The sequence below is a fragment of the Streptomyces barkulensis genome, assembly GCF_002843305.1.
Classification (GTDB): Bacteria; Actinomycetota; Actinomycetes; order Streptomycetales; family Streptomycetaceae; genus Streptomyces; species Streptomyces barkulensis.
Window position 1 is genome coordinate 53,847 of record NZ_PGSG01000088.1, and the last position, 113,424, is coordinate 167,270.

At 72.6% G+C, this 113,424-nt stretch carries 105 protein-coding genes, 1 tRNA gene and 1 riboswitch (2 of these 107 running past the window's edge); of the genes, 56 read left to right on the forward strand and 50 right to left on the reverse strand.

The genetic code is table 11. From position 1 onward, the window contains the following. Positions 1-1,630, reverse strand: the 5' portion of a protein-coding gene (locus tag CUT83_RS16730) for a bifunctional metallophosphatase/5'-nucleotidase (RefSeq protein ID WP_101256649.1). 188 nt of this gene lie to the left of the window's left edge; the window shows 1,630 of its 1,818 coding nt (coding positions 1-1,630); the start codon lies at positions 1,628-1,630; its stop codon lies beyond the left edge, outside the window. Between the two features lie 146 nt (positions 1,631-1,776). On the opposite strand from CUT83_RS16730, the gene mshD reads away from it, so the two are divergent. Beyond that, positions 1,777-2,694, forward strand: coding sequence for a mycothiol synthase (mshD, locus tag CUT83_RS16735; RefSeq protein ID WP_101256650.1), 918 nt, complete (start codon positions 1,777-1,779; stop codon positions 2,692-2,694). Positions 2,695-2,742: 48 nt separating this feature from the next. Here mshD and CUT83_RS16740 read toward each other — a convergent pair whose 3' ends face one another. The 4 genes from CUT83_RS16740 to CUT83_RS16755 form a co-directional block, all read right to left on the reverse strand. Beyond that, entirely contained in the window at positions 2,743-5,547 is a 2,805-nt protein-coding gene (locus CUT83_RS16740; protein WP_143688574.1) for a DUF6493 family protein, read from the reverse strand. A 77-nt stretch (positions 5,548-5,624) separates the two neighbouring features. Beyond that, positions 5,625-7,028, reverse strand: a complete 1,404-nt coding sequence (locus tag CUT83_RS16745; RefSeq protein ID WP_101256652.1) for an SWIM zinc finger family protein — start codon at positions 7,026-7,028, stop codon at positions 5,625-5,627. Between the two features lie 59 nt (positions 7,029-7,087). Next, the gene (locus tag CUT83_RS16750) at positions 7,088-7,294 is read right to left on the reverse strand and encodes a DUF397 domain-containing protein (protein ID WP_101256653.1); all 207 of its coding nucleotides are present in this window, start codon (positions 7,292-7,294) and stop codon (positions 7,088-7,090) included. After that, positions 7,291-8,178, reverse strand: coding sequence for a helix-turn-helix domain-containing protein (locus CUT83_RS16755; RefSeq protein WP_101256751.1), 888 nt, complete (start codon positions 8,176-8,178; stop codon positions 7,291-7,293). The genes CUT83_RS16750 and CUT83_RS16755 overlap by 4 nt, the downstream gene beginning before the upstream one ends. A 520-nt stretch (positions 8,179-8,698) precedes the next feature. Between CUT83_RS16755 and CUT83_RS16760 the strand changes: the two genes are divergently transcribed. The 4 genes from CUT83_RS16760 (at position 8,699) to CUT83_RS16775 (ending at position 13,310) form a co-directional block, all read left to right on the forward strand. After that, complete coding sequence (locus CUT83_RS16760) at positions 8,699-10,912, forward strand: RNA degradosome polyphosphate kinase (protein ID WP_165869403.1); 2,214 nt, start codon at positions 8,699-8,701, stop codon at positions 10,910-10,912. Further along, on the forward strand, positions 10,896-12,134 hold the full coding sequence (locus CUT83_RS16765; RefSeq protein WP_101256655.1) for a CHAD domain-containing protein: 1,239 nt from the start codon (positions 10,896-10,898) through the stop codon (positions 12,132-12,134). The genes CUT83_RS16760 and CUT83_RS16765 overlap by 17 nt, the downstream gene beginning before the upstream one ends. 185 nt (positions 12,135-12,319) lie before the next feature. Continuing rightward, the gene (locus tag CUT83_RS16770; protein ID WP_420882397.1) at positions 12,320-12,733 is read left to right on the forward strand and encodes an NUDIX hydrolase; all 414 of its coding nucleotides are present in this window, start codon (positions 12,320-12,322) and stop codon (positions 12,731-12,733) included. A 154-nt stretch (positions 12,734-12,887) separates the two neighbouring features. Beyond that, positions 12,888-13,310, forward strand: coding sequence for an Hsp20/alpha crystallin family protein (locus tag CUT83_RS16775; protein WP_101256657.1), 423 nt, complete (start codon positions 12,888-12,890; stop codon positions 13,308-13,310). 45 nt (positions 13,311-13,355) lie between these two features. Here the strand turns inward: CUT83_RS16775 and CUT83_RS16780 are convergent, their stop codons facing one another. Further along, entirely contained in the window at positions 13,356-14,183 is an 828-nt protein-coding gene (locus tag CUT83_RS16780; protein ID WP_101256658.1) for a class I SAM-dependent methyltransferase, read from the reverse strand. Between the two features lie 201 nt (positions 14,184-14,384). On the opposite strand from CUT83_RS16780, the gene mshA reads away from it, so the two are divergent. From mshA to CUT83_RS16825, 9 genes are all read left to right on the forward strand, one after another. Beyond that, complete coding sequence (gene mshA / locus CUT83_RS16785; protein ID WP_240957742.1) at positions 14,385-15,704, forward strand: D-inositol-3-phosphate glycosyltransferase; 1,320 nt, start codon at positions 14,385-14,387, stop codon at positions 15,702-15,704. Then, positions 15,697-16,236: a type III secretion system chaperone family protein gene (locus CUT83_RS16790; protein ID WP_101256659.1), complete on the forward strand. Its 540-nt coding sequence runs from the start codon at positions 15,697-15,699 to the stop codon at positions 16,234-16,236. Before mshA ends, CUT83_RS16790 begins: the two co-directional genes overlap by 8 nt. 244 nt (positions 16,237-16,480) lie before the next feature. Next, positions 16,481-17,686, forward strand: coding sequence for a substrate-binding domain-containing protein (locus CUT83_RS16795; RefSeq protein WP_101256660.1), 1,206 nt, complete (start codon positions 16,481-16,483; stop codon positions 17,684-17,686). 5 nt (positions 17,687-17,691) lie between these two features. Continuing rightward, complete coding sequence (locus tag CUT83_RS16800; RefSeq protein WP_240957743.1) at positions 17,692-18,447, forward strand: ABC transporter ATP-binding protein; 756 nt, start codon at positions 17,692-17,694, stop codon at positions 18,445-18,447. Further along, positions 18,444-19,307 carry an ABC transporter ATP-binding protein gene (locus CUT83_RS16805; RefSeq protein WP_101256661.1) on the forward strand — a complete coding sequence of 288 codons (864 nt, stop codon included), beginning with the start codon at positions 18,444-18,446 and terminating at the stop codon, positions 19,305-19,307. Before CUT83_RS16800 ends, CUT83_RS16805 begins: the two co-directional genes overlap by 4 nt. Then, entirely contained in the window at positions 19,304-20,176 is an 873-nt protein-coding gene (locus CUT83_RS16810; RefSeq protein WP_101256662.1) for a branched-chain amino acid ABC transporter permease, read from the forward strand. The genes CUT83_RS16805 and CUT83_RS16810 overlap by 4 nt, the downstream gene beginning before the upstream one ends. Continuing rightward, positions 20,173-21,345 carry a branched-chain amino acid ABC transporter permease gene (locus CUT83_RS16815; protein WP_101256663.1) on the forward strand — a complete coding sequence of 391 codons (1,173 nt, stop codon included), beginning with the start codon at positions 20,173-20,175 and terminating at the stop codon, positions 21,343-21,345. Before CUT83_RS16810 ends, CUT83_RS16815 begins: the two co-directional genes overlap by 4 nt. Next, positions 21,342-22,286: an alpha/beta fold hydrolase gene (locus CUT83_RS16820; protein WP_101256664.1), complete on the forward strand. Its 945-nt coding sequence runs from the start codon at positions 21,342-21,344 to the stop codon at positions 22,284-22,286. The genes CUT83_RS16815 and CUT83_RS16820 overlap by 4 nt, the downstream gene beginning before the upstream one ends. 120 nt (positions 22,287-22,406) lie before the next feature. Then, positions 22,407-23,165, forward strand: a complete 759-nt coding sequence (locus CUT83_RS16825) for a phosphoglyceromutase (protein ID WP_101256665.1) — start codon at positions 22,407-22,409, stop codon at positions 23,163-23,165. Positions 23,166-23,830: 665 nt separating this feature from the next. On the opposite strand, the gene CUT83_RS16835 is transcribed toward CUT83_RS16825, so the two are convergent. From CUT83_RS16835 to CUT83_RS16845, 3 genes are all read right to left on the reverse strand, one after another. Further along, on the reverse strand, positions 23,831-24,604 hold the full coding sequence (locus tag CUT83_RS16835; RefSeq protein WP_101256666.1) for an aminotransferase class IV family protein: 774 nt from the start codon (positions 24,602-24,604) through the stop codon (positions 23,831-23,833). Positions 24,605-24,678: 74 nt separating this feature from the next. Continuing rightward, positions 24,679-25,092 carry a DNA-binding protein gene (locus CUT83_RS16840; RefSeq protein ID WP_101256667.1) on the reverse strand — a complete coding sequence of 138 codons (414 nt, stop codon included), beginning with the start codon at positions 25,090-25,092 and terminating at the stop codon, positions 24,679-24,681. Continuing rightward, complete coding sequence (locus CUT83_RS16845) at positions 25,074-25,358, reverse strand: hypothetical protein (protein ID WP_101256668.1); 285 nt, start codon at positions 25,356-25,358, stop codon at positions 25,074-25,076. Before CUT83_RS16845 ends, CUT83_RS16840 begins: the two co-directional genes overlap by 19 nt. A gap of 342 nt (positions 25,359-25,700) precedes the next feature. Between CUT83_RS16845 and CUT83_RS16850 the strand changes: the two genes are divergently transcribed. Beyond that, positions 25,701-26,015: a hypothetical protein gene (locus CUT83_RS16850; RefSeq protein ID WP_240957745.1), complete on the forward strand. Its 315-nt coding sequence runs from the start codon at positions 25,701-25,703 to the stop codon at positions 26,013-26,015. A 1,289-nt stretch (positions 26,016-27,304) separates the two neighbouring features. Then, positions 27,305-28,480: an extracellular solute-binding protein gene (locus CUT83_RS16855; protein WP_240957748.1), complete on the forward strand. Its 1,176-nt coding sequence runs from the start codon at positions 27,305-27,307 to the stop codon at positions 28,478-28,480. A gap of 71 nt (positions 28,481-28,551) precedes the next feature. On the opposite strand, the gene CUT83_RS16860 is transcribed toward CUT83_RS16855, so the two are convergent. From CUT83_RS16860 to phoU, 3 genes are all read right to left on the reverse strand, one after another. Beyond that, the gene (locus CUT83_RS16860) at positions 28,552-29,313 is read right to left on the reverse strand and encodes an OBAP family protein (RefSeq protein WP_173915092.1); all 762 of its coding nucleotides are present in this window, start codon (positions 29,311-29,313) and stop codon (positions 28,552-28,554) included. A 260-nt stretch (positions 29,314-29,573) separates the two neighbouring features. Next, the gene (locus CUT83_RS30340) at positions 29,574-29,720 is read right to left on the reverse strand and encodes a hypothetical protein (RefSeq protein ID WP_165869404.1); all 147 of its coding nucleotides are present in this window, start codon (positions 29,718-29,720) and stop codon (positions 29,574-29,576) included. A gap of 216 nt (positions 29,721-29,936) precedes the next feature. Beyond that, positions 29,937-30,647 (reverse strand): phosphate signaling complex protein PhoU, encoded by a 711-nt coding sequence (gene phoU, locus CUT83_RS16865; RefSeq protein ID WP_101256671.1) that lies wholly within the window; start codon positions 30,645-30,647, stop codon positions 29,937-29,939. A 226-nt stretch (positions 30,648-30,873) separates the two neighbouring features. Between phoU and CUT83_RS16870 the strand changes: the two genes are divergently transcribed. Together CUT83_RS16870 and phoP are read left to right on the forward strand one after the other, a co-directional pair. Next, complete coding sequence (locus CUT83_RS16870; protein WP_240957751.1) at positions 30,874-32,442, forward strand: sensor histidine kinase; 1,569 nt, start codon at positions 30,874-30,876, stop codon at positions 32,440-32,442. A 5-nt stretch (positions 32,443-32,447) separates the two neighbouring features. Beyond that, positions 32,448-33,119: a two-component system response regulator PhoP gene (phoP, locus tag CUT83_RS16875; RefSeq protein WP_478079038.1), complete on the forward strand. Its 672-nt coding sequence runs from the start codon at positions 32,448-32,450 to the stop codon at positions 33,117-33,119. Positions 33,120-33,302: 183 nt separating this feature from the next. On the opposite strand, the gene CUT83_RS16880 is transcribed toward phoP, so the two are convergent. After that, positions 33,303-33,995 carry a copper chaperone PCu(A)C domain-containing protein gene (locus CUT83_RS16880; protein ID WP_101256673.1) on the reverse strand — a complete coding sequence of 231 codons (693 nt, stop codon included), beginning with the start codon at positions 33,993-33,995 and terminating at the stop codon, positions 33,303-33,305. Positions 33,996-34,606: 611 nt separating this feature from the next. Here CUT83_RS16880 and CUT83_RS16890 point away from each other — a divergent pair. The 6 genes from CUT83_RS16890 to CUT83_RS16915 all read left to right on the forward strand — a co-directional run bounded on the left by CUT83_RS16890 (position 34,607) and on the right by CUT83_RS16915 (position 41,253). Further along, positions 34,607-35,089 carry a CarD family transcriptional regulator gene (locus tag CUT83_RS16890; protein ID WP_093658831.1) on the forward strand — a complete coding sequence of 161 codons (483 nt, stop codon included), beginning with the start codon at positions 34,607-34,609 and terminating at the stop codon, positions 35,087-35,089. Positions 35,090-35,539: 450 nt separating this feature from the next. Then, positions 35,540-36,325: a 2-C-methyl-D-erythritol 4-phosphate cytidylyltransferase gene (gene ispD / locus CUT83_RS16895; protein WP_101256674.1), complete on the forward strand. Its 786-nt coding sequence runs from the start codon at positions 35,540-35,542 to the stop codon at positions 36,323-36,325. Further along, positions 36,315-36,836: a 2-C-methyl-D-erythritol 2,4-cyclodiphosphate synthase gene (ispF, locus tag CUT83_RS16900; protein WP_101256675.1), complete on the forward strand. Its 522-nt coding sequence runs from the start codon at positions 36,315-36,317 to the stop codon at positions 36,834-36,836. Before ispD ends, ispF begins: the two co-directional genes overlap by 11 nt. A 73-nt stretch (positions 36,837-36,909) precedes the next feature. Next, a complete protein-coding gene (gene cysS, locus CUT83_RS16905) occupies positions 36,910-38,322 on the forward strand; it encodes a cysteine--tRNA ligase (RefSeq protein ID WP_101256676.1) in 1,413 nt (470 codons plus the stop codon). Positions 38,323-38,446: 124 nt separating this feature from the next. Further along, on the forward strand, positions 38,447-39,400 hold the full coding sequence (gene rlmB / locus CUT83_RS16910) for a 23S rRNA (guanosine(2251)-2'-O)-methyltransferase RlmB (RefSeq protein WP_101256677.1): 954 nt from the start codon (positions 38,447-38,449) through the stop codon (positions 39,398-39,400). An 83-nt stretch (positions 39,401-39,483) separates the two neighbouring features. Next, on the forward strand, positions 39,484-41,253 hold the full coding sequence (locus tag CUT83_RS16915) for a DoxX family protein (RefSeq protein ID WP_101256678.1): 1,770 nt from the start codon (positions 39,484-39,486) through the stop codon (positions 41,251-41,253). Positions 41,254-41,345: 92 nt separating this feature from the next. Here the strand turns inward: CUT83_RS16915 and CUT83_RS16920 are convergent, their stop codons facing one another. From CUT83_RS16920 to CUT83_RS16930, 3 genes are all read right to left on the reverse strand, one after another. Further along, on the reverse strand, positions 41,346-42,092 hold the full coding sequence (locus CUT83_RS16920; protein WP_101256679.1) for a nucleotidyltransferase family protein: 747 nt from the start codon (positions 42,090-42,092) through the stop codon (positions 41,346-41,348). Between the two features lie 157 nt (positions 42,093-42,249). After that, a complete protein-coding gene (locus CUT83_RS16925) occupies positions 42,250-42,663 on the reverse strand; it encodes a hypothetical protein (RefSeq protein ID WP_101256680.1) in 414 nt (137 codons plus the stop codon). Between the two features lie 294 nt (positions 42,664-42,957). After that, the gene (locus tag CUT83_RS16930) at positions 42,958-44,055 is read right to left on the reverse strand and encodes an ABC transporter ATP-binding protein (protein ID WP_101256681.1); all 1,098 of its coding nucleotides are present in this window, start codon (positions 44,053-44,055) and stop codon (positions 42,958-42,960) included. 226 nt (positions 44,056-44,281) lie between these two features. On the opposite strand from CUT83_RS16930, the gene CUT83_RS16935 reads away from it, so the two are divergent. From CUT83_RS16935 to CUT83_RS16945, 3 genes are all read left to right on the forward strand, one after another. Further along, positions 44,282-44,354: transfer RNA gene (locus CUT83_RS16935), tRNA-Thr, on the forward strand. Positions 44,355-44,661: 307 nt separating this feature from the next. Then, positions 44,662-45,333, forward strand: a complete 672-nt coding sequence (locus tag CUT83_RS16940) for a DUF5994 family protein (protein WP_101256682.1) — start codon at positions 44,662-44,664, stop codon at positions 45,331-45,333. Next, complete coding sequence (locus tag CUT83_RS16945; protein WP_101256683.1) at positions 45,330-45,593, forward strand: hypothetical protein; 264 nt, start codon at positions 45,330-45,332, stop codon at positions 45,591-45,593. Before CUT83_RS16940 ends, CUT83_RS16945 begins: the two co-directional genes overlap by 4 nt. A gap of 63 nt (positions 45,594-45,656) precedes the next feature. Here CUT83_RS16945 and CUT83_RS16950 read toward each other — a convergent pair whose 3' ends face one another. Further along, positions 45,657-46,901 carry a PP2C family protein-serine/threonine phosphatase gene (locus tag CUT83_RS16950; RefSeq protein WP_101256684.1) on the reverse strand — a complete coding sequence of 415 codons (1,245 nt, stop codon included), beginning with the start codon at positions 46,899-46,901 and terminating at the stop codon, positions 45,657-45,659. 430 nt (positions 46,902-47,331) lie between these two features. On the opposite strand from CUT83_RS16950, the gene CUT83_RS16955 reads away from it, so the two are divergent. Beyond that, positions 47,332-48,906 carry an MFS transporter gene (locus tag CUT83_RS16955; protein ID WP_101256685.1) on the forward strand — a complete coding sequence of 525 codons (1,575 nt, stop codon included), beginning with the start codon at positions 47,332-47,334 and terminating at the stop codon, positions 48,904-48,906. 36 nt (positions 48,907-48,942) lie between these two features. On the opposite strand, the gene CUT83_RS16960 is transcribed toward CUT83_RS16955, so the two are convergent. From CUT83_RS16960 to CUT83_RS16970, 3 genes are all read right to left on the reverse strand, one after another. Continuing rightward, positions 48,943-50,283, reverse strand: coding sequence for a DUF2079 domain-containing protein (locus CUT83_RS16960; protein WP_240957753.1), 1,341 nt, complete (start codon positions 50,281-50,283; stop codon positions 48,943-48,945). Between the two features lie 104 nt (positions 50,284-50,387). Then, complete coding sequence (locus tag CUT83_RS16965; protein WP_143688575.1) at positions 50,388-51,290, reverse strand: hypothetical protein; 903 nt, start codon at positions 51,288-51,290, stop codon at positions 50,388-50,390. A 99-nt stretch (positions 51,291-51,389) separates the two neighbouring features. Then, positions 51,390-51,776: a peptidase inhibitor family I36 protein gene (locus CUT83_RS16970; protein ID WP_158239023.1), complete on the reverse strand. Its 387-nt coding sequence runs from the start codon at positions 51,774-51,776 to the stop codon at positions 51,390-51,392. A 449-nt stretch (positions 51,777-52,225) separates the two neighbouring features. Here CUT83_RS16970 and CUT83_RS30140 point away from each other — a divergent pair, with 449 nt between their 5' ends. The 3 genes from CUT83_RS30140 (at position 52,226) to CUT83_RS16980 (ending at position 54,575) form a co-directional block, all read left to right on the forward strand. Further along, entirely contained in the window at positions 52,226-52,378 is a 153-nt protein-coding gene (locus CUT83_RS30140; protein WP_158239024.1) for a hypothetical protein, read from the forward strand. 90 nt (positions 52,379-52,468) lie between these two features. Then, positions 52,469-52,750 carry a DUF6332 family protein gene (locus CUT83_RS16975; protein ID WP_101256688.1) on the forward strand — a complete coding sequence of 94 codons (282 nt, stop codon included), beginning with the start codon at positions 52,469-52,471 and terminating at the stop codon, positions 52,748-52,750. 520 nt (positions 52,751-53,270) lie between these two features. Then, entirely contained in the window at positions 53,271-54,575 is a 1,305-nt protein-coding gene (locus tag CUT83_RS16980) for a phytase (protein ID WP_101256689.1), read from the forward strand. Positions 54,576-54,681: 106 nt separating this feature from the next. On the opposite strand, the gene CUT83_RS16985 is transcribed toward CUT83_RS16980, so the two are convergent. Continuing rightward, positions 54,682-55,464: an ANTAR domain-containing protein gene (locus CUT83_RS16985; protein WP_158239025.1), complete on the reverse strand. Its 783-nt coding sequence runs from the start codon at positions 55,462-55,464 to the stop codon at positions 54,682-54,684. A 531-nt stretch (positions 55,465-55,995) separates the two neighbouring features. Here CUT83_RS16985 and CUT83_RS16990 point away from each other — a divergent pair. The 5 genes from CUT83_RS16990 (at position 55,996) to CUT83_RS17010 (ending at position 62,549) form a co-directional block, all read left to right on the forward strand. Further along, a complete protein-coding gene (locus tag CUT83_RS16990) occupies positions 55,996-56,430 on the forward strand; it encodes an AMIN-like domain-containing (lipo)protein (protein ID WP_101256691.1) in 435 nt (144 codons plus the stop codon). A gap of 274 nt (positions 56,431-56,704) precedes the next feature. Continuing rightward, positions 56,705-57,400, forward strand: coding sequence for an AMIN-like domain-containing (lipo)protein (locus CUT83_RS16995; RefSeq protein WP_101256692.1), 696 nt, complete (start codon positions 56,705-56,707; stop codon positions 57,398-57,400). A gap of 137 nt (positions 57,401-57,537) precedes the next feature. Next, positions 57,538-58,887: a YncE family protein gene (locus tag CUT83_RS17000; RefSeq protein WP_107490864.1), complete on the forward strand. Its 1,350-nt coding sequence runs from the start codon at positions 57,538-57,540 to the stop codon at positions 58,885-58,887. A 158-nt stretch (positions 58,888-59,045) separates the two neighbouring features. Beyond that, on the forward strand, positions 59,046-59,939 hold the full coding sequence (locus CUT83_RS17005) for an AraC family transcriptional regulator (protein WP_101256693.1): 894 nt from the start codon (positions 59,046-59,048) through the stop codon (positions 59,937-59,939). Between the two features lie 267 nt (positions 59,940-60,206). Beyond that, positions 60,207-62,549 (forward strand): rhamnogalacturonan lyase family protein, encoded by a 2,343-nt coding sequence (locus CUT83_RS17010; protein WP_101256694.1) that lies wholly within the window; start codon positions 60,207-60,209, stop codon positions 62,547-62,549. A 150-nt stretch (positions 62,550-62,699) separates the two neighbouring features. On the opposite strand, the gene CUT83_RS17015 is transcribed toward CUT83_RS17010, so the two are convergent. From CUT83_RS17015 to CUT83_RS17025, 3 genes are all read right to left on the reverse strand, one after another. Further along, entirely contained in the window at positions 62,700-63,707 is a 1,008-nt protein-coding gene (locus tag CUT83_RS17015) for a zinc-binding dehydrogenase (protein ID WP_101256695.1), read from the reverse strand. 133 nt (positions 63,708-63,840) lie between these two features. After that, positions 63,841-64,338 carry a hypothetical protein gene (locus tag CUT83_RS17020; protein ID WP_101256757.1) on the reverse strand — a complete coding sequence of 166 codons (498 nt, stop codon included), beginning with the start codon at positions 64,336-64,338 and terminating at the stop codon, positions 63,841-63,843. Positions 64,339-64,392: 54 nt separating this feature from the next. Beyond that, on the reverse strand, positions 64,393-64,683 hold the full coding sequence (locus tag CUT83_RS17025; protein ID WP_101256696.1) for a GntR family transcriptional regulator: 291 nt from the start codon (positions 64,681-64,683) through the stop codon (positions 64,393-64,395). Positions 64,684-64,993: 310 nt separating this feature from the next. On the opposite strand from CUT83_RS17025, the gene CUT83_RS17030 reads away from it, so the two are divergent. Continuing rightward, positions 64,994-65,212: a hypothetical protein gene (locus CUT83_RS17030; protein ID WP_101256697.1), complete on the forward strand. Its 219-nt coding sequence runs from the start codon at positions 64,994-64,996 to the stop codon at positions 65,210-65,212. A 253-nt stretch (positions 65,213-65,465) separates the two neighbouring features. On the opposite strand, the gene CUT83_RS17035 is transcribed toward CUT83_RS17030, so the two are convergent. From CUT83_RS17035 to CUT83_RS17045, 3 genes are all read right to left on the reverse strand, one after another. Next, positions 65,466-65,768, reverse strand: a complete 303-nt coding sequence (locus CUT83_RS17035) for an XRE family transcriptional regulator (protein WP_101256698.1) — start codon at positions 65,766-65,768, stop codon at positions 65,466-65,468. A 41-nt stretch (positions 65,769-65,809) separates the two neighbouring features. Continuing rightward, positions 65,810-66,187, reverse strand: a complete 378-nt coding sequence (locus tag CUT83_RS17040) for a type II toxin-antitoxin system RelE/ParE family toxin (protein ID WP_101256699.1) — start codon at positions 66,185-66,187, stop codon at positions 65,810-65,812. Positions 66,188-66,296: 109 nt separating this feature from the next. Continuing rightward, positions 66,297-66,872 carry a TerD family protein gene (locus CUT83_RS17045; RefSeq protein WP_101256700.1) on the reverse strand — a complete coding sequence of 192 codons (576 nt, stop codon included), beginning with the start codon at positions 66,870-66,872 and terminating at the stop codon, positions 66,297-66,299. 201 nt (positions 66,873-67,073) lie between these two features. On the opposite strand from CUT83_RS17045, the gene arfB reads away from it, so the two are divergent. After that, positions 67,074-67,511, forward strand: coding sequence for an alternative ribosome rescue aminoacyl-tRNA hydrolase ArfB (gene arfB, locus CUT83_RS17050; RefSeq protein ID WP_093847389.1), 438 nt, complete (start codon positions 67,074-67,076; stop codon positions 67,509-67,511). Between the two features lie 30 nt (positions 67,512-67,541). Here the strand turns inward: arfB and CUT83_RS17055 are convergent, their stop codons facing one another. From CUT83_RS17055 to CUT83_RS17070, 4 genes are all read right to left on the reverse strand, one after another. After that, entirely contained in the window at positions 67,542-68,708 is a 1,167-nt protein-coding gene (locus CUT83_RS17055; protein ID WP_158239026.1) for a S8 family serine peptidase, read from the reverse strand. 85 nt (positions 68,709-68,793) lie between these two features. Next, a complete protein-coding gene (locus CUT83_RS29850) occupies positions 68,794-70,107 on the reverse strand; it encodes a WXG100 family type VII secretion target (RefSeq protein ID WP_143688576.1) in 1,314 nt (437 codons plus the stop codon). 11 nt (positions 70,108-70,118) lie between these two features. Continuing rightward, positions 70,119-70,577, reverse strand: coding sequence for a DUF2563 family protein (locus CUT83_RS17065; protein ID WP_101256703.1), 459 nt, complete (start codon positions 70,575-70,577; stop codon positions 70,119-70,121). Between the two features lie 127 nt (positions 70,578-70,704). Then, on the reverse strand, positions 70,705-71,268 hold the full coding sequence (locus CUT83_RS17070; RefSeq protein ID WP_101256704.1) for a flavin reductase family protein: 564 nt from the start codon (positions 71,266-71,268) through the stop codon (positions 70,705-70,707). A 338-nt stretch (positions 71,269-71,606) separates the two neighbouring features. Here CUT83_RS17070 and cdgB point away from each other — a divergent pair, with 338 nt between their 5' ends. Further along, entirely contained in the window at positions 71,607-73,313 is a 1,707-nt protein-coding gene (cdgB, locus tag CUT83_RS17075; protein ID WP_101256705.1) for a diguanylate cyclase CdgB, read from the forward strand. Positions 73,314-73,439: 126 nt separating this feature from the next. Continuing rightward, positions 73,440-74,414, forward strand: coding sequence for a carbohydrate-binding protein (locus CUT83_RS17080; protein WP_101256706.1), 975 nt, complete (start codon positions 73,440-73,442; stop codon positions 74,412-74,414). Between the two features lie 54 nt (positions 74,415-74,468). Here the strand turns inward: CUT83_RS17080 and CUT83_RS17085 are convergent, their stop codons facing one another. The 4 genes from CUT83_RS17085 to CUT83_RS17100 all read right to left on the reverse strand — a co-directional run bounded on the left by CUT83_RS17085 (position 74,469) and on the right by CUT83_RS17100 (position 78,801). Continuing rightward, a complete protein-coding gene (locus CUT83_RS17085; RefSeq protein ID WP_101256707.1) occupies positions 74,469-75,356 on the reverse strand; it encodes a class II fructose-bisphosphate aldolase in 888 nt (295 codons plus the stop codon). A 128-nt stretch (positions 75,357-75,484) separates the two neighbouring features. After that, positions 75,485-76,423, reverse strand: a complete 939-nt coding sequence (locus CUT83_RS17090; protein WP_101256708.1) for a 1-phosphofructokinase family hexose kinase — start codon at positions 76,421-76,423, stop codon at positions 75,485-75,487. A 159-nt stretch (positions 76,424-76,582) separates the two neighbouring features. After that, positions 76,583-77,848 (reverse strand): N-acetylglucosamine-6-phosphate deacetylase, encoded by a 1,266-nt coding sequence (gene nagA, locus CUT83_RS17095; RefSeq protein WP_101256709.1) that lies wholly within the window; start codon positions 77,846-77,848, stop codon positions 76,583-76,585. Next, a complete protein-coding gene (locus CUT83_RS17100; protein ID WP_101256710.1) occupies positions 77,845-78,801 on the reverse strand; it encodes an ROK family protein in 957 nt (318 codons plus the stop codon). Before CUT83_RS17100 ends, nagA begins: the two co-directional genes overlap by 4 nt. Positions 78,802-78,982: 181 nt before the next feature. On the opposite strand from CUT83_RS17100, the gene CUT83_RS17105 reads away from it, so the two are divergent. The 6 genes from CUT83_RS17105 to CUT83_RS29855 all read left to right on the forward strand — a co-directional run bounded on the left by CUT83_RS17105 (position 78,983) and on the right by CUT83_RS29855 (position 84,901). Beyond that, the gene (locus CUT83_RS17105) at positions 78,983-79,408 is read left to right on the forward strand and encodes a hypothetical protein (RefSeq protein WP_143688577.1); all 426 of its coding nucleotides are present in this window, start codon (positions 78,983-78,985) and stop codon (positions 79,406-79,408) included. Beyond that, a complete protein-coding gene (locus CUT83_RS17110) occupies positions 79,405-79,590 on the forward strand; it encodes a hypothetical protein (RefSeq protein ID WP_101256712.1) in 186 nt (61 codons plus the stop codon). The genes CUT83_RS17105 and CUT83_RS17110 overlap by 4 nt, the downstream gene beginning before the upstream one ends. Beyond that, entirely contained in the window at positions 79,566-80,714 is a 1,149-nt protein-coding gene (locus tag CUT83_RS17115; protein ID WP_143688578.1) for a hypothetical protein, read from the forward strand. Before CUT83_RS17110 ends, CUT83_RS17115 begins: the two co-directional genes overlap by 25 nt. Before the next feature lie 203 nt (positions 80,715-80,917). After that, positions 80,918-81,433: a hypothetical protein gene (locus tag CUT83_RS17120; RefSeq protein ID WP_101256714.1), complete on the forward strand. Its 516-nt coding sequence runs from the start codon at positions 80,918-80,920 to the stop codon at positions 81,431-81,433. Positions 81,434-81,452: 19 nt separating this feature from the next. Beyond that, positions 81,453-83,795, forward strand: a complete 2,343-nt coding sequence (locus CUT83_RS17125) for a hypothetical protein (protein WP_101256715.1) — start codon at positions 81,453-81,455, stop codon at positions 83,793-83,795. 62 nt (positions 83,796-83,857) lie between these two features. Then, positions 83,858-84,901, forward strand: coding sequence for a hypothetical protein (locus tag CUT83_RS29855; RefSeq protein ID WP_143688579.1), 1,044 nt, complete (start codon positions 83,858-83,860; stop codon positions 84,899-84,901). Positions 84,902-84,958: 57 nt separating this feature from the next. Here the strand turns inward: CUT83_RS29855 and CUT83_RS17130 are convergent, their stop codons facing one another. Together CUT83_RS17130 and CUT83_RS17135 are read right to left on the reverse strand one after the other, a co-directional pair. Further along, the gene (locus CUT83_RS17130) at positions 84,959-85,978 is read right to left on the reverse strand and encodes a DUF5954 family protein (protein ID WP_101256716.1); all 1,020 of its coding nucleotides are present in this window, start codon (positions 85,976-85,978) and stop codon (positions 84,959-84,961) included. 194 nt (positions 85,979-86,172) lie between these two features. Then, positions 86,173-87,132, reverse strand: coding sequence for an SIS domain-containing protein (locus CUT83_RS17135; RefSeq protein WP_101256717.1), 960 nt, complete (start codon positions 87,130-87,132; stop codon positions 86,173-86,175). Positions 87,133-87,384: 252 nt separating this feature from the next. Here CUT83_RS17135 and CUT83_RS17140 point away from each other — a divergent pair, with 252 nt between their 5' ends. Both CUT83_RS17140 and otsB read left to right on the forward strand, forming a co-directional pair. Further along, positions 87,385-87,651 carry a DUF3263 domain-containing protein gene (locus CUT83_RS17140; RefSeq protein WP_101256718.1) on the forward strand — a complete coding sequence of 89 codons (267 nt, stop codon included), beginning with the start codon at positions 87,385-87,387 and terminating at the stop codon, positions 87,649-87,651. 38 nt (positions 87,652-87,689) lie between these two features. Beyond that, the gene (gene otsB / locus CUT83_RS17145; protein ID WP_101256719.1) at positions 87,690-88,553 is read left to right on the forward strand and encodes a trehalose-phosphatase; all 864 of its coding nucleotides are present in this window, start codon (positions 87,690-87,692) and stop codon (positions 88,551-88,553) included. Positions 88,554-88,800: 247 nt separating this feature from the next. On the opposite strand, the gene CUT83_RS17150 is transcribed toward otsB, so the two are convergent. Together CUT83_RS17150 and CUT83_RS17155 are read right to left on the reverse strand one after the other, a co-directional pair. Then, positions 88,801-90,273: an alpha,alpha-trehalose-phosphate synthase (UDP-forming) gene (locus tag CUT83_RS17150; RefSeq protein ID WP_101256720.1), complete on the reverse strand. Its 1,473-nt coding sequence runs from the start codon at positions 90,271-90,273 to the stop codon at positions 88,801-88,803. Positions 90,274-90,561: 288 nt separating this feature from the next. Further along, positions 90,562-91,521: a glucosyl-3-phosphoglycerate synthase gene (locus tag CUT83_RS17155; RefSeq protein ID WP_101256758.1), complete on the reverse strand. Its 960-nt coding sequence runs from the start codon at positions 91,519-91,521 to the stop codon at positions 90,562-90,564. A gap of 457 nt (positions 91,522-91,978) precedes the next feature. Beyond that, a riboswitch (SAM riboswitch) is annotated at positions 91,979-92,121 on the forward strand. Between the two features lie 18 nt (positions 92,122-92,139). Between CUT83_RS17155 and thrC the strand changes: the two genes are divergently transcribed. The 5 genes from thrC (at position 92,140) to CUT83_RS17180 (ending at position 98,176) form a co-directional block, all read left to right on the forward strand. Beyond that, complete coding sequence (thrC, locus tag CUT83_RS17160; protein WP_101256721.1) at positions 92,140-93,420, forward strand: threonine synthase; 1,281 nt, start codon at positions 92,140-92,142, stop codon at positions 93,418-93,420. Further along, positions 93,417-93,695: a MoaD/ThiS family protein gene (locus CUT83_RS17165; RefSeq protein ID WP_093658905.1), complete on the forward strand. Its 279-nt coding sequence runs from the start codon at positions 93,417-93,419 to the stop codon at positions 93,693-93,695. Before thrC ends, CUT83_RS17165 begins: the two co-directional genes overlap by 4 nt. A 503-nt stretch (positions 93,696-94,198) precedes the next feature. Further along, on the forward strand, positions 94,199-94,402 hold the full coding sequence (locus CUT83_RS17170) for a cold-shock protein (RefSeq protein WP_004986573.1): 204 nt from the start codon (positions 94,199-94,201) through the stop codon (positions 94,400-94,402). A gap of 395 nt (positions 94,403-94,797) precedes the next feature. Next, a complete protein-coding gene (gene groL, locus CUT83_RS17175; RefSeq protein ID WP_101256722.1) occupies positions 94,798-96,429 on the forward strand; it encodes a chaperonin GroEL in 1,632 nt (543 codons plus the stop codon). A 253-nt stretch (positions 96,430-96,682) separates the two neighbouring features. After that, positions 96,683-98,176, forward strand: a complete 1,494-nt coding sequence (locus CUT83_RS17180; protein WP_101256723.1) for an alanine/glycine:cation symporter family protein — start codon at positions 96,683-96,685, stop codon at positions 98,174-98,176. A gap of 495 nt (positions 98,177-98,671) precedes the next feature. On the opposite strand, the gene murQ is transcribed toward CUT83_RS17180, so the two are convergent. Together murQ and CUT83_RS17190 are read right to left on the reverse strand one after the other, a co-directional pair. Further along, the gene (gene murQ / locus CUT83_RS17185; protein WP_101256759.1) at positions 98,672-99,688 is read right to left on the reverse strand and encodes an N-acetylmuramic acid 6-phosphate etherase; all 1,017 of its coding nucleotides are present in this window, start codon (positions 99,686-99,688) and stop codon (positions 98,672-98,674) included. Between the two features lie 153 nt (positions 99,689-99,841). Next, positions 99,842-100,777: a MurR/RpiR family transcriptional regulator gene (locus tag CUT83_RS17190; protein WP_240957762.1), complete on the reverse strand. Its 936-nt coding sequence runs from the start codon at positions 100,775-100,777 to the stop codon at positions 99,842-99,844. Between the two features lie 91 nt (positions 100,778-100,868). Here CUT83_RS17190 and CUT83_RS17195 point away from each other — a divergent pair, with 91 nt between their 5' ends. Together CUT83_RS17195 and CUT83_RS17200 are read left to right on the forward strand one after the other, a co-directional pair. Next, complete coding sequence (locus tag CUT83_RS17195; RefSeq protein WP_101256725.1) at positions 100,869-101,276, forward strand: DUF8819 family protein; 408 nt, start codon at positions 100,869-100,871, stop codon at positions 101,274-101,276. Next, positions 101,273-101,554, forward strand: a complete 282-nt coding sequence (locus tag CUT83_RS17200) for a DUF4031 domain-containing protein (RefSeq protein ID WP_101256726.1) — start codon at positions 101,273-101,275, stop codon at positions 101,552-101,554. The genes CUT83_RS17195 and CUT83_RS17200 overlap by 4 nt, the downstream gene beginning before the upstream one ends. On the opposite strand, the gene CUT83_RS17205 is transcribed toward CUT83_RS17200, so the two are convergent. From CUT83_RS17205 to CUT83_RS17225, 5 genes are all read right to left on the reverse strand, one after another. Further along, entirely contained in the window at positions 101,541-102,884 is a 1,344-nt protein-coding gene (locus tag CUT83_RS17205) for a SpoIIE family protein phosphatase (protein WP_101256727.1), read from the reverse strand. The genes CUT83_RS17200 and CUT83_RS17205 overlap by 14 nt on opposite strands. After that, positions 102,881-103,681 carry an alpha/beta fold hydrolase gene (locus tag CUT83_RS17210; RefSeq protein WP_101256728.1) on the reverse strand — a complete coding sequence of 267 codons (801 nt, stop codon included), beginning with the start codon at positions 103,679-103,681 and terminating at the stop codon, positions 102,881-102,883. The genes CUT83_RS17205 and CUT83_RS17210 overlap by 4 nt, the downstream gene beginning before the upstream one ends. A gap of 275 nt (positions 103,682-103,956) precedes the next feature. Continuing rightward, the gene (locus CUT83_RS17215) at positions 103,957-105,189 is read right to left on the reverse strand and encodes a Cmx/CmrA family chloramphenicol efflux MFS transporter (protein ID WP_101256729.1); all 1,233 of its coding nucleotides are present in this window, start codon (positions 105,187-105,189) and stop codon (positions 103,957-103,959) included. 263 nt (positions 105,190-105,452) lie between these two features. Next, the gene (locus tag CUT83_RS17220; RefSeq protein WP_101256730.1) at positions 105,453-106,016 is read right to left on the reverse strand and encodes a TIGR03086 family metal-binding protein; all 564 of its coding nucleotides are present in this window, start codon (positions 106,014-106,016) and stop codon (positions 105,453-105,455) included. Between the two features lie 20 nt (positions 106,017-106,036). Beyond that, positions 106,037-106,726 (reverse strand): HD domain-containing protein, encoded by a 690-nt coding sequence (locus tag CUT83_RS17225; RefSeq protein WP_101256731.1) that lies wholly within the window; start codon positions 106,724-106,726, stop codon positions 106,037-106,039. A 58-nt stretch (positions 106,727-106,784) separates the two neighbouring features. Here CUT83_RS17225 and CUT83_RS17230 point away from each other — a divergent pair, with 58 nt between their 5' ends. Beyond that, positions 106,785-107,486: a copper homeostasis protein CutC gene (locus tag CUT83_RS17230; RefSeq protein ID WP_101256732.1), complete on the forward strand. Its 702-nt coding sequence runs from the start codon at positions 106,785-106,787 to the stop codon at positions 107,484-107,486. A 106-nt stretch (positions 107,487-107,592) separates the two neighbouring features. Here CUT83_RS17230 and CUT83_RS17235 read toward each other — a convergent pair whose 3' ends face one another. From CUT83_RS17235 to CUT83_RS17250, 4 genes are all read right to left on the reverse strand, one after another. Further along, positions 107,593-110,688, reverse strand: coding sequence for a non-ribosomal peptide synthetase (locus CUT83_RS17235; protein WP_101256733.1), 3,096 nt, complete (start codon positions 110,686-110,688; stop codon positions 107,593-107,595). Positions 110,689-110,862: 174 nt separating this feature from the next. Continuing rightward, positions 110,863-111,600, reverse strand: a complete 738-nt coding sequence (locus CUT83_RS17240) for a sulfotransferase-like domain-containing protein (protein ID WP_101256734.1) — start codon at positions 111,598-111,600, stop codon at positions 110,863-110,865. Continuing rightward, positions 111,597-112,580 carry an aldo/keto reductase gene (locus CUT83_RS17245; protein ID WP_101256735.1) on the reverse strand — a complete coding sequence of 328 codons (984 nt, stop codon included), beginning with the start codon at positions 112,578-112,580 and terminating at the stop codon, positions 111,597-111,599. Before CUT83_RS17245 ends, CUT83_RS17240 begins: the two co-directional genes overlap by 4 nt. A 71-nt stretch (positions 112,581-112,651) precedes the next feature. Then, positions 112,652-113,424: the 3' portion of an argininosuccinate synthase domain-containing protein gene (locus CUT83_RS17250; protein ID WP_101256736.1), read on the reverse strand. 424 nt of this gene lie beyond the right edge of the window; only the last 773 of its 1,197 coding nucleotides appear in the window; its start codon lies beyond the right edge, outside the window — the gene reads right to left on this strand; its stop codon occupies positions 112,652-112,654.

Consider the following 113,424-nt stretch of genomic DNA (forward strand, 5'->3'; position numbering starts at 1 on the left):
AGGCCGACGGGTCGAGGGGCTCGCCGTTCAGCCGCACCGAGTCCGCGACGATCCGGTCCGCGCCGGACCGGGTGAGGTCGAGGGTGTAGGTGAGGCCGGAGGAGACCTGGAGGATCTTCGGGGAGGCCTCGTTGGCGCCGCTGACCTGCTCGCGCAGCACCGTCAGAAGCTGCTCGCCGGTGAGGGTGGTCAGGTTGACGGTGTTGGAGAAGGGCTGGACGGTGAAGCCCTCGGCGTACGTCACCACGCCGTCGCCCTCGGCGCCGGAGGCCGCGTACACCAGGTCGGAGCGGATGCCGCCGGGGTTCATCAGCGCCAGGTCGGTCTCCGGGTCCAGCCCGCGGGCGTGGGCGAACTGGGCGTCGGCGATCAGGTCGCCCAGCGGGGACTCGGGCACGGTGCGGTCGGCGGTGATGTCCTCGGAGATCCAGCCGATGGGACGGCCCGCGACGGGCGCGGCCAGCCCCTTCCAGTAGTCGATCAGGGAGGTGAGGTCGGCGGCCTTCTCCTGGTTGCGGTGGACGACGCGGTTGGCGCCCTCCACCGAGGCGCGCACGATGTCACGGGTACGGCGGTCGTACTCCATGTTCAGCTCGGTGAACAGCCGGCCGTAGGAGGCGGCGGAGGTGACCAGGCGGTCCTCGCCCCGCGGGTCGGGGACGGAGCAGACGTACGGCTGGTGGGTGTGGCCGGTGATCAGCGCGTCCACGCCCGCGTTCGTCCGCCTGGCGATGTCGACGATCGGGCCGGAGAGCTTGCCGCCGTCCTCGCCGCAGTCGGCGTTGTAGGCGCTGGAGGCGGGGGTGCCGCCCTCGTGGATCAGCGCGATGACGGCGTTGACGCCCTTGCGGCGCAGCTCCTCGGTGTACTTGTCGATGGTCTCGGCCTCGTCGAGGAACTTCAGTCCCTTGATGCCCTCGGCCGAGACGATGTCGGGCGTGCCCTCCAGGGTGACGCCGATGAAGCCGACGCGGACACCCTTCATCCTCTTGACGGTGTAGGGGGCCATCAGCGGCCTGCCGGTCTTCTCGTCGACGACGTTGGCCGCGAGGATCGGGAAGTCGGCGCCGCCGAAGGTGCGGCCCTCGTCGTAGCAGCCGTCCTCGGGGTGGCAGCCGCCGTTCTGCAGGCGCTCGAGCTCGGCCGCGCCCTCGTCGAACTCGTGGTTGCCGACGCCCACGACGTCCATGCCGAGCGCGTTCATCGCCTCGATGGTGGGCTCGTCGTGGAAGAGGCCCGACAGCAGCGGGCTGGCGCCGACGATGTCGCCGGGGGCGACGGTGACCGAGTACCGGTTGCCCTCACGGGCCTCGCGCAGGGAGGTGGCGAGGTACTCGGCGCCGCCCGCGTCGATCTGCTCGGTGGTGCCGTCGGGGTGCTGATGGGTCACACGGCCGGAGGAACCGGTCGGGGGCTCCAGGTTGCCGTGGAAGTCGTTGATGGCGAGCACCTGGAGGTCGACGGTGCGGCCGTGGTGCTTGCCGCGGTCGCCGTGCGCGCCGGGAGCCGCCGACGGGGCGTCCTGCGCGGCGGCGGGCATGGCGGCGCCGAGGGCGCCGACCGTCAGCAGACCGGCCGCGGCTGCGGTGAGTCTGCGGGAGAGGGGAGACCGCTTGGGCGGAGTGGACATGTTCTGTCCCCTTCTGTTCCCTTGTCGAGGCCGTGGGTTGGCCCGGAAGTGGCCGTTGGTGGCGGGGGAAGCCTAGGTCAACGCGCGTAGCGTGTCATTGTCGCGTTGGTAACCGCATGGTTTCGATGCTGCGTAGGCTTCTCCCTATGAGCGACGTGGTGGTTGTGGACGAGCTGACGCCCGAGGCCGTGCGGCAGGCCCAGGCTCTGATCGACGAGGCCGCCCGGGTGGACGGCCAGCCCGCCGTCTCCGAGCAGGGCCGCCTCCAGTTGCGCGGCGGTCGCCGCGCGGGCGTACGGCATCTGCTGCTCTGGCGACAGGGGGAGCTGGCCGGTTACGGGCAGCTGGAGGACACCGATCCCGTCGAGGCCCCGACCGGCGAGTTCGTCGTCCACCCCGACCACCGCAACCAGGGCCACGGGCTGGCCCTGGGCCGCGCGCTGCTGGAGGCGTCGGGCCGGCGGCTGCGGGTGTGGGCGCACGGCGGCCACCCGGCCGCACGCCACCTGGCGCGGCTGCTCGGCCTCGCCCTCTTCCGCGAACTGCGGCAGATGCGGCGCCCGCTGACGGGCCTGAACCTGCCCGAGCCGTCGCTGCCGCCGGGGGTGCGGCTGCGCACCTTCGTGCCCGGCCGCGACGACGCCGCCTGGCTGGCCGCCAACGCCGCCGCCTTCGCCCACCACCCCGAGCAGGGCGGCATGACCCAGCGCGACCTGGACGACCGCAAGGCCGAGCCGTGGTTCGACCCCAAGGGCTTCTTCCTCGCCGTGCGCGACGGCGGGCGCGACGGGGAGGGCGAGGAACTGCTCGGCTTCCACTGGACGAAGGTCCACAGCGCCGAGCAGCTCGGCGAGGTGTACGTCGTCGGCGTCGCCCCGGGCGCGCAGGGCGGCGGCCTGGGCAAGGCGCTGACGCTGGTGGGCCTGCGCTACCTCGCACGCGACCGCGGCCTGCCGACCGCGATGCTGTACGTGGACGCCGACAACACCGCGGCCGTGAAGGTCTACGAGGGCCTGGGGTTCGAGACCCACGAGGTGGACCTGATGTACCGCACGGAGGGCTGAACAGGCCGCCGGCCGGAGGGGGCTTGACCGGGGCGGCCGGGGACGGGCTCAGGCCGTCACGGGCGCCCCCAGTACGTCCCGCAGCCGGCGGGCCTCCTTCACCAGGCGGCCGCTCCCGCCCCGGTCGGCGGCCTGGGCCACCCCGCCGACCGGACCGCGCGCCCCGCAGGTCCCGGCGCACTCGGCGGCCAGCGCCAGCAGATCCGGCAGCCCCCGCACCGGCCCCCGCACCGGATCCGGCGCCGCCAGCATCCCCGGCAGCGCGGCGGCCAGCACCGCGAACACCGTGGCCGGAGCCCCGGCACGCACCGCCTCACGCAGCGACTCCAGCAGCCGGTTCGGCTTCACCGTCCCGGCCGCCACCGTCTCGGCCACGTCCCGGCCCAGCCGCGCCGCGTCCAGATCACCGCGCGCCGCCAGCACCAGCAGCGCGTCCACGGCCGCCGTGCGGTCCTCCGGATGCCGCGCGCCCAGGGTGTGCGCCAGCCCCAGGTGGACGGCCTCCCCCGCCTCGCCCCCGGCCTCGGCCAGCTCGGGCAGCCGGGCCGCGCCGCCGCGCAGGTCCTCGTCGCCGGTGGCGGCGAAGGTGGGCTGCAGATGCAGGGCGACCAGCTCGCGGTGGACGGGCAGGACGGACGGCCACAGGCGGGCACTGCCGGTCCAGGGCGTCTCGTCCCGCTTGCCGTCGGCGATGTACCGGCCCAGCAGCCGCTGGAAGGCCGGGCCGAGCGGGCAGGGCAGGGCCGCCGCCTCACGGGAGAGGCGCACCCGGACGACGGGGCTGCCGTAGCCGTGGACCCGGTACGTGGGCCGCGCGTCGCGGACCGGCTCGGGCAGTGACGGGCCACCCGCCTCCAGCCAGACGCGCACCCGCCGCCCCGCCTCGCCCCCCAGCCGTCCGGCGGCGGCCAGGACGTCAGGGCCGGCGGCGGACACGTCCAGCCGGAGCAGGGCCTGGTCCAGATCGCAGGAGCCGGGCACGGCGCCCGTCCGCCCGTACTCGGCCAGCCGGGCGACCAGTTCGGCCGGGTCGATCCGCCCGTCGGCGGTGGTGGGGGTGGCCAGCAGGAACGGCGGCGGGTCGTTCAGCACCCGCCACGCGGCCTCCAGCAGACGGGCCCCGAGGACCTCCCCGAAGGGCGTGAAGTCGCGTCCGCGCGGATACCACAAGGTCTGGGCGTCAGCCGCCGACGGCGGGGGAGGGGAGTCCTCGCCGCACAGCACCGCCGCCAGGTAACGGATGTGTCCCTGCCTCGGATCGCCCCACCAGCCGTTCTGCGTGTTCAAGGGGTGGTCGCGTATGACCGGCTCCAGCGCCCGCACCAGGCCGTCGCGGTCCCGGTGGGCGTGGCGGACCAGGCCGTCCAGGGCCCGCTCGAAGACGGCCGCGTCGGCACCGGAGGCGGCGGAGGGCCGGAACTGGGCCGCCCGCGCGGCGGCCAGGACGGCGCCGACCTCCTCGGCCACCTCGGTGGCGGTGGCGAGCGGCGGCGCCATCGGCGCCGGCCCGGGGACGGGCGGGAGGACGTCCTCCCAGCGGTCGGCGACCCCGTCGTCCGGCAGCTCCACCCCCAGCAGCCCGGCGGCGCGGGGACGCAGAACTGGGCTCAACGCCTGGGCCGCCCGGGCCAGTTCGGTACGCACCGCGTCCCCGGCGTACTTGAGGTGGCGGGCGATCAGGTTCAGCGCCCGCTCCTGGAGGGCGGTGTCCTCGTGGCCGAAGGCGTCGGCGGCTGCGAGCACCACCGCACCGGCCCGCTCCCGGTCGCGGCGGGCGGCGCCGTCCAGCCAGCTCAGCTGGGCGCGCACCAGTTTCTTCTCCGTCCGGAACAGCACCGCCCGGGAGGCCTGGGCCAACCGTTCGTCGTCCAGCCGCCCGTCCGCGTCCAGGGCGGCCAGCCGCTCCTGGGCGTGGGCCGCGACGGTGGAGGGCGCGTCGGGCAGCAGCCGCAGCAGGGTGGTGGCGCGGGCCGCGTACTCGTCGTCGGTGGGGGCGAGCCCTTTCAGGACGGAGAGGAAGCCGCGCAGTTCGGCCGGGCGTCCGCCGCGCAGCAGCCGGGACAGGCAGCCGTCGAGCAGGGCGGAACGCTCCAGCCGTCCCTCGGCGGCGAGCGCCGCCAGGGCCTTCGGCCAGGACGGCCCCTCCGTCTCCTGGACGGTGTCCCAGCCCTCCAGCACCGCACCGGCGCCCTCCACCTCGAACAGGCGTGGGAGGAGAGTGTCGAGGAACAGGTCGTCGCGCAGCCGCTCGGCAAGAGTGCCGCCCGGCGGGAGGCGCCGGTGCGGCTCCGGTGCGCCGCCGACCGTGCCGATTGCGCCGATCGCGGCGGACCAGCGGGCGGACCGCTGCGGCCATGTCCGCTCCAGCGCCCAGCCCAGGACGACCCCGTCGCCGGTCGGCATGGGGCAGCCGGACAGGGCGACCAGCCGTTCCACCAGGGCGTAGCGGGGCCAGTCCCAGGCGTCGCCCGGGCGGATGCGGTCGGCGAGGCGCCGGGCGACATCGCCCAGCCACTGTGCCGGGCGGCCGCCGAGAACGGTCATAAGGCCGGCGGCGTCGGACGGTTCGAGCATGCCCAGGTCGTCGTGCGCGAGCCAACCGGCGGCAGCGGCGGCCCCCGTGTGGCAGCCGGCACCCGCGATGACCAGCGCCCGCCTGCGCGGCCGGAACCACCGGTCCCACTCGTTGCGCAACCGTGCGCGCCACGCCTTCAGATGGGGAACGCAGGAGCGGCGCTGCCCGTCGGACAGGGCGGCGATCAGCTCGGGCAGCCGCTTCGGCTCGCCGTGCGCCACGGCGAGCAGCACCGCGCACGCGTCCCCGTCCAGCTCCCGCTCGGCAACCGCCAGCACCTCGCGCTCCCCGTCGGACAGATCGTCCGCGCGAGCCCGCCCGTGAGCCGGCCGGGCCGGGGCGCCTCCCGCGCCGATCACCGGGCACCCGCCGTGGTGGCGGCGGTGGTGGTGTCCCCGGCGTCCAGGGTGATGCGCACGGCCAGGGCGTGGCGGCACGGGCCGCGCCCGCCCCGGTAGCGGGCCCACCAGCGGCAGGTGCAGCTCAGCCCCTCGCCTCCGGCCCGCACCCGGTGGTCGTGGTCGCCGGCGGTGACGGTGAAGGTGCCGTCGGCCTCCGCGCGTACCGCACCGGCGGCCACCAGCTCGCGGGCGGCGCGCAGCCGGGGGTTGTGCCGCTCGGCCCGCCCGGCGTCGTAGGGCAGCTCGCGGTGGAAGTACGCCGCCTCGGCGGTGTCGTAGCCGATCCGCCCGGCGGTGCCCAGCACGGTCAGGGCGGCGCGCACCCGCTGCGGCGTCAGACCCGACCGCCGGGCCAGCTCCCCGACGTCCACACGCGGCTCCCAGGCCAGCAGCGCCGAGACCAGATCGGCGTCCTCGGCCGCCTCCTCACCGGACAGCGCCTCCAGCACCGCGCCCTCGCCCGAGAAGCCGCGCGCGGGATCGGGGGAGAGGGTGAGGGTGAGCCGCATCCCCGGCAGCAGCAGCTCCCAGGCGGAGGCCGCCGCGCCGCTCGCGGTCGTCGCGGGCGGCCCGTACAGGCGCAGCCCGGTGGCGTGGCGCAGCACCCGCAGCAGGGCCGAGAGCCGGTCCGGACCGGGCAGGCAGACGGCACCGGGCACGGGCCGGGTGGTCGGCCGCAGGGAGCGCCCGGCCTGCACCACCCAGAGGGCGGGCCCCGAACCCGGGCGGGTGCGCGGCAGGGAGCGCAGGAGGCGCACCGCCTCGGCGGCGGTGACCTCCGCGCGCAGGTCGAAGGCGGAGGCGATCACCTGGGTCTCGGCGAAGCCGCGCAGCCAGCGGTCCGGCAGCGGCACCTTCTTCTCCACCACCGGCCCGTCGAAGGTGGTCACCTCCAGCTCCTCCGGACCGACCCGCAGATGGAGGGGATCGGAGGGGCCCACCCGGACCAGCGCCTCACGCAGCGGGTTGTTGACGTCCACGTTGGTGGTGCCGTGGCCGATGTCGTCCCCGTCCAGGCCCTCGCCGAGGATGTCGAGACGGGCGTAGACGCCGCAGCAGCCGGAGAACGACTCGAACCGCAGCCGGTCGCCGCTGCCCGTCACCACCGGGTCGAGGGAGGCGGCCGCCAGGCGCTGGTGGTAGCGGGCCGAGGCCACGTCGGCGACGGACAGCAGCGCCGCGGCGGCGGCCTCGGGCGCGGTCACGAACCCGGAGAAGAACCGGGGATGCGCACTCGCCCCCGTCGGCGTCGCCCCGCCCGATGTCTCCAGCCCCAGCTCGGGCCCGCCCGCGCCGCCGCGCACGGACGAAGGCCGGAGATAGGTGTAGGTGTGCACCGCTGATGCCGTGGTCGTCATGGAACACGAACGTAGAGGCGACCTCTGACATTCAGTCCGAACGGCTGTGGACCACCCGGTCAGCGACCGGCGGCGTACGCGGTGAAGCCGGCCCACGCCTCCGGAGTGAACGCCAGCCGGGCTCCCCGTATGCGCTTGGAGTCGCGGACGTGGACCGTGCTGGGGGTGGCCGCGATCTCGACGCAGTCGGGTCCGTCGTTGGTGCTGTGGCTGCTCTTGGTCCACTTCAGCTCGGAGTCGTCTCCGGCGAAGGGGTTGAGGGTCATGTCATCTCTCCTAGCAGTTTCTCGATGAAGGCCAACGACTCACTCGGTGTGAGTGCCTGAGCACGGATCATCCCATAGCGCATCTCGAGGATCTGGACCTCTTTGGGATCGGAGATGATGCGGTTGGTGAGCTGAACTTCGTTCTGTGCGACCGCTGTTCCGTCCTTGAGCTTGAGAACCCGGAGCGATCCGCCGAGTCCAGCGTGCCCTTCGCTCTCCGTGGGCATTACCTGGATCCTGACGTGGCGCAGCCTGCCGACCTCCAGCAGGTGTTCGAGTTGACGCCGCTGCACCACTCTTCCCCCCAGTGGGCGTCGGAGGGTGCTCTCTTCCTGGACAAAGGTCAGCAGAGGAGCGGGACGCCGGTCGAAGACCTTCTGCCGGGCCAGCCGCGCGGCCACCAACTGTTCGAGTTCGTCCTCCTCGAAAGGAGGGAGTCGTAGGCCGAACAACGCGCGCGCGTACTCCTCTGTCTGTAGCAAACCGTGTACGACGGTGTTGATGTACGCGCCCAGCTCCACGGCCTCGGACTCCAGCTTGGCCAGATCGCGGACCTTCTTCGGGTACCGGGCCTCCTCCACGTCCTTCTTCATCGCGGCGAGCTTGCCGTCCGCGCCCATGACCCGGTCCGCCTTGGTCAGGAAGTCCGGGTGCGGCAGCCGCCTGGCGCGCTCGACGGCCGAGACCATGCCCAGGCTGTAGCCGATGGCGTCGCCCAGCTCCTGCTGCGTCAGGCCCGCTCCTTCTCGCCACAGCTTGATCTGGCGGCAGGTGGCCCGGACCGCCGGGCCGTAGTCGTCCTCCCAGTCCTCCTCCCAGGAAGCGCCGTCCGCGCCGTCCGTGGTGTGGTCCGAGCGGTCCCTGCCGCAGTTGTCCGTGCTCATGCGCACCATCCCCTCCGTCACGCCCGTGTCCAACGGGCCAGCCCCCGGCCCGTCACCCCGTACAGGCCGCACAGATCCGGCCCGTGATTGCACAGCGGCCGGTGTCCGGGGCACCGCCGGATCGCCGCCATCGGCCACAGTAGTGACGTATCGGTCACTATGGGTGATGAGAGTTCGAAAATCGCTCGAACGGGAAATTCCGCCTCGCTCGGCCCCGGCTCGTACCCCGCCCACCCCGCCCACCCCGCCCACCCCGCCCCGGCGGCACCCACCGCACACCGCCGTACACTCCCGGAGCACCGCCGCGACGGTTCGCCGGAGCGAATCGTTCCGGTGTCCGGCACCCGCGCGAAGTGCGGGGATCGCCTGACAGCCATGTCGACTTAACCGGCGATTCAAACTCGCTTGCGAGCATCGCGGAATGCAGCCCGTCGAGCCGAAGGCGTCGGCCCCGGGGCCACGCCCCGGGCCGCAGCTTCCCGACGCGCCGTTGCCTCTGGCGGCGCGGAACAATGGAGGAATGAGCCAGCCTGTCCAGCCCTCCGTCGGTTTCATCGCCGCCTCGCGCCCGCACGCCGTGGCCACGCCCCCGCACGGCCTGGATCCCGGCCTCGACGCCGACTCCGACGCCTACCGGGAGGGCGAGGACGCCGACGGGGCGGACGAGGAGCTGCCGCAGGGACGTTTCCTCGACCGGGAGCGAAGCTGGCTGGCCTTCAACGAGCGGGTGCTGGAGCTGGCCGAGGACCCCGCCACGCCGCTGCTGGAGCGGGCGAACTTCCTGGCCATCTTCGCCAGCAACCTCGACGAGTTCTTCATGGTGCGCGTCGCCGGCCTCAAGCGCCGCATCGCCACCGGGGTGGCCACCCGCTCCGCCTCCGGCCTCCAGCCGCGCGAGGTGCTGGAGCTGATCTGGAACCGCTCGCGCGAGCTCATGGCCCGGCACGCCGCCTGCTTCCAGCAGGACGTCCTGCCCGCCCTGGCCGACGAGGGCATCCACCTGGTGCGCTGGCCGGACCTCACGGAGAAGGAGCAGGCCCGCCTGTTCACCCTCTTCCGGCAGCAGATCTACCCCGTGCTGACCCCGCTGGCGGTGGACCCGGCACACCCCTTCCCCTACATCTCCGGGCTGTCGCTGAACCTGGCCGTGGTGGTGCGCAACCCGGTCAGCGGGCACAACCACTTCGCGCGGGTGAAGGTGCCGCCGCTGCTGTCCCGCTTCCTGGAGGCCTCCCCGCAGCGCTACGTGCCCATCGAGGACGTGATCGCGGCCCACCTGGAGGAGCTGTTCCCCGGGATGGAGGTCCTCGCCCACCACATGTTCCGGGTCACCCGCAACGAGGACCTGGAGGTGGAGGAGGACGACGCCGAGAACCTGCTGATGGCGCTGGAGAAGGAGCTGATGCGGCGCCGCTTCGGCCCGCCGGTGCGCCTGGAGGTCGAGGAGTCCATCGACCCGTACGTGCTGGACCTGCTGGTGCGCGAGCTGAAGGTTTCCGAGGCCGAGGTCTACCCGCTGCCCGGCCCGCTGGACCTCACCGGTCTGTTCGGGATCGCCTCGCTGGACAAACCGGAGCTGAAGTACCGCAAGTTCATCGCCGGCACCCACCGCGACCTGGCCGAGGTCGAGTCGGCCTCCGCGCCCGACGTCTTCGGGGCGCTGCGCGAGCGCGACGTGCTGCTGCACCACCCCTACGACTCCTTCTCCACCTCCGTGCAGCGCTTCCTGGAGCAGGCCGCCGCCGACCCGGACGTGCTGGCGATCAAGCAGACGCTGTACCGCACCTCCGGCGACTCCCCGATCGTGGACGCGCTGATAGACGCGGCCGAGTCCGGCAAGCAGGTGCTGGTGCTGGTGGAGATCAAGGCCCGCTTCGACGAGCAGGCCAACATCAAGTGGGCGCGGAAGCTGGAGGAGGCCGGCTGCCACGTCGTCTACGGCCTCGTCGGCCTCAAGACGCACTGCAAGCTGTCGCTGGTGGTGCGGCAGGAGGGCGAGACGCTGCGCCGCTACAGCCACGTCGGCACCGGCAACTACCACCCCAAGACCGCCCGCCTCTACGAGGACCTGGGTCTGCTGACGGCCGACCCGCAGGTCGGCGCCGACCTGTCCGACCTGTTCAACCGGCTGTCGGGCTACTCGCGCCGCACCACCTACCGCCGGCTGCTGGTCGCGCCCAGCTCACTGCGCGACGGACTGATCCAGCGCGTCAACCGCGAGATAGCCCACCACCGGGCCGGGCGGCCGGCGTACGTGCGGATCAAGGTCAACTCGATCGTCGACGAGGCGATCGTCGACTCCCTCTACCGCGCCTCCCGGGCCGGGGTGCCCGTGGACGTGTGGGTGCGCGGCATCTGCGCGGTACGGCCGGGGGTGGCGGGGCTGTCGGAGAACATCCGGGTGCGCAGCGTGCTGGGGCGCTTCCTGGAGCACTCCCGGGTCTTCGCCTTCGCGGGCGGGGGCGATCCGGAGGTGTGGATCGGCAGCGCCGACATGATGCACCGCAACCTCGACCGGCGTATCGAGGCGCTGGTACGTGTCACCGACCCCGGCCACCGGGCCGCCCTCGACCGGCTGCTGGAGACCGGCATGGCGGACACCACCGCCTCCTGGCACCTCGGCCCGGACGGCGAGTGGACGCGCCACGCAACCGACGCCGAGGGGCGGCCCCTGCGGAACGTCCAGGAAATGCTCATCGACGCCCGGAGGCGCCGACGTGGTCCAGCCACATGACCTGCCCCTCAACGCGGCCGACGGGGGAGGGGAGCCGTATCCGAAGACGCTCCCGGAGGTCCGCGAGGGCCCCGGCGAGGCGCTCTCGGATCTGGGGGAGGCCACGGCGGGCGAGGTGCTGGCCGAATACCTCCACCGGCAGGCCACCGGTTTCCTGCGCGGTCTGCGGCTGCACGAGGAGAGTGCGGGCAGCGCCGAGTCGGCGGCCGTCGCGGCCGAGGCCGTGCGGACGATGCGCCGCCGCGCCCGCCGTGTCGGCGCGGCACTGCGGGTCTACCGGCCGCTGACCGACACCGCCCGGGCCGACCAGCTCGGCTCCGAGCTGGCCTGGCTGTCGGGCGTGCTGGGGCGGGAGCGGGCGTACGAGGTGCGGCTGGAGAGGCTGCTGGGGGCGCTGCACCGGCTGTCGTCGGCGCCGTCGGGGACCGCGGGCGCCGACGGTTCCGCGGCCGGTTCCGCGACCACCGGCCCGCCCGCCCAGCGCGGCTCCTCCTCGTCCGGCGGCGGCCTGGGGATCGGCGCGGCCCGCGCCGGGGCGCTGCTGGAGCGGCAGCTCACCCTCGCCCGGACCCGCGCCCACTCCGCCGCCCTCCAGACGCTCGGCTCGGCCCGCTTCCACGCCGTGGCCGACGCGGTCGCCGTCCTGGCCTCCGAGGCGCCGCTGGCCGGCGAGGCCGCCGCCCGCCCCGCCGTGCACGTACTGCCGCCGCTGGCCGAGCTGGCCCACCGGCGGGCGGCGGAGGCGGTGGACGCGCTGCCGCTGACCCGGGCCCGCCAGTCGTACAACGGCGAGGCGTTCGCCCACACCCTCGTCGTGGACGGGGAGCTGGACGCGGCCTGGAATCAGGTGCGGCTGCTGGTGCGGCTGCGCCGTTACGCCCACGAGGTGCTGGGCGCCTGCGATCCCGCGCTGACCGCCGCGAGCCGGGCGCTGGACCGGCACCGGGACGCCGCCGAGGCCGCCTCGGCCGCCGCCGCCGCGGCCCGCACCCCCCGTATCGCCCCCGCCACCGCCTATGCGCTGGGGGTGCTCCACGCCGACCAGCGGCACGAGGTGGAGGCGGCTAGGTTCAGTTTCGGGAGGTTGTGGCGCCCGGCGGCCTCGGCCCAGCAGGCCCAGCAGGCCCAGCAGGCCCAGCAGGCCCGGCCGGCCGGGGCGGACCGGCAGGCGCCGGGTGCGGACGCCGCCCCGGTGGTCTCCGGCACGGAGTGGGGCCGCTGATGGGCGGCCCGGGGGCCGGCCCCGCGCCCGGCTCCGGTTCACGTTCCGGCCCCGGTTCACGTTCCGGCTCCGGTTCACGTTCCGGCTCCGGTTCACGTTCCGGCCCCGGTTCACGTTCCGGCTCCGGTTCACGTTCCGGCCCCGGTTCACGTTCCGGCTCCCGTACGATCCGCGCGGCCGGCTGTGTGCTGTGGCGCCGTACGCGCTCCGGCGCGGGGACGGGCGAAGGCGCCTGCGCCGGCGGGGCGGGCATCGAGATCGCGCTCGTCCACCGGCCCAAGTGGGACGACTGGTCGCATCCGAAGGGCAAGCTCAAGCCGGGCGAGGCGGCCCTGCCGGCGGCGGTGCGCGAGGTGCGCGAGGAGACCGGCATGTCCTGCACACCGGGCGCGGTGCTGCCCACCACGCACTACGAGACCGGCGGCCGGACCAAGGAGGTCCGCTACTGGGCGGCCGAGGCGACCGGCGGCGCCTTCACTCCCGGCGACGAGGTGGACCGGCTGCTGTGGCTGCCTCCGGAGGAGGCCCGGCGGCAGCTCACCCAGGAGCAGGACCGGCTGCTCGTCGACGCACTGCTGGCGGCCCTCCACCTCGACTGAGGCACGGCCCGGCCCTCTTGACCATTCCCGAACACCTGCTCTGAACTGCCCTTTCAACAGACTTGAGTCGCCACTTGTCAATTTTCCTTCCTGGAGTTATACAAGAGTCAGAGGGCATCACAGGACGCAGTGCCAGGGAAGGAGATGACCCGTGATGCTGATGCGTACCGACCCGTTCCGCGAGCTCGACCGCCTCACCGAGCAGCTGCTGGGCACCACGGCCCGCCCGGTCGGAATGCCGATGGACGCCTACCGCTCCGGTGACGACGTGGTGGTCCACTTCGACCTCCCCGGTGTCGACCCGGAGAACATCGACCTCGACGTCGAGCGCAACGTCCTGACCGTCCACGCCGAGCGCCGGTGGCTCGGGCCGGAGGACGCCGAGCGGATCGCCGCCGAACGGCCCACCGGCAAGTTCAGCCGGCAGCTGTTCCTCGGAGACACCCTCGACACCGAGCGGATCGACGCCTCGTACGACGCCGGTGTCCTGACGCTGCGCATCCCGGTGGCCGAGCAGGCCAAGCCGCGCAAGATCCAGGTCGGCGGCGGCTCCGGCAAGAAGCAGCTGACCGGCTGAGCGGCTGACCCCGCGGGGCTCCGAAGACCCCGGGGCCCCGTGTCCTCACATCCCCTTCCTGCCGCCGCCGCCCGGCGCCAGGGCCTCCCACCGCACGGTGACCTCGCCCTGGCGCCAGCGGCGCGGCCCGTCCACGACCGGCCAGCGGGCGGCGACCTCCCGCACCGAACGCATCCAGCGCTGTCGCGCGCCCAGCGCGGCGTACGGGGAGGCCGCCGCCCAGGCCCGGTCCATGTCGAGCAGGAAGGCGTGCACCGGCTCACCGGGCACATTGCGGTGGATGAGCGCCTTGGGCAGCCGTTCGGCCAGGTCGGAGGGAGCGCCCAGGGAGCCGAGCCGGGTCGCGAACGTCACCGTGCGCGGCCCCTCCGGGCCGATCGCCACCCACACGTGCCGCCGCCCGATCTCGTCGCACGTCCCCTCCACCAGCAGCCCGCCGGGCGCCAGGCGGGCGCGCAGCCGGTCCCAGACGGGGGCGACCTCCCGTTCGTCGTACTGCCGCAGCACGTTCGCGGCCCGGATCAGCACGGGCCGCCGCCCGTCCGGCAGCGGCACCTCGAAACCGCCGCGGGCGAAGACCAGGCCGGGACGCTCGTAGGGGCGGGCCGCCTCGACCCGCGCCGGATCGATCTCGATCCCGGTGACGCTCACGGACCCGCACTCCGCCCGCAGCCGCTCCAGCAGCTCGACGGCCGTCCAGGGCGCGGCGCCGTACCCCAGGTCCACGGCGACGGGGCCGTAAGGGCCGGCGGCGCGGCGCAGCGCGGGCCCGTGGACGGCGGCGATCCAGCGATCCATGCGCCGCAGCCGGTTCGGATTCGTCGTTCCCCGCGTGACGGCCCCCACGGGCCGCCCCGCCCCCTGCCTGCCCATGTCGGCAACCCTACGGTCCGCCGCGCACCGCCCGGCGCGGGCCCGGCCCCCGCCGCGCCCGCGTGTCAGGCCCGTGCGCCGTGCGTCGCGTCACGGTTTGGCAAAGCGGGCGGGCGCGGGAAGGGAACGGCCCCCGCCGGTGTTGACGACCCGAGAGAGCGGACGGCCGCTCGGCGTCCCATCCCGGAGGAGGCAGCGCAGGTGAGCCCGCATCCCACCAGGCTCGGTCGGCGGCTGCACCGGTTCACGCGACGGCCCCGCCGCGTGGCCATGCTCAGCGTCCACACCTCGCCGCTGCACCAGCCCGGCACCGGCGACGCCGGCGGCATGAACGTCTACATCGTGGAGCTGGCCAGGCAGCTCGCCGCCCAGGGCACCGAGGTGGAGATCTTCACCCGTGCCACCGCCGCGGCCCTCCCGCCCGCCGTCGAGCTCGCCCCCGGCGTACTGGTGCGGCACGTGGACGCCGGCCCCTACGAGGGGCTCGCCAAGGAGGACCTGCCCGCCCAGATGTGCGCCTTCACCCACGGCGTGATGCGCGCCTGGGCCCGCCACCGGCCCGGCCACTACGACCTGGTCCACTCCCACTACTGGCTCTCCGGCCACGTCGGCTGGCTCGCCGCCGAACGCTGGGGCGTCCCCCTGGTGCACGCCATGCACACCATGGCCAAGGTCAAGAACGCCGCCCTCGCCGAGGGCGACACCCCCGAGCCCGCCGCCCGCGTCATCGGCGAGACGCAGATAGTGCGGGCCGCCGACCGGCTCATCGCCAACACCGCCGAGGAGGCGGGCGAGCTGGTCCACCACTACGACGCCGACCCCGCCCGCACGGCCGTCGTCCACCCCGGCGTCAACCTCGACCGCTTCCGTCCCGCCGACGGCCGCGCCGCCGCCCGCGCCCGCCTGGGCCTGCCGCAGGACGCCTTCATACCCCTGTTCGCCGGGCGGATACAGCCGCTCAAGGCCCCCGACGTCCTGCTGCGCGCCACCAGGCTGCTGCTGGACGAGGACCCCTCCCTGCGCGAACGCCTCGTCGTCCCCGTCGTCGGCGGGCCCAGCGGCAGCGGGCTGGCCAAGCCCGAGCAGCTCCAGAAGCTCGCCGCCCGCCTCGGCATCACCGACGTGGTGCGCTTCCACCCGCCGGTGGGCCAGGAACTCCTCGCCGACTGGTACCGCGCGGCGAGCGTGCTGGTGATGCCCTCCCACAGCGAGTCCTTCGGGCTGGTCGCCGTCGAGGCGCAGGCATGCGGCACACCCGTCGTCGCCGCGTCCGTCGGCGGGCTGCCGGTGGCGGTGCGCGACGGGGTCAGCGGCTTCCTCGTCGACGGTCACGAGCCGGCCGGCTACGCGCGGGCGCTGCGGCACCTGGTCGACGGCCGTGAGCTGGCGGCCCGCATGGGAGAGGCCGCCGCCCGCCACGCGAGCGGCTTCGGCTGGGACACCGCCGCCGCCACCACCGCCGAGGTGTACGCCGAGGCGATGGCCGGACGCCGCCGTCACCTACGATCGGCCCATGGGTGACAAGCACGACAACAGCGGCGACAGCGACAGCGGCGGCGGCGACGCGACCGCGAAGGCCAGGGCCGCGATCGAGCGGACGCTGCGCGAGGCCGAGCTGAACTGGGAGAGTCCGTCCGACGGCAACTACGTCGTCACGCTGCCGGGCACCCGCAAGCTCTCCACGACCTGCTCCCTGATCGTCGGCAGGCACTCCCTGTCCGTCAACGCCTTCGTCGTCCGCCGCCCGGACGAGAACCACGCCGAGGTCCACCGCTGGCTGCTGGAGCGCAACACCCGCCTGTACGGGCTGGGTTACGCCCTCGACAGCCTCGGCGACGTCTATCTGGTGGGCAAGCTGCCGCTGCCGGCCGTCACCCCCGAGGAGGTGGACCGGCTGCTCGGCGTGGTCGTGGAGAACGCCGACGGGGCGTTCAACACCCTGCTGGAGATGGGCTTCGCCACCTCCATCCGCAAGGAGTACGCCTGGCGGACATCCCGCGGCGAGTCCACGCGCAACCTGGAGGCTTTCGCGCACCTGCTGCGCGACGAGTGAGCGGACGGGCGGGCAGGCGGAACGGCGGGCGGTAGACGGGGCGGGCGGGGCGGCGGGACCGCACCGCGCAGCCGGGAGGCCCCGGCGCACATGTGGCCAGAGCCCATGCGCCGGGGCCTTCCTGTGTACGGCACGGACATTGCCGGTGCATGCGCGTGGGGCGGACGCTGCCAGGCATCACCACCGCGAGCCGGCCACCCACCGGTGGCCGCCCGTACACGATCCGCCGAGGAGCCCTCCCGCCATGCGCAGACCCGCCATCACCTCCCTCGCCGCGGCAGCCGTGGCAGCCGCACTCGCCACCTCCTGCTCCAGCCCCGGCTCCACCGCCTCCGGCGACGGGGGAGCCAAGGAGGTCGAGGTCGCCCTGATCACCTCCACCAGTGGTCCGCTGGCCTCCTACGGCGAGCAGTACCTCCAGGGCTTCGAGGCGGGACTCGACCACGCCACCGGCGGCACGGGGAAGATCGACGGCGTCGAGATCAAGGTCAGCAGGTACGACGACGGCGGCGACCCCGCCAAGGGCGTCTCGCTGGCCAAGAAGAGCGCAGGCCAGGGTGTGCGGATCATCGCCGGCACGGCCGCCTCCGGCGTCGCCACCCAGATCGCGCCGGTCGCCGCGCAGAACAAGATCCTCTACATCTCCGGCCCCGCCGCCACCGACGCCCTCACCGGCGCCAACAAGTACACCTTCCGCTCCGGGCGCCAGACCTTCCAGGACGTGGCCACCGCCCAGCAGATCCTCATGAAGCAGGAGGACGGCGGGGGCGGCAAGGGGAAGAAGGTCGTCGTCCTCGCCCAGGACAACGCCTTCGGCCAGGCCAACGTCGCCGCCGTCGAGAGCGTGCTCGGCACCGGCGGCACCACCGTGGACTCCGTCCTCGCCCCGCCCAGCGCCACCGACCTCACCCCGACCGCCACCAAGGTCAAGGCCGCGAAGCCCGACATGGTCTTCGTCGCCTGGGCCGGCGACACCGCCCAGTCGATGTGGACCACCCTCGACCAGCAGGGCGTGCTCGACGCCGCCACCGTCGTCACCGGACTCGACAGCCGTGCCAGCTACCCCGTCTTCGGCAAGGCCCGCGACAAGGTCACCCTCCTGGCCCACTACGTGCCCGGAGCCATCGACAACCCCGAGGCGAAGGCCGTCGAGGAGTACTTCGGGAAGAAGGGCTGGAAGACCGACCTGTTCACCCCCGACGGCTTCAACGCCGCCCAGATGGTCGCCCAGGCCGTCCGCGAGGCCGGAGCCGACGGCGACACCGACGCCATGGTCGAGGCCCTGGAGGGCCACACCTTCGCGGGCGTCAAGGGCGAGAACACCGTCCGCGCGAGCGACCACGCCCTGCTCCAGCCCATGTTCCAGGCGGAGTTCGACGGCGACGCGCCGAAGGTGGTCCTCACCGTCGACGCGCAGGGGGTCGCCCCCACCGAGAAGAAGATCGGCTGACGGCCGTGACACCTGTCCTCGAACTGAGCGGACTGAGCTGGTCCGTCGGTGCGGCGACCATCGTCGACGGGATCGCGATGGCGGTGGAGGAAGGCGAGTTCGTCGCCGTCATCGGTCCCAACGGTGCCGGCAAGACCTCCCTGTTCAACCTCGTCTCCGGCATCACCCGCCCCACCGCGGGCACCGTCCGCCTGGACGGCGCCGACATCACCGGCCTGCCGCCCCACCGCCGCGCCCGCCGCGGGCTGGGCCGCACCTTCCAGTCCTCCTCCGTCTTCCCGACCATGACCGTCGCAGAGCACGTCGCCCTGGCCGCCCGCGCGGCCGGCGCGAAGCGGGTGCCGGAGGACGGGGAGGGCGTGCGGGCCGTACTGGAGCGCGTACGGCTCGCCCACCGCGCCGGCGACCTCGCCGGAGGCCTGTCCCACGGCGACAAGCGCAAGCTGGAGCTCGCCGTGCTCCTCGCCCCCACCCTCGCGCAGGGCGGCTCCCCGCCCGCCGGGCCCCGCCTGATGCTCCTGGACGAGCCCATGGCGGGCGTCGCGGCCGAGGAGGTCGGCGAGCTGACCGACGTCATCCGCACCCTCCACCGCACCGAGGGCCGCACCGTGCTGATGGTCGAGCACCACATGGACATCCTGCTCGGCCTCGCCGACCGGGTGGCCGTGATGCACCACGGCACCCTGCTGGCCACCGGCACCCCCGACGCGGTGATGGCCGACCCGACCGTCCAGGAGGCGTACGTGGGGGAGGAACTGTGAGCACGAGCCCCGAACCGACCCCCACGCCGAACCCCGCGCCGCAGCCCATCCTGTCCGTACGCGACCTGCGGGTGCGCATCGGCCAGTCCAGCATCCTCCAGGGCGTCGGCTTCGACGTCGCCCCCACCGGCACCACCGCCCTGCTGGGCCGCAACGGCGTCGGCAAGACCACCACCGTCCGCGCCGTGCTGGGCCTGCTGCCCGAGGAGGGCGAGGTCACCGGCGGCACCGTCCACCTGGACGGCGAGGACGTCACCGGCCACCGCACCCACACCGTGGTACGCCGCGGCGTCGGCTACGTGCCCGAGGACCGCGGGGTGTTCGGCTCCCTCACCGTCGCCGAGAACCTCACCCTCGCCGAACGCGCCGGCGGCCCCCACCACTACGACCTCGTCCACGACCTCTTCCCCGAGCTGAAGGCCCGGCGCGCGCAGCGGGCGGGCACCCTCTCCGGCGGCCAGCAGCAGATGGTCGCCCTCGCCCGCGCCCTGCTCAACGACAACCGCCTGGTCATCGTCGACGAGCCGACCAAGGGACTCGCGCCCCGCGTCGTCACCGAGGTCGCCGAGGTGCTCCAGCGCGCCGCCGAACGCGTCCCCGTGCTGCTCGTCGAACAGAACCTGGCCGTCGTACGCCGCCTGGCGCGCGACGCCGTGGTACTGGACGCGGGCCGCACCGTCCACACCGGCGACGCGGCCGCACTCCTCGCCGACCGCGAGCGCACCACGAGCCTGCTCGGCGTCGGCCGCCACGAGCGGCCGGAGCAGTCCGGACGATCCGGACAGGCCGAGGAGCGGCCCGAGGAGCGGCCCGAGGAGCGGGAACAGCGCGAGCACGCGACCAAGGAGACCACCCGATGAGCACGCTGGTCCTGCTCACCCTCACCGGACTGGGCCTGGGCGCCCTGTACTTCCTCATTGCCTCCGGCCTCGCCCTGATCTTCGGCCTGATGGACGTCCTCAACTTCGCCCACGGCGCCTTCCTCACCGTCTCGGCGTACGCGGCCTGGCGCACCGCCGAGACCGTCGGCGGCACGGGCGGCCTGGCGCTGGCCGCACTGGTCGGCACCGCCACCGGCGCGCTGCTGGCGATCGTCGTCGAACTCGTCCTCATCCGCCGCCTCTACGGCCGTCCCCGCGAGCAGATCCTGGTCACCGTCGGCCTCTCGCTGGCCGTCCCCGCGCTCGTCCAGGCCGTCTGGGGCGCGGACTCCCGCCCCTTCCCCGTCCCCGACGCGCTGTCGGGCACGGTCGGGGTGCTGGGCGCGCAGGTGCCGGTCAGCCGCTTCGTGCTGATCGCGGCGGCCCTCGCGGTACTGGCGGCCGTCAACCTCTTCCTGTCCCGCACCCGCTACGGACTGATCGTGCGGGCGGGCGTGGAGGACCGGGCGATGGTCACCGCCCTGGGCATCGACGTCACCCGCGCCTTCACCCTCGTCTTCGCCATCGGCGGCGCCCTCGCCGGGCTGGCGGGCGTCCTCGGCGGGCTCTACTTCGGCTCGCTCTCCCCCCACCAGGGCACCTCCCTGCTGGTGTTCGCCTTCGTCGTGGTGGTCATCGGCGGCATGGGCTCCATCCCCGGCGTGGCGCTCTCCGCGCTCGCCGTCGGCCTGGTGCAGCAGTACGCCAACTACTACGTCGACGGCTACGGCGACTTCGCCGTCGTCGTACTGCTCGCGGCCGTCGTCCTCGCCCGCCCCGCACCCCGACTCGCAGGAGGAGTCGCATGACAGCCTCCCCGGCCGCCAAGGCCGCCAAGGCAGCCCGGGCCGCCGCACCGCCCTCCTCCGGCGAGCGGCCCGCACCCACCACCGGACCCGCCGGGCCCGCCGGATCCGCTGCCCGGCCCGCCCGCCGGTGGTGGCGGGGGGTGGCCGCACCGGCCGCCGTACTGGTCGTCCTGGCCCTGCTGCCGTACTCCGCCCTGGAGATCCCGGTACTGCTCGACGGCCCGGTCAACTCGCCCGGATCACTCCAACTGCTGGCCCTGTGCCTGGTCTTCGGCGGCCTCGCCCTCGGCTACGACCTGATGTTCGGCCGCACCGGCCTGCTCTCCTTCGGCCACGCCCTCTACGTCGCCGGCGGCGCGTACGGCACCCAGCTCGCCATGACCGAACTGGGCCTGGGACTCCTCCCCGCCATCGGACTGGCCCTGGCCGGCGGCACGGCCGCCGCCGTCCTCCTGGGCGCCGTCTCGCTGCGCGGGCTGGCCCTGGGCGGCATCGGCTTCGCCATGGTCACCCTCGCCTTCGCCCAGGCCGGATCGATCTGGGTGCAGCGCAACCCGGGCGGCCTCACCGGCGGCGAGGAGGGCCTGCCGCTGCACACCGGCGCGGTGCCCGACGCGCTGGTCGGCGTGCAGAACACCGCCAACGTCTACTGGCTGGCCCTGGCCTATCTCGCCCTGACGGCCGCCGTGGTGTGGACGGCCGTGTCCCGGCCGGTCGGCAGGGTCTGGCAGGGCATTCGCGACAACGAGCAGCGGGTCTCCGTCCTCGGCTACGACCCGTTCCGCCACAAGCTCGGCGTCTTCGTCCTGGCCTCCGCCCTCGGCGTGCTGGGCGGCGCGATGCACCTGCTGGTCACGGCGGGCGCCACCCCGCGCTCCAGCACCCCGGAGTTCACCCTCACCCTGCTGGTGATGGTCGTCCTGGGCGGCAGCGGCACCCGCTGGGGCCCGCTGATCGGCGGCGTGCTGTTCACCTTCCTCGACCAGCGGCTCGCGGTGCTGGCGAGCTCGGACCTGGTGCACGGACTGCCGGGTATCCTGCGCGCGCCGCTGTCGGAGCCGATGGTCGTCCTCGGCACGCTGTTCGTGATCGCCGTGTACGCGGCGCCGGGCGGCATCGCGTCGATACGGCGCTCGCTGACCTGGCGGAGGGGAGAGGAGGCCCGATGACGGACCCGACGACGACCCGGCGCACCGGCCGCACCGGCCGCACCGGACGGACCGCGCAGGAGACGACCGTCCCGGTGCGCGGAGGGGAACTGGCCGTCTCCCGGTGGCCCGGCGCCGGGGATCCGGTGATCGCCCTGCACGGCATCACCGCCAACGGCCGCTCCTTCGCCGCCCTGGCCGCCGCCCTGGGCGAGGACACCCCGCTGTACGCCCCCGACCTGCGCGGCCGGGCACGCAGCGCCGCGCTCCCGGGGCCGTACGGGCTCGCCGCCCACACCGAGGACGTCATCGCCCTCCTGGACCACCTGGGACAGGAACGCGCGGTGCTGGTCGGCCACTCCATGGGCGCCTTCGTCGCCGCGCTGACGGCGGCCCGCCACCCGGACCGGATCGCGGGCGTGGTGCTGGTGGACGGCGGCGTGGGCTTCCCCGCCCCCGAGGGGACGGACATCGACGAACTGCTGGAGGCCGTGATCGGCCCGGCGATGCGGCGGCTGTCGATGACCTTCCCCGACCGGGAGGCGTACCGCGCCTTCTTCCGCGAGCACCCGGCCCTGGGCCCGCACTGGAACGACGGCGTCCAGGCCTACATCGACCGCGATCTGGTGGGACGGGAACCGGAACTGCGCAGCAGCTGCGCACTGGAGGCGGTACGCGCCGACGGGGCGGACGTCCTGGCCGACCCGGAGACCCTCGCGGCGGTACGGACCGCCGCCTCGACCGGGGTGCCCATGACCCTGCTGTGGGCCGAACGCGGCATGCTGGACGAGCCGCGGGGGCTGTACGACGAGAACCGCCTCGCCGCGGCCGGGCTTGCCCCCGGAGCCGGTTCCGGCGTGACCGTGCGGTGCGTGCCCGGCGCCAACCACTACTCCGTCCTCCTCACCCCCGACGCCACGGCGGCCGTCCGCAAGGCGCTGGACGCCGTACGGGCCGCCTGACCCCGCCCCACACCTCCCCCCTGCCCTGCCCGTCCGGCAGGGCAGGGGGGATACCGGCGGGTAGTCTCGCCAGTCGGCCGCCCCGGCCCCGCCCACCGGACGTCGATTAGGCTCGGGCCCATGGCCGACGCACCGTACAAGCTGATCCTCCTCCGCCACGGCGAGAGCGAGTGGAACGCGAAGAACCTGTTCACCGGCTGGGTGGACGTCAACCTGACCGAGAAGGGCGAGAAGGAGGCGGCCCGCGGCGGTGAGCTGCTCAGGGACGCCGGCCTGCTCCCCGACGTGGTGCACACCTCCGTCCAGAAGCGCGCCATCCGCACCGCGCAGCTCGCCCTGGAGACCGCCGACCGCCTCTGGATCCCCGTCCGCCGCTCCTGGCGCCTCAACGAGCGCCACTACGGCGCGCTCCAGGGCAAGAACAAGGCGCAGATCCGCGACGAGTTCGGCGAAGAGCAGTTCATGCAGTGGCGCCGTTCCTACGACACCCCGCCGCCGGTCCTGGAGGACGGCGCCGAGTGGTCGCAGAGCGACGACCCGCGCTACGCGATGATCCCCAGCGAGCTGCGTCCGCGCACCGAGTGCCTCAAGGACGTGGTCATCCGGATGATGCCGTACTGGTACGACTCGATCGTCCCGGACCTGATCACCGGCCGCACCGTCCTGATCGCCGCGCACGGCAACAGCCTCCGCGCGCTGGTCAAGCACCTCGACAACGTCTCCGACGCCGACATCGCGGGCCTGAACATCCCCACCGGCATCCCGCTGTCCTACGACCTGGACGCCGACTTCCACCCGGTCAACCCGGGCGGCACCTACCTCGACCCGGACGCGGCCAAGGCCGCCATCGAGGCCGTGAAGAACCAGGGCAAGAAGTAGCCGTACGGCACGAACAAGCCCCCTACCAGCAGCTTTGCTGCCGGTAGGGGGCTTTTCGCTACCTCTGGGCCGTCGCTGGGCCGTGCTCGGTAATGAGTGAGGCTTGGTGAGGGTCTCGGCCTTCACCTGGAAGGCCACCAGGAACGCCGTCACGGCAGCGGCCGTCACTGGTGCTGCGGACCAGACGCCGAGGGCGCCGATCGCGCCGCCGACGAGGACGAACGGGAGTTCTCGGGGCGCCAGGTGGAGCGCGAGGCCAACGCGGCCACCGCCCGCAGCCGCAAGGCCTCCTGCGCCGACGGCGACGGATGCCGCGCGTCCCCCACCAGATCGCTCACACCCCACCAACGACCCAGAACCCAAACCATTTCGGATCAATAGGCCGACCGCTCGGGAAAACCGTTGTAAGTCGGCCCGGTGCCGGAACTGTTCCGCTGGCATCCAGCATTGACATCAACGACCACGGACCGCGGTGGCTGCCGACAACCGTATGCGGTGCCCGACAGCCACCGACTGGGGCACTTGCCCTCGACGTGGTCCTGCGACCTGCGGCGGCTCTTTGGCAAGGGTCACGGACGGCCCATCGTCCGGCGGGCGCCACCTCGGCTTCTCCCCCTGTGAGTTGCCGGTTTCCCACCGTCCCGGGACCATCCCCGGCGACACCGTCACAGGGGGTCCCCGGGGATCCCGGTGTACTCCTTGCGCAGTTCCTCGATCAGCGGGTGTGTGTCCGGGAGCGGGAGGTCGTCCAGGCGGCCGATGGCCCGGACACCGATGGCGGCGTTGGTGGCGAAGGCCGCGTCGAACCCGGTGACGTCGGCGAGTCCCACCGGGGCCGAGACCGAGGTGTGGATCTGCTGGAGCAGCCGCATGGTGGTGCCGGCCAGGCACTCCGCGTCCGGCCACACCACCTGCCCGCCCCGGACGAAGCCGATGTTCCAGGTGCCGCCCTCGGAGATCATGGACCGGCCGTCCACGAACAGCGCGTCGTCGAAGCCCGCTCGCTGCGCCGCGCGCCGGTGCCGCAGCGAGCCGAACAGCCCGACGCTCTTCACCCCGGGCATGTCCCGGGTGTACACGGCCGACCGGACCCGCAGCGGTGGAAGCGGCAGGCTGCCCGCGCCGCGGGTGGTCACCAGCACGTGCGGGTGCGCGTCCGACCCGATGCGGCCCAGGTCCAGCGCCGGATCGAAGACGGTCACCCTGACGACACGGGACCCGCCCCCCGGAGCGGCCCTGCGGACGAACTCCAGGACGCGCCCGGGGTCGAGGTCGGTGTCGAACACCGCCCGGCAGTCGCGCACCAGCCGGTCCAGGTGCAGGGACAGGCCACGTACCCGGCCCTGCTCGACGCGCATCGACGTGAAGTGACCGTAGTTGGTCAGGGCCAGGGTCTGAAGGGCACCAGGGTCGACCGGCTCACCGTTGAGTTCCGCCATGCCCCCAGCCTGGCACCCGCAGCCGGCGAGCACAGGCGAGACGGAGCGGGACAAGCAGATCCTGCAGGCATCGGCTACACGGCGACGAGGCGCACCCTGTCGCCGCAGAGCTTCGTCATGTCGTCGATGTCCGAGGTGAGCATGACGACCGGGCGGCGCTGACGCAGCGCCGTCTCGGCCACTGCAGCGTCGATGGCGTATTTGTGACCGTGCAGCCCGGCGTCGACCAGCATGGCCGAGGCGGCCTTGGCCTCCTCGTCACCGACGGGCACGATCCGCATGCCGGACAGGACCCACGCGAGCCGCGCCCTGTCGGTCCGGCGATGCACCGCCTCGATGATGGTGAGCGCGCTGATGACCACCTCCATGCCCCGCTTGCGGGCCTCGGCGATGAGGGCGACGACCGACTCGTGATCACTGACGAACTTCGACAGACCCTCACAGTCGAGAACGAGGGTGCCTTCGTGGCTCAGCTTGCGGCGGGCCACTGCCCCTCCTCGGCGAACACCTCGTCGAAGACCCGGCGTGCCCGCTCCTGCTCGTGCTCGGAGATCGGCCCCTGACGACTTTCGTAGTCGGCCAGGTACTCGTCCAGGATCTGACCCCGCAGCTCGCGCTCCACCGCTTCGGTGATGAACGCGGAGAACTCACGCTTGCCGACCCGTCGGCGGATCGCCTCAGCCGTTCCCTCGGGAAGGGAGAGGCTGACCCTGGTGGCCGGCCCCTCGCCGACGCTGTAAGGAATCTCGCCCATGGGACCGACATTATCAAACGAGTAGGAATTCGACTCGGGTGCAGCACCCACCGAACGACGTGAGCCGCCCGCCCGTCACCTCGTGGTCTCAGTCCTGGTCTCGTTCGCCCCCGTCCGGGGCCGTCCAGACGGAGCCGATCCGAACGCTTCACCGCAGGTCAGGGCGCATACGACCGCCACCGGACCCCGGGGTGAACATTTGGAAAGCGCGCGCCCAGGTCTGTCAGTCCCGGAGCGTACGGTCCGCGTATGGCGATCAGACCACCTGAGAACTGGCGTGCAGGCATAGCCGAGGAGGCTCGTGAACTGGCGGCCGGGACGTTGGACCCGGAGTGTGCTTGCATGGCTCAGCTCTACCCGGAGTCCTTGCTGCGCGCCACGGAGGATGCTCTCCACGCCTTCGAAGAGGACGTGCACGCACTGGTGGCACCGTCCGACGAGCAGGTCTTCGACACGATCAAGCGAGTCGTCCAGCGCCTCAACGCGGTCAATGAGGACGAGCAGCATGGCGGTGCCGGGTACGACACGGACGAGCGTGAGCAGCTGTGTGAGTACATCGACCAGACTCTGAGCGAACACGGCATCGACGTGGCGGCCCTGGCGGCGAGGAACGGCATGGGGCGCGCCGAGATCACCGACGCGTGGCGCGACTGGTGACGACAGCAGGGCAGCGGCGAAGCACCGCAATCAGCGTGACTACGGCCGGCCATCAGCGGCTCCAGACGGCTGGTCGACCGGCCAAGGAGACCTCAGCGACCGTGTCGCCAACAGTTCGGGACGAGGGGGGCGCGTCAGTGACGCTTGCCCGAGGCGACTCGCGACATGTGTCGTCTGGCTTCCCGGGCCGTCGCTGGGCCGTGGGAGGGTGGCCAGGGGCGACCAACGACGACAACCGTTGACGGCTCAGCCGCAGGTCAGAGCGGTGGCCGGGCGAGCAGTCGCAGGCCGCGGAACCGGCCGTGAAGAACCAGGGCAAGAAGTAATCCGGGAAGCCGTGGGGCTCCGCAGCTTCCCGGACAGGCGCACTGTCCGTTCCGAGGAGAGGATGGAGGTGTCAGTGCGTACGCCGAGTGCGCCGGTCTCACCGGTGACGAACTGGAACTGTGCGAGGACGCTGCTGGTGTGGGCACAGCGATCGGTGTCGGTGTGATCATCTTTCTCTGGGCAGCCGTGAACATCATCCTCGCGCTGACCTGTCTCGTTTACCGGCTTGCCACCAGGCAACCCCGAGTCTGAACACCGGGCCCACGACCCCTGGGCGCCCTATGGCGCACCGATGCCACGCGGTGGTCGGCTCCACCGCGTGGCATCGAGCGGTCCGTGACATGGGTGAACCTACGGGGCGGGCTCCCTGCGCCGGCATTGTCCGGATCAGGTTGTGGAGGTCGCCTTCCGGTGTCGCCACCTTCCGGCCTCTCAGCCCGACCGTCGACGTCGGCCCCGGCGGAAGCCGAAGCTTTCCGCCCAAGTCGGCTACTCCGGTCGAACTCCCTCGCTCGTCCCGTAGGTCCAGTTCCACGGTAACTCTCCTACGGTGGAGCGGAAGGGGTGGGAGGTGGTTTTTTATGCCTTTTGCCCTTTATTCGGTGCGGAGGCCTTCGGTGGGCCGCCGCCTCGCCGCCATCCGGGCGGCGGGGCGGAGACTCGGACTCGTTTGTGTATCGGTCCGCTCATCAGGGTGGTCGCGGTGCGGACTGACCGTTACTTTTCAGCCACCCTGTGGTGGCTTTCAGGGGGGTGCCGCGCTCCGGCTTCCGAATCGGTTCCCGGTGTGGTTCTCAGTGAACGCCAGCGCGGGAGCAGTACCGGTTAAGTAAGGGGTGGCACAGATGCGAAGAAGACGGTTCCTGGGCTTGGCTTCGGGGGTGGCCGGATCTGTCGCATTGACGGCGACCGGGTGCGGCAGCGGAGGCGGGGCGTCCCGCACCGGTGACGTCACTCTGACGATGGTCGCGTCGGATCACGGGGACCTGGAGGGAAACACCCCGACCCAGGAGTACTGGGACGAGGTGGTCGCCTCGTTCGAGGAGCGGAACCCCGGCATCAAGGTGAAGGTGTCCGTCCACGCCCCGGGGAAGGCCGAGCAGAAGGTCGCGGAGATGGTCGGGAACGACCGGGCCCCGGACCTGGCGCAGATCGACTCCTTCGCCGGCCATGCGGCCGCCGAGCGGCTGTACCGGGCCGACGACGTGCTGTCCATCCCCGTCCAGGCCGACTTCGTCTCCGCGCTCAGCACGGCCGGCGAGCTGCGCCGCGTGCGGTACGCGATGCCGTTCACCGCCGACATCCAGCTCCTCTTCTACAACCGGGCCCTCTTCGCCGAGGCCGGCCTGGATCCGGAGAAGCCGCCGCGGACCTGGGAGGAGCTGAAGCAGGCCGCCGTCGCGCTCAAGGCGGTCGGTGTGGACGTGCCCTACGGACTGCCGCTCGGCAGTGAGGAGGCGCCCACCGAGGCCATGACCTGGATGCTGGGCAACGGCGGCGGCTACACCGGCGACGGCGGCATGTACGCCATCAACGCCCCGGCCAACGTCGAGGCCATGGGGTGGCTCCGCGACGAGCTCGTCGACCAGGGCCTGACCACGTCCAATCCCGCCGTCACCAACAGACAGGGGCTGTTCAACCTGTTCACGGGCGGGCACGTCGGCATGCTCAACGGGGACCTGTCGCTGATGCAGCAGGCCGACCGGAAGAAGACCGACTACGGGACGGCCCCGCTGCCCGGCCGCGACGGGCTGTCGGACACCACCACCGGGTCGGCGGGCTGGATGCTGGCCTTCCGCCGGGAGGGCAACCGGGAGGCGGTCGCCGCCTTCCTCGACCACGTCTACGACGTGGAGAACCAGTTCGCCTTCGCCGACCGCTACCACACGCTGCCGGTCACGGTGTCCGCCTCGGAGCGGATGCGCGGCGACAAGCGGCACAAGCGGATGCGGCCCTACCTGGACCAGCTCGGAGCCGCGGAGTTCTTCCCCTCCAACAAGGTGTCCTGGGCGAAGGTCAGCCGGGAGATCGGCCTCTACGTCGGCCAGTCGGTACTGGCCGACGGCGATCCGGCCGCCGTGCTCGGCACCCTCCAGCGCACGGCGGAGGAAGCGGAGGAGGCGGCCAGGGATCTGTGACGCGCCGCGTCGGCCGCGCCATGCCGCGCGGCGGGTGGCGGGCTCCCGGCTCCCGGGTCCCGGGTCCCGGGTCAGGGCGCGGCGGCTCCGCCGTCGGACGCCGCGCGGACGTCCCTGACGCCGGGGACGGGGGTGGTGCCGGAGAAGTCGTCCTTCATCGCGTCGACGCCCCACTGCGGACGGGCCAGGTCGAGGAAGGACTGGCGGTCGGCCCGGTTGGCCCCGGTGTCCAGCTCCATGGCCCGGTCGCGGTCCTGCTCGAGGTCCTCGGCGCACTCGCCCTCGCGGTTGAAGGACCACATGAGCTTGGGGTCGCCGTAGGGGAGGTCCATGCCGGAGCCGTGGCCGTCTCCGTGCCCGTGGCCGCTGGTGTGCCAGGTGTGCCAGGTCTTGCCGTAGGAGTTGACCAGCTGCTTCATGAGCGCCGTCTCCGCGGACCGGGGGAGCCCGGGGGCGGCGAGCTGTCCGGAGAACACCTCGAAGTTGTGCGGGTGCCAGTAGGCCCTCTCCTCCTCGGGCAGGGTCTCGAACAGCCGCTCGGAGACGATGTACTCGATGCCGATCAGGTTCGCGTCCCCGGTGTTGCCGTCGAACAGGACGCACTGCAGCAGATCGTCGTTGACCACGCGGCAGTAGTGGTGGGCCTCCATCTGGAAGTCCGGTTCGCCCTTGGCGCAGTGGAAGCCGACGACGTAGACGTCGAAGCCCTTCAGCGGTGTCGCGGACTGGAGCAGGTTCGAGCCCTGCTCCAGGGCGGCGAGCCAGGCGCCCTTGTCCTGTCCGGCCGGGGTGGTGCCGGTCATGCGGTCCTTGATCCTCGGGTTGAGGGCCATCTGAGGAGCCTCCGTGGTCTCGGCGTCGCGGTCGGAGGAGCCGGCCGGCCCGCGTGGCGGGGCGGCGGCCCGGCGGGCTCCGGGACTCCGTGGCGACTACCCCGCTGCCCGCCGCCCTCACCCGCCGGCGCGGTCCGGGGGCTCCTCGGGGCGGCGGAGGCACGCACCACGACGGCGGAGGTACGCGGCGGGGCCCGGCCGGTGGTCCGGCCGGGCCCCGCGCCGGTGCGGGTGTACGCACCGGCGGTCGCTCCTGGGAATCAGCAGTTCCCGCCGCACTGGCAGGAGCCGCCGGACTGGCAGCCGCACGAGCACCCCGATCCGCAGCCGCAGGCCCCCAGCACGGGCAGCGAGGGCCTCTCGTCGGAGTGCTCGGCCGTGGTGGGTGGAGTCGGGAAGTCCGCCATGAGTGCCTCCTCCGCGTCGCGCCGGCGGTCACCGGCTCGTCTCGTCACCCATTGACGGCCCGCACCGCCGAGCGCGTCAACGGCGCGCGGAGGCACGTACCGCGTGCTCACGGCCGGGGGCGCACCGGCCCGGGCGGCTGGCGCTCCGCGCCCCTCGCGCGCCCCCGCGCCCGAGCCCCGAGCCTGTATTCCGCACCCGAGCCCCGCCGTCCGCGGTCACGCCTCCCCGGCCGGAGTCTCCTCCGAGCCGGCCGCGGCGGCCGCGGCGGTGGCCGGGTCGACCTCGTCCGCGTAGTCGCCGGTGACCAGGTAGACGACGCGGCGCGCGACCGAGACCGCGTGGTCGGCGAAGCGCTCGTAGTAGCGGCCCAGCAGGGTGACGTCCACGGCCGTCTCGATGCCGTGCTTCCAGCGGTCGTCCATCAGGTGCTGGAAGAGAGTGCGGTGGAGGAGGTCGATGGCGTCGTCGTCCTGCTCCAGCTGGAGCGCCAGGTCGACGTCCTTGGTGATCAGGATCTCGCCCGTCTTCGCCATCAGGCGCTGCGCGAGCTGGCCCATCTCCAGGATGGTCGCGTGCAGGTCGCGGGGGACCGCCGACTCGGGGTAGCGCAGCCGGGCGACCTTGGCGACGTGCTGGGCCAGGTCGCCGGAGCGCTCCAGGTCGGCGCTCATCCGCAGCGAGGTGACGACGATCCGCAGGTCGGTGGCGACCGGCTGCTGCCGGGCGAGCAGGTTTATGGCCTTGGTCTCCAGATCCCGCTGGAGGGTGTCGACCTTCTCGTCCGCTGCGATCACGCTCTCGGCGAGATTGAGGTCCGCGTCCAGCATCGCCGTGGTGGCGCGGCCGATCGCGGAGCCGACGAGCCGGGCCATCTCGACCAGGCTGTCGCCGATCGAGTCCAGCTCCTCGTGGTACGCGTCCCGCATGACTTTCCTTCCCCTCGCATGACGTGACCGTAGGGCCGCGGGCCTTCCGCGAAGAGCGCGCGGGCCCCGGTTCTCCCCTACGCTCCCACGTTCTGTCCGAAACACGTCCGGTTCCGCCCGACCAAGTGAACCGGCGCCGACACCGGCGTGAACTCTCGGAGACGTCTGTTCGAGCAGGTGCCCGAACGGCTGGGGCGGTGTTCCGGAGCCCGCATAACCTGGACACATGGACGTGAACGCGGCGGTCGCCGCAGCGGCAGCGATCGCCGGGGTGTGCACCGGCGTGTTCGCGATGCTCGCGTTCCGCTGGAGCGAGCGCGAGCAGGCCCGTCCCACGCGCAGCTCGCTGCACACCGAGGCCGTGCTGCCGCCCGGGGTGGACACCGTGCTGTCCGTGCTGCGCTCCTCCGCGGTGGTGCTCGACGAGGCCGACGCCGTCGTCAAGGCCAGCTCGGCCGCGTACGCCCTCGGGCTGGTGCGCGGCGGGAGGCTCACGGTGGAGCCGATGCTCAAGATGGCCCGCGACACCCGCCGCGACGGTGAGATCCGGCAGGTCGAGCTGGATCTGCCGCGCCGGGGCACGGGCCGCGGCGAGGCCCTGGCGGTCTCCGCGCGAGTGGCGCCCCTGGGCTCCCGGCTGGTGCTGCTGCTGGTCGAGGACCTGACCGAGGCCCGCCGCATCGAGGCGGTGCGGCGCGACTTCGTGGCGAACGTCAGCCATGAGCTGAAGACCCCGGTCGGCGCGTTGTCGCTGCTGTCGGAGGCCGTGATGGACGCCTCCGACGACCCGGAGGCGGTGGAGCGCTTCGCCGGGCGCATGCAGACCGAGGCGACCCGTCTGACCAACCTCGTCCAGGAACTGATCGACCTCTCCCGGGTGCAGAACGACAACCCGCTGGAGGACTCCGAACCGGTCCGGGTGGACGAGCTGGTGGCCGAGGCCATCGACCGCTGCCGCCAGGCGGCGGGCGTCAAGCAGATCACCATGGCCACCGGCGGCACCGCCGACCTGCACGTGTGGGGCAACCGCGGCCAGCTCGCGGCGGCCCTGGGCAATCTGGTGGAGAACGCCGTGAACTACTCCCCGGCCCGCACCCGGGTGGGCATCGCCGGGCGCCGGGTCGCCGCCCCCGGCGGGGACATGATCGAGATCGCGGTGACCGACCAGGGCATCGGCATCTCGGACAAGGACAAGGACCGGATCTTCGAGCGTTTCTACCGCGTCGACCCGGCCCGCTCCCGGGCCACCGGCGGCACCGGCCTGGGCCTGGCCATCGTCAAGCACGTGGCCGCCTCGCACGGCGGGGAGGTCACGGTGTGGAGCGCGGAGGGCCAGGGCTCCACCTTCACCCTGCGCCTGCCGGAGGCGGCCAGCGCGCGCGAGCGCGCCGAGGCCCGGAGGCTGGGGAGGGAACGGGCCGCGGGCGCGCTGCGCGAGCCGGCGGACTTCGGCGACGACGACAGCGACAGAGACGACGGAGACGACGGCGATGACAACGTCGGAGATGCCGGGGAAGGGGCCGGGAAGGACGGCGGCGTACGCGGAGCCGGCCCGGACCCGGCCGGCTCCGGCGGCCTGATCGTCCCCGGCGCTCCAGGCATCCCAGGCACTCCCAGCACCCCCGACGGCCCCGCGTACGGCGTCCCGTACGGCGCGGGCGACGGCCCCGTACCCCCGTACGGTGCCTCTCACCGGACCCCCACCACGCCCCGCGGCCTTTCCCGCGGGGCCCGCAGAACCCCCCACGACCCCATCGATCACCACCCTGATCCCGCCCCGGAGGTCCTCCCGTGACCCGAGTGCTCGTCGTCGAGGACGAGGAATCGTTCAGCGACGCACTGTCGTACATGCTGCGCAAGGAAGGCTTCGAGGTGGCCATCGCGGCCACCGGCCCGGAGGGGCTGGAGGAGTTCGAGCGCAACGGCGCCGATCTGGTGCTTCTCGACCTGATGCTGCCGGGGCTGCCAGGCACCGAGGTGTGCCGCCAGCTGCGCGGCCGCTCGAACGTGCCGGTCATCATGGTGACCGCCAAGGACAGCGAGATCGACAAGGTCGTCGGCCTGGAGATAGGGGCCGACGACTACGTGACCAAGCCCTTCTCCTCCCGCGAGCTGGTGGCCCGCATCCGGGCCGTGCTGCGGCGCCGCGGCGAGCCGGAGGAGGCCGCCCCGCAGGCGCTGGAGGCCGGCCCGGTGCGGATGGACGTGGACCGGCACGTGGTGACGGTCTCCGGCGCCAAGATCGACCTGCCGCTGAAGGAGTTCGACCTGCTGGAGATGCTGCTGCGCAACGCCGGGCGCGTGCTGACCCGTATGCAGCTCATCGACCGGGTCTGGGGCGCCGACTACGTGGGCGACACCAAGACGCTGGATGTGCACGTCAAGCGGTTGCGTGCCAAGATCGAACCGGACCCGAGCGCACCCCGCTATCTGGTGACGGTGCGGGGGCTGGGCTACAAGTTCGAGCCGTGACGGGTCCGTGACCGGCCCATGACGGGGCCGTGCCGGACGCCGCCGCGCCCGGGATCCGGTGCGGCGGCGTCCGGCACGGCAGGACGCGGGTGGGGGCCGCTCCCCGATCAGGAGCGGCCCCCACCCGCGTCCGTGCCCCCGGCCGGCGTTCGCACGCCGGCCGGGGACGGGGGCCGGACGGGGTCACCGCCCCCCGGTGTCCTCGGTGCCGCCGTTCTCCTGGGAGTTCCCGACTTCGCCCTGGGTGTCGTCGTCACCGCTGTCGTTGACGCCTTCGTCCTCGGCGCCCGCGTCGTCCTCCTCGGGCGCGCCCGGGGTCCCGGTGGGCGAGGAGCCCGGGTCGGGCAGGCCGGACTCCGTGGGCGCCGGGGCGGTGCTGGGGCCGAAGTCCTTCCAGGTGCCCTCGGCCGGGACGACGGTGGCGCGCAGCTCCACCCGGCCGGTCGAGCTGAGCTCGAAGACCAGCGGCTGGGCGTTCCCGGTCTCGATGCCGGCCTGCCCGGGGTCGTCGATGATCGCGGAAGCGTTGCCCTCGCCGCCGAGCGCCAGGGAGCCGCCCGCGGGGACGGTCAGCTCCTGCTCGCCCTCGGCCGGGCTCAGCTCCACGCGCTGCCCGTCCACCATGACGGACTCCAGCGTCTCGTCCTCGGTGCCGCCGTTGAAGATGCGCGCCGAGACGGAGGCGGGGCCGGAGCCCTCCTCGGAGGTGACGACGTTGACGTTCTGGACCTTGATCTCGTCGACCTGGGCCGAGGCGTTGTCGGGGTTGATGTTCAGGCTCTGCGCGTTCGGCCCGGCCCCGCAGGCGGTCAGGGACGCGATCGAGAGCGCGAGAGAGCTGGCGGCGAGGGCGCCGCGTCGAAGGCTGCTGCTCACGGCGGCGGCAACTCCTAGCGGGAGGGATGGGTCTGTCGGCGGGCTCAGAGTACCGACCCCGTGAAACGCCCCCGCACCCGACCCGCCCCACAGGCCTCCGAGTGCCGCGCCCCGGCACGCGCGTGAGGGATCGCGGACGGGGGTGGGCATGGGACGCGGGGGAGACGCGCGGGGTTTGTGCACGGGGCCGGGGAGACGGGCCGAGGCCGGCGGGGCGCCTTCCGCGGAATATCGACTGCACGTCCGTGCGAACGATTACGAGCATTCCGGGGAAGTGCCGGTGAAGGAGGCGGGGAAGTTCGCCGGAAAACATCCCCGGAGCCGTTCGTCCGTGCGCTGATCAATTCGCTTCCGGCCGTTCGGCCGGATCAACGATACCGACAAAACGGACGTACAGGTGTTTCGGTCAAGCTCCGGGAGGCGCTTCCATGTGCGATTCCCGCCCTGTTCAGACCCCCTCCGACCTGCGGATTTCTGTCCTCGGTAGGGTCGCGCAGCACGATCCGGGCGTTGTTGTCAAGCCCCGAGATATGCCCTGACCTGCGAAAACGCCATTCAGAAGAGGGCGTGCCCGTGTTACCCTGGATAGCCACGGAAGGGGTACCTGTCACATGACGTTCAAGGTTGGCGACACCGTGGTCTATCCCCATCACGGGGCCGCGCTGATCGAGGCTATCGAAACTCGCCAGATCAAAGGCGTGGACAAGACCTACTTGGTTCTGAAGGTCGCCCAGGGCGACCTGGAGGTGCGCGTCCCGGCGGAAAACGCGGAGCTCGTCGGCGTGCGTGACGTGGTCGGCCAGGACGGCCTCGACCGGGTCTTCGAGGTGCTCCGCGCGCCCTACGCCGAGGAGCCGACCAACTGGTCCCGCCGGTACAAGGCGAATCTGGAGAAGCTCGCCTCCGGCGATGTCATCAAGGTCGCCGAGGTCGTGCGCGACCTGTGGCGCCGGGAGCGCGAGCGCGGACTCTCCGCCGGTGAGAAGCGGATGCTCGCCAAGGCCCGCCAGATCCTGGTGAGCGAGCTGGCTCTCGCGGAGAACACCAACGAGGACAAGGCCGAGACGCTGCTGGACGAGGTCCTGGCGTCCTGATCCGGACGGCGCCGGCCCGGGGCGGGCCGGCGGCCCCTGCGGCGGACACCCGTCGCCCGCCGCCATCCGTCGGCGGGACACGACAACGACGCACGGCGCGGCGCCGGCCGGTGACCGGTCGGCGGACGTGAGACGCGGAGATCGCCGCGGTGCCCGGGTGACGGTGCGAGCCGTCACCGGGCACCGCGGTGTGTCGGAGCACCGCAGCGTGTCGGGGGCGCACACGGGGGTCCGTCAGGTCCTCCGGCGTACGAGGCTGCCCGGACGCGGTCGTGGGCGGTCTCACGGGCCGCCCGCGATACTCGACGCCGGACTGCCCAGTACTGGAAGTGCCGGGCCCGGGCGGCTGCTCGACCGGTCGTCACGGAAGGGTCCGGTCGGGGCTTCGCACCCGGCACGCTCAGTGCCATACCCACCTCCGCCGAGGAAACAAACCTGAACGGGCGACCAATGCCAGACGAAACCAGGCACGCAGAAGCGACCGACGGCACGCCGTCCCCCCGCACCGCGGTGGTCATCCCCGCCGCGGGCCGCGGCGTGCGGCTCGGCCGCGGCGCCCCCAAGGCGCTGCGCCCGCTCGGCGGCACCCCGATGCTCGTCCACGCCGTCCGCGCGGTCGCCCGCGCCCGTACGGTCTCGCTCGTGGTCGTCGTGGCGCCGCCCGACGGCGCCGCGGCCGTCCGCACCCTCCTGGACGAGCACCCCCTGCCCCAGTCCGCCGGAGACACCGACGTGACCGTCGTCACCGGCGGCGGCACCCGGCAGGAGTCGGTCGCCCGCGGGCTGGCGGCGCTGCCCGGCGACATCGACACCGTCCTCGTCCACGACGCCGCCCGCCCGCTGGTCCCGGTGGAGACGGTGGAGGCCGTGGTCGCCGCCGTACGGGCCGGGGCGCCGGCGGTCGTCCCCGCGCTGCCCGTGGCCGACACCGTCAAGCAGATCGCGCCGGGCACCCCCGCCGGGGAGCCCGAGCCGGTCACGGCCACCCCCGAGCGGTCCCTGCTGCGCGCCGTGCAGACCCCCCAGGGCTTCGACCGGACCACCCTCGCCAAGGCGCACGCGGACGCCCCGCACGAGGGCGAGGGCGCCACCGACGACGCCGGGCTGGTCGAGCGGCTGGGCGTGCCCGTGGTGCTGGTGCCCGGCCACGAGGAGGCCTTCAAGGTCACCCGCCCCCTGGACCTCGTGCTCGCCGAGGCCGTACTCGCCCGCAGGAGGGTCACCGATGGCTTCTGAGTCCGCCCCTTCCCCCGCTTTCCCCGCTTCCCCCGCCCTGCCGCTGGTCGGCGTCGGCACGGACGTGCACGCCTTCGAGGAGGGCCGCGAACTGTGGTGCGCCGGCCTGCTGTGGGAGGGGGAGACGCACGGCCTGGCCGGGCACTCCGACGGCGACGTCGCCGCGCACGCCGCCTGCGACGCCCTCTTCTCGGCGGCCGGACTCGGCGACCTGGGCGCCCACTTCGGCACCGGCCGCCCCGAGTGGTCCGGCGCCGCGGGCACCGCGCTGCTCGCGGAGGCCGCCCGGATCGTCCGCGCCGAGGGCTTCGAGATCGGCAATGTGGCGATCCAGGTGATCGGCGTGCGGCCCAAGATCGGCAAACGCCGCGCGGAGGCGCAGAAGGCGCTCTCGGAGGCGGCCGGCGCGCCCGTGTCCGTCTCCGGCACCACCACCGACGGCCTGGGTCTGACCGGCCGCGCCGAGGGACTGGCGGCCGTCGCCACGGCGCTGGTCGTGCGCCGGGCCTGACCCGGGTCCGGTCCGCAACCGGTTCGTGCCCGATCCGCACCGCCCCTCTTGCGTTTCCGACTACCCTTGACCCGTGACTCTTCGCCTGTACGACACCAACGCCCGGCAGATCCGTGACTTCACCCCGCTCGCACCGGGCCGCGTCTCGATCTACCTGTGCGGCGCGACCGTGCAGGCGGCCCCGCACATCGGTCACATCCGGTCGGGGCTGAACTTCGACATCATGCGCCGCTGGCTCACCCACCGCGGCTACGACGTGACGTTCGTCCGCAACGTCACGGACATCGACGACAAGATCATCACCAAGTCCGCGGAGCAGGGCCGCCCCTGGTGGGCGATCGGCTACGCCAACGAGCGCGCCTTCGACGACGCCTACACCGCGCTGGGCTGCCTGCCGCCCACCTACGAGCCGCGCGCCACCGGCCACATCCCCGAGATGGTCGAGATGATGCGCGAGCTCATCGACCGCGGCCACGCCTACGCCGCCGACGGCAACGTCTACTTCGACGTGCGCTCCTTCCCCGGCTACCTCTCCCTGTCCAACCAGGACCTGGACGACCTGCGCCAGCCGTCGGGCGAGGGCGAGACCGGCAAGCGCGACCCCCGCGACTTCGCGATGTGGAAGGCCGCCAGGCCCGGCGAGCCGAGCTGGGAGACGCCCTGGGGCCCCGGCCGCCCCGGCTGGCACCTGGAGTGCTCGGCGATGGCCCACAAGTACCTGGGCCACGCCTTCGACATCCACGGCGGCGGCGTCGACCTCGTCTTCCCCCACCACGAGAACGAGATCGCCCAGTCGAAGGCGTACGGCGACGACTTCGCCGCCTACTGGCTGCACAACGCCTGGGTGACGATGAGCGGCGAGAAGATGAGCAAGTCGCTGGGCAACTCGGTGCTGGTCTCCGAGATGGTCCGGCAGTGGCGGCCCATCGTCCTCCGCTACTACCTGGGCACCCCGCACTACCGCTCGATGATCGAGTACAGCGAGGACGCCCTGCGCGAGGCCGAGGCCGCCTTCGGCCGGATCGAGGGCTTCGTCCAGCGGGCCGTGGAGCGGGCCGGGTCCGTGGAGCCGGCCGCCGAGGTGCCCGAGGAGTTCGCGGCGGCCATGGACGACGACTTCGGCGTTCCGCAGGCGCTCGCCGTCGTCCACACCACCGTCCGGCAGGGCAACGCGGCCCTGGCGGAGAACGACAAGGACGCGGTGGCCGGCGCGCTGGCCGATGTCCGGGCGATGCTGGGCGTGCTCGGTCTCGACCCGCTCGACGCGCACTGGGCCGGGGGCGACTCCGCCGGGCGTGGCGAGGAGCTGGCCGAAGTCGTGGACGCCCTGGTCGGGCTGGTCCTGGAGCAGCGCCAGGCGGCGCGCGCCCGCAAGGACTACGCGACCGCCGACGCCATCCGCGACCAGCTCCAGCGCTCCGGCCTGGTCATCGAGGACACCCCGTCCGGACCACGCTGGGAACTGGGCTCGCGCGACGCCCGCTGAGCCCGCGCGGCCGCGCGCCCCACCGCACCGAACCCACCCGACCAACCGTTCCACCGAGTTCCGCGGGAGTTCCACCGAACTCCACCGAACTCCACCGAGCAGCAAGAAGAGATGAGTGATCCCGATGGCCGGGAACAGCCAGCGCCCCAACCGCCGCACGTCCAACAAGAAGGGCGCGCAGGTCGGCAGTGGCGGCAAGCGGCGCCGCGGCCTTGAGGGCAAGGGCCCCACGCCGCCCGCCGAGATGCGCAAGGGCCACGTCAAGAACCGCATCGCGAACGCCAAGGCCCGCCAGTCCGCCCGCCGCCCCGCGGCCCGGCGCGGCGGCAAGGGCACCTCCGAACTGGTCGTCGGCCGCAACCCGGTGGCCGAGGCGCTGCGCGAGGGCGTGCCCGCGAACACGCTGTACGTGCAGCAGTTCATCGACAACGACGAGCGCGTGCGCGAGGCCCTCAAGCTCGCCGCCGACCGCGGCGGCATCCACCTGATGGAGGCCCCGCGCCCCGAGCTGGACCGGATGACGAACGGCCTCAACCACCAGGGCCTGGTCCTCCAGGTCCCGCCCTACGAGTACGCACACCCCGAGGACCTGTCCGCGGCCGCGTACGACGACGGCGAGGACCCGCTGATCGTCGCGCTCGACGGCGTCACCGACCCGCGCAACCTGGGCGCGGTGGTCCGCTCCGTCGCCGCCTTCGGCGGTCACGGCGTGGTCGTCCCCGAGCGCCGCGCGGCCGGCATGACCGCGGGCGCCTGGAAGACGTCGGCCGGCACCGCCGCCCGCACTCCGGTCGCACGGGCCACCAACCTCACCCGCGCACTGGAGGCGTACCAGAAGGAGGGCCTGTTCGTGGTCGGCCTGGCCGCCGACGGCGAGGCCGAGATCCAGGACGTGGCCGCGCTGGACGGCCCGCTGGTGATCGTGGTCGGCAGCGAGGGCAAGGGCCTGTCCCGGCTGGTCGGCGAGACCTGTGACATGCGGGTGCGCATCCCGATGCCGGGCGGCGCGGAGTCCCTCAACGCCGGTGTCGCCGCGGGCGTCGCCCTCTACGAGGCCGCCCGCCGCCGGCGCGTGTGACCCCGCGTCCGTCCGGGCCTTGACGGACCCCCGACAGATCGGGGCCGTCAAGGCAGTGTCCTATGCGTCCGTCACTCGGTTAGATGAGTGTGGACACCAGAACACCCCGCGGTTTCTTCGACGACGAGCCGGCGCTGAGCACGGTCAAGGTGCCCAGCGACCCGGCCGAGGTCGTCGTCAACCACGCCAGCTTCCGGGTGCGGCTCGCCTCGCCGCCACACCGCGGTCGCGTGCTGACCGGAACCGACGTGCCGACGGCGGTGCGCGGTGCCGTCCCGGTCCGCCGCCCGGCGGCCGGGCGGCGCGCGCCCGTGGTGTGGAGCGGCCGGACGGAGCCCGGCGACGTACGGGCCACCCGGCTGCTCCAGGCGGTACGCCGCGCGAGCGCCGCGATGGACGGGGGCGGCGGGGAGGAGACGGGCAACGCCGCCACGCAGGTGCTGCCGCGCGTGGTGCCGCGTCCCGCGCCGGGCCCGGACGGCGGCCCGCGCACCACGGTGATCCCCGCCCTCGACGACACCCTCGGCGACCGTGGTCCCACGATCATCGCCCCCCGCGCGCCCCAGCCGCCCGAGCGCCCCCTGGCGGCGGGTGCGCGCCCGACCGGGGGCGCGTACGGCGCGCCGGGCGCCCCCATCCGCCCCTTCGAGCCGTACGAGCCCGCCGAGCCGTACGAGCCCACCGCCCACGACCGGGACGGCGGGTACGGCGACGGCCGGGACGACGGCTACGAGGACGCCTACGACGGCTACGACGCCTACGACGGCTACGAGGAGGAGAGCCCGGGCGAGGGAGCCCGCCGCGCCCGGCACGGCTTCTACCCCGACCGCCGCATCAACCTCGGCGTCGTGCTGCTGCCCCTGCGGATGCTCCTCGGCTTCGTCTCCGTCTACGCCGGGATGGGCAAACTCTGCGACCCGGTCTACTTCGACGGCGACGAGCGAGGCTCCCTGGTGGCCTGGCTGGGCTCGCTCCAGCCGTGGGCCGTCGCCGCACCGCTGCGCGACTTCGCGGTCGCCCACCCCGTCGGCGCCGGGCTCACCGTGGCCTTCCTCCAGATCGTCATCGGTGTGCTGACCTTCATGGGGCTGTGGCAGCGCGCCGCGGCCGGCCTCGGCGCGCTGCTGTCGGCGGCCCTGATCCTGACGGTGAGCTGGCGCACGGTCCCGGTGTACGACGCCCCGGACTTCATCTACCTGGCCGCCTGGAGCCCGCTGGTCATCGCGGGAGCTCCTTACTACTCGCTGGACGCACGGCTGGCGGGGGAGGCCTGGCGGCGGCTGGGCCCGCGCGTGGAGGTGTGGGAGCTGCGCCGGCGCGTACTGCGGCGCGGCGCGGCCGTCGCCGCGGTGGTGCTCGGTCTGACGCTGCTGGTCGGCTCGGTGCTGGGCAGCGCGGTGCGCTCGGCGCAACTGGCCACCGTGCCGAGGCCGGGCGAGCCGCTGACGAACAACCAGCCGGGCTCGCCGCTGCCGCAGCGGTCCACCGGCGGCCCGAGCCCGTCCACCTCCGGCACGGGAGCCGGGGTGCCGGAGGCGGGGGACGGTTCGTCGCCGAGCCCGTCCACCTCCGGCACCGGGGACGCCACTCCGAGCGCGGGCAGCACCGGCACCGGGGAGCGGCCGGGCACGCCGAGCCAGGGGCAGACGGTGGAGGCGCCGCGGCAGCCCGTCGCCCCGCCCGTGCCCGAGCCGGGCACTCCGACCGGCCCCGGCGGCCCGGGCGCGGGGGACACCGGCACCGCGGGCGGTACGGGCGGCGGCGAGGACGACGGCGACGCGGGCGACGGCGGAGCCGGCTCCGGCGACGGCGGCAGCGGCGGCGGCGGTGCGCTGGGCGGCCTGCTGGGCTGAGCGGGACCGCTGAGCGGGACCCGCGCGCGGGCCGCGGCCCGGTGCCGTGCACCGGCCGTGGTGCCGTGCACCGGGGCCGTGCCCGGGCCGGGCTACCGGTGGGAACGGCCGTGGCCCGCCAGCTCCCTGGCGGCCTCGCTGAGGTCCTTGGCGGTGTCGATGGCACGCCAGTACGCGCCCTGCGGGATCGGGAAGCCGGCCAGGGCGCGTTCGCGCGCCAGCCGGGGGAAGGTGGTCCGCTCGTGGTCACCGTGGTCGGGCAGCAGCGCCGTGAAGGACGCGGAGAAGACGTAGACGCCCGCGTTGACCAGGTACGGCGAGGGCGGAGCCTCGATGAAGTCCAGGACGTGGCCGAACTCGTCGGTCTCCACGACGCCCCAGGGGATGCGCGGGCGGGCCAGAGAGAGAGTCGCGGTCGCGTCGCGCTCGGCGTGGAACTCCGCCATCTCCCGCAGCGAGAAACGCGTCCAGATGTCCCCGTTGGTGGCGTACCACGGCTCGTCGGGCCGGGGGAGGGAGGCGGCGGCGTACTTGAGGCCGCCGCCGCGGCCGAGGGGCTCGGTCTCGACGACCGTCGTCACCCGCAGCGGCAGGTCGGTGCCGTCCAGCCACTCCTGGAGCACCTCGGCGAGATGGCCGCAGGAGACCACGGCGTCGGTGACGCCCTCGGCGGCCAGCCAGGCGAGCTGGTGGCCGATGATCGGGGTGCCCGTACCGGGGATCTCGACCATCGGCTTGGGGCGGTCGTCCGTATACGGACGCAGCCGCGATCCCTGGCCGCCGGCCAGGACCACGGCCTGGGTCGGATACGTGTGCGCTAGCTGGTCGTCGAGTGTCATGCGGCGACGATATGCGCACCCCTCCCGCGTCTCTCCGGCGCCCGTCGTCCCACACGGTCACGTACGTCCCGCGAGGGCGTGCGGGAGGGGTGAGGAGGGCCGAAGAAGCGGGGCCTGCGGCGCAGCGGCCCCCTCGTGAAGCTGAGGGCCGCGCCGGTCAGCGGGCGTCGGCGACGCCCGCGGCGAAGGAGGTGTCGCACACCGGCCGCGAGTAGGAGTGGGCGCGCGCGGGACCGTACTTCTCGACCGCGGCCCGGCCCAGCGCGCGGGCGATGGAGGTGCAGTGCCGCGCCAGCGACGGCCGGCGGGCGATCTCCTTCTGCAGACCCGTCAGGGCGGCGCCCGGATTCTCCCGCTGGAGCTCGGCGACGAGCCGGTCGCGCACCACCTCGTGCGGGGCGCGGGGCCTGTCGCGGGGAACCGCCGCCTGCTCCGCGGAGGCGGTCAGCATCTGCGTCCCCGACCGCGGTGCCCAGGGAACGGCGGTGACGGCGAGGGTCCCGGACAGGACCAGGACGACCGGGAGGACGAGGGCGAGAGATCGGCCGATGCGGCGCGCTGCCTGATTCACTGTGGAGTCTTCCTCGCGAGGGACGGTATCGGGAAGCCCGTTCCGGGGCGTCTGCGATGGTAGCGGGGAGTGGTGATTCGGCGACATTCGGTCACTCTCACGAGTGACCGGGAACCCTGTAGTCCCAGGTGCGGAGATGTCCCCGTGTTGACGCGGGCCCCGGGCGGGACGCCCCGTGGTTCCGTCGTGGTTCCGCCGGAGACGGCCGGGAACGGCACGGGGCCCGTACGTCCGCGCGCAGCGGACCGTACGGGCCCCGTGTCGGCCGTGTGGAGGACGGCGTCGCTCGGACGGTCAGTCGGTCAGGCGCTCACCGGTGGAGGTGGCGAACACGTGGGCCTCGCCGGCGCGCGGCACCACGTGGATCGTCGCGCCCTTCTCCGGCACCTCGCGGCCGCCGACGCGGACCACCAGGTCCTTCGCCTCGCCGCCGACCTGGGCGGTGCCGTAGACGTAGCCGTCGGCGCCCAGCTCCTCGACGACGTTGACGGTGACGGCCAGACCGGCGTCGCTGCCCTCGCCCGCGATGTCCAGGTGCTCGGGGCGGATGCCTACCGTGACGGTCTTGTCGCCCTTGTTGGCGGCCTCGGTGACGGCTTCGCGCTCGACCGGCACGATGCTGTTGCCGAACTTCACGCCGCCGTCGGTGATCGGCACCTCGACCAGGTTCATCGCCGGGGAGCCGATGAAGCCCGCGACGAAGAGGTTGGCCGGCTTGTCGTACATGTGGCGCGGCGAGTCGATCTGCTGCAGCAGGCCGTCCTTGAGCACCGCGACCCGGTCGCCCATGGTCATGGCCTCGGTCTGGTCGTGGGTGACGTAGACCGTGGTGATGCCCAGCCGGCGCTGGAGGCCGGCGATCTGGGTGCGGGTCTGGACGCGGAGCTTGGCGTCGAGGTTCGACAGCGGCTCGTCCATGAGGAACACCTGCGGCTCGCGGACGATCGCGCGGCCCATCGCCACACGCTGCCGCTGACCGCCGGAGAGCGCCTTGGGCTTGCGGTCCAGGTAGGGCTCCAGGTCCAGGATCTTCGCGGCGTCCTCGACCTTGGCGCGGATCTGGTCCTTCGGCACACCCGCGATCTTCAGCGCGAAGCCCATGTTCTGGGCGACGGTCATGTGCGGGTAGAGCGCGTAGTTCTGGAACACCATGGCGATGTCCCGGTCCTTCGGCGGAAGGTGGGTGACGTCGCGGTCACCGATGCGGATGGCGCCGCCGTTGACGTCCTCCAGGCCCGCGAGCATGCGCAGGGAGGTGGACTTGCCGCAGCCGGAGGGGCCGACGAGGACGAGGAACTCGCCGTCCTCGATCTCGATGTTCAGCTTGTCGACGGCGGGCTTGTCGCTGCCCGGGTAGATCCGGGTGGCGTTGTCGTACGTGACCGAGGCCATGGTCGATTGTCTCCTTCACCGGCAGGAACGTGCCGGACGATCCGAGTAAAGGTCGCGTTCCACCTGTGTGAACCTGTGTGAACGTGGGCCGACGGTAACCCGCCGGGGGTTGTCTTGTCAGTACTTCCGCGGTCACGAAAGGACTCCGGCCCGGCGCCGGGAAGTGGGTACACTGCACACTGCGTACGCGCCGGGGCCCCGCCGGGCCCGCGGCGCCGCCGCACACGCCGCCTTAGCTCAGCTGGTAGAGCGCCGCTCTTGTAAAGCGAAGGTCGTCGGTTCGAACCCGACAGGCGGCTCTGGGAACGGACCGCGGGGCCATCCGGTGAAGGCCGGATGGCCCCGCGGTCCGAGAACCGCTCCGGGACGGGCACCCGTCACCACCGGCGTCCACGGCACGTGGACGCCGCGGGGAGTCCGTCGGCCGGCCCGCCCCAGCCGCTCCTCGCGGTGGCCGCGGATCGTGGGGCCGCGACAGGCCGGGGGCGGAGTAGGCTTGAGGAACCGGGAGCACTTCGCGCACCCGCCTCCACGCGGGCGCCGTTCCCGGCGAGTGACTACACCGGGCTGTCGGAGAGAAACCGAGCCCGGAGGCGGGTCCGCCCCATGGCAACCACCATCGGCCCCACGCCGGCCGGCGTACGCGTTCCCCCGCCACCGGCCCGCCTGAATCTGACGGTGATCCGTGTGCTTCCGGGGCTCCCCGGGGTGGACGGTGTCTGGTGGCCCCGATCCCGTGACCTCTCCCGTGAGCTCCGCGCCCTGACGGACGCGCTGGACGACGGCTGGGGACGTGTCACCCGCGCCACCGTCGACCCGACCGGCTGGCCCGTCGTTCCGCGCGAGGTGCGCGTCACCGGGCGCACGGTGCGTGTCGGGTGGTTCCTGGACGAGCGCCACCCGTACGAACTGATACTGCTCTCCCACGCCGCCGGCCGCTGTGAGCTGCTGGTGGTCCCACCGGAGACGAAAGGTGCGCCGGCCGCCTGGCCGGCGCCCGTGGCGACCGTGGTGGGAAGTCTGCTCACGGCCGGCGGGCTCATGGCACGCGAGGAGGGGACCCGCACCGTCGCGGAGGCCCGCGCCGTCGAGGAGGCCCGGACCGGGAGTGGAGGGCGGCCGGTGGGGCTCTCCTCCCGCCGCGAGCACTACCGCGAGCACCGCGGCGGGTATCCCGGACGGCGCCGGCCTGCCCCGGCCGGGGAACAGAGGGCCGCGGCTGAGGGAGGGCACGACCGGTCAACATGCCGTCTCACCCCGGAAACGAGTCCATCATGAAGCAGGATGAGCCGATGCCCTCGGCCGGGCGCGCCGAGGTCCGTATCGTCGCGGCGTCCCCCGATGCCGCCCGCCGCGTCGCGGAGGTTCTGCGCAGTTGCTTCGCCGCCGAGGAACAGCGCAGCTATCCGGCCCACGGGGGAGGCGGCACCAGGCTCCACCTCACCGTGGACACCACCCACCCGGCGGGGCCTGCGCCTTCCTGGCTGGTCACCAGCCAGACCTCCGGGAACGGCCACGACCGCACCGACGAGGTCTGAGCGGGCGTTCACCCGCGGCCGGTATGCCGTCCGGGCGGCATACCGATGTGGCCGCCGGTCCCTCTACTCGCGGTCCGCGCGGTTGGAGGGGACCTCTTCGCCGGTGGCCCCGGTATCCGTGCCGGTGCCGGTGCCGGTGCCGTGCCAGTCCAGGCACAGCACGGTGGCGTCGTCGCCGAGGTCACCGTGGCAGGCGTCCTCCACCGCGCCGGTCAGGGTCCGGACGACCTCCCGGACGTGCAGGCCGCGGGTGTCGTGGAGCAGAGCGGGCAGGTCGACGGCCCTCGCCTCCCGTTCCTGGATGCCGTCGGTGAGGAGGAGCAGCCTGTCGCCGGGACGCAGATCCAGCGTCTGGACGCGGTAGGAAGCGGGGAAGGGGACGCCGAAGGGCAGGTCGACCGCGAGGACTGCTTCCCGCACCGTCCCGTCGCGCAGGCGGAGCGGCCAGGGGTGGCCGGCGTTGACCAGGTGGGCGGTGCCGTCGGTGAGGCCGATGCGGAGCAGCTGTCCGGTGGCCAGGGCGCCGCGGCCGTTGTCCAGCAGGGCCTGATGGGCCTGGTGGGCCTGTGCGAGCAGGTCGCGTTCCGCGCGGCGGGCGCCGCGCAGGGCGCCGACCACCAGGGTGGCCAGCAGGGCGGATTCGATGTCGTGGCCCATGGCGTCGGTGACGGACAGGTGCAGGGTGTCGCGGTCCAGGGCGAAGTCGTAGGTGTCGCCGCCGATGTCGGTGGCGGGCACCAGGGCGCCGGCGACGGTGAACTGGGCCGCCTCACAGCAGGAGGCCGACGGCAGCAGCTGGTGCTGGATCTCGGCGGCCAGGCTGACGGGGACGGTGCGCCGTCCCCACTGGTACAGGTCGGTGAAGCGCCGGTCGGTGGCGATGATGTAGGCCAGTGCGTGCGCGGCCTGGCTCACCTGGTCCAGGACTGCCTGGTCGGAGCCGGGCAGCACCATCTCCAGCAAGCCGATGGGGTCGCCGCGGTTGGTGACCGGTGCGATCACCCGGTGCCCGCCTTCCCCGTCCGGCTCCCGGCGCAGTCGCTGGGTGCGCAGCACCGTGTCGTAGACGCTGCCCTCGACCGGGATCCGTTCGGCGCCGCGTTCGGTGCCGGCCGGCCCGAGGGCGGTCAGGCGTACCATCTCCCGGCCCTGGATGTCGGTGATCAGGAAGGACACCGACCGCGCACCGAACCGTTCCCGCAGATGGCGCGCGACGACGTCGACGGAAGCCACCGGCGACGCCTTCTCGGCCGCACTCAGCAACTCGCCCAGCTCCAACCCCTCGCCGTTCACGGTTCGTCCTCTCATCGGTTACGGCACCGTCTTCCCGCGCGTCTCACCGGCATCACCGCGCCCGGTGTCCCGCTGAGGGCCTTCGGACCGGCCTGTCACAGTAATCACCGGAAACGGCCGGGTGACAGAACGGCGCTCGCGCCCGTTCACCCGAACGGAAGGGCGCTCCGGATCAGCTCCGGATCAGCTCCGGGTCAGCTCCGGGTCAGCACCGGATCGGCTCCGGGCCAGCACCGGATCAGGGCCGTGTGCGGGACGGTCGCCGTACGCGGGGGCGGTGCGGGTGAGTCCCGGCGCGGCGGGCGGGCCGGTGGCTCCGGTCGGACTACCCTCCGGGACCGGGCGGCGCGAAACGGTCGAAAAGGTATTTTCGTGGTGAGCGGCCGGCCCGCCGGGGAGCGAACACCCCGGCTGTCCGCACACGGCCGGAGTCCGGAGCGTCACCATGACCGAACCATCCCCGGAGCAGACCGCGCTCCCGCCGCACAGGTGGCTCTCGCTGATCGGGATCTGCGGCACCGCGGGGATCGTCTGGCTCGCCTTCTCCGACCTGGGTGTGGCGATCCCGAAGATCGCCGACGAGTTCGACAGCAACTTCTCGATGCTCCAGTGGGCGAACAACGCCTTCAGCCTCGTCACCGGCGCGCTCGTGATCGCCGCCGGGAAGTTCGGCGACCTCTTCGGGCGCCGGCTGATGCTCCAGATCGGCACCGTGCTGCTGGCCGTGTTCTCCGTGGTCGCCGCGCTCTCGCCGGATGTCGAATGGCTGATCCTCGGCCGCGGGCTCATGGGCATCGGCGCCGCGATGATCCTCCCGGCCTCGCTAGCCCTCATCCCGCCCGAGTTCTCGGGCCGGGCGCAGACCGCGGCGTTCGGCATCTGGCAGGCGGTGGCCTGGGGCGGACTGTCCGCCGGGCCCGCGATCAGCGGTTTCGTCACCGACGGGTTGGGCTGGCGGTGGCTGTTCTGGCTCAATCTGCCACTGGCCGTCCTCACCCTCGTCGTCGTACGGCTCACCACCTTGGAGTCGCGCGACCCCGGCGCCTCGGGCCACATCGACTGGCCGGGTCTGGCCACCATCGGCCTGGCGGTCTTCGCGCTGCTGTACGCGCTCACCGAGGGGCCGAGCGTGGGCTGGGGGGACCCCCGCATCGTGGCGCTGTTCGCCGCGACCGTGGTGCTCGCGGTCGCGTGGTACCTGATCGAGCGCCGAGTACGCCTGCCACTGGTGGACCTGCGGCTGTTCGGGATCCGCGCCTACAACGGGGCGCTGACGGCCAACCTGACGATGAACCTCGCCTACGCCGGTCTCAGCTTCCTCCTGGTGCTGTGGCTGCAGAACGTGCGCGGCTACAGCGCGGTGGAGGCCGGGTCGCTGATGATCCCCGCGACGGTCGGGGTCTTCCTGGGCATCCCGTTCGGGGGCGCCCTCGACACCAGGCGGGGCGGGAGGCCGCCCGCGACGGCCGGCCTGGCGGTGGCGAGCGCCGGCCTGATCGCCCTCGCCTTCCTCGACACCGGCACCCCGATCGAGGTGATCGCCGCCGGGCTCTTCGTCGTCGGGCTCGGACTGGGCCTGGTGAGCACGCCCGTGGCCAACACCGCCGTCGGGGAGGTCCCGGCCGATCTGGCGGGGACGGCCGCCGGCGTGTTCAAGATGTCCAGCATGCTCGGCGGCTCGCTGGGGGTCGCCGTACTCACCGCGCTGGCCCGGGAGCTCACGGCGCGTGAGGCGTCCGGCGTGCTCGAGGGATCGGGTCTGTCCGACGCGGAGATCACCCGGGTGCGGCAGACGCTGGTGAACTCCGACTCCTACCAGGAGGCGGTCGACATGCTGCCGCCCGATGTCCGGGGCGAGGTCGTCCGGGTGGCCGAGGACTCCTTCTCGCTCGGTGTCGCGGACGCCATGGGTGTCACGGCGGTCCTCACCCTCCTGGCGACGGTGGTCGTCTTCTTCGTGTGGCCCCGCCGTGCCCGCCGCGCCCGCCGCGCTCCCTCCGAGGAAGTCGGCGGGACTTAGCCGCGACTTCGTGCCCGGCGCGGCGGGAGGGGCTGTTCAGGGGTCTTGGCCGGCGGCGCCCCGGAGTGCCAGCACGGCGTACTGCTGGTGGTGGAAGACCAGGTCGTACCGGGCGTCGGGGTGCAGCTGCCGCACGTATCCGGCGGGGTCGGTCAGCGGAGCCGACCAGCCCGAGGCCAGGTCGAGGGCTATGTATTGGGGCGTCAGCGCACCCGTATTGCCGACCCAGTACACCGTCGTCCGGCCGGTCAGATGGGTCATCAGACCGGTGTTGGCCTCCACCGTGGCCCCGTCCGGAATCCGTGACACCGCGACACGCGCGGCCGAGGCCCTCGGCCCGCCGTCGTACGTTTCCGGCTGAGTGAGGTCGCGCAGCGGCAACTGGAGGCAGAGAGTGGCGGAGATCGCCGCGACAGCGGGTACCGCGTTGCGCGCGTAACGGCGAACCCAGACGCGGGACGAGCGGGGTGCGCTGCGCACGGCGTCGATGAGCGCCATGAACATGATGGGCATGAGAACGGCGCTGTAGTGCCAGTCCGTGCTCCAGTAGTTCGGCTCGTGCGACAGGAAACGCCAGCCCAGTGTCGGCAGGGCGACCAGGACGAGGGGTGAGCGCAGGGCGAGGAAGGCCGTCACCCCCACGATCCACAGCAGGGTCTCGCCTTTTGTTCCGATTCCCTCGAGGAGCCCGCCGGGCCAGCCGGGGGAGTCCGACCCGGCACCCGCGACCTTCTCCCAGTAGTCGTAGCCGCTGCCCGGATTGAACATGGGGATGATGACGAGCAGGACGGTGGCCGTGGCCGCCGTGCCGAACACCATGAGGCCGATTCCCTGGGCTCTCCGGCGGGCGAGGAGGAGGCAGATTCCCACGGCCGCCACAGTCAGTCCCAGATCCTCTTTCACAAGAACCAGGGGAACGCACCAGCAGACGACGTGGCGCCACCTCTCCAGGAGGAGGTTTCGCAGGATGACGGCCAGCAGCGGGACGGCGAAAGCTATCTCGTGGAAATCGAAGTCCACGGCCCGCTGGATTCCCCAGGAAAGGCCGTAGGCGGCTCCTGTGAGCAGTCCTCGGATACGGCCCAGGAAGCGGGCTGCGGTATCGGATACGACGGCGGCCGAGACGGCGAAGAGGACCGCCTGGACCACCAGAAGCGTCACCGGGCTCGGGAACAGTCTGTACAGCGGCGCCAGCAGAACCAGGACAGGACTGAAGTGGTCGCCCAGAATGTTGAAGTCCGGCCCTTTTATGGGCGCGATCGGTGATTGGAGATGAGCATAGGAACGTGTGACCTGCTCGAATATTGCCAGATCCCAGGACATCGATCCGAAACGGGTGTACCTGGCGATCGAGAGGGTCGCGTAGGCGGTGAACAATACCGCGCTCAGCAGAATGTGGGGGAAGCGTTCCGAGTGTACGGCGGCGCGTATGCGTGAGGCCCCTGAAGGACGATCAGCCGGTACGGTGCGAACGGTGCCCATCACACGTCACCTGTGACCTTCCGGGCAGCCTTCAACTGGTCTCGCTTCGCCCTGGCGACCGGGTCGAGTCGCTCCGCGTTCTTCCTGATCAACTCGCGCTGGTAGGCCGACTCGACGGTGTACCAGATGCCGACCAGATTGGTCTCCTTCTTGCATCGCACGTCCGCTACGGCGGTCTCGGTCTCTCCTTCGCCGATTTCCGGCCTGGAGAACTCGGGCGCTGACATGGCTTTCATGGGGTCCGGGAACTCATACCCCGCCGCGCGCATGCAGGAGGACCAGGAGCGGAACGCCTCCCGCACGCGGCCGTCCCGCATCGAGAGCCGGTAGGACCGCGAATTGAGGTCCTGGGAGACGTCCGACACCCCGAAGGGGTGCCCTCCGGAGAGGGTCCTCTCGGCTTCCCCCGCACACCCGCCCTCGGGGATGTCCTTCCCGGCCCCCTCCCCGGTGATCGCGCTGTACTGGTCGGCCGGCAGTGTCGGTTCGGGCCGTACGTCCGCGCCGGGCACGTGGTAGCCGTTGTCCGCCGCCGAGCCGGCGTCGGCCAGACCGTACCGGCGCTCGGTCATGGTCCTGGGGCCGACATGCTTCTGCTGCTTCGGCGACGTGTAATCGAGGCCCAAGCCCCGCATGCACTTCTGAATCAGTTTCTCCCGGGCCCGCAGGAGCAGTGACATCTCCGCGTCGGAGAACAGGTAGGGTTCGATCGGCAATCTCAGGCCGACGGCATTGTCGATCTTCTGGATTTCCGTGACCTCCGGCGCGGGTATTCCGGGGTCTCCCTCGCTCCCCATGTCTGCCGGATCCGAGCAGCCGGCCACGACTGGAGAGATCAGGGCGAAAGTGGTGAGTGCTGCCGCTGTCTTCTTTCCAGGAGCGCGGGGGCGGATGCGGGGCATCTTTTCCTCTTTATGTATAATGGTAACGCCCGGCTTCCTGCTCAGCTGCAATGAGCAGGAAGCCGGGGTTTTTTCGGCTACGCGGTCAGGGGCGGCCTGTCAGGCCCAGAACCACTTGAACGAGGCGTTCTCGTTGTAGGTGTTGCTGAGGTTCCGCCAGGACGTCGGCTGGACGTTGTCGTAGACGCCGCCGTAGTTGGAGTTGTAGTAGACGCGTGCGACAAGGTTGGTCTGCAGGTTCTGGGCCGAAGCGGCATTGTTCTTGACCTGCTGGCCGGCGCCGGCGCCGGCGCCCTTGTACGTGTATCCGGCGAAGTCCGAGACGTTGTCCCAGAAGGGGTAGTAGGCGTTCTGGATGTTCGAGTTGTAGAACAGGCAGAAGTGCGACGGGTCGCAGGTGTTGGTCGCGGCGTTCGCGGGAGTGGCGAGGCCCACCAGGCCCGCGCCGGTCACGGCCATGGTGACCAGAGCAGAGCGAATTCGCATTGCTGACCTTTCTTGTCTCAGGTTCTGGGCAGGAGCTGATTCGCTTGCCATGCGAGAAGAAAAGGAATTACCCCCGCCCGGGACTGTTTCCCGATCCAGGGGAACGCTAGCTGACCTTGGCTTCCCCGCACATCTGTTTTATGGAAGGCGGGAACGGGAGTCTGTCCCCTTTTCTCAACCGATGAACCGGATTACCCTTTTACTGTTTTGGCCGGAAATAAATGGGGAGTGGAACGAGGGGTGTGCTACAGGTGGCCTGGCGGGGCGCGGGGGTGTCCCCGCCTTCACCGGTGCGGGAGACGCTGCGGGGCAGGCGGCGGCCGGGGCGGCGCGGTGGCCCCGGGAACCGCTCGATGTCCTGGGCGACCGGTGGCCGAGGTGACCGGCCGACGGGTCCGCGGAGGGAGTCGTGGCAGTGACCGTCGGTTATCGGCCGACCCTGCTGCCCGATGCCCGAGGACTCCTTCTCGCTCGGTGTCGCGGACGCCATGGGTGTCACGGCGGTCCTCACCCTCCTGGCGACGGTGGTCGTCTTCTTCGTGTGGCCCCGCCGTGCCCGCCGTGCCCGCCGCGCCCCCTCCGGGGACACCGGGGGAACGTGACGACCGGCGCCGTACCGCGGTCCCGGCCGGTAGGTTCGATGCTTCCGGGGTCCGGGAAGCCTCACGCCGGCGAAGGGGAAGGACGAAGAGATGACGCGGGATCAGAATGATCGGGACGCGGTCACGGTGGAGATCGGCTACGCCCTCTTCTCCGCGGGCCTTCTCGCGGGGGCGGTGTGGCTGGTCGTGGCGAGTCCGGTCCTCCTGTTCGGTGTGGCGGGCTCCGTCGCGAAGGCCGTCGTGGGCACCGCCACCGTCCTGTCCGCGGCCGCGCTGCTGTGGCGGGTGGCCGTCGTTCTGTGGGGTTTCGACTCGCGGCTCCGTAGGCGGCGGGCGTACGGGGCCGGGCAGGGGGCTTCGCGCAACGGGTAGCCGCGGGCGCCCGGCACGGGGGACGGCTCCCCGCCCGCCGAAGGGGCGGACGGGCACGGGGAGGTGATGCCGTGTCGTCGAGGCTGCCGAAACCGCCGAAACCGCCGAAACTGCCGGAGCTGTCGAGTCTGCCGGAGCCGTCGGAGAAGGGCTGGATGTTCCAGGCACTTCGTTTCCCTGTGCTGGGTCGTGGTGGGCGCGATCAACGTCGCTCCGGCCCTCCGCCCGGGTGGCGGTACGGGCCACTGGGGCATGGCGGCCATCGCCGGCGTCGGGGCGCTGAGTCTGGGAGGCGCGGCCTGGTCGGGGTGGCGAAGGGCCCGTGACTCCGGGGCGGAGGAGCGGGAGCGGGAGCCCTGTCGAGGAGGAGCGGACGGGCGCGGACAGGGGTGAGGGGTGGCGCCGGGGGCCGAATGCACGGTGTGGGCATGCGCGCGTCAGTGGAGCGAAACCGTCCGGTAACCCCATCGGCGCAGGCTACTCCGGAGGTTCCCGCGCCCCCGATCCGGAGGAGAAGTTTGTGACCGTGCGCCGATCAGGCCGACTGGCGACCCTGCTGTTGTGTACGGCCCTCGCCGTCTGCGCCGCGCCCGCCCACGCGGGTCCGGCCGGCTCGTCAGCCCTGCCCTCCGTCACCCCCCGGGCCGAGACGGAGGCGCTGTACGACGACGAGGAGGGCGGCAACGCCGACGCCGACGACCCCGCGATCTGGCGCAACCCCGCCGACCCCGGCCGCAGCCTGGTCGTCGCCACGGCCAAGGAGGGCGGCCTGCGGGTCTACGACCTCGACGCCCGGCGGATCCAGTCGATCCCCGCGCCCCCGCCCGCCGCGCCCGGTGACGCTCCGGGCCGCTTCAACAACGTCGACCTCCTGCACGGTCTGCGCCTGCCGGGCGGACGTGCCGACCTCGCCGTCGTCAGCGACCGCGGCCACGACCGGCTGCGCTTCTACCGCATCGACCGCGACCGGCCCGGTGGCCCGCTCACCGATGTCACCGACCCCGCGGCGGCCCCGGTCTTCTCCGCCGACCAGGCGGAGATCAACGAGGAGGAGACCGCCTACGGCCTGGCCACCTGGACCGACCGCTCGACGGGCCGCTCCCACGCCCTGGTCAGCCGCAACAACCGCACCACCGTCGCCCTGCTGGAGATCGTCCCCCGCGCCGGCGGCACCGTCGGCTACCGCGAGGTCCGCACCCTGGACCTGCCCGCCTCCTTCCGCCTGCCCAACGGCACCGTCTGGTCGCCGTGCGGCGAGCCGGGCGAACTGCCGCAGGTCGAGGGCATGGTCGTCGATCCGGCGAACGGCATGCTCTACGCCGGGCAGGAGGACGTGGGGGTCTGGCGGATGCGCGCCGACCTCACCGGCAGGCCCGAACTGATCGACAGGGTCCGCGAGTACGGTGTCCCGGCCGCGTACGACGAGGCGAGCGACGAGTGCCTGCCGTCCGGCGCCGACCCGGGCTACGGCGGCGAGCACCTGGCCGCCGACGTCGAGGGCCTGACGCTGCTGACCGAGCGCGACGGCGACGGATACGTGATCGCCTCCAGCCAGGGCGACGACACCTTCGCGCTCTACGACCGCGAGCTCGGCGACGACAACGAGTACGAGGGCGGCTTCCGCGTCACGGCCGCCTCGCGCGTCATCGACGGCTCCGAGGAGTGCGACGGCGCCGCCGTGCTGAACGCGCCGCTGGGGGCGCGGTACCCGGACGGCCTGCTCGTCGTCCAGGACGGGCGGGAGACTCCGGCCGAGGACGGCCGGGAGGCGACCGGCTTCAAGTTCGTCGACCTCGCCGAGGTCATGGACGCCGTGGACGACTGAGCCGTCCGGCCGTCGAGCCGTCCCGCACCCAGGGCCTCCGCCGGGCCCCTGTGGTCCCCGTGGCCGCCCCGAGCTCCCCGGGGCGGCCACGGCCGTCGGGGAGCCGTCACGGGGTGTCGGTGTCCGGCAGGAGGGGCCCCGGCGGGTCGGTCTCGGCCAGGCTCACCAGACCGGCGGCGATGTCGCGGAGCTTGGTGTTGGTGCGCTGGGAGATGGTCACCAGGATCTGGAAGGCGTCCTCGGGGCCGCAGCGGCGCTCGGCCTGGACGATGCCGATGGCCTGGTCGATCGTCGCGCGGCTGCGCATGGCCCGCCGGAGCTGGGACGCCTCCTCCTCCAGTTCGCGGTAGCGTCCGAGGTCGTACGTGGCCTGCGCCAGATGGCGCTCGTAACCGCGCTGGGCGACGGCCGTGTGGTCGCGGGCCGCGGGGGTGTGGGTCTGCCGGTAGGCGCGCTCGATGCGGACCAGTTCCTCGTGGAAGCCGGTGACGTCCTCGACGTGGTGCAGGATCGCCGTTACTTCTCCGCCGGGGTCGAGGACGGGGCTGCTGACCGGGCTCCAGTACTTCTCGCGGAAGCCGGTGGGGCTGTCGGCGAAGGGGACGTCGTACTTCAGGACGGGCAGGGCCTGGGCCGTTCCGGTCGTCAGGACGCGCCGGAACAGGGCGTCCAGATCGCGCATGCCGCCGGCGCCCGGGTCGTCGGGGCCGGCGGGGTAGGCGTCGAAGACGTGCCGCCCGACCACCTCGTTCCGCTCGCGGAACGTCGCCTCCTCACAGGCGCGGTTGACCTCCAGGATCACCAGATCGGTGCCGAGCACCAGCAGGGGTGAGGTCGTGGCACGGAATATGGCCTCGAAGTCGGCGGGGGAGGGAGTAGACGGAGCCATATCCCTACTCATGCTCCGAGTCCGGCATTCAATGCGTACCGCCTCCGCGCGCGGTGCCCTCCGCCACCGTCCGCCGGCCTCGGGGGCTTCACGGCCGACCGCCGTCTCGTCCATGGTGTCGGTGCGGGAAGGTCCGAACGGTACGGGCCGGAGGGGAATACGGCGGGAACGACACCTTTGGCTGGATCGTGGGGGTTGGGTGATTGGCGTCCGGCCCACTCGGCAACAGACCTTTATCAAGCGGGTTCCCGGAGCCCGGCAACCTACGTTCAGGAGCGCGCAGTGACACCTCGTACGACCATGACCGCGATCGCCCTCGCATCGGCCCTCCTCGTGACGGCCTGCGGTGGGGCGGAAGGGGAGGCGGGGGGCGGCGTGAGCACGGCTCCGACGGCCGGCCAATCCGACCAATCCGGCCGGCCCGAACGGTCTGAGGACGCCGGGGGGAGCGCCTCGCCCTCCGCGTCCACCGGCGCGCCCTCGTCCGCCTCCCCGTCACCGTCTCCGCCCGGGGGCGGGGAGGAGGACGTGGTGCTGCGCGACACCTCCCGCAGGACGGGGGCAGCCCGGGACGCGGGGGTGAACGACTTCCCGGAGCTGCGCGGGGTGCGGGTGGGCATCCACGACACCTACGACCGGGTCGTCTTCGACTTCGACGAGGGCACCCCCAGGTTCGTGGCCGAGTACGTGGACACCCTGCACCAGGACGGTTCCGGCGACGTCATCCCTCTCAAGGGGGACCAGGACCTGAAGATCTCCTTCCTGCGGTCCGTGCCCGACCCCGACTTCGACGACGGCGGCAGGAACACCCCCGTCATCCGCGAGCTGCGGCTGGTGAGCTACTTCGAGGGCGAGACGCTCTTCGGCGTCGGCGTCGACCCCGAGGGTGACGGCCCGGCGGGCTTCCGGGTGACCACGGGCAAGAACAAGATCATCCTCGATGTGGCGCACAGGGCGGCGGGCTGACGGCCCCCGGGACGCGGAACGGAGAGCCTTTCGGCCGGAAAACGCTGTTGCTAGGGTGACGGCCACCCGCTCGGCACCGTTGGTATGAGCGGGCTTGGGGGGCTTTTTGTTCCGGGGGGAACGCGGAGCGCCGCTTTCACGGCGCCGGGGGATCGATTCCGCCGGTGTCCGGGGGGCGGAGTTTCGCCACGGCTGGATGCGCACCGGTACGACCGCACTCGCCCGAGCATCCCGGTGTCCGCGGCAATCAGCCGTCCATGCGCAGGAGTTCACAGTGAGAAGCCGTTCCGCCGCGACCGCGATCGCCCTTGTCTCCGTCCTTGTGGTGGCGGGCTGCGAGAAGGGGGCGCAGGACGACGCGGCCCCGACGCCGACGGCCGGGGAGTCCCGGCCCGCCGCCGCGTCCGCGTCCCCGTCCCCGGGCGGGCCGGGCGAGTCCCGGACCCCGGAGCCCGGGGGGTCCGGTGGCCCCGGAGACGACGGCGGGGCCGCCTCGCCGACCGCCGATGGCGACGGCGGCGGCTCCGGGCCGGTCCCGTCCTGGGGCACCGCCCGCAAGGACGGCGAGGCCGAGGGGGCGGACCCGGCGGCCACCCCGAAGCTGACGGCGGTACGGGTGACCGGCCGTGACGTCCACGACCGGGTCACCTTCGAGTTCGACGGCGGTGTCCCGGCGCACATAGTCGCCTACCTGGAGCCGCTGCACCAGCCCGGGAGCGGCACCCTGGTTCCCGTCGAGGGCGAGCACTCCATCGAGGTCGTCCTGGTCGGGGCCCTGCCGGACGGCGAGTACGGCGGGAAGGAGCAGACCTCCGGCGTCCGCGAGATCACCAAGGTCGGTCTGTTCGAGGGTGAGCTGCGGGTCGGCATCGGCCTCGACACCGAGGGCGACGGCCGGGCGGGCTTCCGGGTGGTCACGGAGGCGGACCGGCTCCACGTCGACATCACCCACGGGGCGTCCCCGGTGTGATCCCGCGTTCCCGCCCCGGCCCGGCGCTCCGCCGGGCCGGGGCGGGTGCTGTTCCGCCCGCGCGTCTGGCGGACGAGACGGACGGCCGCTACGTTACCTCCGGTAACCATCCCCGTCCGTCCGAACCGGGAGCGCGCATGACGCCCACACCGTCACCCAACGGCCCCTCCCCGCGACACCGCCCGTCCCGTCCCTCCCGGCGATTCCGGGGGATCGCCGGATGCGCCGCGGCCCTCGCCCTGGCCGCCACGGCCGCCGTACCCGCCTCGGCCTCCGCCGTACCCGCCTCGGCCTCCGCCGTACCCGCCTCGGCCTCCGCGGGGACCGCCGCGGGCGGCGGCCTGAACGAGGTGCTGTTCGTCGGCAACAACTGGGACGGGACCGCCGACGTCATCGAGTCGACCGGCGACTACGCGAAGGTCGGCCGGATCGACGTCATCCCCGACAGGAAGGAGCGGATGCGGGAGATCCACCTCAACCCGATCAGGCTCGCCTTCTTCCTCGGCATCCGCCACACCGTCGGCGAGGGGCACGACCAGTACGTCGACGACATGTACTCCACCCCGGACGGCTCGGCCGTCGTCGTCTCCCGCCCCAGCTTCGCCGACGTGGTCTCGATCGACGTGGCCACGGGGAAGATCAACTGGCGCTTCCCGGTGTCGGGTTTCCGCTCCGACCACATGGCGGTCTCGCCCGACGGCCGCCGCGTGGCGGTGTCGGCGTCCACGTCCAACACCGTCCACGTCCTCGACATCGTCACGGGCGAGGAGGTGGGCTCGTTCGAGACCGGCGACAAGCCGCACGAGAACGTCTTCACCGACGGCGGCCGGCACATCTGGAACATGTCCATCGGCGAGGTCAACAACGACCTCGACGCCCCCTGGCTGGACTGGACGAAGGGCGACCGGCGCATCACGGTCGTCGACGCGGACACCTTCGAGCAGGTGAAGGTGATCGACATGCGCGAGCGGCTGGACGCCTTCGGCCGTGAGGACCTCTCCGACTCGGTGCGGCCCGTGGCCTTCACGCCCGACGAGTCCAGGCTCTACTTCCAGGTGTCGTTCTTCAACGGCTTCCTGGAGTACGACGTGGCCGCCGACGAGATCACCCGGATCAAGGAGCTGCCGAAGAACCCGGACACCGACGAGGACCGCACCACCTGGGTCAACGACTCGCGCCACCACGGCATGTCGATGAACCCTCAGGGCACGAAGCTGTGCGTCGCCGGGACGATGGACGACTACGCCACCGTCGTGGACCGCGGGACGCTGGAGGAGGGGCCGCTGGTGGAGGTCTCCAAGCCGTACTGGGCGACGGTGAGCGGCGACGGCAGGCACTGCGTGGTCTCCGAGAGCGGATCCGACCAGGTCACCGCGATCGACTTCGCGACCGGCCGGAAGGTGGCCTCCGTGCCCGTCGGCGACCACCCGCAGCGGGTGCGCGTGGGGCACGTCCCGGCCGGGTGGACCGGCCCCTCCGCGGGGTGACGCGCGCCCGTCTCCCCGCCCCGGGGTCCGGGGCCGGGGCGGGGAGACGGTGACGGCGTGGACGCCCCGGCCCGCCCGGGCGCATGATCGGAGCGGACCGCGGCGGTCGGGTCGGGCCGGGGTTCCGCCGGGCAGGGTGGAGGTCGAAGGGAGGCCCTGTGATCTCGGCACTCAACCGGCTCGTCGCCCTCGTCGAGGAGCGCATCGCGGACCAGAGCGCGGAGCACCTCGCCGAGGGGCTCGACGTCCGGGGGCTGGCCGGGGAACTCGGCACGACCGAGTACCACCTGCGCCGCATGTTCTCCTCGCTGGCCGGCCTGCCGCTGTCGGAGTACACGCGCCGGCGCCGTATGACCGTCGCCGCCGCCGACGTGGTCCGGGGCGAGGACGGTCTGCTGAACATCGCGGTCCGGTACGGATACGGCTCGGCCGAGGCGTTCGGGCGTGCGTTCCGCGCGGTCCACGGCGCGGGCCCCGGTGAGGTGCGCCGCGACGGAGGCCCCCTTCGCACACAACCGCAGCTCAGGTTCCACCTGACCGTCGAAGGGAGCACCCCCATGGACACCCGCCTCGCCGACCGCCCCGCGTTCCGGCTGATCGGACACGCGGCCCGGGTCCCGCTCATCCACCAGGGCGTCAATCCGCACATCCAGCGGCACGTCACCGCGCTGCCGCAGGAGGAGCATCTGCGGCTAAAGGCCCTCTGCGAGGCCGAGCCGGGAGGTCTGCTGCAGGTCTTCGACGACCTCGACCCCGACGGCACGGAGGGGAGCGAACTGACCTATCTGCACGGGGTCGCCGTCTCCCGGGACGCGCCGGTCCCCGGCGACCTCGACGCCATCGAGGTGCCGGCCGGCGAGTGGGCGGTCTTCCGCACCGCCGGGCCGTATCCGCAGACCCTGCAGACGACCTGGGCCGCGACCGCGACCGAGTGGTTCCCCTCCAACCCGTGGCGCCTTCGGCCGGGGCCCTCGATGGTCGCGGTCCTCGAGCGCGCCGACGACTTCGGCACCGCGACCTGCGAGCTGTGGCTGCCCGTCGAACCGGCGTGACGGCCCGCACCGCGGGACCGGCCCGGGGCCCGGGCCCGCACCCGCGGTGCGGCGCCCGGGCCGGTTCCGCCACTTCGTCCGTGCACGGCTCTTGCCGTCCCGCGACGGCCGCCCCTATCGTCGCGGGAGCGCTCCCACACTCTCTTTCGCACCACCTTCCGTCGGCGCCCCCGGCGTGCACCTCTCCGCCCGGCGCGTCGATGAATCGATTCATCAAGGCCCTTCCCCCCACCCGTGGGCGCGCCACCCCCCAGACAAGGAGCCGCCATGCCTGCCCACAGCACACCCGCAAGACCCCGCTCGGGACCCCGCTCCCGCCTGAGAGGGCTGTACGCCGCCGCGTTTGCCGCGCTGTTGGCCGCCGTCTCACTCGTCGCCCTGCCCGCACAGGAGGCCGGTGCCGCCGAGATCGACACCTCCGCCTACTACCAGCTCGTCTCCCGCCACAGCGGCAAGGCGATCGACGTCTTCGAGCGCTCCACCGACAACGGCGCCTCCGTGGTGCAGTGGACGCCGGGGACGGGCGCCAACCAGCAGTTCCGCTTCGTCCCCTCCGGCGACGGCTGGTACCGGATCGCCGCCCGCCACAGCGGCAAGGTGCTGGACGTGGAGGCCCGTTCCACCGCCGACGGCGCCAACGTCGTCCAGTGGGACGACAAGAACGGCTACAACCAGCAGTTCCGCGTCGCCGACTCCGACGGCGGCCATGTCCGGCTGATCAACCGCCACAGCGGCAAGGCGCTGGACGTGTGGGAGTGGTCCACCGCCGACGGCGCGCGGATCTCCCAGTACACCGACACCGGCGGGCACAACCAGCAGTGGCGCCTGGTGGAGGTGGACGGCGACGACGGCGGGAGTGAGCCCCCGCCCGGGGGCGCCAAGCAGATGGAGGACGTCGACCGGGGCCTGGTCTCGGTCCGTTCGGGCACGGGCAACCTGGTCTCGTGGCGGCTGCTGGGCACCGAGAGCCGCGACACGGCCTTCAACCTCTACCGGGGCGGGACGAAGGTGAACTCCTCGCCCATCACCGGCTCCACCAACCACCTGGACGCCGGCGCCCCCGCCGACGCCTCCTACACCGTGCGCGCGGTGGTGAACGGCGCCGAACAGGCCGCCTCCGGCCCCTCGCTGCGCTTCACCGGCGGCAACCACCTCGACGTGCCGCTCTCCCGCCCCGGCTCCACCTACACCCCCGTCGAGGCCTCCCCCGGCGACCTGGACGGCGACGGGCAGTACGAACTGGTCGTCAAGTGGGACCCGGACAACGCCAAGGACAACTCCCAGTCCGGCACGACAGGCAACGTCTACATCGACGCCTACCGCCTCAGCGGCCAGCGGCTGTGGCGCATCGACCTGGGCCGCAACATCCGTGCCGGAGCCCACTACACCCAGTTCCAGGTCTACGACTACGACGGCGACGGCCGCGCCGAGGTCGCCATGAAGACCGCCGACGCCACCCGCGACGGACGCGGCACCGCCATCGGGAACGCGGGCGCCGACCACCGCAACTCCAGCGGCTACATCCTGTCCGGCCCCGAGTACCTGACGATGTTCGACGGCCTCACCGGCGCCGCGCTGGACACCGTGGACTACGAGCCCGGCCGCGGCAACGTCTCCTCCTGGGGCGACTCCTACGGCAACCGCGTCGACCGCTTCCTGGCCGGCACCGCCTACCTCGACGGCGCCCGGCCCTCCCTGATCATGGCCCGCGGCTACTACACCCGCGCCACCATCGCCGCCTGGGACTTCCGCGACGGGCGGCTCACCCGGCGCTGGCTGTTCGACTCGGACAACTCCGGCAACGGCGCGGCCTACGGCCAGGGCAACCACCAGCTCTCCATCGCCGACGTGGACGCCGACGGCCGCCAGGAGATCGTCTACGGCTCGGCCACCGTCGACGACGACGGCACCCTGATGTACGCCACCGGCTTCGGCCACGGCGACGCCCTGCACGTGGGCGACTTCGTGCCCTCCCGGCCCGGCCTGGAGGTCTTCACCATCCACGAGCCCGGCGACCAGCCCGGCTCCGACCTGCACGACGCCCGCACCGGCCAGGTCATCCACCGCACGCCCACCAGCGGCAGCGAGGGGCCGGGACGCGGCGCGGCCGGCGACATACACGCGGGCAGCGCCGGAGCCGAGTTCTGGGGCTCGGGCCCGAACATGGACCGGCTGCGCAACGCCTCCGGCGGCAGCGTCGGCCGCAACCCGTCCTCGGCCAACTTCCTCGCCTGGTGGGACGGCGACCCGGTCCGCGAACTCCTCGACGGCACCCGGATCGACAAGTACGGCACCGGCGGCGACACCCGCCTGCTGACCGGCAGCGGCGTGGCCTCCAGCAACGGTACGAAGTCCACGCCCGTCCTCTCCGGCGACCTGTTCGGCGACTGGCGCGAGGAGGTGATCTGGCGGCACGGCGACAACTCCGCGCTGCGCATCTACGCCACCACCGCCCCGACCGACCTGAAGCTGCACACCCTCGTCCACGACGCGCAGTACCGGGTGGCGCTGGCCTGGCAGAACACCGCCTACAACCAGCCGCCGCACCCGAGCTTCTTCCTCGGCCAGGGCATGAGCACCCCGCCTCAGCCCAACGTCTACCTGCGCTGACAGCCCCGAAGCCCTCCACAGGAGCCCCCCCCACGGGCCGGGGCCCGCCCGCGCCGCACCGAGCGGCCCGGGCGGGCCCTCGGGCTTTCCGCCTCTGCCAAGAGATATCAGCCGACAGCGGCCTGTCGGCCACTTTGGCGAACACCGGGGTCAGGGGACGAGGACGACCTTGCCCAGGGTGGCGCGGGTCTCCAGGGCGCGGTGGGCGCGGGCGGCGTGGGCCAGGGGGAAGTGGTGGACGGGCGGGACGAGGACGCCCTCGGCGGCCAGCGCCATGGCCTCCTCCTCCAGCACCCGGATGTTCTCCATGCCGCCGATGCGGTCGAACATCGGCCTGCCCAGCACCGAGCGTGAGGTGACTCCCAGCTCCCGCTGCTCCTCCTCGCTCAGCACGGCCTGCCCCTCGGGCGAGAAGCCGGCCGAGGCGTAACCGTAGGAGAGATGGGAGCCACCGGGGGCGAGGAGAGCGGTGGCCCCGCGGCCGAGACCGCCGCCGACGCCCTCGAAGAGATAGGTGACGGGCCGGTCCCCGAACTTCTCCCGGATCCGCCCGGCCCAGTCGCCCCGGGTGTAGTCCACCGCCAGGTCCGCGCCCATGCCCTCCACCGCCCGTACCTTCTCCGGCCCGCCCGCCGCGCCGATGACGGTGGCGCCCCTGTGCCGGGCGTACTGCACCAGGAGCGAGCCGATCCCCCCGGCCGCGGCCAGGACCAGCACCGTGTCGGCGGGGGAGAGGTCGGTGAAGCGGAGGACGCCCATGGCGGTACGGCCGGTGCCCACCAGGGCGACGGCGTGGTCCTCGCTCAGACCGCCGGGCAGCGGATGCAGCCGCTCGACGCCGGTGACGGCCAGCTCGGCGTACCCGCCGGGCACCATGCCCAGATGGGCGGCGACGCGGCGGCCCAGCCACGCCGGATCGACGCCCTCGCCCAGCGCGTCCACGGTGCCGGCGACCTCCCGCCCGGGGATGGTGGGCAGCTCGGCGGGCGTGGGGGTCGGGCCGAGCCGCAGCCCCTCGCGCAGGGCGGTGTCCACCAGGTGCACCCCGGCCGCCGCGACGGCGATCCGTACCTGGCCGGGGCCGGGCTCGGGGTCCGGGACCCGCTCGTAACGGAGGTTCTCGGCGGGGCCGAAGGCGTGCAGACGTACAGCGTGCATGGGCTCTCCCCGTGACTGGTGGGCGGTCGGCCGGGCCGGCGGGCGCCGGCCCGGCGATGACCACTCTCCGCCCTCAAGCGGACTTGAGGTCAAGGCCGTCGGGGCAGGGGCCTCGGGGAGGCAGGGAAGGGCGTCAGACCCTGGGGAAGCGGGCCTGGAGGTCCCAGACCACGGGGTTGTCGCCCAGCCCCTCGTGGATCTCGGTGAGGTCGGCGATCAGGTCGTGCAGGAAGTCGCGGGCCTCGCGGCGCAGCTCGCCGTGGTTGACGGTCAGCGGCGGCTCGTCGGCGGGCAGCCAGTCGGCTGTGACGTCCACCCAGCCGAAGCGGCGCTCGAAGTGGAGGTTGTCGGCCGACTCCACGAAGTCCAGTTCGGCGTACTGCGGCTTGGCGGCACGGCTGCCGAGCGGGTCGCGGTCGAGGCGCTCGGCGATGTCGCACAGCGCCCAGGCGAAGTCGAGCACCGGCACGGTGCCGCGCGCGGTGGACAGCTCCCGGTCCGCCTCGGTGTCCGCGAGGTAGACGTCGCCGCAGAACAGGTCGTGCCGCAGCGCCCGCGTGTCGGCCGAGCGGTAGTCGGTCTGCGGCGGGTCGGGGAAGCGGCGGGAGAGGGAGTAGCCGATGTCGAGCACGGAAGCGATGGTGGCACGGCGGGGCGCGCGTGCGCCCACCGGGCGGGGCGGGGGCTACTCCCGGCCGTCGCCGGGGCCGGCCTCCTCGGGCTTCTGCTCGACGACGAAGGTGCCCTTGCCGTGCACCGTGACGATCAGCCCTCGCTCGCGCAGTACCGCCGTGGCGCGTCGAACTGTCATGTAGGCGACGCCGTACTCGTCGGCCAAGGCGCGCTCCGCGGGCAGGCGCACGCCCGGACGCAGTTCACCCGCCGCGATGCGTGCGGCGATGTGGTCCGCCAGTGCGACATAGACGAGCTGCGGACCCTGCGGGTTGAAGTCGGGTACCTGGCTCCGGTCACTCACACGGGCAACGTAAAGCAGCGATAACCTGCATAAACGACTGAGTAGCTATGTATAGCTCTGTATGGCTTGTAGAGTGAGCCGATAGACGGAACCCCCGCGACCGCTGGCACCGGTCCGGGGGCATGGCCAACGCTGAAAAGGAGCGTCGACATGCAAGACCTTATCCACCGCTGCCTCGACTGGGTCAGGGCGACGCTCCTGCCGCCCGGGAACGGGCGGCACCGGGCTCAGGCCCTCTCGGCCCGTACGCCCGTCCGCGCGGCGCAGGCGCCGGTCCCGCCGCCGCCCGGCCGGGCGGCGGCGGGACCGTGTGCGCGTCCGCGTCACCACGCTGGCCGTACCGCTGCCCGCCCTCCTGCGCCGCTGGGCGGCCGAACCGGCCTACCACGACCCCACGCCCCTGGTCCGCCCCTACGTGGTCGCGTACGAGCAGCAGGAGCGGCGCCGTGCGCTCGCCCTGGCGCTCGACGGCATCGACGTCGGCCCGCCCGTGATCCACGGTGTACGGGTGGGGGCGGTGGCCCGATGACCGGGCGGCGGACGATGCCCTGCTGCCGCTGCGAACGCCGGTTCGCATCTCTGTCCTTCAGCGGCGAGGAGTACCGGTCGGTGGCGTGCCGTCCGGGGCAGCACCGCACCTGCCGGGACGACGAGGCGGCCGAGCCGCCCTGCGAGGGCGTGACCCTGCTGCGCTGCTCCTGCCCCTGTCACGCGCGGGAGCCCGTAGGACGCGGAGGGCGCCCGGCACCGCGCATCGCGGTGCCGGGCGCCCTCGCAAGGCGTCAGGCGATGCGCACCTGCGTGTCACCGAAGTCGGCGACCAGTTCCAGACGCCCGCCCAGGGCCTCCACGTACGAGCGGAGAGTCGCGATCTCGGTCGCGTCGATCTCACCGTTCTCGATCTGCGACACCCGGGGCTGGCGCACTCCCATCGCGGCCGCCACGTCGGCCTGGCGCAGCGCACGCTCCTTCCGGACCTGGGCGAGGCGATAGGCGCGGGCCTCCGACGCCATGGCCCGGCGCCGTTCGGTGACGCGGGTCTCGTCGGTGACGACCCCGGGCCGGACGTCCTTCCAACTCTTCATGGCATTCCCTTGGGGTGTGGTGTCGCTCCGTACACCGAACGTCAATCGTCGGCTCTTCGGGCGTCGAGCTTCTCCAGGTGCTGTGCGTAGCGCTTCTCCGCGACCTTGAGGTTGTCCCTGTACCACTGGGTCCACTGCCCCGACTTGTCGCCCGCGACGAGTAGCACGGCCTGCTGGACCGGATCGAACACGAACAGAATGCGGTACTCGGCGCCGACGGAGGTACGGGGGCGGAGCTCCTTCATGTTGTGGTAGGCCGAGCCCTTGATGCGATCGACAAAGGGTCTGCCGAGGGTCGGGCCGTGCTCTTCGAGAAGGTCGATCGCGGCAACCACGTCATCGGCCTCGGCGGGGTTCGTCTCCGCTAACTCCAGGAGCCAAAGCTCCACCTCCTCCACCAGGAGGATTTCCCAGCTCACGCCTGGATTATGCCTTCAAGCTTATATTTGGGCAACTCTCCGAAGAAGCACGGAGGGCGCCCGGCGCCGCGATGCGCGGTGCCGGGCGCCCTCGCAAGGCGTCAGGAGGTCAGACGTTGACGCCGAAGTCCTTGGCGATGCCGACCAGACCGGAGGCGTAGCCCTGGCCGACCGCGCGGAACTTCCACTCCGCGCCGTGGCGGTACAGCTCGCCGAAGACCATGGCGGTCTCGGTGGCGGCGTCCTCGCTCAGGTCGTAGCGGGCGATCTCGGTGCCGCCGGCCTGGTTGAGGATGCGGATGTAGGCGTTGCGGACCTGGCCGAAGTTCTGGCTGCGGCTCTCGGCGTCGTAGATGGAGACCGGGAAGACGATCTTGTCGATGTCGGCGGGCAGCGCCGCGAGGTTGACGTTGATCTGCTCGTCGTCACCCTCGCCCTCACCGGTGCGGTTGTCACCGGTGTGGACGATCGCCTGGTCCGGGGTGGCCTTGTTGTTGAAGAAGACGAAGTGCTGGTCCGAGTAGACCTGACCGTTCGCGTTGACCGCGATGGCGCTGGCGTCGAGGTCGAAGTCGGTGCCGGTGGTCGTACGGACGTCCCAGCCGAGGCCGACCGTCACGGCGGTCAGGCCGGGGGCCTCCTTGGTGAGCGAGACGTTGCCGCCCTTGGACAGGCTTACAGCCATGGGGATGCCCTTCTGTGGTGTTTCCGTGCTGGCCCTTACTGGTCCATTTCCTACCCTCTCCAACGCCGACGGTGGGGGACCGGGTTCCATGTTTCTTTGCTTTCTTTACCTTCCTCGCCGGTGAGGTGGCCGGGAAGGGGACCCGGAGGGGAGCAGGAGGGCGGGGAAAACGCCGTGACGGCGGGCCCGGATGGCGGGATCATGGGAGCCATGTCCGGGCCCTATCTCATCCGTGGCTCGGTCTCCCTGCCGGAGGCCGAGCTGAACTGGCGTTTCTCGCGCTCGTCCGGGCCTGGCGGCCAGCACGTCAACACCAGCGACAGCCGGGTCGAGCTCCGCTTCGACCTCGCGCGCACCGAGGCACTGCCCGAGGTGTGGAAGGAGCGGGCCCTGGAGCGGCTGGCCGGTCGGCTGGTGGACGGAGTCCTGGTCGTACGGGCCGCCGAGCACCGCTCCCAGTGGCGCAACCGCGAGACCGCGGCCGTACGCATGGCCGCGGTGCTGGCGGAGGCGACCGCACCGCCGCCGCGCCCGCGCAAGAAGGGCAAGATCCCGCGCGGGATCAACGAGCGGCGGCTGCGGAACAAGAAGCACCGCTCCGACGTCAAGCGCGGCCGCTCCGGCCGCGACTGGGGGTAGGCCGGCCGGGCCGGCCCACCCCCTCGTTCCTCAGTACCGGGGCTGTGCCGGTGTCCGTCGCCGGAAGGCTATGGCGGTGACGACCGCGGTGACGGCGACGAGCACTGCGGCTCCGATGCCGATGGCCGTCCAGGGCGGCCCGCTGTCGCCGGTGTCCTCCTGTGCGGCGACCTGCTCGTCGTCCTGCTCCTGCGCCTTGCCGGGCTTGGCGGTGGGCGGTCCCTCGTTCTTGCCGTCGGCCTCTCCGTCCTCGGGGGAGGGGGACTTGGAGGCTTCGAGGGAGGCGTAGTACTTGGAGAAGATCGGGCTCACATCCGCCGGCCCGGGGTCGCCGTCGCCGTCGACCAGGACCTGTGCGGGTCTGACGATGCCGTGCCCGAGGTACATGCTGGGCTCCTCGCCCCGCTGTGACATCCCCGTCGTCTCGACCATCACACGCAGGACCTGGTGGTTGGTCCAGTCGGGGTGCTCAGCCCAGATGAGCGCGGCCGACGCGGACGCGATGGCGGACGCCACACTCGTACCGCCGGGATCGCCAGGAGCGGAGAGAACCAGGTAGGGGCCGTAGTTGGAGAAGTCGGCCACCGTGCCGGTCTCGTCGACCGCGCCTACGGCGACGACGCCCGGCATCGACGCGGGATAGTGCCTCTCGGTCCGTTGGCCGTCATTCCCTGCGGAGGCGAAGACGAGCTTGCCGCGCTCATTGGCTTCGTCGATCGCGTCCTGCAGTTCGTCATAGGTTTCGTTGTCCAGGCTGCCGACGCTCTGTGAGATGTTGATGACCTTGGCGTCGCTTCGTGCCGCATACCGGATCGCTTTGACGAGCGTCTTGTCCCAGCTGGTGATGAACTCGTCCTTGACGCCTGTCCGCACGGGGAGGATTTCTGCGTCGGGCGCCAAGCCCCGAAGGCTGTTTCCTGCTCCAGACCCGGCGATGAGGGCAGCCACCTCTGTCCCGTGGCCGTCTGTGTCCTCGTGGGCGTCAGGCCCCTTTGAGGTGAAGCTCTTCCCCGGCAACAGTCGGCCTTCCAAACCGGGGATGGGCTTTACTCCGGTGTCCAGGACAGCGACCGTCACGCCCTTGCCTTTGCTGACTTTCCACAGCCCTGAGGCGTTCATGGCGTCGAGATACCACTGCTGGTCCGGCCTGATGTCCGCAAAGGCGGGAGGCGCGAACAGCCCCAGAGGCATGAGCATGGCCGTGAGCAGGCCGAGCAGGGTCAGTGCTCGTCTCTGTAGGGGGAGGGCATGGGATCGCATGGGACAGTGCACTTCCTCGGATTTAGTCGATGACCGGCGGCACCACGTCCCGCCGCCCTGCCCAGGTCTCCTCGTCCTCGGCCAGGTAGTCGGGACGATCCTGCCCACGCCGCCGGTTCTCCGACGGCGAATTCGTGCCAGTCGGCCGCCCTGTCACGCCCGGGGTGGTGTTTCCCCGGACAAGCCCGGTGCCGCCTGGTGTGAAACTGGCGCTTCTGGAGCCACTTCCCGTACGGGACGCTCCCGCCGGACTACCTGTCGATGGACTAAAAGGACGCCCAGGGGGCATGCCCCTGCCCGTCGAGGCTCCGCCTCCAGCGGCACCCGCACCCGGGTAACCACCCGTGGGGCGGCCCATGGGAGCACGGTCGCCGGCGACGGTTCCGCGTGGAGTTCCGGTTCCGGGCGCGGGGTTGCCCGCGTGGCGAGGTGTGCCGCCCATGATGCCGTCCTTTACCGAACCTCGTGGCGAAAGGCTGCCTCCGCCGCTGCCGACCGATGGTCTGACGCCGTTGGGGGCGCGGCCCGTCTGCTGGACCGGCCCGGTGGATGGCATCGGAGCCACCGGAGGAGAGGGCGGACTGGCGGATTGCTGAGAGGGCATGGGCGTTACGGTCTGCGGCCGCTGCTCAGCCACGGGAAGAGGGGTGACGGAGTCGAGTTTCGTATTCGTGGGGCGGTCGAACACGGGAGTGGAACGTTCAGCGGTGGGGGAGGGGGAACGTCCCTCCGTGCCGCCCTGGCCGGTTGCCGGTCTGTCGGAGCTAGTGCCTTGTTCCCGATACACCGTTGAGCTGCTACCCGATGCCGCCCCCGGCGTACTGTTGCTGGAACCCTCGTGCTGTTTGCCGTCAGGCAGCGGCTTGAAGTCCGGCTCCTCCGCGGCGCGGAGTGCTTCCCCGGTCGTCCTGTAGTACGACGACAGCCGGTTGAGCTGGTTGATCGCCTCCTGGCGCTTGCTCTCCTCGCTCTCCAGGCGGGCCTTTTCCTTCTCCGGATCGGCGTAGCACATCAACTCGGGCTCGGGGATGGCGGCCTTGGCCTCGGTCAGGGCCTGGCCCGCGTTGACCATGTGATGCCCGAGCGTGCGGACGTACGCGGCGAACCGCATGGACTCCAGGGCGAACTGACGCCCCCACTCGCGGAAGGCGTCGCCGCCCTCGCCGTCCCATTCCACGCGGTCGATGTAGGTGCGCAGTTCGCTGCCGATGCCGTCCATGTCGGAGCCGGCCTTGCCGAGGGCCTGACCGCGCGAGGTGAGCAGGCCGGGGTCGGCCTTCGTGACCATCGCGTTGAGCGCGGCGAGTGACTTGCCCTCGAACTCTCCCGTAGCCATTCCTGCCCCCCTCAGTCGAAGTCCGTGTCCGCGTCGAGGGCCTTCCTGTTGCCTTCGGAGGAGGCGTCCTTGCCCTCCTCCGAGTCACCCTGCCGACTTGCCGACCAGTGCTCGTCCACCTGCGTCTGGATGGCCTGGAAGCGCTGTCGCCGTTCCGCCTCGACGTTGCCGTAGCCCTTGTCCACGATCTCGGTGGCGATCCCCAGCGCCTCCAACTGCTCGCCGAACAGCCGGGAGAGGGCTTCCAGGCGCGTGTGCACCTTCTCATAGAGGGCTGACAGATCCTCCGCCGCGCTGAAGCCCGTGCCGTACGCGTCCGGGGTGACGGTCTGTTCGCCGATCTGTTTGTGGGACGCGGGGGACTTCCCCAGCTCGCCCAGGAGTTCGTCGATGCGGCCCTTGAAGGCGGTGAGTGTCTCGGCCTGGTAGTTCAGGCTCTTGCCACCGCCGAAGTCACGTTCGCCCGTCACGCCGTGCCCCCGTCCCCCGATTAGTCGCCACGCTGTGCCAAGGTCGTGTCACGTCAGTGTAGTCAGCAGACGATCCGGCCCGTCGGGGGCTGTGGACGACGGGCGCGTTTTCCGGCCGGGGCGGTCGTTATGACAGGTGGCGGTAGCGTCCGCGGAAGTACGTCAGTGGCCTGCCCTCCGAGGACGGCAGCGAGGTGGCCAGTACCCGGCCGATCACCAGCGTGTGGTCGCCCGCGCCCACCCGCTGCTCGGTGCGGCACTCCACCGTCGCCAGCGCGCCGTCGGCGAGGGGGGCGCCGGAGGCCTCGCCGCGGGTACAGGGCATGTCCTGGAAGAGCAGGCGGTCGCTGACCCTGCCGCGCATGGAGAAGCGGCCCGCGATGTGGCGCTGGCCCTCCGCGAGCAGGGAGGCGGCCCACAGGGGCTGCCGTTCCAGCAGCTCGTCCATTCGGGAGCCCTCGCGCACGCTGACCAGTACCAGCGGCGGGTCCAGGGAGACGGAGAGGAAGGAGGTCGCGGTCATGCCCACGTCCTCGCCGCGCGGCCCGTCCTCCGGGTCGTGCGCCGTCACCAGTACCACGCCCGCGGCCAGCCGTGCCAGGGCCGCGCGGAACTCCTCCTCGCCCACCCCCTCAGGATGCGGGAGGCCCGAGGTGCGGCGCGAGGGCGAAGTGGGGGCGTTCCGGGACATCTGTTGCTGTGGTGTCGGGTGCACACCCCGCACGCTAGACGCTGCTCCGGGAGGCCGCATCGGCCCCCGGGACCAGAGCGGACCTAGGTACATCGGCTGAATGATCCGCAGGTCAGGACCGGAATTTGCGTTCGGTACGGGTGTGGTGCGGATCGGAGCGCTCCCATGCGGCGCAGTCGCGCACCCACGCTCTGTTGTGACATGAGTCACACACGGGGTCAATTGTTGACCCTGTGTACCGGCTGGACAGCTCGCTGTGATTCAGTGGCCTGAAGACAGGAGGAAGTCCAAAACCGGATCATCTGGAGTCACCCACTCGAGTCTCAGGGGGAGGGCGGATGGAAGCCGAGTCGGAGCCGTACGTGTGCCTCGCCACCCTGCGCAGGCTCCACCAGTCCATGGCGGACCTCAACGCCGCCCGCAGCCTGGCGGACACCCTGCAGACCGTCGCCGACGGCATCGTGAAGGGCCTCGACTTCGAGCTGGCCGCGGTCAACCTCGTCAAGCCCGACGGAGACCTCGTGGTGGCGGCCGTCGCGGGCAGTGAGGGCGCCGAGGCGATGATGGCGGGCCGTACGGGCTCGCGGGCGGCCTGGGAGCGGCGGCTGGCGCTGGGTGAGCGCTGGGGCGAGCTGCGCTTCATCCCGTACACCGAGGCGTGGGTCCTGATGGACGACGACGTGCCGCAGTGGCACACCGCCGGGCCGGCCCCGCGGTACGCCGACGAGTGGCATCCGATGGATCTCCTCATGGCGCCGATGCACTCCTCCGACGGAGAGCTCCTCGGCGTCATCTCCGTCGACAAGCCGCGCAACGGGCGGCGCCCGGGCGCGTGGGGGCGCGAAGCGTTGCAGATGTACGCCTTTCAGGCGGGGATTGCGATCAGCAACGCCCGGCTGCGCGCAAACATGCAGCGCGCGCTGGTCCGCCTGGAGCGTGAGCAGCAGGCGCTGAGGTCGAGCGAGGAGAGCTTCCGGCAGGCCTTCGAGTACGCGCCCAGCGGTATGGCGGTCACCGAGCTGGGCGGCGACCAGCACGGGCGGCTGGTGCGCGCCAACGACGCACTGTGCCGGCTGCTGGGCCGCCCGGCGGCGGCGCTGCGGCGCTGCGGCTTCTCCGACCTCGTCCACCCCGAGGACCTGACGACCCTGTTGCGCACCTCCGCGGAGGGCGGCCGGGCCGAGCTGCGGCTGGCGCGGCGCGACGGCTCCTTTCTGTGGGTCTCCCTGCGCAATTCGGTGGTGGCCGACGCCACCGACGGCCCGCGCTTCCTGCTCACCCATGTCGAGGACATCGAGGAGCGCAAGCGGCACGAGCTCCAGCTCGCCCACCGCGCCAGCCACGACTCGCTCACCGGTCTGCCCAACAGCGCCGAGCTGCGGGCGCGGCTCGGCGCGCGGCTGTGCGACAAGCCCGCGCCGGTGCCCGACGCCGCGCAGATGGGCCCCGGGGGAGCCGGCGGCGCGCTCGACGGCGGGTTCGGGCCCGAGGGCTTCGGCGCCGGCGGGTTCGGCCTCGACGGCTTCGGGCGGGACGGTTTCGGCCCAGGCGGTTACCGGGACGGCTTCGGGGGAGTCCTGCCGGAGCCGTCCGGCGGTTACGAGCACCACGTCCACACCGTTCCGCCCGCGAGCGACGATCCCTCGGAGAAGGGACTGGCCGTCCTCTTCTGCGACCTCGACGGCTTCAAGTCGATCAACGACCGCTTCGGCCACCACTGCGGCGACGCCGTGCTGATCGAGGTGGCCAGACGTCTTTCGAGTGGTGTTCGCGACAATGACACCGTCGCGCGGCTGGGTGGTGACGAATTCGTCGTCCTGGCGGACGGGCTGTGCCGCGGTGACGCCGCTGACCTGGCCGTACGGCTGCGCAACGCGATCATTCCGCCCATCCGCGTGGAGGGGCGCGCGGTACGGGTGGGAGCGAGCTTCGGCATCAGCTGGGCGGGGTGCGGGATGTCCGCCGAGGAGGTCCTGCACTCCGCCGACCAGCGGATGTACGTTGAGAAGCGGTCGCGGTCCAAGGCCCACCGCCGGGCCGGATGAGGCCTGGACGGCCCCGGCGCCGGGTGTGCGGCGGGACGCGGTGCGAGGGGTCACGGACACCGCGCTCTTTAACCCGAAAGAGGTAGGCTGCGCCGGGCAGGCACCCGTCATGGAGGAGCGCACGGAATGACCGCCGGTAACAACGGCTCGGGCACGCCGGAGAACGACGACCCGTTCGCCTACCTCTACCGCTCCGAGGGCGGTACGAGCGGTGACACGGGCGCCGCGGCGTCACAGCCCGGAGTGCCTCGCACCTCGTACAACCACGTCCGGGCCGTGGGCGAGCGCCGCTACGGCGGGCAGCAGGGCCAGCAGCAGGCGCCGCAGCAGCCCCAGCAGCAGGCGCACCAGCCCAGCGCGCACTACGCGGCTCCCGAGACCGTGCCCGGCGGCCGTGCCGCCGCGCGGCGCGAGGCCGCCGCGGCCGGTCCGGCCGGCCGGGGGCGGGGCCGCAACCACAACGGCCTGCTGGTGGGCGCGCTGGCGGTCGTCGCCGCCGTGGTCCTCGGAGTGGGTGCCGCGGTCTTCTTCAGTGACGGCGACGACGCGAACGCCAACCAGACCGGCGGCACCCAGGCCGCCACCTCCGGAGCCGGCGAGGGCGAGAGCGGCGGAGGCGACGGGGACGACCAGGACAAGGACGCCGAGAAGAACAAGGAGAAGAAGCCGGGCCCCCTCCCCTCCGAGGACGCGGCCAGCCTCCAGCTCGGCGGCGGGGCGACCACGGACAAGACCGTCCAGGGCGCCGAGTCCAGGAACGGCGCGTACGTCACCGGCTTCGACAAGCCCGGCACCTCGGCCACCTGGACCTTCGAGGTCCCCGAGGACGGCAAGTACACGCTGTTCGTCGGCTACGGAGTGCCGGGCAAGGACGCCGACTCCGCGCTCGCCGTCAACGGCACGCCCCACAAGGGCGGGCTGAACATGAAGAACTTCGCCAAGGCGGGCGAGGGCGAGTGGGAGAAGGGCTGGACCCGCACCTTCGCCTGGGTCAACCTGAACGAGGGCACCAACACCGTCAGGATCTCCTGCGAGGAGGGCAACCAGTGCGGGTTCGCCCTCGACCGGGTCTGGCTCAAGGAAGGCCACGTCCGCGGCTGACGCCGCCGTGGCAGGCCGCGACAGGGGCCGGCGGCGCGGGGCGGCGCGGGCGTGTCAGCCGCCGACCACCTTCAGGAAGGCCGCGACCGTCCGCGCCATCGCCTCCCGCGCAGGGGACAGGTAGCGGCGCGGATCGACGGCCCGCGCGTCCTGCGCGAGGAAGGCGCGGACGGCCCCGGTGAAGGCGGTGTTCAGCGCCGTCCCCACATTGATCTTCGTCATTCCGGCCGCGACCGCCCGCCGCAGCTCCCCGTCCGGCACCCCGGACGAGCCGTGCAGCACCAGCGGCACGGGGACGGCCTCGCGCAACTCGCCGATGAGGGTGTGGTCGAGGACGGCGGTGCGCTCGGTCATCGCGTGGGAGCTGCCGACCGCGACGGCCAGGGCGTCCACCCCGGTGGCGGCCGCATACGCCGCCGCCTCGGCGGGGTCGGTGCGCACGCCGGGGGCGTGCGCGTCGAGTGTCCCGCGCCCCTCCTCCGGCTCCCCGCTCCCCGGCTCCCGGTCGCCGGGCTTGCCGCCGATCCGGCCCAGCTCGGCCTCCACCCACATCCCGTGCGCGTGGCCGAAGCGCACGGCCTCCGCCGTGGCCGCCACATTGCGGTCGTAGGGCAGCTTCGAGGCGTCGAACATCACCGAGCCGAACCCGGCCTCCGGCGCGGCACGCAGCAGCTCGGGGCTCTCCACATGGTCCAGGTGCAGTGCCAGAGGCGCGCCGGAGGCCCGCGCCACGGCCGCCGCGGCGGCGGCGACGGGGGCGAGCCGGCCGCCGCGGAAGCGCACGGCGTTCTCGGAGATCTGGAGGATGGCGGGCATGCCGGCGGTCTCCGCGCCGGCGGCGATCGCCTCGGCGTGCTCCAGGGTGATGACGTTGAACGCGGCGACGCCGCGGCCGGACGCGCGCGCGTCCGCCACGAGTTCTCCGCTGCCGACCAGTGGCATGCCCGCCCCTTCTCCGTGCCCGTCCCCGCGCCCGTCTTCTCCGCCCGCCGCCGTCCGGCCGCTGTCCCGCCGTCCGGCCGCTGTCCCGCCGTCCGGCCGGGATGCCGGAGGATCCGCCGGGCGGCCCGTCAGACGGCCGCCATCTGCCGGTCGATCCGCACCCCGGGCAGCAGCTCCTCGTACAGCACCCGGTCGAACTCCCCCGCGGCCTCGGCCCGTACGGTCGCCGCCGACAGGGCGGCGGCACGGGCCAGCCGGTCCGGCCAGGGCAGGCCCTCCACGACTCCGGACAGCAGCGCGGCCACCACCGAGTCCCCCGCCCCCGTCGGGTTGCCCGCCAGCCGCCGGGGCGGCTCGACGCGCCAGACGCCCTCCGGGGTGAGGCCCAGCAGCCCGTCCTCGCCCAGCGAGGCGACCACCGAGTGCGCCCCGCGCCGCTGCGCCAGCCGTGCGGCCCGCAGCGGCTCGGTGGTGCCCGTTATCCCGGCCAGCTCATGGGAGTTGGGCTTGACGACGTCCGGCCGGGCGGCCAGCCCGCGCAGCAGCGGCTCCCCGCTGGTGTCCAGCAGCACGGGCACGCCCGCGGTGCGCGCGGCGCGCACCAGCGTCCCGTACGCCCCCACGGGCACCCCGGGCGGCAGGCTGCCGCACAGGGCGACGGCGGTGGCGTCGTGCAGCAGGCCGCCGTAGACGTCCAGGAAGCGCTCCCACTCGGCGGGGGCTATCTGCGGGCCGGGCTCGTTGAGCACGGTGGCGTCCCCGGAGGCCTCGTCCACGACCGTGACGGTGCGGCGGGTGTCCCCGCCGACGGCGACGAACGCGTCCCCGACCGGGCCCTCCTCCGTCACCTCCGACAGCAGCGCCCGCAGCCGGTCGCCGTTCGGGCCGCCGGTGAAGCCGGTCACCAGCGTCTCGTGGCCCAGCGCGCCCAGGACCCGCGCCACGTTCAGGCCCTTGCCGCCCGGACGCTCGGCGACCTCCCGGACCCGGTGGGAGGCGCGCGGCTCCAGACGGGGGACGCGGTAGGTGATGTCCAAAGCCGCGTTGAGCGTGACGGTCAGGATCATCCGGTACTCCGCCTCCCACCGGCGAGTGTGAACGTTCGGCATACGCACGGTGGCGCGGGGCCGCCGACCGTGCGAGTGATCATGCCAAAGCGGAGGCGGCCGGCCCAGAGGGCGGAGACGCCCGTCCGCGCTCGATGTGGGAACGAGACCGTAACGCAATCAGGCCGTCGCGCCGCCGCGTACAACCCCGGCGGGCTCCGCGGAGTCCGGGAGGCGAGGGGGCACCACCCACTCGCCCCGGCGCATGACGCCCGCGACCCGGTAGCCGCCGTCCAGCACCACCAGGTCGGCGTACTTGCCGGGCTCGATCGACCCCACCCGGTCGGCGACGCCCAGCAGCCGCGCCGGGTTGAGCGCCAGGGCCCGTACCGCGTCCTCGATGCGCAGGCCGTCCACCGTCACCGCGCGCCGCAGCGCCTCGTCCAGGGTGAGTGTGGAGCCGGCGATCGAGCCGCCCTCCACCAGCCGGGCGACGCCGTCGGTGACGCGCACCTGAAGCGGGCCGAGCGGGTAGAGGCCGTCGCCCATGCCGGCCGCGCCCATGGCGTCGGTGACGAAGGCGACCCGGCCGGCCCCGGCGCGGGCGAAGGCCAGCTCCAGGACGGCGGGGTGCAGATGGACGCCGTCGTTGATCAGCTCGACGGTGACCCGCTCGTCCTCCAGCAGCGCCGCCACCGGGCCGGGGGCGCGGTGCAGCAGCGGGGGCATCGCGTTGAACAGGTGCGTGGCGACCGTCGCACCCGCCCCGACTGCCTCCAGCACGGCCTCGTAGGAGGCGTCGGTGTGGCCGACCGCCGCGATCACCCCGCTGTCGGCCAGCAGCCGCACCGACTCCAGACCGCCGGGCAGCTCCGGCGCGAGCGTGACCATCCGTGCCGCGCCGCGCGCCGCCTCCACCAGCTTGCGCACGTCGGCCGGGTCGGGATCGCGCAGCAGGCCGGGGTCGTGGGCGCCGCAGCGGCTGCGGGCGATGAAGGGACCCTCGAAGTGGATACCCGCCAGGTCGCCCTGCTCCACCAGCTCCGAGAGCGCGGCGGCCTGCCGGGCGAGTTCGTCCAGACCGCCGGTGACGGTGGAGGCGGCCATCGTGGTGGTGCCGTGCGCACGGTGGGTGGCGATCACCCGCAGCGCCTCCTCGGCCGTCCCCGCGGAGAAGGACGCCCCGCCGCCGCCGTGGACGTGCATGTCGACGAAGCCGGGTACGACCCAGTGGCCGGTCAGGTCGAGCGTGCCCGCCTCCCCGGGGGCGTCGGCGGCGATGCGCGAGCCCTCCACCGTCACCCTGCCGCCCTCGGCCACGCCGTCCGGCAGCACTACCCGGGCGCCCGTCAGCACGGTGCGCCGCGCCCCGGCCGGCCGGGCGCTCGCCGTCGGCGCTTCTGCCGTCCGCGCCCCCGTCGTCTGCGCCGTCTTCGGACCGGTCATAGGCTCGCAACCTCCGCGGAGAGTAGGTCCCAGGCGAGGAGTCCCGCGCCCAGGCACCCGGCGGCGTCCCCCAGGGCCGCCGGAACGATCGTGGGGACGTGCTGGAAGGTGACCTTGGCGCGTACGGCCTCGCGCAGCGGCGCCAGAAGCGTCTCGCCCGCCTCCGCCAGCCCGCCGCCGACGATCAGCACCCGCGGGTCCAGCAGGGTGATCGCGGTGACCAGGCCCTCGGAGAGGGCGTCGACCGCGTCGCGCCAGACGGCGGCGGCCCGCGGATCGCCCGCCTCCACGGCCCGGGCGGCGCCGGCCGCCGTCGCCCCCGGATCCCCGCACGCCTCGGCCCAGGCCCGGCCCACGGCGGCGGCGGAGGCGAACAGCTCCAGACAGCCGCGCCGCCCGCAGCCGCACTCGGGCCCGCCGGGCCGTACGGTGATGTGGCCGATCTCACCCGCGCCGCCGTGCGCGCCCGGCTCCACCCGGCCGTCGATCCCGACGGCCCCGGCGATGCCGGTGCCCAGCGCCGTGAACAGGAAGCGGTCCACGCCCGCCCCCGCCCCGATCCGCCCCTCGGCGAGCCCGCCGGCGCGCACGTCGTGCCCGAGGGCGACGGGCACCCCGCCCAGCCGTCCGGACACCAGATCGCGCAGGGGCACGTCCCGCCAGCCGAGATTGGTGGAGTAGACGGCCGTCCCCGCCGCGTCGTCGACGATCCCCGGCACCGCGATCCCCGCGGCCACGGGCTCGGCGCCGTACCGCGCGACCCCGGCCTCCCGCAGCCTTTCGGCGAACGCGAGCACGTGTCCCACCACGGCGTCCGGCCCGTCCTCCCGTCCGGTGGGCCGCCGCGCCTGGTGCAGCAGTGTGTGGCCGGGCCCGACGAGGGCGCCCTTCAGCCCGGTGCCGCCCACGTCGAGGGCGACGACATACGCGGTTTCGTCATGCCGAGGAGTCACGGGGACAGTCTCACCTGTCACCCGCGAAAGGTCTAGTCCACTTTACCGCCGGTCGGAGCCGTGCCTGGGGCCCGGACGCCATGAGCAGGCACGCAGGGCCGAACGCTGTTCGGCGAGCTGTGGAAAACCCAACCCCCTCCATCCCCTCTGTTAGCGTCGGGCGAGGACCGGCAGGGGGATCATGGGGAGTCTGTGGAAACGCGGTCGGCTGCGTACCACTGTTCTGGGGGTGGCGGTCCTCGCCGTCGTGACGGCGGTGATCGCCTACTCAATGCGGGACGAGGAATACCTGAAAGCCAACCGTGCGCAGGTACGGAAGGCGTGCGCCGGCCTGCTGCCCGCCGCCCACCTCGACCCGTTCCTGCCCCGCGACTCGGCCGTGACGCACGGGCAGTACGGCATGCTCCTCGAACCCGGCCACGAGAGCCGCGCGTTCATCGACTGCCGACTCGACTGGACCGGTGACGGCGGGAACGGCGACCGCAGCGTCCACATGCGGGCGGAACCATGGGGCCCGGCGACGTACTGCCCTCCGCCGACGACGACGTGCTCCCCATCTCGGTCACGCCCGAACTCGGCCACCACCTGGATTCGGATGGAAGAGTGACGCGGCACGAGGAGGACGGGTCCGCACTGAGCAAGGCGGCACGCGAGGAACTGTCGCGGACGGCGCGAACCGCACTCGACCGTTACCTCGGTGCCCCCGGCGGCCGGCCCGAGCGAACGCACTGCCGTGACACCACGGTCCTGGGGGAGGTGGCGGAATGGCGATCCACCGACGACGAGTGATCGCCGCCGGGATCTTCCTCGGCATGGTGTTCACGCTTCCGATGGGGCGCTCCTGGTACGAGGAGAGGAGCGAACGGCAGGCCTCCGAGGAACTGCTGAGCGACGCATGCGGCGGAGTGCTTCCCGAACGCGAGGCGCGGGCGATTCTTGGCAGTGGCCCGCTGAGCGGGGAATCGGATTCCGCACGCGATGAGGAAGGCCTCGGCCGGAAGGACGAACCGCTGGAGACCGGCTGCTTCGTCGCCCGGAAGAGGCCCGAGAAGGCCTATGGCTTCGAGCAGGCATCGGTCGGAGTGTCGCTTCACGGCACCCGTGTTCCGGGTGGTGGGGAGGACGGGGAGAGGGAACGGCTGGACGACCCCTATCCGGCTCTCTATGCGAACGCACCGGCGCCCCTGCCGGACGGCTGGACCGGTTTCTTCTCGATACGTGACGCCGCCCACGAGGACCGCGGGACCGCCGCCGTGTTCCTGGACTGCTCCGGAGACCGCCGCGATCTGCTGGTCACCGTCAATGTGTCGGTGGAAGACGCCGACTTCGACGACCCTGCCCACCGGATCCGTACAGGACGCCTGGCCACGGCCACAGCGCGCAATGCCGCCCAGCAGTGGGGTTGTGAGGCACGATTCGGCGAACGGCTGAGCACGGTGCCGCTGCCCGTGGCCGACGACGAGGACGTCCCCCTCGAAGAGGCGGACGGGACGTGTGAAGGCGTCCCGGCGCGGGGCCGAACCTTCGCACGGGCCTGGGAGAGCGACCGGGGCGGTGCCCCGCAGGAGAAGTGCTCCGTCGGCAACAGCGGCGGCACCCCGCTCTACGCACTGCGGGCCTTCTACGGCCCGTACGCGACGAGTGCCCGCGCGGCCTGGGCGAAGCGGTACAGCTTCGAGGAGACGATCCCCGGACGCGCCCCCAGCGGGACGTTGCACGACGGCGGCATGTGGGCCACCGCCACCTGCCCGGCCCCGTTCGCCGGCGAGACCGCTCTCTTCACCATCGACCCCCTGGACAGGAAACGGGAGAAGTCGACGCGGGAGGAGACGGCGTACGAGCGGGCGGCGCTGAAGGCCTTCGCCGAGGCCTCGGCCGAACACCACGGCTGCTCCGCACCGCGACTCCCCTGACTCCCCCGCCCGGACGATCCATTCCGGGCGGGGGAGGTCCACTCGCCCTGCGAGTCACCGCAGTTGACGACCACTGTGCTCCGGTGCGAAACCCACTGTGATCATATGGATCCAATCCGCGCTCCCGTACACGCACGGGGAACGGCACAGCGGGCGGGACGCGGACTCCGACGGCGGACGAGGACGAGGGAGCGGGGGAGCACGTGTCCATCGAGGACCAGCGGCCCACGAGCACACGGTTGAACGAACTGGCACACCCGGGAGGCGGGGGAGGCCAGGGGCCCGGCGGTGATCTGGCGCACTCCGAGACGCAGAAGAAGAAGGCCGCCGGCTACATCGAGCAGCATCTGGGTCCCGACACCAAGAAGGCGAGCATCCTCGCCGAGGAGGACAGCGAGACCGCCGTCGGCGGCTCAAACGCCACCATCTGCACCACGGGGAAGCTGAACGGCTGGGAGGTGGCCAGGGGGCTGTCCCACCGGCTGAACAAGTGGAAAAGGAACTCCAAACGGCTCCAGGGGCGCCTGGACGCCGAGCTCACCGGACTCCGTCAGACCAACACCCTCTTCGGGAACAACGAGACCGACACCAAGGCGTCCTTCAACGGAATCTCCCCTCTCCACCGCAGTGCCCTGAGCGACTACGCGCCCGGCGCCGGTTCCTCGCCGAGCCTGGCCCTGGACCGCCCGGCGGCGAAGAGCCCGATAGCGGACTTCTGAGCGGAAGAGGGGAACCGGCATGACAGTCGACTACGAGACGATCATCAACACCGGCCTGTCGAGCCTCTCCGACGCGGCGACCGCATGGGAGGACATGGGCAGGCGGTTCGGCGAGCTGCACGACAACTACCGCGACCACGTCAAGGCCGCGGTGGAGGCCGACGGCTGGCGGGGCGAGTCGGCCACGACGTTCAAGAGCCAGGCCCAGGTCACGCTGGAGGAGTACGCGGGCGCGCGCGACGAGGCCAAGGCCGTCGGTGGGCTGCTGAAAGAGGCGTACAGGACGCTCAACTCCCGGCGCAACAAGGTCATCGAACTGCGTGATCAGGCCATTGAGGCCTGCATGACCGTCAACCCGTACTCCGGCCGCTGCACCGCGGACCTCGCCAGGATGGACGAGGACAGGGCGGAGATCTACCGCAGCAACCAGCTCGCCCGCCAGGAGCTGGAGGAATCCTGGACGAACAAGATCCTCGACGCGGTCAAGAACGTCCAGGACGCCGACGAGAACTTCCGCATGGCGCTCATGTCGGACCCGTCCGACGGCAACAAGGGCCTGCTGGACGGCTTCAACGGGGCGCTCAAGGGTGACGCGGGCGAGGCCAATGCCGCACGCGCCGAGGAGCTTTACGACAAGATCAGGCGGGGCGAGAAGCTCTCCGACGCGGAGCGGAAAGAACTCGACCTCCTGATGCGGGAGAACAAGTCCGACCAGGAGTTCAGCCGTACCCTCATCACCTCCCTGGGCGGCCCCGACGGTGTCATCCGCACGCACAACGAGCTGACCGACCGTGCGTACTTCGAGGAGACCGGCCGGAAGAGGCAATACCTGAGCATGGACCGGCACCTGGCCGACGTCATCGCCACCGCCACCAAGGTCGAGGGCAAGGGCAGGGAGAGGGAAGAGGACCAGAGGTTCTACGACAAGTGGATGAAGAACCTCAGGGAAGCCGGCCTCAAGGAGTACGACGCCGAGATCGTCAGCCAAGCCAACAACGACCAGAGGATGCGGGGCTACCAGTCGATCGTCACCCTGATGCAGAACGGCAGCGGCTACAGCGAGCAGTTCCTGCACGACCTCGCCGATGACATCCGCGCCGCCGAGGACTCGAAGCAGACAGGTGAGGACTCGAAGCGGAAGGGCGACCCCGACATCTGGGACCTCGACCGGGGGTTCGCGGGTACGAGGAAAGAGGACGGCACCTTCGCACGGGACGGGGACAGCTGGTTCGCCAACGACCCCTACGACGGTGTCCTCGGCATCATGAGCAAGACCCCCGACATCGCCACCGCCTACTTCGACCCTGACACGGCTGCCGGAAAGGACCGCCTGCACTACCTCCAGAAAGAACGTGACTGGGATCTGGTCAACACCTCCGATTACCGCAAGGTCGAGGTGTCCGGCCCGGACAAGGCCGACGCCGACAGCCACGTCGGCTTCGGCGCGGCCCTGGAGGCCGCCATGACCGGCCAGGTCCCCGGTGGAGGCTCCGGAGAAACCGGATCGGACAGTATCGAGGCGCGTACTGAGGAGGAAAAGGAGAAGGCCGAGCGCGACGCCAGAAGCCGGGTCCGGGTGTTTGAGGAGGTGGTGAAATCCTACGCAAATATTTCTGCTGTCGATAAGACCGCCATTCCTGAGAATGTCCGGCAGAACATGGCAAACACCATCGCCTACTACCCGAGTGACGTCCACGACATCATTGGCACGAATGCAGATTTTTCTCGGGACTCGGCGAAGACCGAGCCAAATGATGTAAGCCTCCACAGAACGAAGATGCTGCAGTTCATTCGCGGAGTGTCTGAAGATGGCGGAGCGTTCAGGACGATTCACGACTCCCAGATGGCGATCGTAGCGAACGATATCGTTGGCCTGAACAAGGATGACCTTCAGGGTGGGAGTGGGGAAGCCCGGGAGGTAGCGCGGACCAGTGGCCAGACAATGGGTTCCCTGGACTACATACGCGCTGATGTTCTCGGCTCTCACCGTGACGATGAAATATCCCGGAATAATTGGGAGAAGGTATACAGGTATCACTCGACGGGCGCTCTGTTTACTAACATTCCAATAGTGGGTGACTCGATCCAGCGCTTCATCGACATAGGTACGGGAAAGCTGGCCGAGGACCTGAACGGGGAGATTGAGGGCAAAACAACAGAAGAGCTCATACGACACTACTCGACCCATGGACTTCCCCGCCTGGAGAAAATGTTCATACTAAGGGCGGAGGGTGTCGGTCTTTCTGAGTACGACCTGAGTGATGGCGGGTCCGACTTCCATGAATCTGTCCTGACGGAGGTTGAGCGTGACTACTCTTCCGCTATACATGGCGCACAGGGTGCGACGGGGACGAGGAGATGATGAATAGCCGGAAGGGCGGGGTGCTCAGGGTGTCGAGGAGGCGAACCTCGATCTTGGCTGCCGTGGCTGCCCTGGTGTTTTTCGGTGGATTGCTCTATCTGTTCGGCGAGAGGGGGGCGGGAGAGAGGGAAGAGGAATCCCTCTGTGGGGGGTATCTAAGTTTCGCAGATGTGTCGAAAATTGGGGGCGGGGAAGAACGGGGTTACGAATCATCCTTGGTGAACGTTCAAGAGGACCTGAGTGGCTACAGGGGGTCTTCATCGGGTGAGGATGGGGTGATATCGCGCTGCGGAATCTGGCTGGGGATGCAGAACCTTGCGGAGGTCGAGGTGTTCGCGGCCTGGGAATTCGGCCCTTATCAGGGGCGGAGGGTGCCGCCGGACTGGTATGTGGAGGAGGCCCCCCTCGGGTCTGGGTTGGCTGGGTGGACGGACGAGGGAAGGGCTGATGTTTGGCTGCCCGAAAAATGCTCAACTGTCTTCAAGTCCGACGGGGTTCCGATTCAGGTGCAGTTGGAATTGAAGAACCCCAGAGATGGATATCAGCATGACTCGGGCCGCACGCGTCGCCTCATGGCTGAAGTTCTTACTTCCTATGCCGAGAACCTTGCGAAAGAAAGAGGATGCGATTCCGCGGAATTCGGAGTTGTCGAGGAGGTCCCAGAAGTCTCTGTGGTCGAAGATCTCCCCGTGGATGGTCATTGCGGCCTTTCGGGATTTGAGGTTCTGCGTGTTGATTCGAGTCGGGAATTCATTCGGCAGCGCACAGTGGGAGACATCGAGGGGGACTGGAGTTGCGTACTGACTCGAGATGGCGAAGAGGGGGTGTATGCGCTTTCGGCTTTTGCTGTCACCAGCAATAAGCAGATTATATCCCGATATAAGAGTTCCAGCGAGGAGCCTTCCGAGTACTTCCATGCCGATCTCCTCTCGTGCGGTTCCGGGGAATACCTTGTGCAGACTGCGCATGCAGGGGTGGACAGGGAGAACCACAGCGAAAACGACAAGAAGTCTCACGAGTACGCAGAGGCTGACCTTCTGGCCGCTGGAGATCTGCACAGTAGATTTTTCGAAGCCTTCCAAAAATCCCTGAGATGCTCTTCGTGAAGAAGGGGAGGTCTTCGGTCAGTACCCGGCCGGGTACTGACCGAAGACCTCCAGGGTTCAGTCGCGGAGGATGTTTCCGAACTCGTCCATCACCGGGTGGAGCCGCATCGGCGGCTGGGGGTCCCGGTCCGAGGGGCGGGAGGTCTCGGGCCCGTCGGGGCCGACGCGGATCAGCCGTTCCACGCGGACGATCCGGAAGCACCGGCCGCGCACCCGCAGTTCGTCGCCGCGCGGGGTGCGGGTCACGTACTCGTCGGCCGCCCGTGCTTCCTCCTCGGCCTCGTCCGCCGGGACGTCGTAGAGCAGGGGCCGGATCTCCTTCAGATGGTTCACCATCGACCGCCGGGCGTCGTGGGGGGTGGGCAGGGAGGCGCAGACCGGCTCCCAGGAGTCCTCCTTCTCCTCGGCGAAGGCGAAGGCGGCGGGCAGGAGCACCACGCCGGGGTGGGTGTCCAGGGCGCGCAGGGAGTCGGCCCGCACTTCCTCCGGGTAGCGCGCGGCCCGGTAGGCCAGCGACAGCAGCTCGACCCGCTGGATGCCCGTCATGAGACCCACGGCGGCGGCGTGGTCGACGACGAAGCCCTTCGTCCGTGAGACCGACCGGTCGCTCAGTTTCCAGGAGAGCGGCCCCGGGGGCTCGGGGTCGGTGGGGCGGGGCGGTTCCAGCCCGTCGGGGCCGATGCGGGCGAACTCGTCGCCGCGCACGACGCGGTAGCGGGTGTCGCCCACCGAGACCTCGTCCACCGGCTCGGTCTCCAGCCGGGCGACGGCGGCCAGCAGCCGGCGGCGCAGCGCCCGGTCCTCGGTGTCGTCCCGGGCCATGAACCACAGGTACGAGTTGAGGCCGTCCCGGGCGAGCTGCGGGAAGCCGCTGTCCATGTCGCTCAGCAGCCGCCAGCGGGGGCCGTCCTCGGGCCGCTGCTCGGCGAAGCCGAAGACGGGCCCCCGGATCACGACATGCGGGTAGCGCACGGACGCCTCGACGGTGTCGTGCTCGGTGACCCGGGAGACGGGGTCGTCCTGGGCCCGTACGCGGATGGTCAGGTGGTCGGGTGACTTCTCACGGTGGTCCTTCATGCACCCACTGTGTTGGAGCCGCCCCGCCGCGTCAGCCGGTTCGCGGCGTTTCGGCACGTACAGTTCCCGGCTGTACGAGGGCTGTACGAGGGCTGTACGGGCTGTACGAGGTTTGTACGGGCGGTACGGGGGGCCGGTACGGGCGGCGGCACGTGGGCGGTACGAGCGGCCCCGGCGGGCCGCCGGCGGGCGCGTCAGCCCAGGACCACGCTGCGCGTGAGGTTGCGCGGCCGGTCCGGGTCCGCGCCGGAGGCCTCCGCCAGGGCGACCGCCAGGCGCTGGGCCCGGATCAGGTCGGCCATCGGGTCCAGCGCCCGCTCGCCCGTGCCCGGGCAGTCGGAGTCCGCCAGCAGCGCCCCGCCCACCCGCGCGATGTCGGCGGACAGCCCCTCCGGCAGGGAGCCCAGCAGCCAGACGGCACGGCCCGGGCGGGCGATCGCGATGGGACCGTGGCGGTACTCCATCGCCGGGTACGCTTCCGTCCACGCGCCGGCCGCCTCGCGCATCTTCAGCGCCGCCTCCAGCGCGAGCCCGTACGTCCAGCCGCGGCCCAGGAACGTCCACTGCTCGGCCTCCAGCGCGGCCGGGGGCAGCGGCTGGACGACGGCCAGCTCCGCGTCGACCGCCGCCTGCTCGACCGGCTTCACCCCGGCCGGCGGCGCGCCGTGCCGCTCCAGGCCCGCGCGCAGCAGCGCCAGCGCCGTCGTGGCGAAGCGGGTCTGGACGACCGACTCCTCGTCGGCCCAGTCCAGGACGGCGGTGTGCTCGGCGGTCTCCATCACGGGCGTGGCCGGGTCGGCGGTCAGGGCGGTGGTCGGCACGCGGCCCCGCAGGTGGGCCAGGAGGCCGAGCACCTCGGACGTGGTGCCGGAGCGGGTGATCGCCATCACCCGGTCGTACGCGCGCCCGGCCGGGAACTCCGAGGCCGCGAAGGCGTCCGTCTCGCCCTGCCCGGCGGCCTCGCGCAGCGCCGCGTAGGACTGGGCCATGAACCACGAGGTGCCGCAGCCCGTCACCGCCACCCGCTCGCCCGGGCGCGGCAGCGCCCCGGCGGACCCGGACCCCACCGCCTCCACCGCCTTCGCCGCCCGCCGCCAGCAGCCGGGCTGGGTGGCGATCTCGGCGGCGGTGCGGGACTGCTCTGCGGCGGTCATGCGGGGCTCCTCGTGGCGGGGGCGGGGGCGGGGGCGGGTGCGGGTGCGGAGGCGGGGTGGGGCGTGGAGCGCTGTGGTGCGGGACGGTGTGCGGTGTGCGGTCGGCGGTGGATCCCGGCGGGCGGGTACACGCATGTGGATAGCAGCCCCGGCCCGGGAGAGTGAAGCACCGTTGTCGAAGCGATACGCGATGGGGCGAGGGCCGTCCGGCGGCCGGGATGCGGTGTCCGAGCGCGGCAGTAGGTTGGAGGGGTGAGCACCGGCAGCGAGCAGCCGAGCGGCGGCGACGGCACCGGCGGCCTGTCCGAGGAGGACGAGGCCGTGCTCGCCGTCGAGCGCCGCGGCTGGCCGAGCCCCGGTGCCAAGGAGCGCGTGATACGCGAGCGCCTGGGCATGTCGCCCACGCGCTACTACCAAGTGCTCAACGCCCTGCTCGACGACCCGCGCGCCCTGGCCCGCGACCCGGTCACGGTCAACCGGCTGCGCCGCCGGCGCGACGAGCGGCGCGGGCTGCGGTAGGGACGGTGAGGGGACGGCCGCTGGGTATGGTCCCTGGCATGGGCAGCCACTCCTCACACACCTTCCCGGAGCAACTCCCCGTACCGACCACCCCCGCCGGACGCGAAGGGCTGGCCGCACTGCTGGCCGACCCCGGGCGGGCCGTGGTCGCCCTCGACTTCGACGGGACGATCGCCCCGATCGTCCCCGACCCCGACAGCGCCCGCGCCCACCCGGAGGCGGTTCCCGTCCTGGCCCGGCTGGCGCCGCTGCTGCGGGCCGTCGTCATCGTCACCGGGCGCCCGGCCGCCACGGCCGCGCGCTACGGCGGCTTCGCCGGGGCGCCCGGCCTGGAGCACCTGGTGGTGCTCGGCGCGTACGGCGCGGAGCGCTGGGACGCGGCCACGGGCGAGACCCGTACCCCGCCGCCCCACCCGGGCGTGGAGGCCGTACGCGCCGAGCTGCCCGGTCTGCTGGAGAGGACCGGGGCGCCGCGGGGCGTCCGTACCGAGGACAAGGGCCGTGCGCTGGCCGTCCACACCCGCCGGACCGACGACCCGCAGGGCGCCTTCGAACTGCTGCGCGGTCCTCTGGACGAGCTGGCCGCCCGGCACGGGCTGGCCGTGGAGCCCGGCCGCCTGGTGCTGGAGCTGCGGCCCCCGGGCATGGACAAGGGCATGGCCCTGACGGAGTTCCTCCGTGAGACGGGTGCCGCCTCGGTCCTCTACGGCGGTGACGACCTGGGCGATCTGGCCGCCTACGACGCGGTGGACCGGCTGCGCGGCGAGGGTGTGCCCGGGGTGCTGCTGTGCAGCGGCAGCGACGAGGTCACCGCACTGGCCGAACGGGCGGATCTGGTCGTGGACGGCCCCGCCGGGGTGGTGGGGCTGCTGGGCGCGCTGGCGGACGCGCTGGGGGCCTGACGGCCCCCGGGCTCCCGAGCCCCCCCGGGCCCCCGCGGGGCGCCGCCCGTCGGCCTGTTCCCGCGAACCGGTGGCGTCCCTCCGGATGCCGTCGGCCCGGTCCGCCGACCCGCCGCCGGTGCCCGCGCGGGCACCGGCGGCGGGTCGGCGGCCCCTGATACCGGTCTCGGGGACCCCGCCGGGTCCGTCACGGCCCCTTCCGGGCGCGCCCATGGGCACACCCGGAGGACCGGACGCCGGTCGGTGGTCAGTCGCGCAGCGCGTTCAGCTGGTCCAGGAACCACTTCGTGGGTGGCAGGGCCGTGGCCGCCGCGGCCAGACGACTGGTGCGCTCGGCGCGCTCGTCCGGGTCCATCGTCAGTGCCTGGTGCAGGGCGTTCGCCGTGGCGCCGATGTCGTAGGGGTTGACGGTGATGGCGTCCTCGGCCAGTTCGGCGAAGGCGCCCGCCTCGCGGGAGAGGACCAGCGCGCAGCCGCCGTCGGAGAGCACCGGGATCTCCTTGGCCACCAGGTTCATGCCGTCCCGGATCGGGTTGATCAGGGCGACGTCGGCCAGCCGGTAGGCCGCCAGGGAGCGCGCGAAGTCGTCCTTGAGGTGCAGCTCGACCGGTGTCCAGTCCCCCTCGCCGAACTCCGCGTTGATCCCCTCGGCGACGCGGGCGACCTCGTCGGTGTAGTCGCGGTAGACCGCCAGGTCCTGCCGGGAGGGGTAGGCGAAGGCGACGTGCACGACCCGGCCGCGCCACTCGGGGCGGTCCGTCAGCAGCCGCCGGTAGGCGAGCAGGCCGCGGACGATGTTCTTGGACAGCTCGGTGCGGTCCACGCGCACGATCGCCCTGCGCGGCTCGCCGTCGGGCCCGCGGCCGATCTGCCCGCGCAGCAGCGCGATCCGGTCCTCCACGTCCGGGCGCCGGGAGCGCTCGCGCAGGAACTCGGCGTCGGCGCCCAGGCCGTGGACGCCTATGCGCGTCTCGCGGCCCTCGTGGGTGACGATCATCTCGTCGCCGCCGTCGGCCACGGAGACCTCCGCGCCCAGCAGCTTCACGCAGCAGTCGGCGAAGGCGCCCGCCCAGCGCCGGGTGAGGAAGGCGGCCCGGTCGGCACCCAGGATGCCGCGCAGCACCTCGGCGGCCACCCCGCCGTCCGGGTCGTCCGGCAGTATCCGGAAGTAGTCCGGCGGCGCCCAGGGGGTGTGCGAGAAGTGGCCGATGCGCAGGTCGGGCCGCCGCTCGCGCAGCATGGCCGGGACGAGGGTGAGGTGGTAGTCCTGCACGAGGACGGCCGCGCCCTCGGCGGCCTCCTGGGCCAGCGCGTCGGCGAACGCCGCGTTGTAGGCCTCGTAGGAGCGCCACTGCCGCTCGAAGTCCGCGTCGAATACGGGCTCCGTCGGGGTCTGGTAGAGCATGTGGTGGACGAACCACAGCACGGAGTTGGCGATGCCGTTGTAGGCGTCCGCGAAGACGTCGGGCGCGATGTCGAGCATCCGCACCTGCTGGCCGCCGGTGTCCGCCGGGTCCAGCTCGCCGCCCGTGCGCCGTACCGCCTCGCGGTCGCCCTCGCCCAGCGCCGCGCAGACCCACACCGCGTCACCCTTGACGGCCGACAGGCCGGAGACCAGCCCGCCGCCGCCGCGTTTGACGGTCAGTTCGCCCCCCTCGCCGAGCGTGTGGGAGACGGGGCCGCGGTTGGAGGCGACGAGTACCTGGTGCCGAGTGACCATGAGCGGAACCTAGCCGCTGTCCGTACCGCTCAAACGTACGGTTCTCGTCACACGGAACCCGGGGGGACCTGGGGGACCCGGGGGACCCGGAGAGGCCGACCGGGGCGCATGGACAGGGCGCACGGACAGGGCGCACAGGTGGCGCGTGCGGCGCGGGTACGGCGGCGCACGCGGGAGGGCTCCCGTACCGGGCGGGTACGGGAGCGGCTGGAACGGCGCGCGCCGGGCCGGGTGTGTGCTTCACCGGCGCGCGCCGGGCCGGGGTCCCCCCTCCGGGGCCCGCGGGCCTCAGGCCGCCGTGCGGCGGGCGGTGTACTCGGGGACGGTGCACATCGGCGGGCGCTCCTCGGTGTCCACCGGGTGGGTGTGCGGGACGAAGCCGCCCCCGGGGACCCGCTCGAACTGCGTGAGCACCGGGCGTATCAGCGGGCCGCGCGCCTGCCGTACGTGGGCGGTGCGGTGTATCGCCGCGGCCATCCGTCCCAGGGCCAGCCCGTCCTGGTTGCGGTGCCTGCGCACGCCCACGTCGACCTGCGCGAGCGCGTCGAGTCCGACGGTGTGCAGCGCGTCCACCAGCAGGCCCAGCTCGACGCCGTAGCCGACGGGGAAGCTGAGCCGCTCCAGCAGGGAGCGCCGTGCCGCGTACTCGCCGCCCAGCGGCTGGACGAAGCCCGCCAGCTGCGGCCAGTACAGGTTGAGCAGGGGGCGGGCGACCAGCTCGGTGACCCGGCCGCCGCCGGCCGGGCTGTCGCCGATGGCGCGGTCGTACATCGCCTTGACCATCGCCAGGCCCGGGTCGGTCAGCAGCGGCCCGACGATGCCCGACACGAACGTGGTGTCGAACTCCCGCAGGTCCGCGTCGACGAAGCAGACGATCTCGCCGCTGGTGGCCAGCAGCGACCGCCACAGCACCTCGCCCTTGCCCGGCACCGTGGGCAGCCGGGGCAGCACCTCGTCGCGGTGCACCACCTTCGCGCCCGCGGCGGCCGCCACCTCGGAGGTGCGGTCGGTGGAACCGGAGTCCACCACCACCAGTTCGTCGACCAGTGGCATGTCCTCGGTCATCAGTTCGCGGCGGATGGCGGCGACGATGTCGCCGACCGTCGCCTCCTCGTTCAGCGCCGGAAGCACCACGCTCACGCTGCCCGCCGGTCCGGCGGCCCGCTTGGCGGCCAGCAGCCGGTGCGGCGGGCGTTCGGCAGCGCTCCATGAGCGTCGTTCCAGCCAGTGGTCGACCTCATCCAGCACGTGTGCCTCCCTGTCCTTGACGGTCCTCACCGGTCCTCACCGGTCCCGGCATTCCCGGTCGCCCCGGTGTTCCCGGTGGCCCCCGCCGTCCCGGCGGTCCCAGGCATTCTGCGGGACCGGGGTCGCCCGGGTGGTCTCGGTGTGTCCGCTGCTGTGGGTCACGGTGCGGGCCGGGTGCGAGTCGGGTGCCGGCCGGGAGTGCCGGCCGTGGTCGGACCGTGGTTGCCCGCCACCGGCCGTCCATGCCCGGTCCCGGGCATGTTTCCGGGGCATTTACCGGGCCCGCGTTCCGGAGGACGCCCGCGCTGTCCCCGTGTGCCTCCCGTCTCGCGGTTCGGACGGCCGGCCTTGCGGCCGAGGGCTTCGGTTACAGTCTTGGACAACGCGCGGGAGTTCCGCATCTTGGGGATCCCGTCGTGCACAAACGCCCCGGTCAGGGTATTGGCCGGTGCCATAGAGCTCATCCAGAGGGGCAGAGGGAACGGCCCGTTGAAGCCCCGGCAACCCTCCCGCCGGCACTCGTCGACAACAGTCCGAGGCCACGGTGGGGAAGGTGCCAATTCCGTCCCGCGGCGAAAGCCGTCGCGGGGAAGATGAGGAGAAAGGGCCTCGCCGACCATGGCTGTGCAGACTGTTGCGACCGACACCGACCTTTCACTCGGCCCCGCCGCCGCGCTCTCCTGCCGCGAATGCGGTGAGCGTTTCCCGCTCGGGCCGGTCTTCGCCTGTGAGGCGTGTTTCGGCCCCCTGGAGATCGCGTACGACCTGCCCGGGGGCGACCCGGAGGAGCTGCGGAAGCGGATCGAGGCCGGCCCGGACAGCATCTGGCGCTACGCCTCGCTGCTGCCGGTCCCGGCCGACGTGGCGGACAAGCCGAATCTGAACCCGGGCTTCACCAGGCTGGTCAGGGCCGACAACCTCGCCCGCGAGCTGGGCGTCACCGGCGGTCTGTACGTCAAGGACGACTCCGGCAACCCCACGCACTCCTTCAAGGACCGGGTGGTGGCCATCGCCGTCGAGGCCGCCCGCGCCTTCGGCTTCACCACCCTGTCGTGCTCCTCCACCGGCAACCTCGCCGGCGCGGTCGGCGCCGCGGCGGCCCGCGCGGGCCTGCGCTCGTGCGTGTTCATCCCGCACGACCTGGAGCAGGGCAAGGTCGTCATGGCCGCGGTGTACGGCGGCGACCTGGTGGGCATCGAGGGCACCTACGACGATGTGAACCGCTTCTGCTCGGAGCTGATCGGAGACCCGATCGGCGAGGGCTGGGGCTTCGTCAACGTCAACCTCCGCCCCTACTACGCGGAGGGCTCCAAGACCCTGGCGTACGAGATCTGCGAGCAGCTCGGCTGGCGTCTGCCGGACCAGCTCGTCGTCCCGATCGCCTCCGGCTCCCAGCTCACCAAGATCGACAAGGGGCTGCGGGAGCTGATCGCCCTGGGGCTGGTCGAGGACCGTCCCTACAAGATCTTCGGCGCCCAGGCCGAGGGCTGCTCGCCGGTGGCGCGGGCCTTCAAGGACGGCCACGACGTGGTGCGGCCGGTGAAGCCGGACACCATCGCCAAGTCGCTGGCCATCGGCAACCCGGCCGACGGCCCGTACGTGCTGGACATCGCCCGCCGCAGCGGCGGCGCGGTGGAGGACGTGAACGACGGGGAGATCGTCGACGCGATCAAGCTGCTGGCCCGGACCGAGGGCGTCTTCGCCGAGACCGCGGGCGGCGTGACCGTCGGCGTGACGAGGAAGCTGATCGAGGCCGGTGTGCTCGACCCGACCCTGACCACCGTCGTCCTCAACACCGGCGACGGCCTCAAGACCCTGGACGCGGTGGCGCCGACCACCGGACCGTCCGCGATCATCCGTCCCAACCTGGACTCCTTCCGAGAGGCTGGCCTGGCATGAGCGTCACCGTCCGAATCCCGACCATCCTGCGCACCTACACCGGCGGCCGGGCCGAGGTGCCCGCCGAGGGGGCCACGCTCGCCGAGGTCATCGCGGACCTGGAGAAGAACCACCAGGGCATCTCCGCCCGGGTGCTGGACGACTCCGGCAAGCTGCGCCGCTTCGTGAACGTCTACGTCGACGACGACGACGTCCGCTTCGCCGACGGCCTGCAGACGCCGACGCCGGACGGCTCGGGCGTCTCCATCATCCCGGCCGTCGCGGGCGGCTGCTGACCGGGCGGCCACCGGCCGGACGGGCTTCGGCGCCGTACGCGCCACCGCAGGCGGGCGGCCCCGCGTCCCCTCCCGCACGGAGGGGGCGCGGGGCCGCCCGCGTATGCGCTCCCGGGAGGGGGCGCGTAACCGCGCACGGTAAACGGAAGTGGTAATTCCGACCCTCGGGGAGCGGTAGAGTGAGCATGCCTCCCCCCAAGTGCGCGCTCAGCGCCCATGAGAACGCGACAACTTGCGCTCGAATTTATTGCGTGAATTGTCGTGTCGGTCCGTTATGCCCGGCCCGAGTTGCCCTGCTTTCCCGCCGTTCATGTGCTTATCGGCAATCCGGTGTGACCGGAATTCTCGTCCGACAGACCTGTTGCGGAGGGCGTCCGCCCAGATACATTCAGCCGCGGTCGACGCGTTCCGGCGCACGCCGCCCCCTCTCGCCGGGGGGTGGTGACTGACCCGGGTCCGCGGAGCGCGGGCCCGCGCAAGGGCCGGCAATAGGGGAGTTAGGAATGGCTCAAGGCACCGTCAAGTGGTTCAACGCGGAGAAGGGGTACGGCTTCATCGCGGTCGACGGTGGGGCGGACGTGTTCGTCCACTACAGCGCGATCCAGATGGACGGATACCGCACCCTTGAGGAAGGGCAGCGGGTCGAGTTCGAGATCTCGCAGGGCCAGAAGGGCCCGCAGGCGGACATGGTCCGCGTGACGGCCTGAAGCGCCGGACACACGCACCACGACGCACACCAGCAGTAGACGGCACAGGAGGGCCCGCGTCCCCGTAGGGGCGCGGGCCCTCCTGTTTCTGCGCCCGCGCACCGGCGTGTGCCCGCGGCCCCGTCCGCGCCCGCCTCTGTGCCCGTACCCGGCGGTACGGGCACGCGGAACACCTGCGCGCTTGCACTCGGAGGGGTCGAGTGCTAATCATTGGCGTTAGCACTCTGAAGGTGAGAGTGACAAAGCAAGGACCGGTTCGGTGAGGTCCGCAAGCCCGGTGGAGCAAGGAACCGCCGGGCCGGTGGGCCGTCCGTCGCGGGCGCCAGAGCGGTCCGGAGACATCCCAACCCGCCCCTGGCCTTCGGCATGGGGAACCCCAGGGAGGACCACTTCACATGGCCAAGACCATCGCGTTCGACGAGGAGGCGCGGCGCGGCCTCGAGCGCGGGATGAACCAGCTCGCCGACGCCGTCAAGGTCACGCTCGGCCCCAAGGGCCGCAACGTCGTCCTTGAGAAGAAGTGGGGCGCCCCCACGATCACCAACGATGGTGTCTCCATCGCCAAGGAGATCGAGCTCGAGGACCCGTACGAGAAGATCGGCGCCGAGCTGGTCAAGGAGGTCGCGAAGAAGACCGACGACGTCGCCGGTGACGGTACGACCACCGCGACCGTCCTGGCCCAGGCGCTGGTCCGCGAGGGTCTGCGCAACGTCGCCGCCGGCGCCAACCCGATGGCCCTCAAGCGCGGTATCGAGAAGGCCACCGAGGCCGTCTCCGCCGCCCTGCTGGAGCAGGCCAAGGAGGTGGAGACCAAGGAGCAGATCGCCTCGACCGCCTCCATCTCCGCCGCCGACACCCAGATCGGCGAGCTGATCGCCGAGGCCATGGACAAGGTCGGCAAGGAAGGCGTCATCACCGTCGAGGAGTCGCAGACCTTCGGTCTGGAGCTCGAGCTCACCGAGGGCATGCGCTTCGACAAGGGCTACATCTCCGCCTACTTCGCCACCGACATGGAGCGGATGGAGGCGGTCCTGGAGGACCCCTACATCCTGATCGCCAACTCCAAGATCAGTGCCGTCAAGGACCTGCTCCCGCTGCTGGAGAAGGTCATGCAGGCCGGCAAGCCGCTGCTGATCATCGCCGAGGACGTCGAGGGCGAGGCCCTGTCCACCCTGGTGGTCAACAAGATCCGCGGCACCTTCAAGTCCGTCGCCGTCAAGGCCCCGGGCTTCGGCGACCGCCGCAAGGCCATGCTCGGCGACATCGCCATCCTCACCGGCGGCCAGGTCATCTCCGAGGAGGTCGGCCTCAAGCTGGAGAACGCCGGTCTGGAGCTGCTGGGCCGCGCCCGCAAGGTCGTCATCACCAAGGACGAGACCACCATCGTCGACGGTGCCGGTGACAGCGAGCAGGTCAACGGCCGCGTGAGCCAGATCCGCGCCGAGATCGAGAACTCCGACTCCGACTACGACCGCGAGAAGCTCCAGGAGCGTCTGGCGAAGCTGGCCGGCGGCGTGGCCGTCATCAAGGCCGGCGCCGCCACCGAGGTGGAGCTCAAGGAGCGCAAGCACCGCATCGAGGACGCGGTGCGCAACGCCAAGGCGGCCGTCGAGGAGGGCATCGTCGCCGGCGGTGGCGTGGCCCTGCTGCAGGCCTCCGCGGTCTTCGAGAAGCTGGAGCTCGACGGCGACGAGGCCACCGGCGCCGCCGCGGTCAAGGCCGCGCTGGAGGCCCCGCTGAAGCAGATCGCGGTCAACGCCGGCCTCGAGGGCGGCGTCATCGTGGAGAAGGTGCGCAACCTGACCCCGGGCCACGGTCTGAACGCCGCCTCCGGTGAGTACGTGGACATGATCGCCGAGGGCATCATCGACCCGGCCAAGGTCACCCGCTCCGCGCTGCAGAACGCCGCCTCCATCGCGGCGCTCTTCCTCACCACCGAGGCCGTCATCGCCGACAAGCCGGAGAAGGCCGCGGCCGGCGCCGACGCCGCCGCCGCTGCCGGCATGGGCGGTGGCATGGACTTCTGATCCGCCCCGCGGATCGGTGGTTCCCACCGGGCGCGTACCGCGCGCACGGTGACGAGGGCGGCACCCCGCAAGGGGTGCCGCCCTCCCGCTATGTCCAGGATGTGAGATTTGGCACCGCGTCGCGGCCTGACCCCGGGGCAGCGCACCGGATAGCCTCCCGGGGGCCGCGTACGGGCGATCCCCTCCCGCGGCGCCTCCACTCTGTTTCCAGAGCCGAACCCACCCCACACGACTCCTGGACGGCACCTACGCGATGAGCACGCTCGAAACAGTGATCGTCGAGATCAACGACCACTTCTGGACCTATCTGCTGATCCCCCTGGTGGCCGTGGCGGGCCTGTACTTCACCGTCCGCTCCCGGGCCATGCAGATCCGGCTCCTGCCGGAGATCGTCAGGACGGTCAGGGAACGGCCCCGCGCCGGGGCCGGCGGAAAGAAGCCGGTCTCCCCGTTCGGCGCCTTCACCATCTCCGCCGCGGCCCGGATCGGCACCGGCAACATCGCCGGCGTCGCGGCGGCCATCACCGTCGGAGGGCCGGGCGCGGTCTTCTGGATGTGGGTGATGGCCCTGGTCGGCGGCGCCTCCGCCTTCGTGGAGTCCACCCTCGCCCAGCTCTACAAGGTGCGCGACCGTGGCAGGGGAGGCGAAGGCGCCTACCGCGGCGGCCCCGCCTACTACATGCAGCGCGGCCTGGGCCGACGCTGGGTCGGTGTGCTCTTCGCGGTGATCATCACCCTGACCTTCGGCCTGGTGTTCACGGCCGTGCAGTCCAACACGATCGCCTCGGTCACCGCCGGATCGCTGGGCACGGACGGTGACGGCGGCTCCGGCTGGGTCGCCCCGGTCGTCGGCGCCGCGCTCGCCGTGCTGCTCGGACTGGCCGTCTTCGGCGGGGTGCGCAGGATCGCCTCGGTCACCAAGGTGCTCGTCCCCGTGATGGCGGTGATCTACCTGCTGGTGGGCCTGGCCGTCGTGGTGCTCAACGTCTCCGAGGTGCCGCGCGTCCTCGCCGACATCGTCGGCGGCGCCTTCGGCCTGCGCGAGGTCGCCGGAGGCGGCATCGGCGCGGCGATCCAGCAGGGTGTGCGCCGCGGCATGTTCTCCAACGAGGCCGGTCTGGGATCCGCCCCGAACGCCGCCGCCGCGGCCGAGACCTCCCACCCGGTCAAGCAGGGCCTGGTGCAGACCCTGGGCGTCTTCTTCGACACCCTGGTGGTCTGCACGATGACCGCCTTCGTCATCCTCTCCGTCAACCCGGAGCTCTCCGGGCGCCAGGGCGCCGACCTCACGCAGTCCGCACTGCAGGAGACCCTGGGCGGCTGGGCCGGCCACCTGCTGACGCTGGTGGTCTTCCTGCTCGCCTTCAGCTCGATGATCGGCAACTACTACTACGGCGAGTCCAACATCGAGTTCATCACCCGCAGCCGCTCGGTCATGCTCGGCTACCGGGGGCTCGTCCTGGCCGCCGCCTTCCTGGGCGCGCTGGGCTCGCTGAGCGTGGTGTGGAGCCTCGCCGACGTCACCATGGGCGCCATGGCCCTGGTCAACCTGCTGGCGATCCTGCCGCTGTCGGTGATCGCCTTCCGGCTGATGGAGGACTACCTCGCCCAGCGCCGCGCGGGTCTGGACCCCGTCTTCACCCGCGACCGCCTGCCGGACCTGACCGGGGTGGAGTGCTGGGAGGCGGTGCCCGCCGCGCGCGGTGCGCGGGACGAGCCCGCACGGGCGGAGGTACGGAACGGCTGAACCGGCCGCCCGGTCCGGGCGCGGACACCGTCCGCGCCGGCGGCCCCCGGCGCGCACCATCCCCTTCCGGTGCGCGCCGGGGGCTTTTCGCGTGCGCGTGCCCGCCGCGCGGGCGGTACGGAGGTACGGGGCGGTGCGGCACCGCGCGTACGGGGGGCGCCGGACGACCGGGAGCCGCGCGCCGCCGGGCCCGTACCGGTCCCCGGTCCTCCGGCCCGCGGTCCTTCCGGTTCCGTGCACGGACGTGCCGCCGGGGTCTGTACGGGCGCGAGTGCCGCGCCGGGCCCGGGGCGGGGGCCCGGGAGGCGGGAACGGGCCCGGCGGTTCCGGACGGCCGTGGCGGTGCGCGCCGCGGGTCTCTCCGGCCGGGGGCCGGGAGCCTCCCGCGCACGGACGCGCCGTGCCTCGGGCCGCCCGTGCGGGGGCCGGTGCGGGCGGGGGCCGGTGCGGGCGTACCCCGCCGCGTCCCGCCGGTCGGGTGCGCGGCGCGGGCCGTCAGCCGCGTGCCGCCTCCAGGGCCGCGCGCAGCCGGCCGCCCGACTCCCTCAGCAGCCGCTCGGCCGTGGGGCCGTCCACCTCGCCCAGGATGGTGAGGATGGCCTTCTTCACCTCGCCGCCGGTGGCCGCGAGCGCGGACTCGATCCGCTCCTCGCCCGCCCCCGTGGCCAGCGAGACGATACGGCGCGAGCGGGCACGCAGCTTCTCGTTCGAGGCGCGCACGTCGACCATCAGGTTCCCGTACGTCTTGCCCAGCCGGATCATGGTGATGGTCGAGATCATGTTGAGGACCAGCTTCTGGGCCGTGCCCGCCTTGAGCCGGGAGGAGCCGGTGATCAGCTCCGGGCCCACCACGATCTCGATGCCGTGGTCGGCCGCCGCCGCCAGCGGCGAGCCGGAGTTGCAGGACAGCCCGACCGTCAGCGCTCCCAGCCGCCGCGCGTGCTCGACCGCGCCGACGGTGTACGGGGTGCGCCCGGAGGCGGAGACGCCGACCACCACGTCGTCGGGGCCCAGCCCCAGCCCGTCGAGGTCGGCCGCGGCGAGGTCGGGGCGGTCCTCGGCGCCCTCGGCCGCGCTGACCAGCGCGGCCGGGCCGCCCGCGATCACCCCGACGACCTGGGAGGGGTCGGTGTCGAAGGTGGGCGGGCACTCGCTGGCGTCCAGCACGCCCAGCCGCCCGGCCGTCCCCGCCCCCGTGTAGACCAGCCGCCCGCCGCGCGCCATCCGCTCGGCGGTGGCGTCGATGGCGGCGGCGATGCGCGGGAGCTGGGCGGCGACGGCGGTGGGGACGGTGGCGTCCTCCCCGTTCATGACCCTGGCGATCTCCAGGGTGGGGAGCCGGTCGATCTCGGACAGGTCGCTGCGGAACGCCTCGGTGGTGAGCGTGTCCAGTTCGGCGCGCAGCCGGTCGTACGCGCCGTCCGGACCGCGGGAATCGCGGGAGTCACGGGAGTCACGCGAGTCACGGGGATCGCCGGATCCGTGGCCGGCGGCGGTCGGGGAGGAGGTCATGAGGGTGCGGCTCTTTCCGTTCTTCCGGATGCCGGGGCCGGCCACCGGTGCCGGCGCCCGGGCGGGGGTGTGGGGGGTTGGGCGGTACTACTCGGGTGCTGCTCGGGTGCTGCTCGGACGGTCGAGGGGGCGGGTGCGGTCGCGGGTGCGGGGTCAGCGCTGCCGGGGGGAGTGGCGGTGGGCCAGCGCCTCGTAGGAGGCCGCCAGGGCGGGGGCGGCGGTCTCGTAGGTGCGCTGTGCCACGCCTATGAACAGGCAGTCCACGACCAGCAGCTGGCTGGTCCGGCTGGACATGGCCGCCGGGCGCAGTTCGCTCTCGCGCGCCGTGGAGGTGGTCAGCAGGTGGTCGGCGTACTGCGCGATCTCCCCGTCCGGGCGACCGGTGACGGCCACGGTGGTGGCGCCGTGGTCGAAGGCGACGCGCAGCGGTTCGATCACGTCCACCGTGCGGCCGGAGTGGGTCACCGCCAGGGCGACGTCCCCGGCGCGCAGCTGCACGGCACCGGTGACGGCCAGATGTGGATCGGCGTGGGCGTGGGCGACCAGGCCGATCCGCAGCAGTTTCTGCGCCAGGTCCTGGGCGACCAGGGCGGAGGCGCCGGCGCCGTAGAGGTCTATCCGGCGGGCGGAGGCCATGGCGTGCACGGCCGCCTCGACCTGGCCGGGATCCAGTCCGGCGGCGGTGTCGGCGAGGGTCTGCCGCTCGTCGTGGGCGAGCTTGGCTATGACGTCCTCGATGGGGTCGTCCACGGCGATGTCGGCGGTCACCGACGGGGAGGCGCCGGAGGCCTGCTGCGCGGCGAGCCCGGCCAGCGCCAGGCGCAGATCGCGGTAGCCGGGGTAGCCCAGCAGGCGCGAGGTCCGTACGACGGTGGCCTCGCTGGTGCCGGTGCGCTCGGCGAGGCCGGTGACGGTGAGCTGCGCGCATCCGGCGGGGTCGCCGGCGACGGCCTCGGCGACACGTTGCATGGAGCGGGTCATCGAGGGAGCCATGGTGCGCACCTTGGCCGCGAGGGCGGCGGGTTCCGGGGGACCTGGGCGACGGCCCGGCGCGGTGTCGCGGACCGCACCGGCGAAACTTTCCTTCACAGTGTTGTTCACACGGTGGAAGGTATTTTCGCCGTGCGGGGCCGTCAAGACGTCCGCCGCCCTTGCGGCCGTCTGCTCCAATGGAGGGGCTATGACAGAGCAGCAGCCCCCTTCCCCCGGTCCCGATCCCCGCGAATCCGGCTCCGGCGGCCTCGAACGCGCCCTCCACGCCGGCCGGGCGCTCGTCCTCGCCGACCTCACCGCCTGCGGCATCGCCGAGGCCGAGGTCGTCTCGCTGGTCGAGGACGCGGTCTCCCACCGCCGCTGGTGGGTCGAGCAGTGGCCCGAGGGCGTCTCGTTCGTCGCGGGCCTGATCGCCCAGGACGTCCAGGACGCCCTGCTGGACCGGCGGGGCCGCTGGCCGGGCTGCCCGCTGTGCGGCGGCGAGGAGGAGCACGTGCTCGACGTCGAGCCCGAACTGGGCCCGGACCCGCACTGGGTGTGCGGCCGGACGGCGACGGCGGTGGCGCCCGTCGGGGGGCTGGGAGGCGCCCGGTGACCGTCTACATCGACCCGCCCGAGTGGCCGGGCCACGGAATGCTGTGGTCGCACCTGGTCAGCGACGCCTCCTACGAGGAGCTGCACGCGTTCGCCGCCGCCCTCGGCTGCCCGCGCCGCGCCTTCGACCGCGACCACTACGACGTACCCGCCCACCGGTACGGGCGGGCGGTGCGGCTGGGCGCGGTCGAGGTGGGCAGCAAGGAGCTGCTGCGGCGGCTGACGGAGGCGGGCCTGCGCCGGCGCCGTCCCCCGCGCCGGGTGGTCACGGCGACCTGAACGGCTCCGGCCCGTCAGGGGTGCCCGGCCCGTCAGGGGTGCCCGGGCCGCCCCGGGAGGCGGGGACGCCGAGGGCCAGTACGGCGGTGTCGTCGTCCACCCCCTCGCCCAGCCCCTCCAGCAGGGCGCCGATGGCGGCGACGGCGTCCGCGGCGCTCGTCGGGGCCAGCCCGGCCGCGAAGTCGAGCAGGGCCTCCTCGCCGTAGCGCCCTCCGTCCAGCTGCCCGTGGCGGCCGTCGGCGTGGGCGGTGCGGGCCTCGGTCAGTCCGTCGGTGTACAGCAGCAGGGTGTCGCCGGGGGCCAGGCGCACGGTGGTGGCGGCGAAGTGGGCGTTCGGCAGCACCCCGACCAGCTGGCCTCCGGGGGTGTGCAGGTATCCGGCGGTGCCGTCGGCGCGCATCAGCAGGGCCGGGGGGTGGCCGCCGCCGGCGAGGGTGATCTCGCAGCCGTGCTCGCCCGGGGTGAGCAGACCGTGGATGACGGTGCAGAAGCGCGGGTCCTCGCCGTGGTTCTCGTGCTCCAGGACGGTGTTGAGATTGGCCAGCGCCCTGACCGGGTCGGGGTCGGAGGCGCTCGCGGCGCGCAGGGAGTAGCGGGCGAGGGAGGTGACGGACGCCGCCGCGGCGCCCTTGCCGGACACATCGCCGAGGAAGAAACCCCAGCACCCCCCGGAGACGGGGAACAGGTCGTAGAAGTCGCCGCCGACCTCGTCGATCGAGGCGGTGTGGTAGTGCGCGGCCAGCTCTGTGCCGGGGATGTCCGGCAGGGCGGGGGGCAGCAGGCTGCGCTGGAGGGTGGTGGCGAGCTGCTGGACGCGCTCGCGCTCGCGGTCGGCCTCCTGCCGGGCGCGCAGCAGCTCGGTCTCGTACGCGCGGCGGTCGCGGGCCTCGAAGACGGAGGTGCGCACCAGTGCCGGCCGCCCCCGAGTGCCCTCCCGCACCGAGGCGGCGACCAGCACCGGCAGCCGGCTGCCGTCGGCGGCCTTCATCTCCAGCGCGATCCCGCCGATGCGGCCCTGCATCCGCAGCAGCGGGGCGAGGTGGGTCTCGTAGTAGATCCTGCCGCCGACGCCGAGCAGCTCGGAGAAGGTCCGGCGGCCGACCAGTTCCTCGCGGCGGTAGCCGAGCCAGTCCAGCAGGGTGGCGTTGACCTTGACGATTCTGCCGCCGGGGAAGCTGGAGAGCTGGCCGCACGGGATGTTCTCGTACAGCTCCTCCAGGTCGTCCTCCGGGTTCCCGCCGTCCTCCGGTTCCGGCCCGTCCTCCGGTTCCGGCCCGTCCGGTTCCCGTTCCGGCTCCGGGGCCGGGGCCGGGCTCGCGCGGGAGGTCACCGCGCCCTCGCGAAGGAGGCGATGGCCTCGGCCGTCGGGCCGGGGCTGCTCAGCTGCGGGCAGTGCCCGTGGGCGTCCAGGGTGACCAGGGTGCTTCCGGCGATCTCGTCCCGGACGAACGCGCCCACCTCGCGTGGGGCCAGGGTGTCGTGCGCGCACTCGACCACCAGCGTCGGCACGGTCACCCCGGCCAGGTCCTCGCGGTTGTCGGACAGGAAGGTGGTGCGGGCGAAGACACGGGCCATGCGCGGGTCGGTGCGGCAGAAGCTGTTGGTCAGCTCCTCGCCCAGCTCGGGCCGGTCCGGATTACCCATGATCACCGGTGCCATCACCGCGGACCAGCCCAGGTAGTTGCTCTCCAGCGACTCCAGCAGCTCCTCGATGTCGGCCCGGCTGAACCCGCCCCGGTAGTCGCCCTCGTCGATGTAGGAGGGGGAGGGGGTGAGCAGGACCAGTTTGGCGAAGCGCTCCGGCTCGCGCAGCACCGCCAGCACCCCGATCATGGCGCTGACCGAGTGCCCCACGAACGTCACGTCCCGCAGCCCCAACTCGCGGCAGATGTCCAGCACGTCCTGCGCGTACCCCTCCAGCGAGGAGTAGCGCTCCTCGTTCCAGGCGGAGGGGTCCGAGCGGCCGGAGCCCACGTGGTCGAAGAGCACCACCCGGAACTCCTCGGCCAGCGCGGGCGCCACCAGGCGCCACAGGTTCTGGTCGCAGCCGAATCCATGCGCCAGCATCACCACCGGCCCGTCCTCCCGGCCGGTGACGGTGACGTTGTTCCTCCTGCGCACGTCCATCTCGCACGTCCTTTCACCCGTGTCCGCGGCCCTGGCCGCCGGAGGGCCGGCGGGCGGCGGCCGGAAACCCTGTCGCAGGTGGCCTGCGGGTGCACCGGCCACCGAGGGTAATCCGGTACCCCGGACAGGGCGCGTCGGAACGGTCCGGAACGGGAGGGCGGCCGCGGCGGCAGGCCCGGCCGGGCCGCCGCGGCCCGGCCGACGCCCGGACGGATCAGCCCGCGGCCTTGGTGACCGGTGCCGGGCCGCCGCGGCCCGGCCGACGCCCGGACGGATCAGCCCGCGGCCTTGGTGACCGGTGCCGGGCCGCCGACGGCCGTGTCCGCGGGCGAGCCGGCCACCACCCGGGAGGCGGCGGTGCGCCGGTGCCACCGGGAGGCCGCCACCGTCGCGCCGACGGCCGCGGCGGCCAGCAGCGCGCTGACCCAGGAGACGCCGGTGTAGCCCCAGCCGGCGGTGATCACCAGTCCGCCGATCCAGGGGCCGAGGGTGTTGCCGATGTTGAACGCCGAGGTGGTCGTCGCGCCCGCCAGGGTGGGGGCGGCGCCCGCCACCTCGAACATCCGGGCGTTGATGGCGGGGGCGGTGAAGAACGAGGTCACCCCCAGTCCCAGCGCCAGCCCGACGGCCGCCACGGGCAGGTGCGCGGTGAGCGCCAGCAGCGCCAGTACGGCGGTGGTGGCGGCCAGGCCGGCGTACATGGCGCCGAACAGGTGCGCGTCGCCGACCCGGCCGCCGAGCGCGGCGCCGATCAGCGCGCCGACCCCGTACAGCGCCAGCACGGTTGGCACCCAGCCCTCGCCCAGGCCGGCGGTGTCGGTGAGCAGCGGGGAGAGGTAGGAGAAGAGGCAGAAGGTGGCCGCGGCGTTGAGCGCGGTGATCACCAGCGCCAGCCACACCTGGCCGTCGCGGTAGATCCGCAGTTCGCGACGGAGGACGGGCCGGTCCGCGCCGGTGGCCGGCCGGGTGGACGGCACCAGCGCCAGCACCCCGGCCACCGCGACCGCCGCCAGCAGGGCCACGGCCCAGAACGCGGCCCGCCATCCGGCGTGCTGCCCCAGGAGCGCACCGGCCGGCACGCCCAGGACGTTGGCGACGCTCAGCCCGCCGATCATCACGGCCATCGCCTTGGCCTTCGCGCCCGCCGGGGCCAGCGACACGGCCACGGCGGCGCCCACCGCCCAGAACCCGGCGCACGCCAGCGCGCTCACCACCCGCGAGGCGAACAGCACCTCGTACGTCGGCGCGAGGGCGCCGGCCACCTGCCCGGCCCCGAAGACGGCCAGCAGCGACACCAGCGTGGTGCGGCGGGGCAGCCGCAGCGTCGCGCCGGCCAGCACCGGGGCGCCGACCACCATGCCGATGGCGAAGGCGGACACCAGCAGCCCGGCCTGCGGAATGGTCACCGACATGTCGCGGGCGATCGGCTGGAGCAGCCCGGCGATCATGAACTCCGAGGTGCCGAGCGCGAACACGGACAGCCCCAGGACGTAGACGGCCAGGGGCATGCGGGGGCGCTCCGCGCGGGGCGGGACGCCTCCGGACGGTGATATGTCGAGTGGCGGCATGTCCGGGCCCAACACCATCGCAGGGAAGAACATTCCTGGTCGGAGGCCTTGTTACCGTCCTTTCACCGGACGGCCGGCACCACCGTTCGGCCCGGTTTCGAATGCTTCCGCCCGGTATGGCCTGATGTCGCTGCCGCTGCCGCTGCCGCTGCCGCTGCCGCTGCCGCTGCCGCCCGCACCGCCGCCGACGCCGCCCGGGCGGATCAGGGGCGGCGGCCGAGCAGGGCCACCAGCCTGTCCTGGACTCCCGCGCCCTCGCCCGCCTCGACCGGTTCGCCGAACAGTCCGGCGCTGCGCAGGGAGTCCGCCACGGGGCGCACCGCCTCGTAGACGTACCGGGCCAGCCCCTCGTCCAGCCGGTCGTCGGCGCCGATGCCGCGCGCCAGGTCCCACGCGTGCACGGTGAGGTCGGTCGTCATCTCGCGGGCGTAGTCGGCGGCCGGGCGCGGACCGCCGCCGGTGTGCACGTCGCCGTCCAGGGCGCCGGGGCGGTGGAAGGCGGCCCGCGACTCCTCGGCGGCGCGCCGCCACGCGCCCCGCGGGTCGTCGCCGAGGACGTCGCCGTCGAACCGGTCGCCGACCTCCTCCAGCGTCGCGCCCCGCAGCAGCCAGGGCGCCCACAGATGCTCGGCGACCAGATGGCCGACCAGGTCGCGCACGGTCCACTCGGTGCACGGGGTGGGGTCGCCCCACTGGTCGTCGCGCACCGCGCGGACGCGCCGGCCGAACTCCGCGTATCCCCGGTCCAGGGCTTCGAGTCGTTCCATCGTCCCAGCCTAGGCGCGACTCACGCGGTGAGCAGGTCCAGCTCCGCGGTCAGGTTGCGGCGGGCGGTGTGCTCCCAGTGCTCCCGGCCGTAGTGGGTGCGGAACAGGGAGGGCAGCTCCAGCAGATGGCGCAGGACCTCGGCGCGTCCGGTGCGGAAGGCGTCGTCGGGGACGAAGCCGTACTCCTCGCGGACGGCGGCGGCGTAGGCCGCGTACTCCCGCGGCGACCCGGCCAGCACCGCGAGGTCGGCGTCGCAGAGCACCTCGCCGCCCGTGTCGCCGGGGGCCGGGTCGTGCCCGGCGGTGAGGCGGACCAGCCGGGCCACCTCGGCGGCCAGGGCGGGGGAGACGCCCGCCTCGGGCAGGGCGCGCTCGGCCAGGCGGGCGCTGCGCTCCTCGTTGGTGGAGCGGTCCGGGAGGTGGACCGCGTCGTGGAACCAGGCCGCCAGCGAGACGGTGGCGACCTCCTCGGGGCCGGAGCAGTGCGCGGAGAGCAGGCCGACGCGGTCCAGGACGGCGATCAGATGGTCGGTGGTGTGGTAGCGGCGGTGGGGCTCGGCCCAGCGTGCGAGGAGGTCGTCGGCGTAGGCGTACGGGGAGGGGGTGTCCGCGGGCAGGTCCGCCTCCGGGCGGCGTACGGCCAGGAGGGTCCGGGTCCAGCGCTCGCGCAGCCCGTCATGGGCCGGATGGCGGTTCTTCGGCGTGACCATGGCGCAATTGTGTGCCCCGTCTTCCCGGCGTGTCCCGCGATATGGCAGGCTCCGCTATATGTCTAGACCAATCCTCGAAGTGATCGCCCTCGATGCCCGCGACGCGATCGCCGCGCAGACCGGCGGGGCGGACCGCCTCGAACTGGTCGGCGACATGGCCGCCGACGGCCTCACCCCCGCCCGGGAGGTCTTCGCCGCCGTCCGCGGCGCCACCGACCTGCCGGTGCGGGTGATGCTGCGCGCGACGGGCGGATTCGCGGCGGGCGACGAGGCGGCGCTGGAGGAGTTGTGCGAGCGGGCTCGCGGCCTGCGCGCGGAGGGCGCCGAGGAGTTCGTGCTCGGCTTCCTCGACGACACCGGGCAGCCCGACCTCGCCGCGATCGGCGCGCTCCTCGACGCCGTCCCCGGCTGCCGCTGGACCTTCCACCGCGCCATCGACCACTGCGCCGACCGCGCCGGGCTGCGCAAACGGCTCGACGGGCACCCGGGTCTGGACGCCTACCTCACCGCCGGCTCGGCGGACGGCGTGACGGCGGGCCTGGCCGTCCTGTGCGCCGAGGCGGCCCGTACGTCCGCCGGGGAGCCCGGCTACCTCCCGCTGCTGATGGCCGGCGGCGGCCTGGGCCTCGACCACGTCCCCGCCCTGCGCGCGGCGGGCGTGGCCGCCTTCCACATCGGCGGCGCGGCCCGCTCCGGCGGCTGGGACACCCCGGTCTCCCCGGACGCGGTGCGCACCTGGCGCGAGACGCTGGACGGCTGAACGGGCCGTGCTGTGCGGGGTCGCTCTGTGGCGTTCTGTGCTGTTATGTGCTGTTCTGTGCGAGGCCGGGCCGGGTCGTGCCGTGCCGTGCCGTGCCGTGCCCCGCTCAGCCGTCCGCGGCGGGGACGGCCTCGTGCCACTCCACGCCCAGGGACCGCACCAGCTCGTGGCAGTTGCGGCCGAACTCGGGGGAGGGGACGTCCCGGAAGAGCCCGCCGAGGTCCCCCGGCCCGTCGCCCGGATCGGGCAGGACCATGGCCAGCCGCCGGAGCGGGGGAGAGCTGTGCGCCGCGACCAGTTCGCAAAACTCCCGGTACGTCACGTGGCGCGGTTCGCGCGCCGGGCCGAAGCGCCCCATGAGGTCGTCCAGCCGGGTCGGCTCCCGTTGCACCACGTGGAAGGTCTCGCCCAGGCGGCGCTCGAGCACCGCCGCCGAGATGAACCGGCCGACGTTGTCCACCGGGGTGAAGTCGCCCCGCGCGCCCGTCTCGAAGCGGACGCCGAGTTCCGCGCACGCCGTCAGGACGAACTCGGCGAGGCTGCCGCCGTGGCTGAGGACGCCGGTGCGCGAGTGCGGCATCACCTCGCCCATGCGGTACAGGCTCACCGGGAGGCCGTACCGCCGCCGGGCCTCGCGCAGCAGCGCCTCGGCGACCCACTTGCTCCGGCTGTAGCCGTCGCCCGGCACCTCCTCGGCCGCGGGGAAGGCGTTCTCGTCGAGCACCGAGCCGTCACGGGGAGCGCGCGGCAGGATGCCGAGCGTCGACAGGTGGTGCACGGGACTGGCCGGCCCGGGGCCGGTGCGGGCGAGCCGGATCACCTCGCGGGTGCCGAGCACGTTCACCGCGCGTAGACGGCGGTAGGGGTAGACGAGGTTCACCTCCGCGCCCGCGTGCACGATCGTGTCCGTCCACTCGGCCAGCTCCCGGAAGCCGGTCCCGGACAGCCCGAACCCCTCGGCGCCGAGGTCGCCGCGCACGACCCGGACCCGGTCGTCGCCGCTGCCGACGGGCAGGCCGTAGTGGCGGGCGCGGGCGTCGAGCCGGGCGCGGGCGGCCGCGTCGTCCCCGGCGTTGACCAGACAGGCGACGGTGGCCGCAGTGGACCGCAGCAGCTCGTCCAGCAGATGGATGCCGATGAAGCCGGTGCCGCCGGTGAGGAGGATGCGCCGGGGCGGGGCGACGGCCGCGGACCGCGGGGGAGGTACGGCCGCCGTGGAGGCCGGTCGCGGGGAGGCCGGTTGCGGTGAGTCCGGTTCCAGGGCGGCCGCGTCGGCCAGCATCTCCCGGTGTACGGCCGCCTCCTCGGCCTCCGGCCCGCCCCGGGCGATCAGACGGACCTGGTCGGCGACGGTCGGCGCCTCGGCGATGTCCCGCACCGACAGGCGCAGGCCGAACAGGTCGCGCAGGCGCAGTACGAGCCGCTGGGCGCCCAGGGAGGTGCCTCCGATCTCGAAGAAGCCGTCCCGGGCACCGGGGGTGACGCCCAGGAGCTCGGCCCACAGGGAGCGGACCGCCTCCTCCGGGTCGCCGCCGGGTGCCGGGTCGCCCCCGGCGGCGCTCCCGGGCGCCGTGTCCCGCTCCGCGGTGTTCCGCGCCGCCGTGTCCGGCCCGTCGAGCAGCCGCGCCAGCGCCCGGCGGTCGGCCTTGCCGTTGGGGGACAGGGGCATGTTCTCGATCCGCACGAACCGGTCGGGCACCAGTTCGGCCGGGAGCAGCCTCCCGGCCCGCGCCCTGGTGTCCGCGAGGTCGAGGCCCTCGCGGGCGACCACGGCCGCGACCAGGGTCTGGCCGTCGGCCTCGCCCCGCAGCACGACCCGCACGTCCTGGACCCCCGGCAGCGTCAGCAGCGCCCGCTCGACCTCCGCCGGTTCGATCCGCACCCCGCGCACCTTGAGCTGGTCGTCGCGCCGCCCCACGAAGTACAGGCGGCCGTCGGCCCGGTAGTGGCCGAGGTCGCCGGTGCGGTAGAGGCGGTCGCCGGGGACGTCGGGGAAGGGGTTGGGCACGAACGCCGCCCCGGTCCGCTCCGGGTCGCCGAGATATCCCAGCCCCAGGCAGTCGCCGCCGATGAGGATCTCGCCCGTCTCCCCCGTGCCCAGACGCCGCATCGAGGAGTCCACGACCACCGCCGAGGTGTTGTCGATGGGGCGGCCGACGGGTATCTCACCGCCGTCACCGCCGTCACCACCGTCAACGGCGGCGCCCGCGGTGACGGTGTGGAAGACACTGCCGATCGACGCCTCGGTGGGACCGTAGGTGTTGGTGATCGCCGTGCCGGGCAGCAGTTCGTGGAACCCGCGGACCGCCTCCACGTTGATCGCCTCGCCGCCCAGCAGGACGTGCCGCAGGGAGCCGGCCGCCCGTACCAGCGCCGGGTCCGAGGCGAGCAGGTCGACGAGCACGGTGAAGATCGACGGCACGAAGTCGGTGATCGTCACCCCGTGGCGGCCGATCTGGTCGACGGTGCGCTCCAGGTCGAGCAGCCCGTCGCGGCGCGGCATGACGACGCTGCCGCCCATGGTCAGCGGCCACAGCAACTGCCACAGCGACGAGTCGAAGACCGACCGGCTGTTCTGGAGCGCCACGTGCCCGGCGCCGAACCTGCGGGTCATGTAGAGGAACCGGTTGAGCAGGCCGCGGTGCACGTTGAGCGTGCACTTGGGCAGGCCCGTGGTGCCCGAGGTGAAGAAGCCGTAGGCGAGGTCGGTGCGGCCGGGGCGTCCGCCGGCGGGGGCGGCGTCGGTGCCGTCCAGCTTCCGGTGGTCGGCCACCAGCGCGCGGGCGCAGCCGGCCGCCGGGGCCGGGGTGCGCGGGGAGACGACGGCGATGTCGGTGCCCAGGCCCCGCAGCAGCGCGCCGATCCGCTCCCGGGGCCAGCCCGGGTCGAAGGGGATGAAGGGGACGCCGGCCTTCATCGCCGCGACCATCGTGAGCGGGAGTTCCATCCCGTCGCTCACCAGCAGGGGAAGCAGCGTCTCCCGGCGCGCGCCGTGCTCCACGAGCATCGCGGCCAGGGAGTTGGCCCCGCGGTCCAGCTCCCGGTAGCTCAGTGTCGCGCCGCCGTAGTGCAGCGCGTCGGCGTCGGGGGTGGCACGGGCCTGCTCCTCGATCAGGTGCAGGGTCGTCGCGGTGCCCCGCGGGTACGGCGCGCGGCGTCCGTTGGGATCGGGCAGTGCGGACGAGGAGGTGCTGGCTGGCATCGTGGACCCCAATCGAGTGTGGTTCCAGGCGTTTCCAGGCGTTTCCAGGACTGCTCTGCGGTACGGGCTGTGCGGGTGGAGGCTGTGCGGGCCGCCGCGCGACGGGGCGCGCGGCGGGGCGTGCTGCGTGTCGCGTGCCGCGTGCGGCGCGGGCTCGCGGTGGCGCGCGGGCCCTCAGACGGCGGGCAGGACGAGGGAGCGGGAGCGCAGCTCCTCGTAGAAGGGCAGGTGGTGCCGGAGGTAGCCGGCCAGCACCGGGCTGTCGTCGACCGTGACGGCGTGGCGCCGGCCGCTCTGCCGGAAGCCGGAGCTGCGGGCCACGTCCTGGTGCCACCGGCTGGTGCGGCTCCACTCGGAGCGCTCCCCCGACTGCCAGGACAGGGCCCGGTCGTCGTAGGGGATGCCGACGGCCTCGCAGTAGGCGCGGACGGTGTCGCCGGGGCGCTCGACGAGGACGTCGGCGTCGACCACGACGGGATCGCGCCCCGTCTCCCGGCGGACCCGGTCGAATATCTCGTACTGGTGCTCGAACCCGATCTCCGGGAGCCTCACCTCGGGGTTCACCGCGTAGTGCGACTCGATGGCGCGCCGGGGGTCGCGGACGATGAAGGTGTGCGTGACGCCCTCGGCCAGCGGCAGCGCGTCGAAGAGGTGGGCGTGCGGGTACTCGGTGGTGTCCTTGAAGAACACCGGCGCCTCCGCCGACTCCGCCGTGAACCCCCGCAGCACCTCCTCCGGCGTGGTCAGGCGCCGTCCGCCGACCTCGACACCGTGCCCGGCGGCCAGTTCGGAGAACGGCTCGTGGTAGGAGCGGAAGTCGCCGCGCTGCACCATCATCCGGAAGAAGGCCGTCGACATGGCCCGCGGCGGGGACCACAGGGCCAGCACCGCCGGCCGTACGGGGGCGCTCACTGCGACCACTCCGTCGGCTCCCGGTCCCAGCGGTGGGCGCGCAGTTCGCGCATCAGTTCCTCGGGCAGCTGGCGGCCGTCGCCGACCGCGATGTTGGCGGAGACGTGCGCGGGGCGGCGCATGCCGGGGATCACGGTGTGCACGTCGTCGTTGTGCAGGATGAAACGCAGGGCCAGTTCGGGCAGCGTCATGCCGTCGGGGAGGATCTTCTTCAGCGCCTCCGCGCGGTCCACACTGGCGTGCAGGTTCTCGGGCACGAAGTAGGAGGCCCGCCAGTCGCCCTCGGGCCAGGTGGTGTCCTTCGTCAGCGTCCCGGTCAGGGTGCCCTCGTCGAACGGGACGCGGGCGATGACGCCGATCCCCAGCTCGCGGCAGAGCGGGAAGAGTTCGTCCTCGGGCGCCTGGTCGAAGATGTTGTAGATGACCTGGACGCTGTCGATCAGGCCGGTCCGCAGGACCTCCGTCGCGTTCCAGGGCTCCCAGCGGTTGACGCTGATGCCGATCCCGCCGACCATGCCAGAGGACCGCAGCGCCTGAACGGTGGTCAGCCAGCGCTCGTCCCGCGCCCAGTGGTCCTCCCACACGTGGAACTGCATCAGGTCCACCCGGGGGACGCCGAGGTTGCGCAGGCTCTTCTCGGTGTACTCCATGACGTGGTCGTACGGGAACACGTCGTCGACGTCGGAATCCCTGGTGGAGGGGAACCGCCGGTCCTTGGGAGGGATCTTGGTGAAGGCCCTCAGGCCCTTGTCCGGATTGGCCGCGAGGAGCTTCCCCAGCAGGACCTCGCTGTGCCCGCGGCCGTAGATCCACGCGGTGTCGAAGGCGTCGCAGCCGAGGTCCACGGCGAGCTGGAGGGCGGCGAGACTCGTCTCGTCGTCCGCCCCCTGCCAGCCGCCGGGACCGGCGCCGACCCCCCACATCCCGTAGCCGATCTCCCCGACCCGCCAGCCCAGCCGGCCGAACGTGCGCTGAAGCATGTCTGTTTCCCCTGAGAGCGAGTGGACAGGTGTGAGCGAGTGCGCGGGAAGGCGCGGAAGCCGCCCGCGGGTCAGCCCGGGGCGGGCCCCGCGAGGGGCGCCGAGTCCCAGTTGTGGCCGCCTCCGCCGGTGAACCGGCGCTGCCGCAGGACGTCGGCGCCCGGGCCGATCTCCGGCAGCGCCCGCCCGATGACGCCGCCCTTGTAGAGGTCGAGCCGGACGGTGGCGCCGGCCGGGCCGGCGATCTCGGCCAGACCGGCCCGCGCCGCCCGGGCGGTACGGCCGTGCGCCGTCCCCTCGTAGACGCAGACCGCGAGCTGCCGGGCGAGGAACCGCGCGGTGTCCGCGGCGCCCCGGTCGGTGACCGTCTCGTGGGCGGCGCGCACCGCGTGCGACAGCAGCTCCATGCCCGGCGCCTCGTACACACCGCGGCACTTGGTGCCGTTGATGCGGTGCTCCACCACGTCGGTCAGGCCCAGCCCGTTCCGCCCGCCGACGGTGTTGGCCAGTTCCAGCAGCTCCTCCGGCGGCAGGCGGCGGCCGTCCAGGGCCACCGGGCGGCCGTGCTCGACGGTGACGGAGACCGTCTCCACCCGGTCCGGCGCCTGCCGGGGCGACACGCCCATCAGCCGTTCCAGGCCCGCGGCCGTGGTGCCCAGGTCCTCCAGGCCGGCGTCCTCGTGGGAGGTGCCCGCGAGGTTGCCGTCGACGGAGTGCTCCGCGGTGTTGCCCGGCATGCACACCAGGCCCGCCGAGGCGACGTGGCGGGCCATCGCCTCCCGGTCGGGCAGGGCGGCCAGCATCTCCGGGTCGCGCCAGGGGGCGAAGACCGCGAGGTCCGGCG

Coding starts and splice junctions, on each gene's coding strand:
- mshD (WP_101256650.1), top strand. CDS start 1,777: ATGAGCGACGTGGTGGTTGTGGACGAGCTGACGCCCGAGGCCGTGCGG.
- CUT83_RS16745 (WP_101256652.1), bottom strand. CDS start 7,028: ATGACGACCACGGCATCAGCGGTGCACACCTACACCTATCTCCGGCCT.
- CUT83_RS16750 (WP_101256653.1), bottom strand. CDS start 7,294: ATGACCCTCAACCCCTTCGCCGGAGACGACTCCGAGCTGAAGTGGACC.
- CUT83_RS16755 (WP_101256751.1), bottom strand. CDS start 8,178: ATGAGCACGGACAACTGCGGCAGGGACCGCTCGGACCACACCACGGAC.
- CUT83_RS16760 (WP_165869403.1), top strand. CDS start 8,699: ATGAGCCAGCCTGTCCAGCCCTCCGTCGGTTTCATCGCCGCCTCGCGC.
- CUT83_RS16775 (WP_101256657.1), top strand. CDS start 12,888: ATGCTGATGCGTACCGACCCGTTCCGCGAGCTCGACCGCCTCACCGAG.
- CUT83_RS16780 (WP_101256658.1), bottom strand. CDS start 14,183: ATGGGCAGGCAGGGGGCGGGGCGGCCCGTGGGGGCCGTCACGCGGGGA.
- CUT83_RS16790 (WP_101256659.1), top strand. CDS start 15,697: ATGGGTGACAAGCACGACAACAGCGGCGACAGCGACAGCGGCGGCGGC.
- CUT83_RS16795 (WP_101256660.1), top strand. CDS start 16,481: ATGCGCAGACCCGCCATCACCTCCCTCGCCGCGGCAGCCGTGGCAGCC.
- CUT83_RS16810 (WP_101256662.1), top strand. CDS start 19,304: ATGAGCACGCTGGTCCTGCTCACCCTCACCGGACTGGGCCTGGGCGCC.
- CUT83_RS16815 (WP_101256663.1), top strand. CDS start 20,173: ATGACAGCCTCCCCGGCCGCCAAGGCCGCCAAGGCAGCCCGGGCCGCC.
- CUT83_RS16820 (WP_101256664.1), top strand. CDS start 21,342: ATGACGGACCCGACGACGACCCGGCGCACCGGCCGCACCGGCCGCACC.
- CUT83_RS16825 (WP_101256665.1), top strand. CDS start 22,407: ATGGCCGACGCACCGTACAAGCTGATCCTCCTCCGCCACGGCGAGAGC.
- CUT83_RS16835 (WP_101256666.1), bottom strand. CDS start 24,604: ATGGCGGAACTCAACGGTGAGCCGGTCGACCCTGGTGCCCTTCAGACC.
- CUT83_RS16845 (WP_101256668.1), bottom strand. CDS start 25,358: ATGGGCGAGATTCCTTACAGCGTCGGCGAGGGGCCGGCCACCAGGGTC.
- CUT83_RS16850 (WP_240957745.1), top strand. CDS start 25,701: ATGGCTCAGCTCTACCCGGAGTCCTTGCTGCGCGCCACGGAGGATGCT.
- CUT83_RS16855 (WP_240957748.1), top strand. CDS start 27,305: ATGGTCGCGTCGGATCACGGGGACCTGGAGGGAAACACCCCGACCCAG.
- CUT83_RS16860 (WP_173915092.1), bottom strand. CDS start 29,313: ATGGCCCTCAACCCGAGGATCAAGGACCGCATGACCGGCACCACCCCG.
- CUT83_RS30340 (WP_165869404.1), bottom strand. CDS start 29,720: ATGGCGGACTTCCCGACTCCACCCACCACGGCCGAGCACTCCGACGAG.
- phoU (WP_101256671.1), bottom strand. CDS start 30,647: ATGCGGGACGCGTACCACGAGGAGCTGGACTCGATCGGCGACAGCCTG.
- CUT83_RS16870 (WP_240957751.1), top strand. CDS start 30,874: ATGGACGTGAACGCGGCGGTCGCCGCAGCGGCAGCGATCGCCGGGGTG.
- CUT83_RS16890 (WP_093658831.1), top strand. CDS start 34,607: ATGACGTTCAAGGTTGGCGACACCGTGGTCTATCCCCATCACGGGGCC.
- ispD (WP_101256674.1), top strand. CDS start 35,540: ATGCCAGACGAAACCAGGCACGCAGAAGCGACCGACGGCACGCCGTCC.
- ispF (WP_101256675.1), top strand. CDS start 36,315: ATGGCTTCTGAGTCCGCCCCTTCCCCCGCTTTCCCCGCTTCCCCCGCC.
- rlmB (WP_101256677.1), top strand. CDS start 38,447: ATGGCCGGGAACAGCCAGCGCCCCAACCGCCGCACGTCCAACAAGAAG.
- CUT83_RS16915 (WP_101256678.1), top strand. CDS start 39,484: ATGAGTGTGGACACCAGAACACCCCGCGGTTTCTTCGACGACGAGCCG.
- CUT83_RS16920 (WP_101256679.1), bottom strand. CDS start 42,092: ATGACACTCGACGACCAGCTAGCGCACACGTATCCGACCCAGGCCGTG.
- CUT83_RS16930 (WP_101256681.1), bottom strand. CDS start 44,055: ATGGCCTCGGTCACGTACGACAACGCCACCCGGATCTACCCGGGCAGC.
- CUT83_RS16940 (WP_101256682.1), top strand. CDS start 44,662: ATGGCAACCACCATCGGCCCCACGCCGGCCGGCGTACGCGTTCCCCCG.
- CUT83_RS16945 (WP_101256683.1), top strand. CDS start 45,330: ATGAAGCAGGATGAGCCGATGCCCTCGGCCGGGCGCGCCGAGGTCCGT.
- CUT83_RS16950 (WP_101256684.1), bottom strand. CDS start 46,901: ATGAGAGGACGAACCGTGAACGGCGAGGGGTTGGAGCTGGGCGAGTTG.
- CUT83_RS16955 (WP_101256685.1), top strand. CDS start 47,332: ATGACCGAACCATCCCCGGAGCAGACCGCGCTCCCGCCGCACAGGTGG.
- CUT83_RS16965 (WP_143688575.1), bottom strand. CDS start 51,290: ATGCCCCGCATCCGCCCCCGCGCTCCTGGAAAGAAGACAGCGGCAGCA.
- CUT83_RS16970 (WP_158239023.1), bottom strand. CDS start 51,776: ATGCGAATTCGCTCTGCTCTGGTCACCATGGCCGTGACCGGCGCGGGC.
- CUT83_RS30140 (WP_158239024.1), top strand. CDS start 52,226: ATGCCCGAGGACTCCTTCTCGCTCGGTGTCGCGGACGCCATGGGTGTC.
- CUT83_RS16975 (WP_101256688.1), top strand. CDS start 52,469: ATGACGCGGGATCAGAATGATCGGGACGCGGTCACGGTGGAGATCGGC.
- CUT83_RS16985 (WP_158239025.1), bottom strand. CDS start 55,464: ATGGCTCCGTCTACTCCCTCCCCCGCCGACTTCGAGGCCATATTCCGT.
- CUT83_RS17000 (WP_107490864.1), top strand. CDS start 57,538: ATGACGCCCACACCGTCACCCAACGGCCCCTCCCCGCGACACCGCCCG.
- CUT83_RS17010 (WP_101256694.1), top strand. CDS start 60,207: ATGCCTGCCCACAGCACACCCGCAAGACCCCGCTCGGGACCCCGCTCC.
- CUT83_RS17015 (WP_101256695.1), bottom strand. CDS start 63,707: ATGCACGCTGTACGTCTGCACGCCTTCGGCCCCGCCGAGAACCTCCGT.
- CUT83_RS17035 (WP_101256698.1), bottom strand. CDS start 65,768: ATGAAGAGTTGGAAGGACGTCCGGCCCGGGGTCGTCACCGACGAGACC.
- CUT83_RS17045 (WP_101256700.1), bottom strand. CDS start 66,872: ATGGCTGTAAGCCTGTCCAAGGGCGGCAACGTCTCGCTCACCAAGGAG.
- arfB (WP_093847389.1), top strand. CDS start 67,074: ATGGGAGCCATGTCCGGGCCCTATCTCATCCGTGGCTCGGTCTCCCTG.
- CUT83_RS17055 (WP_158239026.1), bottom strand. CDS start 68,708: ATGCTCATGCCTCTGGGGCTGTTCGCGCCTCCCGCCTTTGCGGACATC.
- CUT83_RS29850 (WP_143688576.1), bottom strand. CDS start 70,107: ATGGCTACGGGAGAGTTCGAGGGCAAGTCACTCGCCGCGCTCAACGCG.
- CUT83_RS17070 (WP_101256704.1), bottom strand. CDS start 71,268: ATGTCCCGGAACGCCCCCACTTCGCCCTCGCGCCGCACCTCGGGCCTC.
- cdgB (WP_101256705.1), top strand. CDS start 71,607: ATGGAAGCCGAGTCGGAGCCGTACGTGTGCCTCGCCACCCTGCGCAGG.
- CUT83_RS17080 (WP_101256706.1), top strand. CDS start 73,440: ATGACCGCCGGTAACAACGGCTCGGGCACGCCGGAGAACGACGACCCG.
- CUT83_RS17085 (WP_101256707.1), bottom strand. CDS start 75,356: ATGCCACTGGTCGGCAGCGGAGAACTCGTGGCGGACGCGCGCGCGTCC.
- CUT83_RS17090 (WP_101256708.1), bottom strand. CDS start 76,423: ATGATCCTGACCGTCACGCTCAACGCGGCTTTGGACATCACCTACCGC.
- nagA (WP_101256709.1), bottom strand. CDS start 77,848: ATGACCGGTCCGAAGACGGCGCAGACGACGGGGGCGCGGACGGCAGAA.
- CUT83_RS17105 (WP_143688577.1), top strand. CDS start 78,983: ATGGGGAGTCTGTGGAAACGCGGTCGGCTGCGTACCACTGTTCTGGGG.
- CUT83_RS17115 (WP_143688578.1), top strand. CDS start 79,566: ATGGCGATCCACCGACGACGAGTGATCGCCGCCGGGATCTTCCTCGGC.
- CUT83_RS17125 (WP_101256715.1), top strand. CDS start 81,453: ATGACAGTCGACTACGAGACGATCATCAACACCGGCCTGTCGAGCCTC.
- CUT83_RS17130 (WP_101256716.1), bottom strand. CDS start 85,978: ATGAAGGACCACCGTGAGAAGTCACCCGACCACCTGACCATCCGCGTA.
- CUT83_RS17135 (WP_101256717.1), bottom strand. CDS start 87,132: ATGACCGCCGCAGAGCAGTCCCGCACCGCCGCCGAGATCGCCACCCAG.
- otsB (WP_101256719.1), top strand. CDS start 87,690: ATGGGCAGCCACTCCTCACACACCTTCCCGGAGCAACTCCCCGTACCG.
- CUT83_RS17150 (WP_101256720.1), bottom strand. CDS start 90,273: ATGGTCACTCGGCACCAGGTACTCGTCGCCTCCAACCGCGGCCCCGTC.
- thrC (WP_101256721.1), top strand. CDS start 92,140: ATGGCTGTGCAGACTGTTGCGACCGACACCGACCTTTCACTCGGCCCC.
- CUT83_RS17165 (WP_093658905.1), top strand. CDS start 93,417: ATGAGCGTCACCGTCCGAATCCCGACCATCCTGCGCACCTACACCGGC.
- CUT83_RS17170 (WP_004986573.1), top strand. CDS start 94,199: ATGGCTCAAGGCACCGTCAAGTGGTTCAACGCGGAGAAGGGGTACGGC.
- groL (WP_101256722.1), top strand. CDS start 94,798: ATGGCCAAGACCATCGCGTTCGACGAGGAGGCGCGGCGCGGCCTCGAG.
- CUT83_RS17180 (WP_101256723.1), top strand. CDS start 96,683: ATGAGCACGCTCGAAACAGTGATCGTCGAGATCAACGACCACTTCTGG.
- murQ (WP_101256759.1), bottom strand. CDS start 99,688: ATGACCTCCTCCCCGACCGCCGCCGGCCACGGATCCGGCGATCCCCGT.
- CUT83_RS17195 (WP_101256725.1), top strand. CDS start 100,869: ATGACAGAGCAGCAGCCCCCTTCCCCCGGTCCCGATCCCCGCGAATCC.
- CUT83_RS17210 (WP_101256728.1), bottom strand. CDS start 103,681: ATGGACGTGCGCAGGAGGAACAACGTCACCGTCACCGGCCGGGAGGAC.
- CUT83_RS17215 (WP_101256729.1), bottom strand. CDS start 105,189: ATGCCCCTGGCCGTCTACGTCCTGGGGCTGTCCGTGTTCGCGCTCGGC.
- CUT83_RS17220 (WP_101256730.1), bottom strand. CDS start 106,016: ATGGAACGACTCGAAGCCCTGGACCGGGGATACGCGGAGTTCGGCCGG.
- CUT83_RS17225 (WP_101256731.1), bottom strand. CDS start 106,726: ATGGTCACGCCGAAGAACCGCCATCCGGCCCATGACGGGCTGCGCGAG.
- CUT83_RS17230 (WP_101256732.1), top strand. CDS start 106,785: ATGTCTAGACCAATCCTCGAAGTGATCGCCCTCGATGCCCGCGACGCG.
- CUT83_RS17235 (WP_101256733.1), bottom strand. CDS start 110,688: ATGCCAGCCAGCACCTCCTCGTCCGCACTGCCCGATCCCAACGGACGC.
- CUT83_RS17245 (WP_101256735.1), bottom strand. CDS start 112,580: ATGCTTCAGCGCACGTTCGGCCGGCTGGGCTGGCGGGTCGGGGAGATC.